The organism is Thermoprotei archaeon (assembly GCA_038881895.1).
GTDB lineage: Archaea > Thermoproteota > Thermoprotei > Gearchaeales > WAQG01 > JAVZOV01.
Window position 1 is genome coordinate 230686 of the sequence record JAVZOV010000001.1, and the last position, 115343, is coordinate 346028.

119 protein-coding genes and 1 tRNA gene (2 of these 120 only partly in view) are annotated in these 115343 nt (G+C 35.5%); 53 read left to right on the top strand and 67 right to left on the bottom strand.

Annotated elements, in window-relative coordinates; genetic code table 11:
* On the bottom strand, window positions 1-766 hold the 5' portion of the coding sequence (locus QW128_01215) for a hypothetical protein (GenBank protein MEM3832205.1). The gene continues 632 nt to the left of window position 1, outside the view; 766 of the gene's 1398 nt are visible here — the first part of the coding sequence; it begins with the start codon at window positions 764-766; the stop codon falls past the left edge of the window.
* A gap of 121 nt (window positions 767-887) precedes the next feature.
* Here QW128_01215 and QW128_01220 point away from each other — a divergent pair, with 121 nt between their 5' ends.
* The 5 genes from QW128_01220 (at window position 888) to hutI (ending at window position 7110) form a co-directional block, all read left to right on the top strand.
* Window positions 888-1718 (top strand): ABC transporter ATP-binding protein, encoded by an 831-nt coding sequence (locus QW128_01220; GenBank protein MEM3832206.1) that lies wholly within the window; start codon window positions 888-890, stop codon window positions 1716-1718.
* On the top strand, window positions 1719-2453 hold the full coding sequence (locus QW128_01225) for an ABC transporter permease (protein MEM3832207.1): 735 nt from the start codon (window positions 1719-1721) through the stop codon (window positions 2451-2453). It abuts the gene before it with no gap.
* A gap of 119 nt (window positions 2454-2572) precedes the next feature.
* A complete protein-coding gene (locus QW128_01230; GenBank protein ID MEM3832208.1) occupies window positions 2573-4042 on the top strand; it encodes an aromatic amino acid ammonia-lyase in 1470 nt (489 codons plus the stop codon).
* A gap of 79 nt (window positions 4043-4121) precedes the next feature.
* Window positions 4122-5846: a urocanate hydratase gene (gene hutU, locus QW128_01235; GenBank protein ID MEM3832209.1), complete on the top strand. Its 1725-nt coding sequence runs from the start codon at window positions 4122-4124 to the stop codon at window positions 5844-5846.
* A 25-nt stretch (window positions 5847-5871) separates the two neighbouring features.
* On the top strand, window positions 5872-7110 hold the full coding sequence (gene hutI / locus QW128_01240) for an imidazolonepropionase (GenBank protein ID MEM3832210.1): 1239 nt from the start codon (window positions 5872-5874) through the stop codon (window positions 7108-7110).
* Here the strand turns inward: hutI and QW128_01245 are convergent, their stop codons facing one another.
* Together QW128_01245 and QW128_01250 are read right to left on the bottom strand one after the other, a co-directional pair.
* Window positions 7111-7992, bottom strand: a complete 882-nt coding sequence (locus QW128_01245; GenBank protein ID MEM3832211.1) for an arginase family protein — start codon at window positions 7990-7992, stop codon at window positions 7111-7113.
* 49 nt (window positions 7993-8041) lie between these two features.
* Window positions 8042-8710: a metal-dependent hydrolase gene (locus QW128_01250; protein MEM3832212.1), complete on the bottom strand. Its 669-nt coding sequence runs from the start codon at window positions 8708-8710 to the stop codon at window positions 8042-8044.
* A gap of 184 nt (window positions 8711-8894) precedes the next feature.
* On the opposite strand from QW128_01250, the gene QW128_01255 reads away from it, so the two are divergent.
* Genes QW128_01255 through QW128_01270 form a run of 4 tightly spaced genes read left to right on the top strand, consistent with a single transcriptional unit; the run spans window position 8895 to window position 11349 of the window.
* Window positions 8895-9317: a PadR family transcriptional regulator gene (locus QW128_01255; protein ID MEM3832213.1), complete on the top strand. Its 423-nt coding sequence runs from the start codon at window positions 8895-8897 to the stop codon at window positions 9315-9317.
* The gene (locus QW128_01260) at window positions 9310-10308 is read left to right on the top strand and encodes an ATP-binding cassette domain-containing protein (protein ID MEM3832214.1); all 999 of its coding nucleotides are present in this window, start codon (window positions 9310-9312) and stop codon (window positions 10306-10308) included. Before QW128_01255 ends, QW128_01260 begins: the two co-directional genes overlap by 8 nt.
* Complete coding sequence (locus QW128_01265) at window positions 10305-11183, top strand: ABC transporter permease (protein ID MEM3832215.1); 879 nt, start codon at window positions 10305-10307, stop codon at window positions 11181-11183. The genes QW128_01260 and QW128_01265 overlap by 4 nt, the downstream gene beginning before the upstream one ends.
* A 1-nt stretch (window position 11184) precedes the next feature.
* Window positions 11185-11349: a hypothetical protein gene (locus QW128_01270; protein MEM3832216.1), complete on the top strand. Its 165-nt coding sequence runs from the start codon at window positions 11185-11187 to the stop codon at window positions 11347-11349.
* 24 nt (window positions 11350-11373) lie between these two features.
* On the opposite strand, the gene QW128_01275 is transcribed toward QW128_01270, so the two are convergent.
* A complete protein-coding gene (locus QW128_01275) occupies window positions 11374-11877 on the bottom strand; it encodes a DUF996 domain-containing protein (GenBank protein ID MEM3832217.1) in 504 nt (167 codons plus the stop codon).
* A 155-nt stretch (window positions 11878-12032) separates the two neighbouring features.
* Window positions 12033-12197, bottom strand: coding sequence for a hypothetical protein (locus QW128_01280; GenBank protein MEM3832218.1), 165 nt, complete (start codon window positions 12195-12197; stop codon window positions 12033-12035).
* Between the two features lie 42 nt (window positions 12198-12239).
* Between QW128_01280 and QW128_01285 the strand changes: the two genes are divergently transcribed.
* A complete protein-coding gene (locus QW128_01285; GenBank protein ID MEM3832219.1) occupies window positions 12240-12422 on the top strand; it encodes a DUF6114 domain-containing protein in 183 nt (60 codons plus the stop codon).
* Between the two features lie 685 nt (window positions 12423-13107).
* Here the strand turns inward: QW128_01285 and QW128_01290 are convergent.
* The 11 genes from QW128_01290 to QW128_01340 all read right to left on the bottom strand — a co-directional run bounded on the left by QW128_01290 (window position 13108) and on the right by QW128_01340 (window position 22198).
* On the bottom strand, window positions 13108-13716 hold the full coding sequence (locus tag QW128_01290) for a hypothetical protein (protein ID MEM3832220.1): 609 nt from the start codon (window positions 13714-13716) through the stop codon (window positions 13108-13110).
* Between the two features lie 2 nt (window positions 13717-13718).
* Entirely contained in the window at window positions 13719-15044 is a 1326-nt protein-coding gene (locus QW128_01295; GenBank protein ID MEM3832221.1) for a hypothetical protein, read from the bottom strand.
* Between the two features lie 250 nt (window positions 15045-15294).
* A complete protein-coding gene (locus QW128_01300; protein MEM3832222.1) occupies window positions 15295-15669 on the bottom strand; it encodes a DUF1634 domain-containing protein in 375 nt (124 codons plus the stop codon).
* Window positions 15666-15944 (bottom strand): sulfite exporter TauE/SafE family protein, encoded by a 279-nt coding sequence (locus tag QW128_01305; GenBank protein ID MEM3832223.1) that lies wholly within the window; start codon window positions 15942-15944, stop codon window positions 15666-15668. The genes QW128_01300 and QW128_01305 overlap by 4 nt, the downstream gene beginning before the upstream one ends.
* On the bottom strand, window positions 15929-17083 hold the full coding sequence (locus QW128_01310; protein ID MEM3832224.1) for a transposase: 1155 nt from the start codon (window positions 17081-17083) through the stop codon (window positions 15929-15931). Before QW128_01310 ends, QW128_01305 begins: the two co-directional genes overlap by 16 nt.
* Window positions 17050-17235 carry a helix-turn-helix domain-containing protein gene (locus tag QW128_01315; GenBank protein ID MEM3832225.1) on the bottom strand — a complete coding sequence of 62 codons (186 nt, stop codon included), beginning with the start codon at window positions 17233-17235 and terminating at the stop codon, window positions 17050-17052. The genes QW128_01310 and QW128_01315 overlap by 34 nt, the downstream gene beginning before the upstream one ends.
* A 38-nt stretch (window positions 17236-17273) precedes the next feature.
* Window positions 17274-17873 (bottom strand): sulfite exporter TauE/SafE family protein, encoded by a 600-nt coding sequence (locus tag QW128_01320; protein MEM3832226.1) that lies wholly within the window; start codon window positions 17871-17873, stop codon window positions 17274-17276.
* A 167-nt stretch (window positions 17874-18040) separates the two neighbouring features.
* A complete protein-coding gene (locus QW128_01325; protein ID MEM3832227.1) occupies window positions 18041-19672 on the bottom strand; it encodes an ABC transporter substrate-binding protein in 1632 nt (543 codons plus the stop codon).
* Window positions 19673-20246: 574 nt separating this feature from the next.
* The gene (locus QW128_01330; GenBank protein ID MEM3832228.1) at window positions 20247-21128 is read right to left on the bottom strand and encodes a hypothetical protein; all 882 of its coding nucleotides are present in this window, start codon (window positions 21126-21128) and stop codon (window positions 20247-20249) included.
* On the bottom strand, window positions 21103-21630 hold the full coding sequence (locus QW128_01335; protein MEM3832229.1) for a hypothetical protein: 528 nt from the start codon (window positions 21628-21630) through the stop codon (window positions 21103-21105). Before QW128_01335 ends, QW128_01330 begins: the two co-directional genes overlap by 26 nt.
* A gap of 40 nt (window positions 21631-21670) precedes the next feature.
* The gene (locus QW128_01340; protein MEM3832230.1) at window positions 21671-22198 is read right to left on the bottom strand and encodes a hypothetical protein; all 528 of its coding nucleotides are present in this window, start codon (window positions 22196-22198) and stop codon (window positions 21671-21673) included.
* 315 nt (window positions 22199-22513) lie between these two features.
* Here QW128_01340 and QW128_01345 point away from each other — a divergent pair, with 315 nt between their 5' ends.
* Both QW128_01345 and QW128_01350 read left to right on the top strand, forming a co-directional pair.
* A complete protein-coding gene (locus QW128_01345; protein MEM3832231.1) occupies window positions 22514-22981 on the top strand; it encodes a rubrerythrin family protein in 468 nt (155 codons plus the stop codon).
* 12 nt (window positions 22982-22993) lie between these two features.
* The gene (locus QW128_01350; GenBank protein MEM3832232.1) at window positions 22994-23569 is read left to right on the top strand and encodes a DUF3501 family protein; all 576 of its coding nucleotides are present in this window, start codon (window positions 22994-22996) and stop codon (window positions 23567-23569) included.
* Window positions 23570-24000: 431 nt separating this feature from the next.
* On the opposite strand, the gene QW128_01355 is transcribed toward QW128_01350, so the two are convergent.
* The 7 genes from QW128_01355 to QW128_01385 form a co-directional block, all read right to left on the bottom strand.
* Complete coding sequence (locus QW128_01355) at window positions 24001-24999, bottom strand: ABC transporter ATP-binding protein (protein ID MEM3832233.1); 999 nt, start codon at window positions 24997-24999, stop codon at window positions 24001-24003.
* Entirely contained in the window at window positions 24992-25957 is a 966-nt protein-coding gene (locus QW128_01360) for an ABC transporter ATP-binding protein (protein ID MEM3832234.1), read from the bottom strand. Before QW128_01360 ends, QW128_01355 begins: the two co-directional genes overlap by 8 nt.
* A gap of 3 nt (window positions 25958-25960) precedes the next feature.
* Window positions 25961-26803 carry an ABC transporter permease gene (locus QW128_01365; protein MEM3832235.1) on the bottom strand — a complete coding sequence of 281 codons (843 nt, stop codon included), beginning with the start codon at window positions 26801-26803 and terminating at the stop codon, window positions 25961-25963.
* A 62-nt stretch (window positions 26804-26865) separates the two neighbouring features.
* A complete protein-coding gene (locus QW128_01370) occupies window positions 26866-27867 on the bottom strand; it encodes an ABC transporter permease (GenBank protein ID MEM3832236.1) in 1002 nt (333 codons plus the stop codon).
* A gap of 77 nt (window positions 27868-27944) precedes the next feature.
* The gene (gene deoC, locus QW128_01375; protein ID MEM3832237.1) at window positions 27945-28643 is read right to left on the bottom strand and encodes a deoxyribose-phosphate aldolase; all 699 of its coding nucleotides are present in this window, start codon (window positions 28641-28643) and stop codon (window positions 27945-27947) included.
* A gap of 41 nt (window positions 28644-28684) precedes the next feature.
* Entirely contained in the window at window positions 28685-29380 is a 696-nt protein-coding gene (locus QW128_01380; protein ID MEM3832238.1) for a nucleotidyltransferase family protein, read from the bottom strand.
* Between the two features lie 163 nt (window positions 29381-29543).
* Window positions 29544-30632, bottom strand: coding sequence for a glycosyltransferase (locus QW128_01385; protein ID MEM3832239.1), 1089 nt, complete (start codon window positions 30630-30632; stop codon window positions 29544-29546).
* 119 nt (window positions 30633-30751) lie between these two features.
* On the opposite strand from QW128_01385, the gene QW128_01390 reads away from it, so the two are divergent.
* The 5 genes from QW128_01390 to QW128_01410 all read left to right on the top strand — a co-directional run bounded on the left by QW128_01390 (window position 30752) and on the right by QW128_01410 (window position 34886).
* Complete coding sequence (locus QW128_01390) at window positions 30752-30916, top strand: 50S ribosomal protein L40e (GenBank protein MEM3832240.1); 165 nt, start codon at window positions 30752-30754, stop codon at window positions 30914-30916.
* Between the two features lie 97 nt (window positions 30917-31013).
* Window positions 31014-31583 carry an HD family hydrolase gene (locus tag QW128_01395; GenBank protein MEM3832241.1) on the top strand — a complete coding sequence of 190 codons (570 nt, stop codon included), beginning with the start codon at window positions 31014-31016 and terminating at the stop codon, window positions 31581-31583.
* A gap of 100 nt (window positions 31584-31683) precedes the next feature.
* Entirely contained in the window at window positions 31684-32247 is a 564-nt protein-coding gene (locus tag QW128_01400) for a KH domain-containing protein (GenBank protein ID MEM3832242.1), read from the top strand.
* Window positions 32248-33801, top strand: coding sequence for a DNA topoisomerase VI subunit B (locus QW128_01405; protein MEM3832243.1), 1554 nt, complete (start codon window positions 32248-32250; stop codon window positions 33799-33801).
* The gene (locus tag QW128_01410; protein MEM3832244.1) at window positions 33798-34886 is read left to right on the top strand and encodes a DNA topoisomerase IV subunit A; all 1089 of its coding nucleotides are present in this window, start codon (window positions 33798-33800) and stop codon (window positions 34884-34886) included. The genes QW128_01405 and QW128_01410 overlap by 4 nt, the downstream gene beginning before the upstream one ends.
* Window positions 34887-34896: 10 nt before the next feature.
* Here the strand turns inward: QW128_01410 and QW128_01415 are convergent, their stop codons facing one another.
* The 4 genes from QW128_01415 to QW128_01430 all read right to left on the bottom strand — a co-directional run bounded on the left by QW128_01415 (window position 34897) and on the right by QW128_01430 (window position 41529).
* Window positions 34897-36114: an FtsX-like permease family protein gene (locus QW128_01415; protein ID MEM3832245.1), complete on the bottom strand. Its 1218-nt coding sequence runs from the start codon at window positions 36112-36114 to the stop codon at window positions 34897-34899.
* A 10-nt stretch (window positions 36115-36124) separates the two neighbouring features.
* Window positions 36125-39703 (bottom strand): hypothetical protein, encoded by a 3579-nt coding sequence (locus QW128_01420; protein MEM3832246.1) that lies wholly within the window; start codon window positions 39701-39703, stop codon window positions 36125-36127.
* A gap of 71 nt (window positions 39704-39774) precedes the next feature.
* Window positions 39775-40494, bottom strand: coding sequence for an ABC transporter ATP-binding protein (locus QW128_01425; GenBank protein ID MEM3832247.1), 720 nt, complete (start codon window positions 40492-40494; stop codon window positions 39775-39777).
* Between the two features lie 105 nt (window positions 40495-40599).
* Complete coding sequence (locus tag QW128_01430) at window positions 40600-41529, bottom strand: hydroxyacid dehydrogenase (protein MEM3832248.1); 930 nt, start codon at window positions 41527-41529, stop codon at window positions 40600-40602.
* A gap of 409 nt (window positions 41530-41938) precedes the next feature.
* Here QW128_01430 and QW128_01435 point away from each other — a divergent pair, with 409 nt between their 5' ends.
* The gene (locus QW128_01435) at window positions 41939-42745 is read left to right on the top strand and encodes an aldo/keto reductase (GenBank protein ID MEM3832249.1); all 807 of its coding nucleotides are present in this window, start codon (window positions 41939-41941) and stop codon (window positions 42743-42745) included.
* A 102-nt stretch (window positions 42746-42847) separates the two neighbouring features.
* Here the strand turns inward: QW128_01435 and QW128_01440 are convergent, their stop codons facing one another.
* Complete coding sequence (locus QW128_01440) at window positions 42848-43801, bottom strand: hypothetical protein (GenBank protein ID MEM3832250.1); 954 nt, start codon at window positions 43799-43801, stop codon at window positions 42848-42850.
* Between the two features lie 176 nt (window positions 43802-43977).
* On the opposite strand from QW128_01440, the gene QW128_01445 reads away from it, so the two are divergent.
* Window positions 43978-44787 carry a hypothetical protein gene (locus tag QW128_01445; GenBank protein ID MEM3832251.1) on the top strand — a complete coding sequence of 270 codons (810 nt, stop codon included), beginning with the start codon at window positions 43978-43980 and terminating at the stop codon, window positions 44785-44787.
* Between the two features lie 43 nt (window positions 44788-44830).
* Here the strand turns inward: QW128_01445 and porB are convergent, their stop codons facing one another.
* The 5 genes from porB to QW128_01470 form a co-directional block, all read right to left on the bottom strand.
* On the bottom strand, window positions 44831-45727 hold the full coding sequence (gene porB / locus QW128_01450) for a pyruvate synthase subunit PorB (protein ID MEM3832252.1): 897 nt from the start codon (window positions 45725-45727) through the stop codon (window positions 44831-44833).
* Complete coding sequence (locus QW128_01455) at window positions 45728-46915, bottom strand: transketolase C-terminal domain-containing protein (protein MEM3832253.1); 1188 nt, start codon at window positions 46913-46915, stop codon at window positions 45728-45730. It lies immediately after the preceding gene.
* A 2-nt stretch (window positions 46916-46917) separates the two neighbouring features.
* Complete coding sequence (locus QW128_01460) at window positions 46918-47181, bottom strand: 4Fe-4S binding protein (GenBank protein MEM3832254.1); 264 nt, start codon at window positions 47179-47181, stop codon at window positions 46918-46920.
* Complete coding sequence (locus QW128_01465) at window positions 47178-47735, bottom strand: 2-oxoacid:acceptor oxidoreductase family protein (GenBank protein MEM3832255.1); 558 nt, start codon at window positions 47733-47735, stop codon at window positions 47178-47180. The genes QW128_01460 and QW128_01465 overlap by 4 nt, the downstream gene beginning before the upstream one ends.
* A gap of 156 nt (window positions 47736-47891) precedes the next feature.
* Window positions 47892-48194, bottom strand: coding sequence for a hypothetical protein (locus tag QW128_01470; protein MEM3832256.1), 303 nt, complete (start codon window positions 48192-48194; stop codon window positions 47892-47894).
* A 200-nt stretch (window positions 48195-48394) separates the two neighbouring features.
* Here QW128_01470 and QW128_01475 point away from each other — a divergent pair, with 200 nt between their 5' ends.
* Entirely contained in the window at window positions 48395-49420 is a 1026-nt protein-coding gene (locus tag QW128_01475) for an MBL fold metallo-hydrolase (GenBank protein MEM3832257.1), read from the top strand.
* On the opposite strand, the gene QW128_01480 is transcribed toward QW128_01475, so the two are convergent.
* The 3 genes from QW128_01480 to ileS all read right to left on the bottom strand — a co-directional run bounded on the left by QW128_01480 (window position 49385) and on the right by ileS (window position 54676).
* Window positions 49385-50326 (bottom strand): aldolase, encoded by a 942-nt coding sequence (locus QW128_01480; GenBank protein ID MEM3832258.1) that lies wholly within the window; start codon window positions 50324-50326, stop codon window positions 49385-49387. The two genes, QW128_01475 and QW128_01480, sit on opposite strands and share 36 nt — an antisense overlap.
* Before the next feature lie 200 nt (window positions 50327-50526).
* On the bottom strand, window positions 50527-51174 hold the full coding sequence (locus tag QW128_01485) for an NERD domain-containing protein (GenBank protein ID MEM3832259.1): 648 nt from the start codon (window positions 51172-51174) through the stop codon (window positions 50527-50529).
* Window positions 51175-51442: 268 nt separating this feature from the next.
* Window positions 51443-54676, bottom strand: a complete 3234-nt coding sequence (ileS, locus tag QW128_01490; protein MEM3832260.1) for an isoleucine--tRNA ligase — start codon at window positions 54674-54676, stop codon at window positions 51443-51445.
* 80 nt (window positions 54677-54756) lie between these two features.
* Between ileS and QW128_01495 the strand changes: the two genes are divergently transcribed.
* Window positions 54757-55173, top strand: a complete 417-nt coding sequence (locus tag QW128_01495) for a hypothetical protein (protein MEM3832261.1) — start codon at window positions 54757-54759, stop codon at window positions 55171-55173.
* 13 nt (window positions 55174-55186) lie between these two features.
* Window positions 55187-55507, top strand: coding sequence for a hypothetical protein (locus QW128_01500; protein ID MEM3832262.1), 321 nt, complete (start codon window positions 55187-55189; stop codon window positions 55505-55507).
* Window positions 55508-55549: 42 nt separating this feature from the next.
* On the opposite strand, the gene QW128_01505 is transcribed toward QW128_01500, so the two are convergent.
* On the bottom strand, window positions 55550-56878 hold the full coding sequence (locus QW128_01505) for a cyclic 2,3-diphosphoglycerate synthase (GenBank protein ID MEM3832263.1): 1329 nt from the start codon (window positions 56876-56878) through the stop codon (window positions 55550-55552).
* Between the two features lie 190 nt (window positions 56879-57068).
* Window positions 57069-59279, bottom strand: a complete 2211-nt coding sequence (locus QW128_01510) for a CDC48 family AAA ATPase (GenBank protein MEM3832264.1) — start codon at window positions 59277-59279, stop codon at window positions 57069-57071.
* Window positions 59280-59611: 332 nt separating this feature from the next.
* On the opposite strand from QW128_01510, the gene QW128_01515 reads away from it, so the two are divergent.
* Together QW128_01515 and QW128_01520 are read left to right on the top strand one after the other, a co-directional pair.
* Window positions 59612-60289 (top strand): hypothetical protein, encoded by a 678-nt coding sequence (locus QW128_01515; protein ID MEM3832265.1) that lies wholly within the window; start codon window positions 59612-59614, stop codon window positions 60287-60289.
* 50 nt (window positions 60290-60339) lie between these two features.
* Window positions 60340-61251 carry an inorganic phosphate transporter gene (locus tag QW128_01520; protein ID MEM3832266.1) on the top strand — a complete coding sequence of 304 codons (912 nt, stop codon included), beginning with the start codon at window positions 60340-60342 and terminating at the stop codon, window positions 61249-61251.
* Here the strand turns inward: QW128_01520 and QW128_01525 are convergent.
* Window positions 61228-61899: a DUF47 family protein gene (locus QW128_01525; protein MEM3832267.1), complete on the bottom strand. Its 672-nt coding sequence runs from the start codon at window positions 61897-61899 to the stop codon at window positions 61228-61230. The genes QW128_01520 and QW128_01525 overlap by 24 nt on opposite strands.
* A 173-nt stretch (window positions 61900-62072) precedes the next feature.
* On the opposite strand from QW128_01525, the gene QW128_01530 reads away from it, so the two are divergent.
* The 9 genes from QW128_01530 (at window position 62073) to QW128_01570 (ending at window position 70137) form a co-directional block, all read left to right on the top strand.
* Window positions 62073-62210 (top strand): hypothetical protein, encoded by a 138-nt coding sequence (locus tag QW128_01530; GenBank protein MEM3832268.1) that lies wholly within the window; start codon window positions 62073-62075, stop codon window positions 62208-62210.
* 253 nt (window positions 62211-62463) lie between these two features.
* A complete protein-coding gene (gene asnS, locus QW128_01535; protein MEM3832269.1) occupies window positions 62464-63750 on the top strand; it encodes an asparagine--tRNA ligase in 1287 nt (428 codons plus the stop codon).
* A 12-nt stretch (window positions 63751-63762) separates the two neighbouring features.
* Complete coding sequence (locus QW128_01540) at window positions 63763-64044, top strand: hypothetical protein (GenBank protein MEM3832270.1); 282 nt, start codon at window positions 63763-63765, stop codon at window positions 64042-64044.
* Window positions 64034-65416 (top strand): M48 family metalloprotease, encoded by a 1383-nt coding sequence (locus tag QW128_01545; GenBank protein MEM3832271.1) that lies wholly within the window; start codon window positions 64034-64036, stop codon window positions 65414-65416. The genes QW128_01540 and QW128_01545 overlap by 11 nt, the downstream gene beginning before the upstream one ends.
* Window positions 65417-65844: 428 nt before the next feature.
* Entirely contained in the window at window positions 65845-66483 is a 639-nt protein-coding gene (locus QW128_01550; protein MEM3832272.1) for a Snf7 family protein, read from the top strand.
* 174 nt (window positions 66484-66657) lie between these two features.
* A complete protein-coding gene (locus QW128_01555) occupies window positions 66658-67506 on the top strand; it encodes a hypothetical protein (GenBank protein ID MEM3832273.1) in 849 nt (282 codons plus the stop codon).
* 22 nt (window positions 67507-67528) lie between these two features.
* A complete protein-coding gene (locus QW128_01560) occupies window positions 67529-68671 on the top strand; it encodes an AAA family ATPase (GenBank protein ID MEM3832274.1) in 1143 nt (380 codons plus the stop codon).
* Between the two features lie 95 nt (window positions 68672-68766).
* Window positions 68767-69669, top strand: a complete 903-nt coding sequence (locus QW128_01565) for a hypothetical protein (GenBank protein MEM3832275.1) — start codon at window positions 68767-68769, stop codon at window positions 69667-69669.
* A gap of 183 nt (window positions 69670-69852) precedes the next feature.
* Entirely contained in the window at window positions 69853-70137 is a 285-nt protein-coding gene (locus tag QW128_01570) for a hypothetical protein (protein ID MEM3832276.1), read from the top strand.
* On the opposite strand, the gene QW128_01575 is transcribed toward QW128_01570, so the two are convergent.
* A complete protein-coding gene (locus tag QW128_01575; GenBank protein ID MEM3832277.1) occupies window positions 70115-71089 on the bottom strand; it encodes a ribose 1,5-bisphosphate isomerase in 975 nt (324 codons plus the stop codon). The genes QW128_01570 and QW128_01575 overlap by 23 nt on opposite strands.
* A gap of 322 nt (window positions 71090-71411) precedes the next feature.
* Between QW128_01575 and QW128_01580 the strand changes: the two genes are divergently transcribed.
* The 4 genes from QW128_01580 to QW128_01595 all read left to right on the top strand — a co-directional run bounded on the left by QW128_01580 (window position 71412) and on the right by QW128_01595 (window position 74865).
* Entirely contained in the window at window positions 71412-72020 is a 609-nt protein-coding gene (locus QW128_01580) for an IS607 family transposase (protein MEM3832278.1), read from the top strand.
* Entirely contained in the window at window positions 71995-72489 is a 495-nt protein-coding gene (locus QW128_01585) for a hypothetical protein (GenBank protein MEM3832279.1), read from the top strand. The genes QW128_01580 and QW128_01585 overlap by 26 nt, the downstream gene beginning before the upstream one ends.
* Window positions 72490-73004: 515 nt before the next feature.
* The gene (locus QW128_01590; protein ID MEM3832280.1) at window positions 73005-73976 is read left to right on the top strand and encodes a DUF4931 domain-containing protein; all 972 of its coding nucleotides are present in this window, start codon (window positions 73005-73007) and stop codon (window positions 73974-73976) included.
* A 25-nt stretch (window positions 73977-74001) separates the two neighbouring features.
* Complete coding sequence (locus QW128_01595) at window positions 74002-74865, top strand: ABC transporter substrate-binding protein (protein MEM3832281.1); 864 nt, start codon at window positions 74002-74004, stop codon at window positions 74863-74865.
* Here QW128_01595 and QW128_01600 read toward each other — a convergent pair.
* On the bottom strand, window positions 74862-75314 hold the full coding sequence (locus QW128_01600; GenBank protein MEM3832282.1) for a thioredoxin family protein: 453 nt from the start codon (window positions 75312-75314) through the stop codon (window positions 74862-74864). The two genes, QW128_01595 and QW128_01600, sit on opposite strands and share 4 nt — an antisense overlap.
* 205 nt (window positions 75315-75519) lie before the next feature.
* On the opposite strand from QW128_01600, the gene QW128_01605 reads away from it, so the two are divergent.
* Complete coding sequence (locus tag QW128_01605) at window positions 75520-76308, top strand: gamma-glutamyl-gamma-aminobutyrate hydrolase family protein (GenBank protein ID MEM3832283.1); 789 nt, start codon at window positions 75520-75522, stop codon at window positions 76306-76308.
* Between the two features lie 530 nt (window positions 76309-76838).
* Window positions 76839-76951, top strand: a tRNA-Glu gene (locus tag QW128_01610).
* Here QW128_01610 and QW128_01615 read toward each other — a convergent pair.
* Complete coding sequence (locus QW128_01615; protein ID MEM3832284.1) at window positions 76952-77524, bottom strand: thymidine kinase; 573 nt, start codon at window positions 77522-77524, stop codon at window positions 76952-76954.
* Between the two features lie 91 nt (window positions 77525-77615).
* On the opposite strand from QW128_01615, the gene ppdK reads away from it, so the two are divergent.
* The 3 genes from ppdK to amrS all read left to right on the top strand — a co-directional run bounded on the left by ppdK (window position 77616) and on the right by amrS (window position 82187).
* Complete coding sequence (gene ppdK / locus QW128_01620; GenBank protein ID MEM3832285.1) at window positions 77616-80291, top strand: pyruvate, phosphate dikinase; 2676 nt, start codon at window positions 77616-77618, stop codon at window positions 80289-80291.
* Between the two features lie 85 nt (window positions 80292-80376).
* A complete protein-coding gene (locus QW128_01625) occupies window positions 80377-80985 on the top strand; it encodes a type 1 glutamine amidotransferase domain-containing protein (GenBank protein ID MEM3832286.1) in 609 nt (202 codons plus the stop codon).
* A 95-nt stretch (window positions 80986-81080) separates the two neighbouring features.
* Window positions 81081-82187, top strand: a complete 1107-nt coding sequence (amrS, locus tag QW128_01630) for an AmmeMemoRadiSam system radical SAM enzyme (protein ID MEM3832287.1) — start codon at window positions 81081-81083, stop codon at window positions 82185-82187.
* Between the two features lie 8 nt (window positions 82188-82195).
* Here amrS and QW128_01635 read toward each other — a convergent pair whose 3' ends face one another.
* The 8 genes from QW128_01635 to QW128_01670 form a co-directional block, all read right to left on the bottom strand.
* Complete coding sequence (locus tag QW128_01635; protein MEM3832288.1) at window positions 82196-83110, bottom strand: dihydrodipicolinate synthase family protein; 915 nt, start codon at window positions 83108-83110, stop codon at window positions 82196-82198.
* A 102-nt stretch (window positions 83111-83212) separates the two neighbouring features.
* Window positions 83213-84385: a transposase gene (locus QW128_01640; protein ID MEM3832289.1), complete on the bottom strand. Its 1173-nt coding sequence runs from the start codon at window positions 84383-84385 to the stop codon at window positions 83213-83215.
* Complete coding sequence (locus QW128_01645; protein ID MEM3832290.1) at window positions 84352-84546, bottom strand: helix-turn-helix domain-containing protein; 195 nt, start codon at window positions 84544-84546, stop codon at window positions 84352-84354. The genes QW128_01640 and QW128_01645 overlap by 34 nt, the downstream gene beginning before the upstream one ends.
* Window positions 84547-84758: 212 nt before the next feature.
* Window positions 84759-85214, bottom strand: a complete 456-nt coding sequence (locus QW128_01650) for a helix-turn-helix transcriptional regulator (protein MEM3832291.1) — start codon at window positions 85212-85214, stop codon at window positions 84759-84761.
* A 305-nt stretch (window positions 85215-85519) separates the two neighbouring features.
* Window positions 85520-87643 (bottom strand): heavy metal translocating P-type ATPase, encoded by a 2124-nt coding sequence (locus QW128_01655; GenBank protein ID MEM3832292.1) that lies wholly within the window; start codon window positions 87641-87643, stop codon window positions 85520-85522.
* Window positions 87636-87803 carry a hypothetical protein gene (locus QW128_01660; protein ID MEM3832293.1) on the bottom strand — a complete coding sequence of 56 codons (168 nt, stop codon included), beginning with the start codon at window positions 87801-87803 and terminating at the stop codon, window positions 87636-87638. The genes QW128_01655 and QW128_01660 overlap by 8 nt, the downstream gene beginning before the upstream one ends.
* A gap of 320 nt (window positions 87804-88123) precedes the next feature.
* Window positions 88124-89164, bottom strand: coding sequence for an ATP-binding protein (locus QW128_01665; protein MEM3832294.1), 1041 nt, complete (start codon window positions 89162-89164; stop codon window positions 88124-88126).
* Between the two features lie 169 nt (window positions 89165-89333).
* Window positions 89334-89510 (bottom strand): YHS domain-containing protein, encoded by a 177-nt coding sequence (locus tag QW128_01670; GenBank protein MEM3832295.1) that lies wholly within the window; start codon window positions 89508-89510, stop codon window positions 89334-89336.
* A 269-nt stretch (window positions 89511-89779) separates the two neighbouring features.
* On the opposite strand from QW128_01670, the gene QW128_01675 reads away from it, so the two are divergent.
* On the top strand, window positions 89780-89965 hold the full coding sequence (locus tag QW128_01675; protein ID MEM3832296.1) for a helix-turn-helix domain-containing protein: 186 nt from the start codon (window positions 89780-89782) through the stop codon (window positions 89963-89965).
* Entirely contained in the window at window positions 89932-91086 is a 1155-nt protein-coding gene (locus QW128_01680; GenBank protein MEM3832297.1) for a transposase, read from the top strand. The genes QW128_01675 and QW128_01680 overlap by 34 nt, the downstream gene beginning before the upstream one ends.
* A 351-nt stretch (window positions 91087-91437) precedes the next feature.
* On the opposite strand, the gene QW128_01685 is transcribed toward QW128_01680, so the two are convergent.
* The 4 genes from QW128_01685 to QW128_01700 form a co-directional block, all read right to left on the bottom strand.
* Entirely contained in the window at window positions 91438-91932 is a 495-nt protein-coding gene (locus tag QW128_01685; GenBank protein ID MEM3832298.1) for a winged helix-turn-helix transcriptional regulator, read from the bottom strand.
* Window positions 91933-92743: 811 nt separating this feature from the next.
* Window positions 92744-92890, bottom strand: a complete 147-nt coding sequence (locus QW128_01690; GenBank protein ID MEM3832299.1) for a DUF5679 domain-containing protein — start codon at window positions 92888-92890, stop codon at window positions 92744-92746.
* Window positions 92891-93093: 203 nt separating this feature from the next.
* Window positions 93094-93447 carry a hypothetical protein gene (locus tag QW128_01695; GenBank protein ID MEM3832300.1) on the bottom strand — a complete coding sequence of 118 codons (354 nt, stop codon included), beginning with the start codon at window positions 93445-93447 and terminating at the stop codon, window positions 93094-93096.
* Between the two features lie 78 nt (window positions 93448-93525).
* Window positions 93526-93957, bottom strand: coding sequence for a CBS domain-containing protein (locus QW128_01700; GenBank protein ID MEM3832301.1), 432 nt, complete (start codon window positions 93955-93957; stop codon window positions 93526-93528).
* A 149-nt stretch (window positions 93958-94106) separates the two neighbouring features.
* On the opposite strand from QW128_01700, the gene QW128_01705 reads away from it, so the two are divergent.
* Both QW128_01705 and QW128_01710 read left to right on the top strand, forming a co-directional pair.
* Window positions 94107-94895 (top strand): ABC transporter ATP-binding protein, encoded by a 789-nt coding sequence (locus QW128_01705; protein MEM3832302.1) that lies wholly within the window; start codon window positions 94107-94109, stop codon window positions 94893-94895.
* Window positions 94892-96478 carry a hypothetical protein gene (locus tag QW128_01710; protein ID MEM3832303.1) on the top strand — a complete coding sequence of 529 codons (1587 nt, stop codon included), beginning with the start codon at window positions 94892-94894 and terminating at the stop codon, window positions 96476-96478. The genes QW128_01705 and QW128_01710 overlap by 4 nt, the downstream gene beginning before the upstream one ends.
* 560 nt (window positions 96479-97038) lie before the next feature.
* On the opposite strand, the gene QW128_01715 is transcribed toward QW128_01710, so the two are convergent.
* Window positions 97039-97314, bottom strand: a complete 276-nt coding sequence (locus tag QW128_01715; GenBank protein ID MEM3832304.1) for a helix-turn-helix domain-containing protein — start codon at window positions 97312-97314, stop codon at window positions 97039-97041.
* A gap of 99 nt (window positions 97315-97413) precedes the next feature.
* On the opposite strand from QW128_01715, the gene QW128_01720 reads away from it, so the two are divergent.
* Window positions 97414-97551, top strand: a complete 138-nt coding sequence (locus tag QW128_01720; GenBank protein MEM3832305.1) for a hypothetical protein — start codon at window positions 97414-97416, stop codon at window positions 97549-97551.
* A 49-nt stretch (window positions 97552-97600) separates the two neighbouring features.
* Here QW128_01720 and QW128_01725 read toward each other — a convergent pair whose 3' ends face one another.
* From QW128_01725 to QW128_01755, 7 genes are all read right to left on the bottom strand, one after another.
* Window positions 97601-98602 (bottom strand): alcohol dehydrogenase catalytic domain-containing protein, encoded by a 1002-nt coding sequence (locus QW128_01725; protein MEM3832306.1) that lies wholly within the window; start codon window positions 98600-98602, stop codon window positions 97601-97603.
* Between the two features lie 522 nt (window positions 98603-99124).
* Window positions 99125-100375 carry a glycosyltransferase family 4 protein gene (locus QW128_01730; protein ID MEM3832307.1) on the bottom strand — a complete coding sequence of 417 codons (1251 nt, stop codon included), beginning with the start codon at window positions 100373-100375 and terminating at the stop codon, window positions 99125-99127.
* A gap of 116 nt (window positions 100376-100491) precedes the next feature.
* Window positions 100492-102234 carry a glycogen/starch synthase gene (locus QW128_01735; protein ID MEM3832308.1) on the bottom strand — a complete coding sequence of 581 codons (1743 nt, stop codon included), beginning with the start codon at window positions 102232-102234 and terminating at the stop codon, window positions 100492-100494.
* 252 nt (window positions 102235-102486) lie between these two features.
* Window positions 102487-103293 carry a biotin/lipoate A/B protein ligase family protein gene (locus QW128_01740; protein MEM3832309.1) on the bottom strand — a complete coding sequence of 269 codons (807 nt, stop codon included), beginning with the start codon at window positions 103291-103293 and terminating at the stop codon, window positions 102487-102489.
* 6 nt (window positions 103294-103299) lie between these two features.
* On the bottom strand, window positions 103300-104178 hold the full coding sequence (gene lipA, locus QW128_01745) for a lipoyl synthase (GenBank protein MEM3832310.1): 879 nt from the start codon (window positions 104176-104178) through the stop codon (window positions 103300-103302).
* A 15-nt stretch (window positions 104179-104193) separates the two neighbouring features.
* The gene (locus QW128_01750; GenBank protein MEM3832311.1) at window positions 104194-104442 is read right to left on the bottom strand and encodes a biotin/lipoyl-containing protein; all 249 of its coding nucleotides are present in this window, start codon (window positions 104440-104442) and stop codon (window positions 104194-104196) included.
* An 80-nt stretch (window positions 104443-104522) separates the two neighbouring features.
* On the bottom strand, window positions 104523-105287 hold the full coding sequence (locus tag QW128_01755) for an aldolase/citrate lyase family protein (protein MEM3832312.1): 765 nt from the start codon (window positions 105285-105287) through the stop codon (window positions 104523-104525).
* Between the two features lie 364 nt (window positions 105288-105651).
* Here QW128_01755 and hemB point away from each other — a divergent pair, with 364 nt between their 5' ends.
* The 5 genes from hemB to QW128_01780 are packed head-to-tail and all read left to right on the top strand — an operon-like array spanning window position 105652 to window position 110305.
* Window positions 105652-106647: a porphobilinogen synthase gene (gene hemB, locus QW128_01760; protein ID MEM3832313.1), complete on the top strand. Its 996-nt coding sequence runs from the start codon at window positions 105652-105654 to the stop codon at window positions 106645-106647.
* Entirely contained in the window at window positions 106631-107908 is a 1278-nt protein-coding gene (gene hemL / locus QW128_01765; protein ID MEM3832314.1) for a glutamate-1-semialdehyde 2,1-aminomutase, read from the top strand. The genes hemB and hemL overlap by 17 nt, the downstream gene beginning before the upstream one ends.
* Entirely contained in the window at window positions 107905-108834 is a 930-nt protein-coding gene (gene hemC, locus QW128_01770) for a hydroxymethylbilane synthase (protein MEM3832315.1), read from the top strand. Before hemL ends, hemC begins: the two co-directional genes overlap by 4 nt.
* The gene (gene cobA / locus QW128_01775) at window positions 108816-109550 is read left to right on the top strand and encodes a uroporphyrinogen-III C-methyltransferase (GenBank protein ID MEM3832316.1); all 735 of its coding nucleotides are present in this window, start codon (window positions 108816-108818) and stop codon (window positions 109548-109550) included. The genes hemC and cobA overlap by 19 nt, the downstream gene beginning before the upstream one ends.
* Window positions 109547-110305 (top strand): uroporphyrinogen-III synthase, encoded by a 759-nt coding sequence (locus tag QW128_01780; protein MEM3832317.1) that lies wholly within the window; start codon window positions 109547-109549, stop codon window positions 110303-110305. The genes cobA and QW128_01780 overlap by 4 nt, the downstream gene beginning before the upstream one ends.
* 13 nt (window positions 110306-110318) lie before the next feature.
* Here the strand turns inward: QW128_01780 and QW128_01785 are convergent, their stop codons facing one another.
* From QW128_01785 to QW128_01795, 3 genes are read right to left on the bottom strand one after another with little or no spacing between them, the layout of a single operon-like run.
* The gene (locus tag QW128_01785; GenBank protein ID MEM3832318.1) at window positions 110319-111215 is read right to left on the bottom strand and encodes a molybdenum cofactor guanylyltransferase; all 897 of its coding nucleotides are present in this window, start codon (window positions 111213-111215) and stop codon (window positions 110319-110321) included.
* Window positions 111215-111733 carry a molybdopterin-guanine dinucleotide biosynthesis protein B gene (mobB, locus tag QW128_01790; GenBank protein ID MEM3832319.1) on the bottom strand — a complete coding sequence of 173 codons (519 nt, stop codon included), beginning with the start codon at window positions 111731-111733 and terminating at the stop codon, window positions 111215-111217. The genes QW128_01785 and mobB overlap by 1 nt, the downstream gene beginning before the upstream one ends.
* An 18-nt stretch (window positions 111734-111751) precedes the next feature.
* On the bottom strand, window positions 111752-113041 hold the full coding sequence (locus tag QW128_01795) for a molybdopterin molybdotransferase MoeA (protein MEM3832320.1): 1290 nt from the start codon (window positions 113039-113041) through the stop codon (window positions 111752-111754).
* Between the two features lie 106 nt (window positions 113042-113147).
* Between QW128_01795 and QW128_01800 the strand changes: the two genes are divergently transcribed.
* Window positions 113148-113699: a glycosyltransferase family 2 protein gene (locus QW128_01800; GenBank protein MEM3832321.1), complete on the top strand. Its 552-nt coding sequence runs from the start codon at window positions 113148-113150 to the stop codon at window positions 113697-113699.
* A gap of 1 nt (window position 113700) precedes the next feature.
* On the opposite strand, the gene QW128_01805 is transcribed toward QW128_01800, so the two are convergent.
* Both QW128_01805 and QW128_01810 read right to left on the bottom strand, forming a co-directional pair.
* Window positions 113701-114903 (bottom strand): zinc ribbon domain-containing protein, encoded by a 1203-nt coding sequence (locus tag QW128_01805; GenBank protein MEM3832322.1) that lies wholly within the window; start codon window positions 114901-114903, stop codon window positions 113701-113703.
* A protein-coding gene (locus QW128_01810; GenBank protein ID MEM3832323.1) for an IS607 family transposase crosses the window boundary here: on the bottom strand, window positions 114881-115343 show its 3' portion. 149 nt of this gene lie beyond the right edge of the window; only the last 463 of its 612 coding nucleotides appear in the window; its start codon lies beyond the right edge, outside the window; it ends in the stop codon at window positions 114881-114883. Before QW128_01810 ends, QW128_01805 begins: the two co-directional genes overlap by 23 nt.

A 115343-nucleotide genomic window follows, 5' to 3' on the forward strand; every position in this document is an offset into this window, starting at 1 on the left:
CATTAGTATCAAATATAATAAACGGTAGCAAAATTACGGTGAAAGTTATTGCTACGCTTATTAGAAAATTGATGATCTTATGAGTGTTCAATGTTGAGAGTAAATAAATGAAGAAAGGAACAAATAGTATCCACATAGTTTGCTTAGTTGCTAATGCAAAGCCCATGAATATTCCTGAAATTACTGTGCTCCTTTTCATAAAAACTAATGAGAAAAGAAGAAAAGCGAATGCAACTTGATCAAACATACCATAGATTGCAGAAATATAAATCACCATTGGATTTAAATAATAAAACATGGAAATCAAAAATCCTTTACGACCTTTTCCAGCAAGAAAATAAAGTAGTATTGCGATAATGACATCAAACAGCACGAAGATACTTTTGACAGATATGATCCACGCAGGATCGACATATACATTATAATTAGGATATCTTTCTATAATCACTAAACCTGTATTCACGAAAACAGTATTGTTAATATTTTCGATTATAACATCTGTAGACCCGCCAGAAATTAATCTTGCTATGGTGAACAAAAATATTGGTAAAGGAGGATAAACATAAGCCCACGGGTATGGCAAACCTTCATTGCTATAATTTAACTCATTCGCATAAGAATAAAAATTAAAACCATGTCTAAGAAACGTATTAGCAAAACCATAAAATTGAGGTATATCAGAGCCTGAGGAATAAGGCATAAAAATAATCCTTACTATTAAACCAGTGATGATCATTACTACTAATAATACTTTATTTACGTTCATGCTAATCATGATACATTAGACAAAATTTATAAACCTACACATTAGAACACCATTTATTTTTGTGAATAGTTAACTTTTAACAATAGTTAAAACTTATTTACTTAATAAAAGTTTAAAGTTTGTGATCGATGTAAAAAACCTTACAAAAATATATGGAAATAAAATAGTGGCGCTAGATAATGTTACTTTTTCCTCTTCTGCTAATACAGTATGTTTGCTTGGAAGAAATGGTGCGGGTAAAACAACTTTACTAAGAATACTTTCAACACAACTATTACCAACATCAGGAATAGCAGAAATAGAGGGCTATGATGTAGTCAAAGAGCCTGATAAGATAAGAAAGATAATAGCCAGCATACCTCAAGAATCTAGACCGATTGGTATTGCTAACCCTTTAGAGCATGTAGTTATGTATTTGACAGCAAGAGGGTATTCCCTTAAAGATGCTTTTAGCGTTGCAAGGAGAAGTTTAAAAGAGGTCGGATTATGGGATGTTGCTACAATACCTACTGATGAACTTTCTGGTGGCATGAAAAGGAAAGTTTTTGTTGCTATGGCTATAGCTTCCAATGCAGAAGTTGTTTTGTTAGATGAACCAACTTTAGGATTGGACCCTATCTCTCGATTAGAAGTCTGGTCCATACTAAAACATCTAAATTCTAAACTCATATTAACTACACATTATATGGAAGAAGCCAAAGAACTCGCTCAGGAAATTATTGTTATCCACAAAGGAAAAATTGTAGCAAAAGGAACAATTAACGAATTATTAAAGCCGTTTGATGGTAAAGTAAGAGTGGAAAGCAGCAGTGGAGATTATAAAATAGGGAGCAGCTATATAAGTTATGTTACTGTCGATAAAGCTAAAGAATTCATTGGAAAAGATAATGTAGTAATCAAAACAATTACTTTGGAAGACTTGCTCATAATAAACGGAATGGAGGCTGATTAGATGGCTTACAGCAGAATAAGATTCATAATTACGTTCGCATGGTTCTATGGCTACTCAAGCCTTAAACGAGGATACGTCTATGTAGCAACCTATATGATAACGCCTCTTTCAGTACTATTTCTAATCTATGTAATTTCTAGGGGTGAACTACTTCCATACGCCATACTTGGAGGATTACTCTCAGTTATAACGATGAACTCACTCTCACTGGTAGCTGATGTAACATTTCTAAGACTTGAATTAAAATTACAAGATTTGTTAGTGTCCACGTTCGTAAAACCATTGGATTATCTGATGGGACATATGCTAAGTAACTTAATCTTTTCTGTACCTGGTATACTAGTATACATTTTACTTGGGATATTTTACGGAATGTTCGATTCTATAAAAGTTTTATGGCTTATCTTTACACTAACACCACTTCTTATCTCATCTTCAGCTTTAGCATTTTTCATATCAACGTTTATACCTCACGTCAGACATTCATGGGGGGTTGCAAGTTTCCTTTCAATAATTTTCACAATAATTCCACCCCTTTATTATCCAGCAAATTTAATTCCTGTAACATTTCTTTACCCCTTAATGATCTCCCCGTCAACATCAGCAGCCTTAATCCTACAATCCGTATTTGAACTCTACAAAACAGATATCATAGCTAACTATACAATTCTGATAGTTGAGACTATATTATACTTATTACTAGCACTCAAATTTTCACGATGGCGTTCAGTTTAAGAATACAAGCTCTTGTTCTTGACAGTTTTTCTAACCTCAATATTACATGAAGGTGGAAATCACATTTTAAGCCCAATATTTAATAGGATACAAATATAAATTTAAGTTAGGTGTTATGAATGATTATGATAGGTAATGAATTAGGGATTCGTGATATTATTAATGTATCTCGAAAATTAGAGAAAGTTTCATTAAGCGAAGACGCTCGAAATAAGATTAGAAGATCTCGAAGGATTCTTGAGCAATTGATATCATCCAATGTGAAAATCTATGGTGTAAATACAGGACTTGGTGAATTATACAATGTCTCTGTAAAACCTGATGATATTGTTAATGAATCAATTAACTTATTAATCGAACACGCAATGGGTATTGGTGAATCAGCTCCAAAGGATTGGGTTAGAGCCACTATATTAATTCGTGCACATCAACTTTCCTTAGGATACAGTGGGGTTAGAGAAACCATAGTTGATCAGTTGCTAGAATTTCTTAATAAGAACGTGATACCTGTTGTGCCTAAATACGGCAGTGTAGGAGCCAGTGGAGACCTTGCACCACTATCTCATATAGCACTGGCATTAGTTGGCAAAGGTTATGTTCAAATTAGTAACTCAATAACAACTTCTGAAGAAGCACTAAAAAAATTAGGAATAGAACCGTTAAAACTTAGCTACAAAGAAGCAATATCTCTAATAAACGGAACAAGCTACAGCGCAGGAGTATCAATACTAGGCTTATATGACTCTCTAGAACTAGTCAAAGCATTCATAGCAATATTCACTTTAATACTAGACTCCATCAACACAAACATATCACCATGCACGACTATCGTAAACTCAATAAAAAAGCATAAAGGACAATTGGCAGTAGCCAAAACAATAGAGAAAATGTTAAAGGATAAAGAAATTAACATTATTAATCGTGTGCAAGATCCGTATTCGATAAGATGTATACCACAAATAGTTGGACCTATTTTAGATTCTTTACTATGGAGTATAAGCAACGTCATAAACGAGATTAACTCAGCCAGTGATAACCCAGTAATCATTAATAGTAGTTCTCATAGCTCATGTCACTTTCACGGAGAATACATAGCATTATCAACAGATCTAGCCAACGAATCGATGACAATACTAGGCAACTTAATCGAAAGACTCATAACACAATTGCTCAGAGCCGACATAAACAAGATCAGTAATTATCTTGCCAAAAGTCCATCAAGCGTTGGTTACATGATCACACAATATACTGCCGCATCTTTAACTAGTAAACTTAGAGAATTAGCAGTACCATCAACAATACATAACATACCAACAAGTGGGGTTCAAGAAGATGTAAATTCCATGAGCGCCAACTCTGCAGTAAAACTCCATGAAGTAAACCTAATAATCAGCCAACTAATCTCAATATTAGCACTGATTACCTATTTAATATCAAAAGACAAAAAACTAACAGCACAAACACAAAAAATATATGAAACAATAAAAGCCTCTGTGGAAAACGCACACACCTTTCAAGATACAATTAAAAAATTAGGTAATGTGACAAGTGAATTAGCAGAAATGATACAATTAGAAAATGTTCCATGAGGTATTACATCAACTCACAGGATGAAAATTAAAGAAAAAAATATTTGGATTGTTGAATGTAGTTATATGTGAGTTATTTATGTTAAAAACTAAATTATTGCGAAGATATGAGATTACTGATCTTATTAATGAAGGTTATTATAATCCTCAGACAAAAATCGTAAAAGTTATTAAAGGTTCTGAACTTCATACTAAGAATTGGCAAATTGAGGGCGCGCTGCGCATGCTTTTTAATGTTCTTGATCCTGATGTGGCAAAAGATCCTAAAAATTTGATAGTATATGGAGGCACTGGTAAAGCAGCCAGAAGCTGGGAAGATTTTGAGATAATAGTAGAAGTCCTCCTTAATTTAAGAGAGGATGAAACACTTTTGATACAAAGTGGACGAGCTGTCGGCGTTTTCAAGACACACAAGTATGCTCCTCGAGTTTTAATGGCTAACGCATTACTGGTTCCAAAATGGGCTACTTGGGAATACTTTAGAGAGTTAGAGGCGAAAGGTCTTACAATGTTCGGGCAGATGACTGCTGGCAGTTGGAATTATATAGGAACGCAAGGCATATTACAAGGAACATATGAAACGTTTGCCGCAGTGGCAAGAACACACTTTAATGGAAGCTTAGAAGGGCGCTTCGTTCTCACAGCTGGTTTAGGTGAGATGGGGGGTGCTCAACCACTAGCAGTAACAATGAATGGGGGAGTGTTACTTGCAGTTGAAGTTGATAAGAGAATGATAGAGAGAAGGATCGGACTTGGACAACTAGACACATGGACTGATAATTTAGACAGCGCAGTAGATATGGCATTAAAAGCTAAAGAGAAAAAAGAACCTAAAAGTATTGCAATATTAGGAAATGCTGCAGAAGTTTATCCCAAATTAGTAAAGATGAGCATAATCCCTGATGTTGTCACAGACCAGACGCCGGCACATGACCCATTGAGTTATATACCATTAGGAATGAGTATAGAAGAAGCAACGGAGCTTAGGTCTAAGAATCCTAGAGAATATGAAAGAAGAGCAATGGAAAGTATGAAGATACAAGTAGAGGCGATTGTTGAGATGATGAAAAGAGGAGCTATAGTATTTGAGTATGGTAATAATATCAGAAAAATGGCGTACGATGCTGGATTCAAAGATGCATTTGCATATCCCGGTTTTATACCAGCTTATATAAGGCCCATGTTTGAAGAGGGACGAGGCCCCTTTAGATGGACATCGTTAGTAGGTGATCCAAATGATATTTACAAAATAGATGAAATGATACTTAATGAGTTTAATTATAATAAGGAACTCGTAAGATGGATAGAGAAAGCAAGAAAAAACGTGAAATTCCAAGGATTACCTGCAAGAGTCTGCTGGCTAGGTTATGGGGAAAGATCAAAATTTGGACGAATAGTAAACGCGATGGTTAGAAAAGGAGAGTTGGCAGGCCCTATTTGGGTTGGCAGGGATCATTTAGATTCTGGTAGTGTAGCCTCTCCTTATAGGGAGACTGAAGGAATGAAGGATGGTAGTGATGCCATAGCAGATTGGCCAATACTTAATGCACTTTTAAACGCTGTAGCTGGTGCAACGTGGGTTGCCGTACATCATGGTGGTGGCGTCGGAATAGGTTATAGTATACATGCAGGATTAAGCATAGTCCTAGATGGTGATAGAGGAATGGACATCAGAGCTGAAAGAGTTTTTACTACAGACCCTGGATTAGGCATAGTCAGACATGCCATAGCAAATTATGAAAAAGCAAGGCAAATCGCTAAGGAAAAAAAGATAAAAATTCCTTATTTGGATTATAAGAAATAAACATAATAAAAGAGCGTGAAAGAGATTGTCAGATAAGATAGAGGTAGATTTAATAATACATGGAGCATCTCAAATAATTCAAGTTCCAAAACCTGTGAAAGGTTATGCTAATTATTCTAAGTTAGGTTGTATTGAAGATGGTGGAATAGCTATCAATAATGGTAAGATAATAGCTGTAGATCATGATGACATCATATTAAAAAATTATGAGGCAAAAAGATATATTGATGTATCTGGACACACAATCACACCTGGTCTTATTGATCCCCATAATCATCTAATATATGGTGGTTCGCGAGAGGATGAATATGAAGAGATCTTATTAGGCGTATCATATGAAGAAATTATGAAGAGAGGTGGCGGAATAAAGCGAACGATTTATGAAACTTCAAGAACAAGTTCAGAAGACCTTTTAAAGAAGACCATCATGAAGCTCAATCATCTTTTATTAAGTGGTGTGACAACTGTAGAGGCTAAAACAGGTTATGGAGCCACTGTAAAAGATGACGTTGAACACCTCTCAATATTACTTCGTGTCAACAAACAACCTATCGATATTATACCAACAGTCTTAGCACATGTAGTACCACCTGGCATTGAAAAGGACAAGTATATTGAAGAATTCATTACATATTTACTACCCCAAGCAAAACGTTTAGGGGCTAAGTTTGTCGATGTGTTTTGCGAACAAAGTGCGTTTAATGTTAATGAAACCAGAAAAATACTGGAGAGTGGAAAAAACATAGGTTTGGGATTAAGAATACATGCGGATGAATTTTCATGTATAGGTTGCAGTAAGCTCGGTGTCGAATTAGGAGCTTCATCGATAGACCACTTAAACTATACTCCAGAAGAAATAATAGAATTGATAACTAAGAAAGAAATCGTAACTACGTTATCACCTTTAACAGCGTTGTACATAGCTAAAAAAATGCCCAATATTAATGCTTTATTAAAACATGATGCAATAATAGCACTAGCAACCGACCACTCACCAGCAGTAATAAACTTGGATATGATTGAAGTTATCAACCTGGCATCAAGTTATCTATCACTTCCTTCAGGAAATTTGATAGCAGGCGTGACCATAAACGCTGCCAAAAGCCTAGGCATAGAAGATCACATGGGATCATTAAAACCGGGAACTAATGCAGATATAGTTATCTGGAAGATCCCAAATTATAGGTGGTTTGGATACTTACGAATACGAAATCCAATACATACAGTCATTAAAAATGGAAAAATATTAGTCACCAACGAGTAATCAACCATACACCATCTTGTATAATATATATGCTGCACTTCGCGTGCAGTAATCTCCAACATCAATAAGGGGGACAACTTCAACAACATCCCCTCCTACAAGCCTCTTTTTTTGAAAAACATGATCCATCACTTTGATTATATCCCATACATCCAAACCACCCGGTGATGGAGAATTAACACCTGTACATTGATCAAGACTATCCATATCCACACTTATGTATAAATTCTCAACACCAGAAAGGACCTTATCAACCTTATCAAAGATAACATCCAGCTCACTCATTTTAAACTCGTCAGACGTTATAAATTCCACTCCTAACTTCTTCGCCTCTTCAAACATGTATGAAGGATTAGAATGATATCTAACTCCAATAATTAAGGGTATAATCTTACCATTTAACTTTTCTAGCAAACTTCTTAAATATGTTCCAGAAGACCAACCCTCTGACAATTTTCTAAGATCAAAATGTGCATCGAAGACCAGAAGACCAATGCGGCCTAATCCAAAACCCTCCATTAACGATTCAACAGTCACAGCAGTTAAACTATGGTCACCACCTATTGTAAAAATTGAATTACAATTCTCACATAATTTTCGAATAGAACTCTTTAATCGTAAAGAAGAAGTTTCAAGATCACCAGGAACCACGTCAACATCGCCCGGATCACACACACGCTTATCACTTAAAGGACTCATAGAATAAAAATAATCCCTTATTTTAGAAGGTGCATAACGAGAACCGGGCCGTCCGGCAGTGGTCCAATCCCAAGGATAACCTATAATGCAAACACAGCCTTTCTCACAAAATGAACGTATAACATCGCCTATCCTAATATCCCTAGGATCCTTAATCATCCTGCTACCAGGTTTCTTGAACATACGAATCACAATATTATCACATGACCAAACAAAATAAACATTAACACTACTAAACATGATATTTATGTTCACGATTATTCTTCGAAACAAAAATAATTGGAACAATAATAAATATAACAAGTAGAACAATCGAGAAAAATACCAACAAATACATTTCAGACATTCTTAAAAAACATATCATGGAAATCAACTGTGCTACAATGTATAAAAGAACATAATAATCATCATTCTTACCAGTTACTATGAAACCACGCGATTTCCTATCATTAAACAATTGAACGCCAGTAACTGTTACTGCATCTCCTAATATGTGAAGGACATAAGATGTAATTATTGAAAAAGGAATGAGAGGATCCATAAAAATTCTAATCAAGCTAATAGTATATACGTTTACAATATTCATAGTTCCCGTGAAGAGATACAAAAAAGCATAAAAAACCCTCCATAAGAATAATACAAAGAACAAAAAAATAATTATGCCCTTTATAGAGTGAGTGATGTGTCTGTGAGCAATACTATCATGAGTAACCTTTGCCACAATGTAAAACGGAATAAGAAAAGTTGTTCTAATTAATTTTTTAAACAACGTACCCTTACTGTGCAAAATATCAAAATCTGGCGCATTTGAAAACAAAATAAAAAACAGTAATGACACAGACAGTACCATCATACTATAACCTACTTTATATAAATATAAGTAAAAAGAAAACGCGCTCATCAGATTAAATAGCAGATGATTTCTTCTAAGCACACTTCAATCACATTATCATGTTTAACTTTCAACTTATATAATCTTATCATGCGTATTAAATATCAAACTTAAGACAGTGCATCTCAATATATTCGTTTTAGTAACAATATCTTTAAATATTTGAATTTCGATATCGATATCGGTGTCGAACATGTGGCATTACATAGCATTTAGACGACGTATAGGAAGAGAAGGAGGATTAAAATTTCTAGTATTATGGATTCTCAGTAAAGATCCAAAGAATGGTGTTGAAATAATAAATGAGATAGAGCGAATGACATGGGGATGGTGGCGCCCATCTCCAGGCTCAATATACCCACTTCTATCAACATTATTAAAAGATGGTTTGATCACTAAATTAGAGAACGGGAAATATAAATTAACCGAGAAAGGTCTAGAAGAGATTACAGAAATATTACCGCTCAGAAAACCTCGTGACGTAGAAGAAATACTCACCGAGATGGAAAGTTATGTATCATACCTAGAAGATATTGGTAAATCGAATCTTACTCCTTATAAATTAAGAATAGAAGATTTAAAAAATAGACTTGGGAGGTTAGTTAGCAATGAGTGAGATAATAAAAGCTATCAACCTAACGAAAGTGTTTGGCTCGTTAGTTGCTGTTGATCATATAAATTTTGAAGTAAAAAAAGGGGAAATATTTGGATTCTTAGGTCCGAATGGTGCGGGCAAAACAACAACCATAAATATGTTAACAACAGTACTAAAACCAACAGAAGGTACTGCAATAATTAATGGATTTGATGTAGTAAAACAACCATCGAAAGTTCGTCAATCAATAGGAGTTGTCCATCAGGAATACACAGCTGACGAAGACCTCACAGGACTAGAAAACATGATATTAATGGCAGATCTTTATGGTATACCAAGAGATGTCGGACGAAAAAGGGCAGAAGAATTACTAAAAATGGTAGAATTAACATCAGCTGCGCACAAAAAAGTCGAAAATTATTCAGGAGGAATGAGAAGACGTTTGGAGGTGGCGATGGGTCTTATAAACAGACCACCAGTACTATTCCTTGATGAACCTACTTTAGGTTTAGATGTGCAAACAAGGGCAGCAATATGGTCGTATATAACTAAGCTAAAAGAACAATATGAAACGACAATGTTCGTAACAACACATTATCTAGAAGAAGCTGACACATACTGTGATAGAGTTGCAATAATTGACAAAGGAAAAATTATACAAATAGGCACACCAAGAGAACTTAAAGAAAGCATAGGCGGTGACGTAATAACAATACAAATAACTAGCGATACAACAACAGCGCTCAAAATAATGAACAACATAGAAGGAATAACAGAGGCAAAAAACATCGGAGAAACTATTAGAATAAAAACGAAAGATGGTAGCTCGGTAGCTCCCAAAATTATTGAAATGCTAAACAAAAATGGTATAAACGTTACAAAAATCTCGATCACAGAGCCAACCATGGATGAAGTCTATATGGAGTATACAGGTAAAAGTCTTAGAGAAGAGCAAGCTAATTGGGAAGAAGCTTTTGCAATGAGGAGAACGCTGAGGAGGGCTAGATCATGAGAGAAGAAAAACAAAACCTGAGTCCATTACATGGAATGTGGGCATTGATAAAAAGAGAACTAAAAAAGTGGTATACAGTTCCCGTCGTATTATTTATATCATTATTCCAACCAATAATATGGCTAGTATTATTTGGTAAATCCATGAACATGAGTTCCTTCTTCACAGGAACTAGCATTAACATACCAGGTCTCAATATACCAAAACAAATAATCGATCAAATTTCTACACAAATATTACAAGCACAATTCGGCACTACCGATTACTTTTCATTTCTAGCAGCTGGAATGCTATCATTTATAGTACTTTTCACAGCGATGGGTAGCGGAATGACAATAGTTTGGGACAGAAGGCTAGGATTTCTAAACAGACTACTCACCACGCCGATACCCAGATCAAGCATAGTAATAAGCAAGGTTGCTTCATCAGTGATAAGATCACTAGTACAAGCCACAATAGTACTATTAGTCGCAGCGCTCTTAGGAATGGAATTTAAAAGTGGAATTACAATACTTGATATAATAGGGGTTTATGCCGCATTATTTTTAATGGCATTTGGATTAGCATCACTATTCATAACACTAGCCATAAGATCCTCAAGTTGGGAATCACAAATGGCAATTATGAACCTACTAAACTTACCACTACTTTTCGCGAGCAACGCTTTTTATCCAACAAAATCAATGCCATCATGGTTACAACCAATAGCAGAAATAAACCCATTAACATACACAAATGATGCAGTTAGACAATTACTAATAGGCACAACAGGCTCACATGCATTATGGTTTGATTACTTATACCTAACAATCTTTACACTAATATTTGCTATAATAGGAACAATACTATCATGGAAATACCTATCAGGTAGCTAGCATGATATTTAACTATATAGCTAAAAATGCTATCTCAAATGCATGTAGAATGATAATGAGAGCAACACTTACAACATTAACTTATATATTACCAGTTCTCACACGGAAAGAAATGGGTTTCACACTGCTAGCAGTAGCATTAGACGAATATAATCATAGTTGTTAATCAGAAATCAGTGAAAAAAATTTATTATGTTGGAGGCGGAGGAGGTTGGGGTGATGGAGGTTGCTCAGGTATCGAGAAAAACGCTATTATCATGAATATTTCCGCTATAAAGATTATGATAAGACCGACAAGTATTATTGTTAATATTGCACCTATGAGATAAAGCGTAGCCGCAGTTTTGAAATGGCCTATATTTAAAAGCTCAGCTATTCGATTAAAACTTTTTCTTAAATATATCGCACTGAGTAGATAAAAAATAAATGCTGCAATTAATGCAATGATTGCTGGTAATAGCAATGTGAACGTAAAAAATAGTGGAAACATGAAGAGTGGTACAAATCCTGCTATACTTCCTATTATGCCAAATATAAGTGCATATAATGCATTATCAAATACCGGTCTCTCATTAGTTACATCAGAAATATTTTTTATGCCAATTAAAACAAGTATTTGCCCTACTACTGGAACAAATAGCATCAATATTGAACCTATTCCACCAAATATTTTCGCATCATGCAATGAAGCCATTACTATCAACAATATATCAACGTCACAAGTATATAAATATTATCATAACAAAAATTATAAATCTAATAATATATCATAAATTAATCAAATTAATTCCCAGAAATATAAGATAACTTATAAAAATTTATCCAATAAACAGTTAAATTTAAATAATATTAATCACAACTTAAATATGCAATGCCAGAAAAACCAACAAGCGCATTCGTTTTATCATTACTGGCAGGAGTGCTCAATTTATTAGGAGGCATAGGAATGCTCTTAGTAGGCTCGTTCATGCCCATATTTGTAACTATTGCTATCTTTATCTCTATCCTTGGCATTTTAAGAATAAATTCGGTATAATCATAATTTATGGATCCATAATGATAAATTCTAGTGAACCAGGTAAAGTCAAAAATGGTAACATAGTTGTTTTAATATTCTCAATATTATCATTAATAACAAGTATGGGCGGTTTTATGATAGGTTTCATATTAGGACTCATAGGAGGAATTCTGGCATTAGCATGGAAACCGCCAACACCACAGCCCCTACCCTCACTATAAAAACAAACACTTTTTTTCTCATAATTTGGCCGCTTCTCATGCTCATCTTGATGGAGAAGGGTGTATGTGCTTGTGAGAGAGACAACTCTGAGAAGCCCAAGAAATACACATGTTCATTCACAACCCAAAACCCAAAGAACATTTTAGCAATACTACACCAGCACTAGATGAAGATTTTGATTGTAAGAACAGAGTAGTTTATGTTGCAATTCTCCCTAGTATTTAAATAGCTTAAACTCATGTCTTAGTAGCGCTCATAAAAGGAATATCAGGACCTCAAAATTCATCCTTTGTATATAAGATATGATGTAGTTTTCATGACTAAGATTGGGTTATGTATGATTATTGACACTCTCCGCGACTGAAGTCGGGAGGTTTTTAGCTTCGTGCTTCATCGTACCGAGTTCTGGGCTAGTCAAACCAGCCCCTGGCATGAGCATATAGTCCATAACCCGCTTGTCCGAACTTCCTCTCAAACTTCAGCTCTTGAAGCCTCATTCGAGTGACTCGCTCAAATAGAAATATCACTCATTATACATTTGAACTTATCGACAATTCATCCCAGAAAAAGTTTTAGGCTTTCTTGTCGAACTATATGTAAAGAATAATGCTTCAAAATTTTATTCACGCAAGTATGAGAGTTGGTTAGTAGATGTGTAATATTTTGACAGGATCGAGTTGTGGTTTATTGTTTTTTGTGTGTTTCTATGTAGTCTCTAAAGAGTAGCCAGAATGTGAAGATACCAATGCTTAGTCCTAAGCCTATCGATATGCCTAGGCTGATTGCATATTTTATTTCTGGGCTGAATGCTGTTAGGTCAATCAATACTATGATTAATAGTAATAGGGTGATTAGTGCGAACACGTTTTCAAGTTTTCTTTCTATTTGTATGTGTTTCATGAATGCATCTAGTCCGATTGCAAATATCAGTATTATTATGATTATACTGATTATTCTGGAGGTGTATAGGATTATGCTCGTGTATAGTTCGGGTTGATTGATGATGAGTAACCTGCCTATTATTGCAATTCCGGCCAGCACTAATCCTAGGTCGGCTAATACTGTTATTAGTGTGGTTAGTGATATGCGTAGGTTCTTAGGGAATACGTCTTTGATGAGACTTTCGAGGTTGAAGACTTTGATTGTCCATTTAATTAGTGTGTTTATGAGTTTGATTAATAGGAGTATTATTATGAGTGTAATTATCGATAGTGTTATTCTGGGAAAGTATGTTACGAGTTCTGAAATTATTGTGTCGAGTATAGATTTTAGTTCTTCTAACGTTGTCGGCATTGTTAACCACCCAGTCCTATGATAATCGCTATGCGATATATAAAGTAGAGTATAATTATTAATATTGTTAACGCTAGTGATTGCACGAAGAGCTTGATTGCTCGTTTGGAGGTTTCCATAGTGAATGTATAACCCATGACTCCTATGGAGTATATAAGTCTGCTGTAACCATAGGCTGTTTCGGTTGGGATGATAGCTGATTCAGGTATCGCCAGTAAGGGTATTATGAGTGCTGATAGCTTGAATATTGAGGCAAGTAGGAATAGAAGAAATAGGTCATTTATGTAAAAGCCTGTAGCTGATGCTATTAAGAGTCCTACAGAGTTTGATGCTGTGAGTAGAACTGATGCCTCGATTATGCCTAACGAGTGAATATACTTGGAGTAGAGTGATAATGCAATGAAGTTGAATCCAACAAACGTCATTGATAAGATTGCTGAGTAGCCTAAGTGTGCCAAGGGCCACGGTGTAAAGAATAGCAATAGTGTGAAGAAAGTGTTAAGGATCATTGCATAGGTGTAACTTTTGAAACCTTTCCATAGGTAAGGACCTATGATACCACCTAGGCTACCAGCTAAGCTTAATGCGGTGACTAGATACAATGGAGCACCTCTGTCTTTTAGTAAAGGGGCCCATCCTAGGCCGATTAAGTTCGCGCCTGCTAGGGCTAAAGTGAGCATTATGAAGATATTGACTCTTCTGGCTTCAATTTCTTCTGTTTTCGCCTTAAATTGTTGTTGTGGATCGAAGTATAGCATGTTGGATGAGTAAAAGAATAAAGAGATTGATGCTATTAAACCTGTTAGTGAACCATATATGTATGCTATATAATAACTCTCTGGGGGTTTAACAGTAGCTGTTATGTAAATGATGAATAGACTGCCTAATATTGAGGATACTGATCCGACTGATGATCTCACTACGTTAACATCTATAAGTTCGTTATCTTTGAAGCTTAAAAACAAGGCTAAATTTAAGAGAATTCCAACTGGAATTGTGATAGCTTGCGCTAATGCATACATTATGGAGAGATTTTCAGGAGAATTTATCATAAATGGAAGGGACATCCAGAGGAACCGTTCAATAGCATGCATTACTATTAACTTGATCTTAACATTACCAGCAAATATGTTAGATTTAGCATGGATCAAATATGAGATAAGGATGCTAAGAAAAGCCGCAGCCAGGCTAACATATGATAAAAGATTTACGGAGTAATTCTGATATGCAAGCATTGGTATAAATAAACTTCTAGTAATAGCTACGTAAAAGCCACTAAAGAGCGCTTCCATATACATTAGTAATTTTGCACTAGTTTGTTTCTCCATGAATTTAAGATAAAAACAGCTTCTATTTAAAAATATAAATTGTTATTTACTTAGCACTCTTTATGTCTTTAACCATGAGATTCTTGCTTCTAAGATGTTCATTGATCTTACTGCTCATTGGAACACTTGTCTCATCTCACTCTATTTTTGTTGATTTAATTCTTTGAATATTGATTATTAAGACACGTAAAACTTCTTGGAGTGTTTTTGATTGAAGGTATGTTTGAATGTAGGAATTTGAGTTATAAAACTAATGAATGATTAGGCTTAGTGTTAATATGATAAGGACGATTAACGTTATTATGACATATTTGTAATTATGGGTAAATATAAAATAGAGTACTGACGCTACAACTCTGAGGTATGGTGTCAACATAAGTACTGCCAGCCCAAGTGCCATGATGTTGATATAATTAAATTTGCGAAATATTGATAGTACTATATTCGATAAATATATGAAAAAGTCTTGAAATTTTATGTGTGTCTCTTCATCATTTAAATCTATATGTGTTGTTCCTTTATCTATTATATACATCGTAAGGCCTAGTGATTCCATTATTAACGATGTTATTACTCCTATTGTTAATATATAACCTATGATAGTTTCTAGGTCAATCTTTTTCATAATGATGTAACCCCTTTATAGAGCATTTGAATGATTAGGTATACAAGGATTATTAAAAAGAGTACCCTGATTGTTTTGTCTTTCATTTTTGGGAGTATCCTTGATCCTATTAGTGATCCTACTGTTGTTCCTACTGCCATTGGTGCAGCTAAGGTTACTGCAATTAGCCCTGATGCTATGAATACTGTGGAACCGGCTAGCGCTGTCATGCCTATGATGAAGTTACTTGTAGAACTTGATACCTTAGATGGGTTCTGAGTTAAGTAGGAATGCATAGTGAATTGCTATTTTCATTCCTACTTAACCCTTCCCCCTCGATTAATTCGTTGAGGGCTCTCGGGGAGAACCCAATTCCCCGCATCTGAAGGTTTAACACCGCTACAACATCCCTATCCATTGTTAGTCCGCATTCTTCGCACCTCATTATCCTGCCCAGATAGGAAGCCATGCTTCCTGAGCAGACTGGGCAGGTTTTAGACGAGTTGGCTGGGTTAACGTATTTCACTGGTAAATCAAGCCACTTCAGCTTGTATTCGAGCATGAGTTGGAATGTTCTTGCGTTCCACTTTGAGAGCTTTCTGTTATTTTTCCTTGAGCCATTAAGAATTCGCCCCTTTATACCTTTCAGGTTTTCAAGTATTGCTCCGCAATCCTTCTCCTTGAGCTCCCCCGCAATGTGCGTGGTTAGTTTGTGCATGAAGTCTTTGGCTCTATTCTTCTCACGCTTAGAGTACTTCTCTAATAGTCTCTTTGATGTATTGGGCTTAATCTTAGATAACTTTTGTATCCTCTGCAGTTTAGTTTCATAGGTTCTGTGAATATGGTAGAGCTCTCTTAAGTCATAGCGCTTGATCTCGCCACCTATGAACGCCGTTATGTTCGTTAAGTTAACGTCAAATGATACCCACTTCTCAGCCTTGGGCTCAACCCTCTTCTTAACCGTAATTATCAGCTCCTTCTCAGTCATAAGTAGCCCACCGACTTTATCAAAGTCTCTTGGAATCCAGTCGTACTTTCTTAAGTCAACCTCAAGATACCGCTTATTAGGCTCAATGCTTACCCTCAGTATACCATCTCTGAAGCTGAAAAGTGTGCTCTTAATGTAAACGGTTTTTTTAGTTATCTCAGGCTTACCTTCAGCTTTCCCCCTATTGTAGAGCGTTATCCAGCCCTTAACCAATCCGATAACGGAGTTTATTGCTGAATCAACGTAATGCTTTGAAAACCTCCAGTCTTTCAGCAACTCATCTCTAAGTCTTTTCCTATCTTCAGCTTTCAAGTTAAGGTGAGCCTTCTTAGAAATCTTAACGTGCGAGAATATTGCGTCTAAAGCCTTCTGCTTAGCTTTGAAGTATTCCTCGATTAAATCTTTTGGAACATCTACTGGGATCCTGTAGCTCTTAACTGCTTCCATAATCTCTCAACTTCGCTCCTCGGGTAGCGGAGCTTACCAGTTGGAAGTTTAACAGTCCTAATAATGCCTTTCCTCTGCCACTTCCAGAGCGTTTTAACTGAGATACCGAACTTCTTTGCAACATCTTTTGGTCTAAGTAGTTCTTTTTCCATCAAAGAGTTAATAGAGTTAAACAAATATTTAAACCTATCTATTCCAAAACTGTTGACCACGGCATCCTAAGTATTAGTTCATGTATTGATACTTTGAAAGCACCCGCTCCTATTCCAAGCATACCTGCAGCTAATCCTGCAATCATCATAGCAGGCCCGCCTAGATATGCCTTAATAATTTTGTAATTGATTTCTTTCTTTAAGTTTTCATCATAGTACGACCCTTCAAGTTGGAGCCATTTAGAAAATTTATCTTGTATCATGTTCTCGTGGACATTGCTGTGAGTCTTTTTTCTGATGCCGTAAAATGATGTGAGAAGAAAAGCAGCGAAGAAGAAGTAAAGGTATTTACTTGGTATTAGAAGTGTTATGATTGCACCTGTGATTGCACCGCTTACGGTAAATATTTCTAAGTACATTGCAACTTTAATGTTAGTTAACTTCTCCCTTACATATGCTGCTGCGGAACCACTAGAAGTTGCTATGATTGTTATCATGCTGTTTGCTATGGCATATTTAAGAGGAACGCCTAAGAGAGTAAGGACAGGAATTACTATTGCACCACCACCTAATCCTGTTAAAGCACCTAAGAAACCTGCAAACAATGATATTAACATAACAGTTATTACATCTAGCATGAGACTAGAACTACGCGGTAACAAATAAATATTATCATTCTTAAATTTAACCTGTACAGGATTGGACATTGTATTGCTTCAACTATATATTCATTACTGGATTAGTCTTGCATCTTGATTTAATGTTTATGATATGATAAAAAAATAAAGATTTTTAGTTGGATTGTTTAACCCCATCTTATTAGCCAGTATCTGAACAGCATATCTGGTCCTAAGATAATTCCGGAAATGCCTTTTTTCGTTACTACGGTAAGTTGTCCTTGAACTAATGGTATAAATGGCACATCAGCGGCAAGCATCTTTTGAACTCTTTGATAAATCTGTGTTCGCTGTGAGATATCTGTTAAGCTTTGTGCCTGCGTGAGGAGTTGGTTTACTGTAGCATTGCTATAGTGAGACCCAGTCCATGTGTTGGCTTCACTGTGTAGGAATGGTGTTAAGTAATCATCTGGATCTAAATAATCTGGATACCAACCGAAGAGGCTCATCATCATTGTTCCGTTCGATGCTTGCCTTACATAAGTACTCCATTCTGCGCTCTTTATATTAACTGAGATCATTCCAGTGTTCTCCCATTGCTCTTTTAATACTTGAGCTAGACCTGCTTCAGTTGATCCGTAGTGTGATGGAGTATACCACAAATCAACGCTTAACTTATTGTAGGTCGAGTATCCAGCTTGTGTAAGTAGTTGTTCTGCGTATGTTATATTACCATCTCCATATTGTTTGAACACTGGAGTGTAGCTCCACATGCCTATTGGAACTAAGCTATAAAGTGGTGTTACAATACCTGTGTAAACTCTCTGCGCTAAGTCTGTTCTGTTAATTGCTGCAGCTAATGCTCGCCTAACCAATACATTATTGACGGGGGATGTTTGTGTGTTAAATATTATGTATCTGATGAAAGCGCCTGGGACTTGGATTACGTTAAAGTTAGTGTTAGATTTCAAGTTCATTATATCTATCGGGTTTAATGTTCTCCATGCAATGTCAATTTCACCGCTTTCCAGGGCAGCTCTTAAAGAGGTTGCATCTTTATAGAACCTGATTATCACTTTACTGATATAGGCTGTACCGTTATAGAAGTAAGGGTTAGCTTCGAGGTCGAGTTCTTGGTCCCTTACCCATTTTGTAATTCTGTAAGCTCCTGCTCCGCCAGCAGTTTGGTCAGGATCGACTGCGTTTGGGTTATATTTTGGACTTACTGCAAAATATGGAGGTGTGGCTAATAATGCTAAGAAATAGGAGACTGGCTGTTTAAGGTTAAAGACAACAGTCTTAGGATCTGGAGCAGTTACATTATTTACAAAACTAGTAATGAGCCACACAGGACCTTCAGGAGCGTTAATCTTTATAACTCTGTTTATTGATCTGACAAAATCTTGTGCTGTGAGGGGTGATCCATCGGAGAACTTTAAATTATCTCGAAGTGTGAATACATAAGTTAATCCATTATTCTGTATTGTATAACCTGAAGCTAACGCTAATTGAATGTCAGCTGTTCCAGGCCTATATGTTACAAGACCAGCCATTATATTATTCAATACTTCCCATGTATAAAAGTCATAAGCGCTTGCTGGATCAATATCTGTCACCTTATCAGTAACACCAATTACTAGAGGCTTGGGGGGTGTTGTTGTCGTGGTTGTCGTAGTTGTTGTGGTTGCAGGTGTGGTTGTTGTAGTTGTCGTAGGGGCGCCTCCATAAAATAACATGTATGTGGCTCCTATAATAATAATGATAATTACGACAATTATTCCTATTGTTGCGCTTCTAGAAATTGCTTTTTTCCATGACATGTTTCCTCAAAGCTTACAGTATAAGACAAAACTTATAAACTTTTTTAAAACAATGTTACATTTATTACTTTATAAGTTACAGATTTTGCAGTTCTATCAATCTTTAAGCTTTAAATGCTCTTATGGCTTTTTGTTTTGTTAGAGAGCGTTCTGCATTTTTCCATTTTGTCAAATAATCTTGAAAATCTCACATTTTCATTAATCGAATGTTTTCTAGTTAATTCGCAGTTCTTCCATCAAAAATTTATTCTTACAGTAATTTAAATCAATGACAAAATTATTGGTGATATACAATCACGCACGATGACTGTTTGAACAACTAAAAGTGTGTAATGTTAAGGATTATGAGATTCTAATTTTTTAATAATAATTATTGGACCAAAATTAAAGGATTTGACTGAATATTTAGAAAATAAAAATCATGTTTTACGGATGCGAAAGCAGGGATATGAACAGAGGTTTTGGGTTGTGAATGAACATGTGTATTTCTTGGGCTTCTCAGAGTTGTCTCTCTCACAAGCACATACACCCTTCTCAATCAAGATAAACTCGATCCATACCCTCTAGCTGTTTCTTAAGAGTCATTCATTTTATTCGGATTGGTATAAACGTCTGTGGTTTTTGTGGTAGTTATTGTTGGTGTGCCCCATGTTACTGGGTTGTATCTCCAGTAAATGGTGTTGTTGTCGCTACTTATTGATATATAATTAGGAACTTGTATGGAACCTATTACAAAGAGCGGATGTTTTGTCCAATCCCATCCATCATAAAAGTACCATCCACCTACAACTCTCTTATTGTTTAGGAATAAGGCGTAGAGTGTTATGTTTCCCATGCTCATGAAGATGTGCTCATTTTTGGTATATGATTCTAGTGCTATTACCTCCTGCTCACCATCCATAAAGGCTTGACTATTATCATTGATTAAGAGACCAATGTAACTTACGTTCGTAGTAATGTCGTGTATTTTATATGACCAGATATATTTGTTTTGGTGTAAAGATAAGTATATAGAAATAATGATCAGGTCATTATTATTCATGGATGGTGGACCACGTTCTGTTATCCACGTGTAGTTTGCTCCTGAAGAAATATTTGTAACTATCATTGCATATGTTAGCCATGTAGTACGGTTCGGTTCTATACCTATGGCCACTTGAAGGATTGTTTTTGATTGTGTCATTGCAGATAATACTATGTAAATTACTCCGTCGGTCTCAATTATTTGAGGTAATTTAATTATGGCTGTAATATTTTTTACTTCTGACCACCTAACAATTGTGCCATCTTCTAATTTAGCTCCATTTGGAATTACTACACCCAAAGCCCATGAACCTTTTAGATAAAATTCCCAATCAGAATTTGTATTGTTCAATACGTACATCGTGTATGCTAGGAGTATTATAGATAATATTACTATAAACAAAAATTTAAGTATGAATTCGTTTGTTTTCATGAATTCCAACCATTAAAAATCCGATCATTAATATAAGTGCACCAATAATTGCTATTAATGAGAATATTTGTATCGGAGTCACAAGTGGTTCGAGTATTGACGCAGTTACGGACGTAGGTTCATGTAAAATTGTAGATGAATAACCCCCCAGCGATCCAGCTATTCCTAAACCTAATGTAGAACCTAAGGTTCCAACATAGAGCATTACAATTCCGATGCTTAAAAGAAAGTTCATGATCCTTGTTGGTTGGTTTATATTTAACGTAATAACTGCAAGTCCTATGAAACCTAGACATCCAATAGCTATAAAAAGTATATACCCAATGATAAGCCAGACACCAGGTCCTCCACCTACTAAAATTCTTTGTAAAGTTTGAGATAAATTAATCGGTAATATGAAAAGTAAAGTCCAAAAAACAGCTATTATTGAGTTAATAATAGCTAACGTTGTAAACCTTTTGTATAACAAAGAATTCACATTTTTGTTAACTGAATTGCTCATTCAAATCACGTAAAAATAATAAAAAAAGTTAAATAAATTTTTATTTAGTTTTTCCTTTCCAATTGATTACGTATGCTAGTCCTCCCAGTAAGGCTCCGGCAGCTACCATTAATATGAAGGGTTCTATCATGTATGGGTATGGCGCTAGCACAAGTTCATGAACTTGTGCAATAGTTAAACCGCCACCGCCAACTGCTGTAGGTAAGAGCGCTGCGCCTCCTTGGTATCCAGCTATCATCATAAGCCATGTTGCTCCGATAACACCGATGTTCCCTAAAATCAAATGAAGCCATGCGAATATGCTAGTAATTCCTGAAAACGGTTTATTGAGAATAACTTCTATGTAATAGTAGAATAATGCAGTAATCGCTGTTGCTAAAACCCCTACAACTATGTAACTAATGTAACCAACAAATAACCATGTACCAGCGCTGCCGCCTGCAATAACCCTACTAGGTGATGGTGTTGGTTGTACTGGTCCAAAGAAGTATAAGGTCCAAATTGTTGCGAACAGTCCATTAATTATGGATGCCCATATCCATCTATTAGCCCATTTACTTTCTGTCATTTTATTATCACCACTAATATAGATAAAATTTGTTGAATATAAACTTTTCTAAGATTTTTAAGTTATATATTAATTTAAATTACATGATTTATATACAAATCTCTGTGATCTAAAATATAAAGCTATTTTACTATCGATTTTTGAGTTTTTGTACAAAGACCTGAGATCTAACTAAGTTTTGTGGAATATTTTTGAGACATGTCTAATTCTTAGTTAAGATAAAAATAAAATTTGTTTTGAGATAGTTATGATTTAGATTATCATAAAACACAAAGATTTATATTCATCGTTGTATAGCTGTTTATTGTGAGACTTATGGTTGAGAAGTCACTTAAGAATAGCAAAACTTATGAAAATCTTAAAGCAGGTTTTCAGGGAGAATCAATGGCTAATAGGAGATACCTTTACTATGCTAGGCTTGCAGAAAATTTGGGTCTAAAGGATATTGCTGAAGTTTTTAAGAAGACAGCTGATGCTGAAACTGGTCATGCTTTTGGTCACATGAATTTTCTTAAATCCGATCCAGTAGTTGGTACAGATATTAATACTATTGAGGACGCGTTGAGGGCTGCTATACAGGGTGAAACTTATGAGTGGACTCAGATGTATCCAGGTTTTGCGAAGGTTGCTAGGGATGAGGGGTTCGATGATATTTCTGAATGGTTCGAGACACTGGCTAAGGTTGAACGATATCATTCCCGACGATTCGATGAGGCTTTAGAAGAATTACAGAAATCGAAGGGTGTTAAGACTGAGATAGAAGATGAAGTGTTGGTTCATTAACTGGTGTAACTGATGAATATCTACAGTGTTGATGAGTTTCTTACTCCTGAAAAATATGAAAAAGTAAGAATCAAGAGAATAAAAGATATCGCTGAATTAAAAAAATCAAGACGAATTGATTATGGAGAACGTCTCAGTTTTTTGTTCGAGAATAGAGAAACAGTAAAGCATCAGATTCAAGAAACGATTTATTTAGATTATCTTCAACGTCCTGAGGATATTATGAAGGTAATTAATACTTATGAACCAATAGTTCCTAATTCTAATGAAATAAGCTTAACTGTTTTCATAAATATTTATAATGAAGAAGAAATGAGGACCTTACTACCCAAATTCAAGGGAATAGAGAATTCTATAGGTTTGAAGGTAGATGAGAAGAAGATAAACGGTGAACCTATATATCCTGAAAAAAGTAAAGAAACTACAAGAAGCATTCATTATTTAAAATTTAAGTTTAATCCAAGTGATCTAAATATTATAAAAAGTGCGAAGAGAATGAGTATTATCATAGAGCATCCAGAAATGCACAGTGAGATTGAAATCCCTCAAAAAGTTTTATTATCTGTGATTAGGGATCTTAATCTATAATTCTATTTTTATTATCATTCATTAATGGTAATAAATTTCAAAATAATTGTATATGCTAACAATTTGTACTTTGTATATATATTGTGTTATCTTTGTTCTTAGTTATTGGTTAGACCATATGTAATTGGTATTACTCCCTGTTGAAGTAGGAGATTCTTTGTTTCTCTGCTTAAGGTTTTCATTGTACCGAGTCCGAGCTGTATCAATCTAGTCCATGGCCTGCGTGAGAGTGACTTGCTTAAAATATGGACAGCATTTATTTAAGCTTCTCAACAATTCATCCCACGGTTTAAACCGTAGACTTTCTTACAAAGCTCATGTAATTATATTTAAGCTCATTGATAATTCATGGTTAAAACCGTATGCTTTTCTGCTGAATTTATGATGAAGTTATTAAGATTGATAGAATATTGAAAGAATTACTAAAATAATTATGGTGAATATTGTTGCATTATTTCTAATGAATAATGGCAAGCAGAGAAATGGTTTTCATTAACTTTTATGAGTGGTGGTTCTTCTTTTTTGCATTTGCCGGTTGCGAAGGGGCATCTAGGGTGAAATCTACAGCCGCTAGGTGGATTTTTTGGGTCTGCTATTTCACCTGTTATTGTTAACTTCTTTATACGTTTTCTCAGTGATGGTATTGATGATAATAATCCAATAGTGTATGGGTGTGCCGGCTTGCTTATTATTTCTTTAGTTGGTCCAATTTCCATAATTTTTCCTAGGTACATTACTGCTGTGCGTTCTGCTATTATTGAGGCAATTCCGAGGTCGTGTGTGATTAGTAATAGTGATGTCTTGTATTCTTTCTTAAAGCTGATTAATAATTCAAGGATTGATATTCTTAATGATACATCTATCATCGATACTGGTTCGTCTGCAACTACAAATTTTGGTTTTAGTATCATGGCTCGTGCAATCGCAACTCTTTGTCTCTGTCCTCCACTCAATTGATGCGGATATTTTACATAAAAAACTTCTGGAGGTATAAGACCAACCCGTTTTAGCATGCTCATTGTAGTTTGTTTTGCTTCGCTCCATTTGCTTAAACCATGTTCGATTAAAGGTTCTGCAATTATATCACCTATTTTCATTCTAGGATTAAGTGATGCATAAGGATCTTGAAATATGATTTGCAGGTCCTTTCTAAGTTCCCTTATTTTTCCTCCTTTAATGAAAGTTATGTCATTATTATTGAAGAAGATTTTACCTTTCGTTGGTTCGATTAATCTAATCACTAGTCTACCTGTAGTAGTTTTTCCGCAGCCAGATTCACCTACGAGGGCTAGTATTTCACTTGTGTTAACTGAAAAGTTTATTCCATCGACGGCTTTTACGAAGACGTTTTGTCTGCGCAATTTCTCTATGAGTGTTTGTTCGACTGGAAAGTATTTTGTTAAGTTTTCAACCTTTATTACTTCACTCATGTTGTTTTCCTCCTGAATAAAGCCAGCATGCTACTTCTCTTCCATCAACATTAATTTTAGGAGGACTTTTCTCTTTGCATAAAGGCATAACGTATGGGCACCTTGGATGGAATCTGCAACCACTGGGTGGTACTATAAGGTCTGGAGGGTTTCCTGGTATTGATTTTACTTCTTTTTCGCTCCATAAATCCGGTACCGAGGATAATAATCCGGAAGTGTATGGATGTAGTGGTTCGTTTGTTATCTTTTTAGTCTCTCCTAACTCAACAACTTCACCTGCATACATAATAGCTATTTTGTTACTTCTCTCTGCTGCTAATGCAATATCGTGTGTTATTAACATTATTGACATACCTTTGTTTATGAGGCTTTGCATGAGATCCATGATAAGGTCTTGTACGATAACATCTAATGCAGTAGTTGGTTCATCCGCAATTAACAATACTGGGTTTAATGCTATTGCAATAGCTATTGCGGCTCTTTGTCTCTGTCCTCCACTCAATTGATGCGGATAATATTTATATCTATCAGGAGGCATCCCTACTTCCTCAAGAAGTTTCATAGCTTTTTCTTTAGCATCATCTTTATTAGTTATACCATGTTCAACAAATACTTCAGTGATTTGATCACCAATACGGACAAGAGGATCCAATGATGTGAAAGGATCTTGAAAAACAAAACCTATTTTTCTTCCCCTTACTTTGCGTATTTTTTCCTCATTCATTTTTGTTAAATTCTCGTTTTCTAAAATGATGTCACCATCTACTATTTTACCTGGTGGTCGTAAGAGTCTAGGAATAGCGTGTGCAAGTGTACTTTTTCCACATCCAGATTCACCGACAATACTCATGAATTCATTTCTGTTTAACGCTAGTGAGATTCCATCTACGGCCTTGACTATGCCTCTTAGTGTATAATAATATGCTCTTAGGTTATTGATTTTAAGTAATTCTGGCATGTGTCATCTCCTCGGATTGTATATATCACTTAATGCTTCACCAATTAAGGCGAATCCAACTGAAAGTAATACTACCATCAAACCAGGAAAGAAACTAAGCCACCAGTAACCAGATAATACATATTCGCGCCCAACGTAAAGATCATACCCCCAGTCAGGAGTTGGAGGTACTACTGAATAACCTAAATAGCTGAGTCCTGCTTCTGTTAGAATAGCATCTGCTGCGCTTAAAGAAAAAATTACTACAAGTGTGGGTAGAAGGTTAGGAAGTATATGTTTTAGTAAGATTCTTCTTGTTCTAATTCCGGACGCTAATGCTGCTTCAATGTAAAGTTGTGCTTTTATTGATAGTGTTTGTCCTCTAATCATTCTATAATAAGTAGGAATGTAGACAAAAGCGATAGAAATTGCTGTATTTAAAGGACTAGGCCCAAGCATTAGTGCAACTACTATAGCTAGTAATAAACTAGGAAATGCATAAATACTATCCATGACTATTGAAAGCATACGATCCACAATACCACTAAGGAAACCTGAAATTAATCCTAATGGCATACCTATTGTCATTGAGATCATTGTCGATAATAGAAGTATTGATAAGATTGTGCGGGCTCCATAAACAATCCTAGAGAATATATCACGACCTAGGTTATCCGTACCTAATATGTGTGGATAATATGGTGATTGAAGAACATCAGATGATCCTTTAGTGGGATCATATGATGTTAATAGTGGAGCTGTAACAGCCATAATGGTAAACATTAGGATTATTATAAGGCCACTTATCATAAAACCTGTACGCCATCCTGTAAAACGTTTAACAATTCGTGAAAGAAGACCTCCCATAATTCCATGCCTAATAGTTACAGTCTGTGTATCATTCTTGCTGGAGTTCATACTTGATCACCTTAATAGCTTATTCTGGGATCTAAAAAGGCATAAATGATGTCTATTACTACATTAGTAACTGCTACAAATAATGCGAAAAATACTACGGCACCTTGGACAGCTGTATAATCAGTATATTGTATTCTTTCAACAATCATCGTGCCTAATCCAGGCCATGAAAATGTTGTCTCAGTAAGTATCGCACCCGTTAATAGTATAGCAAACTGTAACCCCATCATCGTCACAAGCGGAATAAATGCATTCTTTAAGCTATGAACCAAGACTTTTCTATCCCTAATTCCACGTGCAAAATATGCTAAAATAAAATCTTGACCCATTACATCTATCATATTATTTCGTAAAAGACGTGTGTATACACCAGAGAGTACAACACCCAAAGTAATCGCTGGTAAAATGAGATGTCTTAGTGTACTTATCAACATATCGAATCTTCCTGCCATAACACTATCAATAATATAGAGGCCAGTGTAATGCGGTGGTGCTAAACCAGGATCAGCCCTCTGACCAATCGGTAATATTCTGAAATATACTCCAAAAATAAGTTGTAACATAAGCCCAAACCATGGTATAAAAAGTGCATACGAAACAATGCTATAAAGTCGCATTGTAGTATCAAGGAGACCACGTTTCCATGCAGCAACAGTCCCTGTAATCAAACCTATAGTAACACTAACTAAAAAAGCAGCTACCGTTAACTCAAGGGTTGCAGGGAAGCGTTCCATTATGACACTTATTACTGGCCTATGATCAACAGACATCGTAGTCCCAAAATCACCTCTCAATATACCAAAGATGTAATCTACATATTGCTGGTATAACGGTTTGTTAAGGCCTGCTTGTTCTCTCATTGCAGCTACAACACTAGGTGGAGCGCGCATGCCTATCATAGCTATTATTGGATCTCCTATCATACGAAGAAGAACAAACACAATTGATAAAAGAATAAAAAGCGTAGGTATGATAAGCAAAACCCGCAATACTATATACTGCCACAGTTTCACGTTTTCTCCCTTTATCTAATAAGACCAGTAAATAAATATTTTTATTTAATAAATGAAATCTTCCAAATTAAAGTTCATCAAGTTCTCTGTTCTCTTAGACTGTTAATGATCTCTACACTTCTGCTAGCACCTATTCTTGTAGCTCCTGCTTTTATCATCGCTAATGCTTGTTCTGCTGTACGTATTCCTCCTGCAGCTTTTATTCCAATATGTTTGCTGATAGATTTTCTCATTAGCTCTACATCATGAATTGTTGCTCCGCCAGTTCCAAAGCCAGTGCTAGTTTTAACAAAATCTGCTCCGGCCTCTTCTGCAATTTTACAGGCAATTACTTTTTCTTCATCAGTTAGATAACATGTTTCGATTATGACTTTGACAAGTGCATTATATTTGCGGGCAACTTTTATTACTCCTTCAATATCTTTTTTAACTAATTCATAATTATGATCCTTCAAAGCGCCTATATTAATTACCATGTCTATTTCACTAGCTCCTAGTTTTAATACTTGTTCTGCTTCAAATGCTTTTACCTTTGGTAATGTTGAGCCAAAAGGAAATCCAACCACACTTACAACTCTAACTTCAGTATTCTTTAATAGTGATACAGCTAAGCTAACATAAGATGGATTTACGACTACTGAATAAAAACCATGTTCCACTGCATCCCTGCATAATTTTTCAATATCTGATCTGGTAGCGTCCGGTCTTAATAATGTGTGTTCAATCATTTTAGCTAGTTGTTCACGAGTTATTTTAATATTAGATTGTGTGTTCATGATAGCTCGATAACTATATTATGTTCATGTATATTTAAACACTAATGTTTTATTTTCAATATTTCTTTTTCTACTTCCTCAATATCCTTCTGAGTATCTATGGATCTCCAAAATACGTTTTTGAATGTTACTGCATTTAATTTGTTAATCTTTGCTAGTTCTGGAAACGTTATTCTTTCTATATCCCCCTTTTCGGGAAGATAGTTGAAGACATCTGGCTTGAAATAGTATACACCCGCATTAATCCAATAATCTAATTGCGGTTTTTCTATAAAGTTTTTAATAAAATTTCCATCTGTAATTTCAACTATACCATAGGGGCTTCTCAATGGAACTAACGCCATTGTTCCGGTATTTTCATTATTATTTCTTGCCAATTCTAGGGGATTAAGGTTTGTTATTATATCTCCGTTAATTGTAAGAAAACCATTCTCATTCTTTAATAAGGCTTCAGTATTTTTCAGAGCTCCACCTGTACCCAATGGTTCATCCTCTATAGAATAATATATTTTCACACCATATTTTGAACCACTTCCTATGGTTTCAAGAAATTTCTCTTTCATATAACCTGCACATACTATAAATTCTCTAATATCATAAGAAATAAGCCAATCAATTTGCCACTCAATAATAGATTTACCACTAATTTCTATTAGTGCTTTTGGACGACTATCAGTGAGGGGGCGCAATCTTTTACCATAACCACCAGCAAGTATAACAGCCTTCAAAACGTTCACCACTTAACAAAAGTTTTAAACATCTATAAATTTACCGCCCAACAATCATAAACATATATTATATCAGAAATACTTTATGATTGAAGACCTTTTGCTTTTAGATGAAAAACCTTGACAATTTAAGTATCTCTTATAGAAAAGATTTTCAATAAGTTATGACTCATTATTTGATCAGTCGCTTCCACACAAAATGTTCACTGAATAAGTAATTACTTATGAACCCTAGAAAAATACCTAGAATGTTTGAGAGTAAATAATGAAATCCTAAACTAGTAAGTAACACTAAGGATGCAAAATTTACAATGGCACCTAATAATACACTTACATGATACTTAGCAAGACTGTCCAAGTATGTATTAATTTTTTTAGTGCTACGTGTCTTAAATGTCCATATGTTATTTAATAAGTGATTACTTATTATTGATGTTTCTATTGCTAATGGACTTGCGTAAATAAGCTTCAAACTGTTCTCAACTAAATAGTAAAGTACTCCTTCGTTAACCAAGATGCCTATCACGCCTACCATCATGAATTTTATTATTCTGTATTCGTTTAGTTTAAGTATTAAATTTAGATAACGTAGCATCTCGCTAAGGCTAAGTTTACTTTTACCTCGTTTTCTTGTAATAAAGGTATATGGAATCTCGGCAATTTTAATGTTCTCAACTTTTGATTGGTACAAGAGTTCCAAGAGGATCTTATATCCGTGTGTGCTTGGTATAAAATTATTTATAGAAGTTCTTTTAAACGCAAAGAAACCTGATAATGGATCTTTAATAGCCTTTGTCTCAGGAAGTAACAGATGAGCTAACAATGTTGCTCCCTTACTTACTATTTTTCTATAAAAACTCCAACCTTTGATGATGCCACCTTCTACATATCTTGAAGCTATTACTATGTCGGAACCATTCTCAAGTGTTTTATAAATCTCCAAAAGCTTTTCAGGTGGATGTTGTAGATCAGCGTCCATTACTGCTATGTAATCTCCCGAGGCAATCTTCATGCCATCAGCTATAGCAGACCCAAGACCTAGTTTTCCGGGTCTTTTAAGAACCTTGATATTATTATACTTATCAGCGAGTTTCATAGCTTCTTCAGCAGTATTATCAGGACTATTATCGTCAACTATGATGATTTCTAGATTAAGCTCTAACGATTCTAGCTTCTTAATAAGCTCGCTAATATTCTCTCTTTCATTGTAAGTTGGTATTACTACACTAATTTTACGCAGCCTAACCACCAATTCTATCATAAAATAGTCCTTTAAAACAATAACTACTCTAGATCTTATGCTCCGATGATCCCGATTTTTTAGAATGATAACTTCGATAAAGTTTTATAGATGTTTTAGTAAGTGTTTTGTGAGTAACTATGCCCATATCAGATCCCGAAAAATTAATGCTTGCGCAAATGTATAAACTAAGTTACAAAATCTGTAGAAAATGCGGAGCACACAATCCAATGGATGCCACGCGTTGCAGAAAATGTAAAAGCAAAAATCTAAGACTGAAACATAGAGAAATCAAGAAAGTATAGTTATCCTATTTTGAATAAACTCTTTACTTAAACCTTAAATTTACTGTTAGAGCTTCTATGCATAAAATATTTATGTGAAGATTAATAGTGTATTCATATGCCAAAGTTTCACGACTTTATTGAATTTATAGGTGTTTTGAAGAACATTCCTAGAATTGGATGGATTCAGCGTGGTGTTCCATTACAGTTATGTGAGACTGTTGCTGAACATATTTTTGAAGTTTCAAGTCTTGCGCTCATGTTTTCTCAAAGAGTTATATATTCTGGTGTTCAGGTCGACTTATCAAAGGTGCTTTCGATGAGTATAATTCATGATTGGGCTGAGGCGATAACTGGAGATATTCCTAGATCACTAAGCAAATACTTTTCAATAAGCATGAAAGAAAACATAGAAATGATGATCCTCTCTGATATGTTTAAAGACGAGATGGATATTATAAAGAAATTTTTTGCAGAATATTTGGAAAGAAAGAGCACCGAGGCACAGTTAGTGAAGTTGGCTGATCATGTATCCACAGTGTTGCAGGGTAGAAGGTACTTGTCATCCGGCTATAATGTAAATGACATTGTAAACAACAGCACATCTGAAGCTTTAAAACTTGTTGAAAAAGGGGAACTAAGTGTATTAAAACATTTAATAGAAGAATTGTTGAGCAATTCAAGATAGAACATTCCATTTATATTTATTAAATGTACCTTTAAACAACTATATTAACAAGATAAAAATAAGATTAAGTATAATTTATCTTGGATTAGCAGTGAGCAGTATGTATCCCTCAAGGATCGTTATTAGCATTCCTGAAGCTCGCCTTAAATCTATACTAGATAAGGACTCATGGTTTATTTCTGAGGTAGAAAAAACTACTGGAACAAAAATTACTGTAAAAAAGGAAACTGGTGAAATTACAATCGATGTCAGTAAAAATTCTAAGCAAAGCGATATAATAAGGGCGAGAGAAATGATCCAAGCCTATGGACACGGATTCGATCCAAATGATGCATTAAGATTACGTAATTCTGATGTTTTTATGGAAATAATAAACCTTAAAGACTACTTATCATCATCTAATGATATCATCAGAGTGAAAGGAAGAATCATTGGAGCTGGTGGTAAAACTAAATCTACAATAATCGAGTTGACTGGTGCTAGTATCAGTATCAGTGATAATGAAATAGTCATAATAGGTGATTTCGAACAACTTCAAGTAGCTAAAAGAGCCATAGAAATGTTAATTAACGGTTCTCCGCATACCGTAGTTTATAGATTTTTAGAACGCTTTAAGTCAGCTCAAAAAATAAAATCACTAAAAAGTTTAGGAGGTGACACCTGATTGATAGAAGAGAAATACGAATCCATCTCTCCCGCTGATTTTTTCTATAGAAATAAGGAAATAGCAGGTTTTGATAATCCTGCCAGAGCTACATACACAATACTCAGGGAGCTCGTTGAGAATTCTTTAGATTCGTGCGAGAATAACGGAATAACACCAGATGTTGAGATACGTATGATAAGAATTAACGATACTAACGGAGTGCTTACCAGTAAAATATCAGAGAATGGAGACTTATTCAAAATACGTGTTATAGATAATGGTGGTGGTGTTCCTCAAGAACACATACCCTTAGCCTTCGGGCAGGTTTTCTATGGTTCTAAATATAGATTGAAACAAGCTAGAGGATTATTTGGTCTAGGTGGCAAGATGGCCATACTTTATGGGCAGATCACAGCCAATACTACAGTAGAAGTTGCATCTGCAACATTGGGATCACGGTTTGTTCATTATTATGAGTTAATGATAGATATAACAAAAAACAAACCTTTACAACTTAAAAGAAAAATTCTAGAAAATACTGACGGTTGGCATGGAACTATGATAAGTTTCTCCTTTATAGGCGACTATTATAAAGCCAAAAGTCGTATAATAGAATATTTGTGGCAAACATCCATAATACTACCCTACGCATCAATCAAGTTTATTGATCCAGATGGTGTAATGTATGCGTTTGAAAGAAAGACGGAAAGTATGCCAAAGAGACCACGTGAGATTTTACCGCACCCACATGGCGTAGATGTAGAATTATTAAAAAGACTAATAATTAAGTCTAAAGGTATGACATTAAAAGAGTTTTTGATAGAAAATTTTCAACGCGTGGGTCCCAAGAAAGCAGAAAAGTTCTTAGGGTATGCAGGTTTTCAACCAGACTTACGTGTTGAGAAATTAAATCAAGATATGATAGCAAAACTTTCCGCTGCAATGAAAAATTTTAGTGAATTTTTACCTCCTGATGCATCTGGTCTTTCACCCATAGGTAAGGAACTGTTAAAAATTGGCATTGAAGAATCTACAGACGCGGAATTCGTGCATGTTGTTCAAAGGCCTCCCTCATCCTATGAAGGTCATCCATTTATTGTTGAAACTGCAATTGCTTATGGAGGAAAAATACAACCCGCGGGTGAGGGTGAAGTGAATCTTTACAGGTTTGCTAATAAAATTCCACTTCTCTATGATGTATATAATGATGTATCAATGAAAGTTATTAAAAAGATTGATTGGAATAATTATAAGCTTAAAATCTACAACGAACCTATAGCATTCTTCGTCCACATTTGCTCTACAAAAATACCCTATAAGACTGTAGGAAAAGAGTATATTGCGGAGCAGCCTGAAGTAGCAAGAGAAATAGAGCTTGGATTAAGAGAGAATGCAAGATATTTATCTGCATATCTAAGTAGGAAACGTGTTGAAGAAATGAGCCGTACAAGACTCAATGTCTTGAGTAAATATTTAAAGCTCATCGCTAAGTATTCCTCTGAACTTACAGGATTACCTGAACTGGTAAACCTTCCTACTGAGACACAAATAGAGGAGGTGGTAAAACAATGAGTATGAACGAAGATAGAATTCATGTGTCAGAACGATTAAAACTTCTTGGTCTTGAAGTATATAAACAATTAGAATCTGGCATGTATCCTAAAATAAAATTGCCTGTAAGAAGTGTTTCGAACATCATATATGATCAAGAAAAAGGAGTCGTGAAATTAGGAGAAAAAATGTCAATAAGAAGTAGCTCAAACATAAAGCAATCGAAAGCATTCGCAAGATTAATGTGGGTTGCAGCATTTGCAAAAACTAACCTGGTGGATAAAGGCAAATCATGCAGCCTCAGAGATCTGTATTATCACTCGTTCAACGATGAAGTGATCAAATTTGATGAACAAGATGAATCAGATAATGTAGTCATTGAACTAGAAAGTATATTAGGCGTACCACGTGAAACATTTAACATTTTACCTGAAGAGAAAAGTTCAATCTTCGGTGATTTAATGATTGAGTACACAACGCCTGAGAGTCACGCAGGACTAAGAGTAAATCTAATGTCAGATCCAGATGGCAAAAACATAGGACTTTCTATAGCAACAGCAAAATTCATTGAAACAAGCGCAAAAATGGTTATAGCTGTAGAGAAAGGAGCCATGTTTAGAAGATTCATAGAAGAAGGACTCTACAATAGATTGAATGCGATTCTTATAGATACTGGAGGACAAGCACCAAGGTTTACTAGAATTGTCATAAGAAGATTACATGAGGAATTAGGACTACCAGTTTATATTCTTACAGATGCGGATCCGTGGGGAATGCACATTGCTAGAGTTATCACATCAGGTTCAGCACAAGCAGCTCATATACCATTTCTGGCAACACCTAATGCTAAGTGGATAGGAATTTGGGCAACAGATATTAAAAAGTATGAGCTACCCGCACTTAAACTGAATGCTATTGACACACAACGTTTGACAACATTAGAAAGAGATCCTAGATACAATGATGGTATATGGGCAGAGCAACTTAAGTCATTCAAGAAGATAGGACTAAAAGCTGAACTTGAAGCCTTCAGTAAATATGGCTTAACAGCAATAATAGATCGTTACATATTAAAGAAAATAAAGAATATAGAGAAGGATATTTAAATATTAACTACTACTCATATTTAAGTGCGATAGCTGGTTGTATTTTTGATGCTCTATAAGCTGGTATAAAACCTCCAACTACACCAACAACTATAGCCATACCTATGGATCTCAATATTAGATCAGTAGTTATTAAAGGTCCCGCTTTTATTGTTATTGATTCACTTACTCCTCTAATTACAAATGAGCCTGTTGAAGAAAGAACATTAGCTCCAATGGTTCCGATTATCACACCTACTATACCTCCCAGTAGACTCATTAAAAGTGCTTCAGTTGTGATTAACAGTAGCACAAGCGCATTGGAATAACCCATTGCCTTAAGTACACCTATTTCTTTGCTTCTTTCTATCACAGATGTAAACATAGTAGCCATCGTACCAGTAATCGCCACACTAAATGCTGATGAAGACAAAGCAAAAAGAAGAAAATTTAATGTATCCACAACCGAATTAATTATATTAGCAATCTGCTGAAATGCAAACGTGGTTACCAGATCTTTATATTTATTTTTTATTCCATCAACCACATTCACTACATGTGCACTATCAATTGCAACAACGAGTATACCGCTATAATTATTCATTGAGAATAAGGAACGACCAGCCTGAAGAGGTAAAAACAATGTAGAATCAGGGTTAAGGACTAACGCATTACCGTACTTACCCAGTATGCCAGAAATTCTTACATTAATATTCTTTATTTCTAAATTACTACCTTTTGAAATAGCAATTTTTATTCCCACAGAATCACCCACATTAATCAGCCTATTGTTATCCTTATATGCTATATCGTGACCTAGTATACCCGACGTATATGATGTGGGACTGGGAATAACACCACTTTCAAATTCTAAACTAGGAACAACTTTAAATAATTCACTTAGATTTGTTGCATAAATTGAAATAGTGAGTTGAGATCCATCGGATCTTTTTATCACACCCTGAGAAGTATAAAACGGTATTGCTGTTTTCACGTAACTTAATGATTTAAGAGCATTAACTGTATTATCAGTAAAACTATAACCTTTCTCAGGAAAAACTACTATAACATTCTGACCCAATGACGTGAGACTGCTTACTATAGTTAACGAATACCCTTGAGTTGTACCTATTATTGTAACCATAGCAGCAGGACCTATAGCTATTCCTATTATGGTTAGAATGGCTCTTAGTTTCTTCTCAGTCAGTGTAGAGAAAGCAAATCTAAAAATATCAGTAATCCTTATCATAAACACTCACTCAATGTTTTGTTTTCTTGTACAAGATATAGATCATGTACCCGCTTACTGATAGAAATATAACGGTAGCTACAATTATTAAAAGCTCATACATATTTGGTAAAATAAGACTTGGCGTCTGCGTCTGTATCTGTGAAGGTTTATGCGTAATATTTAGGGTTATTGGATAACGTTCAGTAGTTATTTCATTAAAGACATTCCTAAATCTAATTACAATATACACAGTTATTTTATTTACAGTTATATTATTTATATTGGCTGATAAACTTATTGGTACTTGTGAACCAACGTCTACATCGCCCACAAATGTATATGAACTAGGAAGCGTGACTATATCACTACCTTCCAACCATGCTTCAACATTTCCAGCCTTATAAGTTCCTAAGTTAATTAATGTTGTCGATACTGTTACCATGGCACCTGAATAAACAGGTTCTGGTTCGACTGTGACATCGATGAGTTTTATTTTAGCAAGACCCTCTATAAAAAGAATAGCTGTCTGAGTAAAATTATGCCTGAAACCTGCAGGATCAACAAAAGTAATCGAAAGCACTATTGGTACTGATCCTAGATAATTGATTGATGGATTTACGGACACAATCCATGACACAGGTACTTCTGAGTTAGGCCCAATTACAGGTATGTATTTTACAGTTGATGATATTGAGATTGGTGCCTCTGTGTTGGTTATCGCAACATATACATTATAAACTGACGATGAACCATTATTCTTAAAGTATATATTAATTTCTGCAGTTCTATTACCAACTAATAGTTTAGATTTTCCTTCAACAACTTGAATAATATTTGATGAACCCGGTAACCAAAAGATTCCATTAACTATGACATTCCTAACAACATTCCACTGATCCAAAAAATTAAGCTTTATGATTATCGGATAATAACCTGGAACCACATTTTTGCTAATAGATACTGAAACAGGTATTGCAAGAAAATCTCCAATACTTGCCTGTGTTACCTGCTGAGGAACCGCAAGCTGTAAACTAGGAACGGGTGTACGCTGTAATAAATTCTGAACCTGATTTATAGAAGTAAATATATAAGGTGTCGCATTTAAAATTCTCATTCCAGTTGTTGTGGAGTTAAAACCTTCTGGTAGCTGAACCTCTGCAATAATTCCCTTCAAAGTTGGCACCTCTGTATTTCTGACAAGAACAATTAATGTAGCTCCTACATCACCTGGATTAGGGGCATATCCAACCCAGTTATATGTGATATATTCAAAACCTTCCAATGAATTCACACGTAATGTTACCTCTTTTTCTTCACTAACTTTTAAATTATTTCCTCCACTCAATAAAACATAATCAATCCTTAAAGATGCAGCATATAATCCGGGCATCATGTTTGGATCAACATTTATATTAAAACTTGCAGATGCAGTCTGCCATTGTTGTATTGGGCCTGCTATGTATGATTCTATCCCATTAACTCCTGGTGTAAATCCCTTAGGCAGAACGAGCTTTAAGTGAACACCTGCGATCGAAAACGGTGCTTCATTGTTTATAACTAAATTAAATGTAGCGTTCTGAGTTCCAGGATATACAGGATAATTATTAAGCCAACCTGAGCTAACTATACTAACATATGGAGGCCCTGAAGGTGGTTGAGATACGTATAACATAGAAGCAGACTTAACATTTCTGTATATTGTAGCACCATAAATACTTATAAAATATTTTATACTTACCGAGAACATATAAGATCCTGGAATTGTTTGTGGTGATATATCAAAATATAGAACAGCAGAAGCAAACGAACCTGAAGGTAATGTAGATGCAACGCCAGTTGAATTAATTATTGGTATGAAAATTTCAGGAGCGGAAACACCTATTTGAACAGCCTGCGCTGTATAAAGTCCAACATTAGCAATTTCAATTGTTAGAGGCACATTTTTAGACCCTGGATAAACTGGATTAGGAACACCTGTCCCCCAATAGGCATTTACCATGTGGATTCTAGTATCAAAACCTTTAGGATCCATTATGTAGAGTGGTATTGAGAAATTCATTGACCCAACAGTATTTGTGCCTGAGGGGTTTACGCTAAAACTTAAGGTCAAATTCGCAACATAATTCCTTGGCAATATGGCATCACTAATGTTCATATAAAACCTAATTGTAAACATTGAGCCTGGTGTAACAGGTCCGGAGTCTACACTAATTCCAAAGACTGTAAATCCTTGAGGTAGGAGTAACTTAGGTTGAAAACCTGAATATGTGTCTTCTCCCCTATTTACAAAAGTAATTAAAAGCACTATATATTGTGATCCTGGTAGAGCAGGTGCCGGGTTTCCATTATAAGACCATTCTACGCTCACTAGATCTATAGGGGTTATTAAGTCATTAACATAAATCGGTATAATAAAATTATCCATTGCTATCAAATCTGTGTTATCTATTGAAACTACTGATATGATAATAAGTCTAGCATAATAGATGCCAGGCTTTGTAGAATTGCTCACATATATCGGGCTAAAGTTTAAAGTAATACTATTTCCATAATTTAAGATAGCAGTAGATGTCTCATTAATTACGTTTAGAGCATAGGCATTAGTGAAACCATTCGGGAGAATTATTTGTGCCAACATATTACTTATTGTGTAACTTCCCATGTTTTGTACCGTTACATCTAGTGAAACTCTCCTGGATCCAGAATAAACTTTTATGCCACCATCCCATTGAACGTTAACAATCTGTATTCCTGCGCTTGAATAGTTTCCTATCACTAATGATAAATTGATCACGTTTGTGTATACGTTGGTGGCTCCTCCATACCCGACAAAAGTAGAATTAATCATTAGTTGTTCTACATAATTACCAGGCATACTAGCAAAATCAATTGAAATACCGGTAAACGTTAATGTAAACATGCTACCTTTATTTACTTGCTGTGCACTGCTCATGACTTTATTGGGACTAAATGGCTTTTTTAGAGTGAGCTGAGCCGATATACTATTTATATTGTCAGTACCAATATTTCTAAGAACAACATTAAGCCCAATGTTTCTTGCACCAGGTGTTGCGTTAACTACAGTACCTCCAGTTGTTGACCAGTAAACACTAATAATTTGAAAGCTAAATGTTGGAAAACTACTAACAGTCATCGGGGCTTTCATAGTAAAATTACCACTCGAAAATGTAGAGTTAGTGAAATTTAATGTTAAGTTACCATAATAAGTACCAGGAATCAAAGAGCTAGCTATATTTAAGAAATAGTCAAGTTCGAAGACCTCTCCCTTGTTTATATTATACCTTATAGTATTGTTTGTTGATATGTAACCAACAGCACTTAAAATCTTTTCACCGTTTATGCCAGAAAATCCATAAGGTAAACTAAGATATCCAACAACATTAACTAAGTTTGAATAATTATTTCTAATGAGAACAATAAACTTCACGTTACTACTTCCAGGGTAAACTTTTTGGGGATTAGATTGAGAACCCCATAATGCAGACACTAATGTAAAGTTACTCGAAGCAAATACAGCTTGAAAGTATAGCGGAACCTCTAACAGAATAAAAATCATTAAAAATGTAATAATAAATTGACTTTTCACTTTTACTCAGATTAATAACTTCCGGATAAATTTAAATTTTTATGTTTGTTTTCATAAAATATAATAGAAGATTAACGTTTACTGTAAAGAATGCTTTTAGTGGGGTCTGGTTTCTCTTCACCAACGATTATACCATCTCTGATCAATACTATCCTTTCACTACACATGGCAATTTCAGGATTATGTGTAACCATGATTATTGTTTTACCAGTTTTATTAAGTTTTATAAATGTCTCCATTATTATCCTAGAATATCCCGAATCAAGATTACCAGTTGGCTCATCTGCCAATATTATTTCTGGATTACCCACGATAGCTCTTGCTATTGCCACTCTTTGTTGCTGACCACCTGATAATTGTGTAGGCTTTTTGGTAAGCCATGTGAGATCCCCACCAACCATAATTAATGCTTCTTTTACCATCTCAATCCTCTTACTTCTAGGAATCCCTCTTATTATTAATGGTATTTCTACATTTTCTAGAACAGTCATTCTGTTAATCAGATTATATTGTTGAAAAACGAACCCTAATACTCTGTTTCTAAATCTAGCAAGCTCATTAGCATTAAGACTATCCACTTCAACACCATTTATAATAACAGTTCCAGATGTTGGCTTATCAAGCAATCCTATAATCTGAAGTAGCGTGGTTTTCCCATGACCTGAGGGCCCCATTATAGATAGAAATTCCCCCCTTCTTACCTTAAGGTTTATATTTCTTAATGCCCAAACCTCTGGTGCTTTGGGTAATCTATAAACCTTTGCTACATTCCTTAACTCCACAATGTTCATTTCAGCATATCTTGAAATAAATATCGGTTAATATATTTTTTAACCGCAGAGAAAAATGATCCTAAACAAGTTTTAATCCCGTAATAAGATAAGTATTAAAAGTTTTCACTTCTTAAAGAAATTTATAATGATTCTAGCAGCTTCTACTGATTCTGCTTCCTGTGTTTCTATCGTTTGAGCTCCTATGTGCGGAGTAGCTATTATATTTGGGAGAGAAAGTAATTCAAGCTCCACAGGTTCTTTAGGAGGTTCAACTGAAAACACATCTAAGGCGGCACCAGATAGTTGACCATTCTTTAATGCCTCGAGTAAAGCTTTCTCATCAACAACTTCACCGCGTGCTGCATTAATTAAATATGCTCCACGTTTCATAATTTTTATCGTATTAGCATTAATTAAGTGTCTAGTCTCAGGCAATAAAGGTACATGAAGTGTGACTATATCACCAACCGAAAGAGCTTCTTCTAAACTGTTAGCAAAATCAACGCCAAGACTTTTCGCAAAAGTTTCTCTACTTCTATCTACATCATAAACCACAACCTTTGCATCAAACGCCTTAAGACGTTTAGCAACTTCATAACCTATCCTTCCAAACCCTATAATACTTACCACCTTACCACGAACCTCATGACCCATAAGTTCACTCTTACTCCATTTACCATTCCTAAGATCATAATAACCCTTACCAATACCCCTCAAGATGCATATAATCAAACCAATAGTTAACTCAGCAGCAGCAACAGAAGGAGCTGCAGGAGTATTAAATACAGAAATGCCTCTTTCCTTCGCAGTATTCAAATCTATATTATCAAGTCCTACACCCGCACGCACTATAATCCTAAGTTTACCAGAATTTTCTAAAACTTTTTTAGTAACCTTAGTCCTTCCTCTTACGATTAATCCATCATAATTACCAATAATTTTAGCAAGACTGCTTTCATCAATTCCCAATAAAACATCAACGTCAAAACCATTCTCTCTAAGCAATTTCAGACCACTTTCATAAACCTGGTCAGTAACCAGAATTTTAACCATTTTCAACACCACGTAATACAAAAACACAAATAAATATAAAATAAACGCGCTACATTCATCAGAATAAGGTTTTCATTCCACGGCCTCAAAGATAAACCACAGGAGTATCTTAAAATTGACTTCAGTATCTTACGATCACGACGATAAGAAAATAAACTTTAGTTCTGTAATGCACAAGTATTACAATGTTTCTCTACATGGAAATTAGTTCTTTAAAAGATGAAATTTCTAAAGCGCGTAATGACATAATCAGTACTTAGCTCGGACTGAACCTGGATTAACAGGAGTCATTTTAATCAAAACACTGAGAGCATGTTCATAAAATAAAGGATTTATTCGATTTTTCATTATTATTTAATTATTTGCGTTAATTTTAAAATATAAGTTTTATAAAGTATTGTGATAAAAAATGTGGTATTTGGATGTCTCAGATCGTAAACCTTTAGGTAGAACAAGAGAAACAGTACCTGCAGTTGGTATTGGGACATGGGGTATAAGAGATTTTAATAAAGCAGAAGAGGCTTTAACTAAAGCTATAGAGTTCGGGCTTAATATGATAGACACTGCAGAGATGTACCATACAGAAGAACTTGTAGGCAAGGTTATCAAAAGAGTTGGTAAAGAAAATGTCTTCATAACTACTAAACTTTTACCTGAACATTTTTCAGATGTTAATGATGCATTAAATGCTGCACGCTCGAGTCTTTCAAGGTTAGGAATTAACACTGTCGATCTAATCTTAATACACTGGCCTAGAGCCTTTACACCAATCGGAAAACAAATCAGAATACTAGAGGCTATAGCTAACGCAGGATATACTAGGTACATAGGTGTGAGCAATTTTAACGTCAGTCAGCTTGCAAAAGCAATACAATCAACCAAAAAACATGAAATAGTAGTAAACCAAGTTAAATATAGCGTGTTAGATCGAACGATAGAAGATAACCTATTACCATACGCTATAGAGCATAGTATAACAATACAAGCATACACACCATTAGAGAGAGGTAAAGTTTCTAACAATAAAATCTTATCCGAAATAGGTAAAAAATACAATAAAACGCCAGTACAAATAGCGTTGAATTATCTTATCTCTAACCCCATGGTGACTGCAATACCAAAAACAGAAAAAATTGAGAGAGTATTAGAATTTGAAGGATCATTAAGATGGAGACTTACGAAAGAGGACATAGAATCCATCAGAAGCAAAATATAGTAACGCTCAATCAGCTAAATACAGGAAAAAAGCTTTCTTGTTGAGCTTTTTGTAATGTTTTCTTTTTTAGAAAAATTTTTGTAGCATTTTTATTTTTAATGTTTATTCAATGACTTTTAGAGCTTCACTTATTTTATTAAGAACATAGTTTTGCCAAATGTTTCTTTCATATTTATTTCGTAAATCTTTTGGTAATATTCCTCCGGCTATGAACAGATGCCCCCCGCCTTCAAAGAATTCGGCAATTTTGTTACATTTTATAATAGTGTTTTCTTTTCTTCTTAATATCAGTGATCCATCAGGGAAAACCACAACCCCTAGATCACTGTTATCTCTTTCCATTATAATATCCAGTGCTTCTGAATAAGAGATCAGCTTACTTGAAAATCCAACTGAAACAATGTAATTGTTAATTTTCTTACTAACGATTGTTGGTTTTAGTTCATTAATTGCTTTCTTTTTCATAATCATATAATCTTTCCAATCTCTGTTCATTTCATAATCCCACAGAATTCCTTGAGCAAATTTATAAACTAACTTTTTAAGTTTCTCTTCATTTTGTGAATAGTTATAGAATGTTATTATATCAGTTAGTAACAATGAGATCGGATAAAGGTTTAAGTGAAAATCTGTATCTTTGCCAATCTCTGCGAGAATATCGTAAATTTTATCATCATTACCAAACTTTTTTCTCATCAGCTCAGATGCACAGTACGATGTATTTATATAAATCTCAGCGACATCTGATATAGATTTTTTCACATTCTCACGCCATTGATGATGGTCTATCCACACAATTCTCCAACCTTTATCTTTAAGCCTACTAAATGCACTGATTATTAATTGACTGACACTTTCCATTGGCATGAAATCTGTTATCACGATAGTACCTCTGTCCTCCTTTAACATAATCTCATTAAAAATATTCAGCATGTTGGCTATTTCATGTTCATAGTAATCAATTAAAAGGATTTGCGCACTAGGGTTTGCTCTTAAATATATTGCTGCACTCATTAACCCATCGCAATCTCTTTTATGTGAAAAGATATAATCCATTTAGATCTAAGTAAAAATCATACGACTTATTTAAAACTTTACTGCTAACACTTTAATTGAGAGATTGAAGGTTTGTTATCCAGTGTGAACGACGAGATATTGTTAAAAATTTAAACCGATTTAATTATTTAATCATTAACTTTAAATCTATATGAAACTTTAAGGCTTTGAGAAATATGACCAGCGAAAGAACTGAATCTAAAGCCTTAATGGTAGCGCTGACCTCTATGAACGCTGTTTTATATTTTGCTGGATCTTATGTAACGTCATATATTGAAAGTCCTTATGGAATAGGGCAATTTAGACCTGCAGTAGTGATACCATTCTATTTTGCAGTTGTGTTTGGACCTTATGTGGGTGGCGTAGGAGCTGCCATAGGTACTTTACTTGCCAGCATCTTAAGGTATGGCCAACCATGGTTAAGTCTTGTATCGGGTACGCCTGCCAATTTTATTAGCTTTTATTTAGTTGGTCTACTCCTCCATAAAAAATTCTCATGGACTAGGTTCATATTAGTGGCAATCGTGACATCTTTAATAGGGAATTCCATAGCTGCTCTAGGAGTTTTATTAGCAGCATATATTGGATTATATCCACCAATTCAGTTTGTTACCATGCTTCCTTTTTATTCACAACTTGGCTTTGTAATAGGTTTAACATTGTTTTGGTTCATTACAATGTCACCTTTTACTCTATTTCTTATACCGATTTTATTAAAATCAACAACTGTATTCTTGCCAGAGAACCTTGCAAAACAATTATCGTCTATTAACATCGAAAAAGAGTATAAAACATTAAGCATAACACTATTAATTATAGGCTTTCTCTCTTTAACGACCAGTTATGCAGCAACTTCATACCCAAGCATTTTAGGAGCTGCCAGCAGAACCACTATGGAGGCTATAAAAACACTTTTCCTAATTATAGGAGTGGCATTCGTTATTACGAGTATAATACTTCTAATAGTTGCAAAAATTAGAAGGTAGATCATAATCCTGAAGCATTTTTGCACTTTTTTAGTTTTTGTTCTTATTTAGTTTTAGCTAGTTGCGCATAAGTCTCCCACTGTTCATCAACCCATTTTTGTAATATTTTTATATCATCGTCGGTCATGCTTGAAAATCTACCCTGTACTTTTATGTACTGCTCTACTGGTTTTCTTCTCTTTTTATCCAGGAGCATCTTGCTTATTCCTGTTAATCTAAATTCTCCATTTTCTATCTCATATAATGGCCATAATCCTGTTTCTACTGCTAATTTTGCTATTTCGACTGTTTTGTCTGTAGGAATTTTCCATCCTGGTGGACAGGGTGCATGTAGATGTAAGTACTTTAATCCTCTATACGTTTTTGCCTTTTTCAATTTATCATAAAAGTCTATAGGATATGCTATTGATGCTGTTGCAACATAAGGTATTCTGTGTGCTGCCATTATCATTGGAACGTCTTTTTTGAACTCTCTTTTTCCAGTCCATGTGGTTGTCGTCCATGCTCCGAAGGGTGTTGCTCCACTCCTCTGAATACCTGTATTCATGTATGCTTCATTATCATAACATACGTAGATGAAATCATCACCTCTTTCTGCTGCTCCACTAAGTGCTTGTATTCCTATGTCTGCTGTTCCCCCATCTCCTGCCCATACAAGGACTGTAGTTTCTTTATCTCCTTTATATTCTAATGCCGCTGCTATTCCCGATGCTGTTGAAGCGGCTGCAGCAAATGCAATGTTTAATAATGGTACTCCTATTGAAACATACGGGTATGGACTTTGTATTATTGATGTACATCCTGCTGGTACAACCATTATTACTTTTGGTCCCAATGCTTTTAGTGCCATTCTTAATCCTATTGTAAAACCACATCCTGGACATGCTGCGGTGCCCGGTAGTAGGTATTCTTCTCTAGGAATTTCTCTTATTGATGTCATTCAGAGCACCTCCCTTCTAAGGTTGATCCATTCTATACCTGGCTCTTCATCTTTTTCTAATATTTCATAACCTCTCTTGAACATTGATATGAAATTTTGGAGTGTTATGTCACGTCCTCCTAGTCCTGCTATAAACCCGTGCACTAGGGGTTGTTTTTTCATTGTTTGAAATACCCCCTTTACTTCGTTCAATAATATTCCACCTATTCCTGGTGATAAGTTTCTATCTACTACTATGAGAACTTTTGAATTGTGTGCTGCTTGTCTGAGTTCTTCTGATGGGAACGGTCTTATTACACGTAATCTTATCACACCGGTTTTGTATCCTTCTGCTCTAAGTATATCAGCTGCCTCTTTTGCATCACCAGACGGTGATCCTATTGTTATCATGTTTACATCCGCATCTGTGCACTTATAACAGTCTATCAGATCTCCGTGGTATTTTCCTGTGAGTTTTGCCCATTGATTCGCTGCATCTTTTATTACTGATTTTGCGTCTGTCATTGCTTTATAAAGAAGATACCTGAACTCCATATACCATTCTGGATATGTAAGGCTTCCATGCGTTATTGGGTTGTTTGGATCTAGGATAAATGATCTTTTGCTTTCTTGCGCAAGAAAATTGTCCACAAGCTCTTGGTCCGGTATCTCAACTGGTGTTGTTGTGTGTGAGAGTATGAATGCGTCCATTCCTATCATAACCGGTAATAGAACGTTTTCGTTTTCTGCGATTCTGTATGCCTGTATTATTGTATCAAGGACTTCTTGATTATTTTCAGCCATGAATACTATCCATCCAGTATCTCTCTCTAATAGTATATCCGTATGTTCATCCCAAATACTCCATGGTGGTGCAAAGGCTCGAGTCACTACTGGCATTACTATTGGCAATCGTGCTCCTGAAGCCCAAATAACCATTTCATGCATGTATGCTAATCCGTGTGATGATGTTGCTGTGAATGCTCGAAGTCCTGTGGATGCCGCACCTATGCATGCTGCGAGTGCGCTATGTTCTGATTCAACCCTAATAAATTTTGCGTTTAATTCACCGATTTCTACCATTTGTGCTAATCGTTCTACTATAACAGTTTGTGGTGTTATAGGGTATGCTGATATGAACTGAACTTTTGAAAGTTTTGCACCATAGGCTGCTGCATGATTACCATTTATAACTAATGTTTGCGCCATTCTTATTCCTCCTCAACCATATCAATAGCTTTAAAGGGACAAACGTTAGCACATATTCCACAACCTTTACAATACTCATATTCTATTAGTACTTTATCTTTTTCAGTTCTTGCTATAGAACTTTCTGGGCAGTACATCCAACATATGAGACAATCTTTACATTTGTCATAATTAATTATGGGTTTCGCTGTCCTCCATGAACCAGTTTTACCTGATGCACCTATGGCAGGGCGTGAGATTGGTGTTAACGGTATTTTAATGCTCATAGTTTTATCACATCCTCATATGCCATTAATGCTGCTTTAGCGTTTGATTCGCCTATGTTTCCTTTCCATGTATCTTTAATTGCTCTTACTAATGATTCGATTTTTATTATATTCGTTGCTTTTACTACAGCGCCCAGGATCCCTGTATTTACTGTTGGCCATCCAGCAGCTACTAGATTTAGTTTTATTGCTATCTTTGTTGCATTCACTGTATATACTGTTCCATGTTCTAGTTTTAGTGGTTCGATTTCTTTTCCTCCGGTGTTTATTATGATAGCGCCGTTTTTTCTAAGTCCGCTTGTTACATTTATCAGCTTAAGTATTGAAGGATCTAAGACGACTACCACATCGGATTCATAAATTTGATAGTGAACCTTTAATGGTCTATCTGAAATTCTTGCATACGCAGCTACAGGTGCGCCCCTACGTTCAGCGCCGAAGAATGGGTATGATTGACCCCATTTGTCTTCCAAATAAGCAGCCTTTACGAGAAGATCTGCAGCAGTCACGACGCCTTGACCGCCTCTTCCATGAAACCTAAACTCAACTAGCATTACCTTACCCTCAAGGTATATAAAAAAATGGTGAAATAAATATTTAACGTGATGATGTATTAAAATTAATATTAAAATGTCATACAATATTAATAAAATTAATTCTAAATATCTGATATTGCAAAACAAAAAGTTTTACAAAAATTTTGTAGACTGTTAGAATGTTGGTTGATGTACTGATCGTTCCACTGCAAAACTTACTACCATTGAGACTGCGAATAACAATATTGAAATGAACCATGAAGGTATTATTAAAGCTTCAGCTGCTGGAAATGGGAAATAGTCGAGTATTGTTGGGCCTGCGTTTACTGCATCTTGTACCGCTGATAGGAGTGTATACATTACACCACCTAAGCCTAATGTTATTCCAAACGCTTTGGTTTTCATCTGTAGGATTGCTCCTATTACAGCGAATGCTGTTATCCAAAACACCATGTTTATCAGATACGTATCGATCATTTTTTACACCAAAGTTTATTTGCCCGATGAAGTTATATATTCTAGTGTATCTAATAATTAGCAAAAATGTGCAACGATGCGATCTTTAAATGTTTATTGTTTTCTCATGTTTCATTTCTAGAATTCATAATGAAAGTTAATTTTCCGATAAGTTTTTTAGACTATTGCACTAAATATTTGTTAAGGAGAGGATACAGCGCGTGTATAGGCTTAAATATGGTGGAGGATTGCTATTAGAATTAAATAATAAGAGGATTATTTTTGATCCAGTACAAGGTTTTAGTGGTGATTTGATTTTAATTTCACATGCACACTCTGATCATATTAGAGGTATTAATGACAATGATAATTCTGTGTTAGTGTTGTCTCCCCCAACTATGGATATAATATTCCAAAGGAATAGGAAATTGCATAGAAGTGTTGATATTATTCAACCAAACGATTTTAAAAGTTATAATGATGTTATCATAGAAGCTTATAATGCTGGTCATGTTCTAGGTTCGTTGGAATTTTTATTAGAGTTTTATGATCTAAGAATTGGTTATACTGGTGATTTTAATATTTATGGTTCTATTGTTGATGATCCTGCTTATATAATGAGAGATCTAGATGTACTGGTAATTGAGAGTACTTATGGTCGTCCGGATTATAACTTTCCTCCACGTTCTTTTATTTATGAGAAAATATTATCATGGATTGCCACTAACATTAAAGATGGACGCACAGTAGTTATTGGCGTATATCCACTAGGTAAAGCTCAGGAACTTACATACCTCCTTAATAAGGAATTTGGCAAAGTATTTGTTAGTGAAAAAATCCACAATATTAATAAAGTGTTTGATAGACATAAGTTTAAGCTCAATTATAAGCTAATTGAACAGGGAATGAATTCAATTTTTGATGGCAGTGAACTTGTCATCGCAACAACATCAGAAGTATCTAAAATCGTTAATATGATAAATTTACAGAGTGCTAATAAAGCTGTGGGGTCAATATGTACTGGTTGGTCTTTAAACTATCATAATTCTAACAATGGTGTTCAGTATTTTCCACTGAGTTCTCACTCTGATTTTAAGGGATTGTTGAAGTATGTTGAAATGTCTAGACCAAAGATGGTTTACACATTATATGGTTTTTCCTATGAGTTAGCAGAATATATAAATAGGAAACTTAATATAAAAGCGAAATCCTTAGACAGTAAAATTGAGGATTTTAGCTATTTCTGATTGTGTTTCTTCTGGTGTCTTTCTTGTATTGACTATGTACACATCAGTCATATTAAGTAATTTTTTAAAGAACGCTTCCCTTATGCGCTGTTTTCTTTCATCGTTAACTAAGAAATGAGGATTGCCATATCCTTGAGCTTTTAATAATTGTAATGCATCATCTAGTAAAGGTCTTATGATTATCCTTGGTTCATTTTGATCTCTGATTAAGATAATTGTTTTCTTAAGCGTTGTGAAGGGTAATATTCGGTACTTACCAACAACCCATCGAAGATCTACTATTGCTCTTCCTTTATTGTCTAATTGAGCTTTTTCAACCAACATCTTATATTCGGGCCATATTGAAGCAACATCAGCCCTTATATAGAAGTTCTTTTCACTACTGAATGCTAAAAGGTTCTCTTCACCCCTCACAAAGAACCAGTCATCAGCTATTACTCTAACTTTTTCTCTTCTCATTAGACCATAGGTATGTGTCGTCTTACCTGCACCAGGAGCACCGAGTATTACTGTCCCTAACCCATCTATATCTACGCATGCACCATGTATTGAATATATTCCATGCTCATCCTCTAATACATCACCCGCTAAGCTTAACGCTATTGATTTAATCCAACCATAATAATCGAAGTTAAAAAGGAAAGCTGTCTTTGTGAAAGGATCATAGTATACACTATTTTCTGGATACTTGCTGTTGAATGTGACATAAAGTCTTGCATGACTACGTATTCTATCTGACATTGCATAGAAATTACGTCTCCAATTTTCATCAACCCAATCTAAATCTGTGAGAAGCTTTACTGCCACACCATATATATCAGCTTTTTCTTCATAAAGGATTTTAGACGAATAATTTTGAATCATCTCATCTTTTTCATTAACACTAATTATTTTCACCTGATACATTAGCCAATCACAATAATATTATCACGCACTATAATAAATTAATATTGATGAATCAATTGACACTCTCCTCGACTGAAGTCGAGAGATTCTCGGTTCTTTAGGACTAATCCCTTCATCATACCGAGTTCTGGAATTTGCAAAACCAGCCCCTGCCATGGACATGTAGCCCATAGCCCGCTTGAGAACGACTCGCTCAAAAATTAGGCGTTCATCCCATGATTAAAATCATGGGCTTTCTGCAATGTCTTAGGTAATTTTATTGGTATGTGTTCGATTTCATCCATGTAATCCTCAAATTTATCTATAAAGTCTTGTAGTTGATATAATGTTACAATCGGAATTCCTGCAACATATTCTGGTACACTCTTTGGTGGTATAACTATTACTGGTATTAATATTATTATTGATTTGTTTGATATTAGTGGTGCTAAGATCTTTCCTGCGATATTTTTGAAGAGTAACATTTTTGATAAATGATTATTCACGATACGTGATATATTGCCTGATATTCTAGTTTTTATCCAATGTTTGCATTCTATTACGTGTACATATTTATCCCTAATTGCAATAATATCAATCTCATTTCTTTTATTTTGTAATGTAAAGTGAAGGTTTCTTATGGTAAAGAAATTGTTTAATTCATAAACTCCAGCTACTATGAGTTCAAAATTCTGCCATGTTAGTATTTCTAATATTTCGTTAAGCTGAAATCCATTCCGTAATGCAGTACTTACTATCAATGCTGGATTGCTTTCATCAGTTATTCCTAATATTTCTAGGTCATTTTTATTTAAAGTTCTTTTTAATGCTAAATCCCAGAGTACTTTTCTAATTAAATCATTTAGCATTGTTTTGAATATGTTTTTATAAAATAAAAAATTATTTCTCGTTCCTCTTTTTGCAATAGATAGCGGTTTTGGGGTAGTTAGGTTAAATGGAGACTTGTTCATGTTTGGACTGACTTCTTCTCTGCTCTAAATAAAGGCTTTCAGTTGTAAACTCTGTTGGTCGTGTGGCGACCTATAAATATAAATTGATAGAGATTTCTCTCACACAAACTGATCCTAGTTAAAGAAAGGGTATGCAAAAGAATTTGTCAAGAAGACTGATGAATCCCTAAGAGCTGCTTAATTCATGATCGCTTAAACTTTTGAGTACAGGATTTTCTCTTACAAGCGAAACACCGACGATATATGTATCGTTCTCTATTTCCCATTCTTGTATTAGGTTCATTTTTTTGCTTGGTTTTCTCAGTGAGATTCTGAGACTTTGTGCTCGGGCTTCACTTGTTATGTATTTTCTTGTTTTGCGGAGTAATTCGGCTTCATCTTGGCTTGGAACTGCTATATGAACTTTAATGAAAGCGTCTACTGGCAGATTAAGTTGTTTTCGCATTGTTTGTATTCTTCTCACTATTTCTCTTGCTAAGGCTTCAGCTTCAAGTTCTTTTGGTATTATTAAATCAATATATACCCATCCTCCATAGAATTGCCCTACTGCAAAGTTGCCAGAAACTTTCTCCTCAAATATAAGCATTTCTTTATCAAGTTTAACGATTCCTTTTTTGGTATTAATTTCTATGAACCCATTTTTGTTTATAGTGTCCAATATTTCCCATCCGTTCATGCTCTTTAGTGCTTCGATTACTTGGTTTACATCTTCTCTAAGTATAGGTCCGGCCTTTGAAAGGTTAAGCTTAGCCTCTATTATTTTTAATTCTTTCTCAACCTCTTCACTCTGTGCTAGGAGGATGTTTTTAGTATTCACCTGTGTTTTTAGCATGTTCTCATAGGTTTTTATAGTATCCAATACTTCGCTCTGTTTAGAGACTATTATAATTCTTTGGACTGGTTTTCTTAATTTCATGCCCTTCATTTGTCTTGCCATACTTGATGCTGTTACAATTTGTTTTGCTATATCCATTAATTTTTCAAGTTTCTCATCTATCAAATCTTCACGAGCGGAAGGCCAATCTAACATATGGACACTGAGTGGTAATTGTGCATTTTTGAACATTGATTGATAGATCTTCTCTGTTATAAATGGCACATAAGGTGCAAGTAATCTCAATGATCCTTCTAATGCTGTATATAGTGTTGCATATGCGGCAAGTTTGTCAGGATCGTTAGGTTCTATCCAAACTCTTCTTCGTATTAATTTCACGTACCATCGGCTGACATCTTCTACTAGGAAGTTTATTATTGTTCTAACAGCATCATGTATTCTACCCTCCTCCATACTCTCTGTCATGTATTTTATGACTCTCTGATACTTTGATAATAACCATTTATCCTCATTACGTAGATATTCCCTTAAGCGATCTATATTGTTGGTTGTTGGGTCAAATTTATCAAGATTCATGTATAATGATGCGAAATAGAATGTGTTCCATATTATGCTCAATGTTCTGAATGCTTCTTTTACACCATTTATCGAAAACCTTAGGTCTTCCCATATGACATTTGATAGTTCGAATAATCGTAATGCATCACGACCATATTTTGGAATCACATCATCAGGATTGATTACATTACCCAAGCTTTTGTGCATTGCTCTGCCAGTCTCATCGAGTCCAAATCCGTGCATTACTACTTGACGATAGATCGGCACATCCCATGTGATGTATCCAGATGTGAAAAGGGAATAAAACCATCCCCTGATTTGATCTTGACCCTCTATTATTAAATCAACTGGTTTCAGATATTCCCAGTCTTCCTTTTTTGATGGATACTTTAAACTAGCCCATGGAGCCACGCCTGAATCTATCCATACATCGATAACATCAGGTACTCTCTTTGCTGGATTGCCGCATCTTGGGCATTTCAATACTACCTTATCAACCCATGGTCTATGTAAGTCTATTGGTTCATCTGGTATTGATATGGCCAGACTCTTTAGTTCATCAAGTGAACCTATTACTGTACTATATCCGCACGTTTCACACTTCCATATTGGTAATGGGATTCCCCAATATCTTTGTCTTGAGATAGCCCAATCGTGTGCATTTCTTAACCATGGTTTGAATCTAGTTTCAAGAGCCCATTGTGGAATCCATGCTGGTTGATCTGACAACTTAACTAATTCATCCTTAATTTTGCTCACGGTAATAAACCACTGTTTAGATAATCTTTGTATCAATGGTGTTTTGCATCGCCAACAGTGTGGATATCTGTGAACTATTTTACCGGTATACAGTAATGCTCCTCTCTCTTTCAAATCCTCAATTATTATCTTATCAGCATCTTTAACGTACATTCCAGAATAACGTCCAGCCTCAGGTGTGAATAACCCGGCATCATCAACAGGGCTCAATGCAGGAAGCTTATATTTCATACCGACTTCAAAGTCTTCTCTACCGTGACCAGGTGCAGAGTGAACAAGTCCTGTTCCTTCCTCCATACTTACATATTCTTCGCTTAATACAACTTTATGAATAAGATCTGATTGTATTGGAATAAGATCTCTAAGTGGATGTTCATATGAAACACCTTCAAGTTTTGAACCTGGGAACTCCTCAATTATTTCCAGAGTTATTCCAGTTTCTTTTTCAACAGGTTCAAGTCTCTTCTTTGCAAGGATTAGTGTTTCTCCTGTTTTTTTATCTTTGACTTTTACGTATGTTTCTTTTGGATGAACCATTACTGCTACATTACCTGGTAATGTCCATGGTGTAGTTGTCCATATAAGGAGATCTGCATTCATTTCTTTTGCTTTAAATTTTACGTATATTGATGGGTCTTCTACTTCTCTGTACTCTTCTGTTACTTCATATCCAGAAAGCACTGTTTGGCATCTCGGGCACCAGAAGACAACTTTTTCACCATGCTCTAGTAATCCTTTTTCTGAGCTTCTTTTTATAAAAAGCCATGCAGCTTCTATGTATTCATTTTCTATTGTTCTATAAGGATGTTCCCAATCCATCCAAACCCCTAATTCCTTGAACTGTTTTTCCTGTATCTTTAGATTTTTTAAAGCCCATTCTCTACATTCATTAACAAACTTTTCTACACCAAGTTTTAAAATATCACGCTTAGTTTTTAGTCCCAGGTTCTTTTCAACTTGCACTTCTATGGGTAACCCGTGCATATCATAGCCAGGCCTATCCCAAACCATGTAGCCTCTCATTCTATAAAACCTGAGAAATGCATCCTTGATGATCTTGTTCCATGCTGTCCCTACGTGTATAGGGTTTGTAACATATGGTGGACCATCAAGAAAGTAGAATTTTGGTTTATTCTTTCTTAATTCTACTACTTTATGATAGACGTTGTTTTTATCCCAAAAGTCAAAGATTTCTAGCTCATAATTGACTGGCATATATTTTTGGGGTAGTTGATTTATCTTACTCATAGAGCATCTAACCTAATCTAGTTTATTTTTGAAAAACAAAGAATATATAAGCTTAAGCATTATTTAATCATAGTACTAACATGAAAGAGAAGAATCAAAAGAAAGTGAGTGGAAGATATAAAGGTAAGCGTGGAGAACGTGACCTGTTTCGATATCTTTCAAAATTTGGTTGGAAAGGGCGTAGAATACCAGCTTCTATTGTTGATGGTTTTGCTACAAAAAATAACAGAATAGTATTTTTTGAAGTTAAGACCACCAAAAATAATAATGTCAAGATACCTAAAGAACAAGTTAAAAGACTTTATGATTGGTTAGAATATTTTTCCTATTATCCAATAAGAGAAGCTGTGAGTGCCGTAAGATTTACTAAAGCACGTAAATGGGTCTTTATTAAAATGGACGAGATACGAGATTATACAATAAATCTAAGTACAAAAAGTACATGGGCGCCTCTTTCCGACCAAGAAATAAACTTATTTACATGGTCGTCTAAATAATTAAGGGAGTGCTATGGGAGGAAAAGGAAAGAAAAGCATAAAACAACTCGAGAAAGAGCAATTAAAACAACAAATGAAGGAGAAAAAAAGTAAAGAAGTTAAGGAAACAAAGAGGGAAAGTAAGACTACTACAGCAATAGTTGACACATCGTTAATGGGCAGGGTAAAAGCAGAACTAAAGAATTTTAAATACTTATCTCCATGGGTGATTTCCAGTCAATTTAGTGTAAAAATGGGGGAGGCAAAAAGGTTACTTAAGAGACTTGAAAGCGAAGGTATAGTAGAGCTTGTAGCGCACGATGATAGGAATCCTATTTATAAACCAAAAACTTAAAAAACAATCAATTTTAATTGTAACGATTAGAAATATTATTCCTTAGAGAGAGGATACCAATTTTGCTTTTTTGACTTTTTTAGCTATCCATTGTTTTATTATAGAGCTAAAGTTTGGTTCTCCTACATCAACCATCTCATATTTTACATGGACGACAGGCTTATTTAACTTGAGGTATCGGCTTATATCTGATGGTGTTCCTAGTACCACTGTGTCTCCAGGTATTTTATTAATAAATTCCTGCAGTTGTTTCATTTGTTCTGTACCATAACCTATTGTTGGCACTACATCGGCTGTATGCTTATACATTTCATAGATTTCTTTAAATATGCCTTGTGCATATGGTTTGGGATTAATAATTTCTGATGCACCATACCGTTTTGCAGCAATATAACCGGCTCCGAACGGCATGTGTCCATGTGTTACAGAGGGGCCGTCCTCAACAACTATGACTTTTTTACCTTCTATCATTTGAGGATTATCAATCGAAATTTCGAATTCTGCTTTAACTATCGTAGCCTTAGGATTAAGTTTATGCGCATTCTTTTCCACAGTATCTATGTCATCAGGTTTTGCTGTGTTAACTTTACTGATCACTATTAAATCAGCCATCATGACATTTATTTCTCCAGGATAGGAACCCACTTCATGACCTGGTCTAGTAGGGTCAACCACTGTTATATAAAGATCTGGTTTATAAAATGGTGTATCATTGTTTCCTCCATCCCAAATAATTATGTCAGCCTCATGCTCAGCATTCTTAAGTATTTTTTCGTAATCAACACCTTCATACGCCACGATGCCCATTTTCATGTAGGATTCGAACTCTTCCTTTTCTTCTATCGTTAGATTTAATCTATCTAGATCCTCAAGCTTTTCAAGCCTTATAACAATGCTATTTAAAAGGTCTCCATAAGGCATGGGATGCCTAACAACCACAACATGTACTCCCTCTTCTCTAAGCAACGATACAAGCTTACGGGAAACCGTACTTTTCCCAGCACCAGTACGTGAGGCAGTAACTGCTATGACAGGTTTATTCGATTTTATCATGGTTTTTTCTGGAGCTATTAGCTTAAAGTCTGCTCCAGAACTCAGTACTATTGAAGATTTGTGCATTATATCGTTATAAAGCACATCACTATACGAAAACACAACTTCGTCAACATTATACTTTTTTATTATTTGAGGCAGTTCATATTCACTCGTAATAGGTATTCCCTGTGGATAAAGCGGCCCAGCTAATTCAGGCGGATACTTGCGATCGGCAATACCAGGTATCTGTGCTGCAGTGAACGCAACAATCTCATACTCTGTATTATTACGATAAAGAATATTATAATTATGAAAATCTCGACCGGCAGCACCCATTATTACTATTCGTTTTTTATCATGAGTATCCAAGATTCTCACCAATGATAACTAAATATGATGTACTACTTAAATATTTTTCAAAACATGAATAAAATAAAACAGGATAAATATATTAAATTTTTACTAATTAATAATAACTTTTATAAGTTAATTTTTATAAAATTTTTCATAATTTTAATAGAATATTTTACATGTATATTCCGACAGGCTTCTTTTCAGGTTGTCTTGATGATTTTCTGAATTGATTATAAACTTCCATGTAGTATTTCAGATCATCCTGAGTTACGCTTGATGGGACATTCTTCAGAGCTTTTTCAAAATGTCTTGCAGCTACTTTTACAGGACGTACGCCCTCTCTTATCGCTTCCATAGCTGCTTCTCTGCACACTGCTTCTATATCAGCTCCAGTATATCCCTCTGTCCTGAGCGCTAATTCTTCTACGTTAACATCTTCTGCTAGTTTCATCTTTTTAGTGTGAACTTTAAAGATTTCGATACGTGCTTTCAAATCTGGTGGTGGAACGAATATTATTCTATCGAATCTCCCAGGTCGGAGTAATGCGGGATCTATTATATCTAACCTGTTTGTAGCACCAATAACTACAACATTTTTTAATGTCTGCAATCCATCCATTTCAGTTAAAAGCTGGTTCACCATTCTTTCTGTGACACCGGAATCACCACTTCTTAAGCCTCTTGCAGGCGCGATCGCATCGATTTCATCGAAGAACACTATGCATGGGGCTGCTTGCCTTGCTTTCTTAAATACTTCTCTGATACCTTTTTCGGATTCACCAACCCATTTACTTAGTAATTCTGGGCCTCTAACTGCTATAAAGTTTGCTTCACTTTCTGTTGCTACGGCTTTCGCCAGTAATGTTTTACCGGTTCCAGGAGGACCATAAAGCAATATACCTCTTGGTGGTCTTATACCTGCTTCTTCGAATATTTCCGGTTTCTTGATCGGTAATTCGACGGCCTCCCTAAGAAGTTGTTTCACATCATCTATTCCGCCTATATCCTCCCAGTGAACTTCAGGGACTTCTATAAGAACTTCTCTTAACACTGATGGTGGAACATCTCTCATTGCAGCCTCGAAATCTGCCATCGTGACTTTTAATTCTTGAAGTATTTCTGGAGGTATTGTTTCTGCATCAAGGTTTATTTTAGGTAAAAACCTCCTCAATGCGTTCATTGCTGCTTCTCTACATAATGCTGCAATATCAGCACCAGTAAAACCATGTGTTATTTGAGCTAACTCATCTAAATTCACGTCATTGTCTAAAGGCATATTCCTAGTGTGAACCAAGAATATTTCTTTACGTGCTCTTTTGTCTGGCATTCCTATAGCTATTTCTCTATCGAATCTCCCAGGTCTTCTGAGAGCTGGGTCTATTGCATCAGGTCTGTTCGTAGCACCTATGACTATGACTTGCCCTCTTCCTTTCATACCATCCATTAATGCTAATAACTGTGCTACAACTCTTTTTTCTACCTCGCCAGTCACTTCACTTCTTCTGGGAGCTATGGCGTCTAATTCATCGATGAAAATAATTGATGGGGCGTTTTCCTCAGCTTCTCTGAATACTTCCCTTAATCTAGCCTCTGATTCGCCGTAAAACTTGCTCATGATTTCAGGGCCATTTATAGTTATAAAGTGTGCTCCAGATTCGCTGGCTACGGCTTTCGCCAGTAATGTTTTACCGGTTCCAGGAGGACCATAAAGCAATACTCCTCTTGGAGGATCAATTCCTAATCTTTTGAAAAGCTCAGGGTGTTTTAATGGTAACTCTACTATTTCTCTAATACGCATTTTTGCTTCCTCTAAATCTCCTATGTCCTCAAATGTAACTCTCGCTACCATTACTTCTTCTTCTTTTACAGGTTCAGACCTGATGGTAATTTCTGTGGAATCAGTAATTATTCCTGATGGTCCGGGAGCTATTGATACAACCATCAGATTTATTCTACCGCCTAATCCTACTGGTATTTGTATTACATCACCCCTATTTACAGGTATTGATTGTGAGAGAGCTCGTTCATAAATTCTTGAACGCGCATGATGAAGCAAGTCCTCAGGTATTCGTGAGTCTAATGGTGCGAGTGTAACTTTTGTAGCAGGTTTAAGTGTTGCAGGATGTACTTTAACAGTATCACCTATTGATACGCCTGCATTTCTTCTTATTATCCCATCCATTCTGATTATTGTTCTGTTATCGTCAAAACGAAGTGGCCATGATATTGCATAGGTATTGCGCTTTCCTACTATTTCGATAATATCACCAGGCACTATGTTTAACTGTCCCATAATTTTTCTGCTCATTGAGGCATATCCTGTGCCAACTTTATCAGGTTCTGCTTCCATTACTACAAGCTCGACTTCCCTGATTGAAGACATTTATTCTCACTAACCACTTATTTTTATTCTACTCTGTAAAATAAAGTTTACTTTAGAATAAGAAAGAGAATGATACATTTACTCCTTAATATTTGATTAAACAATCTTCACTGAAGCTGAAAGATCTTCAGTTCCTTAAAACCAACCTCTTATTATATTGAGTTCTGATATGAGTGATTCACTCAAAAAGCTTATGGCTAACTTAAGCTTATCAGCAATCATAGGACTGAAGTTCTAGATTCCCTTGTCTAATTTTTCTGTAAGGAAGGGTTATTTTTATTAAATAAATTTATTTACATCTCAATAATTACAATTAAAGAGAATGGGTGCTATTGATCACTATTAAACGAACAACAAGACGATTGATTAGGATTATTCACAGTCCACACGCATTAATAGAGGAAGTACTGGTAGCCCCAGATCTATTGAGTCCAATGATGGCTTTCATAATGTTTCTGCTCTTTTCCATGTTTAAATCGTATGCTTTTGCATCGAAGATTATAGAGGTTAATGGGGTTTTTGGAAATACTTTTCAATATTATTCTTCTGAGCTTACCATATATTTTATAGAAGGATCCGGTTTAATATTGTTCTCGACTATGCTTCTTGTTCTCGTTTCTGTAAGGCATGAATATTATAAAGTATTTGTGTTGTTCTCGTTTTATTTGTTACTACTGCTTGGTCTTGGACGATTAATTTCTGGGATTACAATGCTTTTTCTTCCAAGAATGCAATATAGCTACGAGCTTGGCATTCCGTTATCTGTTCAATTTCAAGAGGCATTAATCAAATGGTCACAATCTAATAGCATTTATTATATTCTGAATGTTTTCATTGCCGATGTAGTACCTATAACCTGGTGTATTATTCTTCAATCTTATGCTGCAAGTGAGCTTTTGCGCGCTAATAGATTAGCTGCTACGTTTATGCTAATTTCAGCATGGATTGGTGTAAGGATTATAATAGTCAGAGCGTTAATGACAATATTATATGGTGTTCCTTTTGTTTGAGGTGAGCAGAAATTATTAGAGAGCTTATAATTTTATCTGTTGGTATCATTTTGAGTTTGACGAGTGGTGGAAATAATTCTGCTATTGGTCCAGCCATTCTCATGGGTTCAGGTATTTTTAAGAGAAAAAGTGCAATATTTTCTTGTGCTATAGGAATACTTGCTGGTGTTATAATAAATGCAACGTTGATGATTAATTATGGTAGTACATTGATTGTTAATAGCAAATCTAGCGAGCTCTTACCTGTAATGATTTCATCGATAATCACTCTTGTATTATTGAGTGCATTCGGTGTTCCTACATCAGTATCTCAGTTGGTGATAGTTTCTATAGCAGGATTCGCTGCTGCAGGAATATTTATAATCAATTGGGACTATTTTTTATTCACTGTTGTATCATGGATAGTTAGTGTTGTATTATCAGTATTTTTGTCAGCATTTTTTTATAATATTTTTTATCAATATTCGTTTTCAAAGCCTTATGTAGGTTTGAGTTTTAAGGTAAAACTTCTAATTATGTTTATGAGTTTGTATAATTCGTACCTGGTTGGAGCAAATGTGATCGGTTTTGTTATATCTATTATTAGGGTTTCTTTGACACAGATTGGTCATACTGAACTTTTGTTAATTAATGGTATTGCTGGTGCATTAGGATTACTCGTAATAAGCAAAAAAATATTTATTGAAGTTGGTTTTCGTCTTAGCAGACTGGGTCGTATAGCAACTTTGTCAGCCCTTCTTTCATCTAATATTATAATACAATTTTTCACAGTAATGGGTATGCCAATATCAGTAACTCAAACAGTAACAGGGAGCTTAATTGGTATAAGTCTTGCTAAAGGAAGTTTACGTATTGGTAGTTCTATGAAAATGTTTAAGAATTGGATAATAACACCAGTTATTGGGGTTGTCATTTCCCTGTTTGTATATTTTGTGCTTTTAACTTTTTACGGCAAAATATAAGAGTTGTAAAACATCACCAACATCCTCAGCATTATCGACAATATTATCCATAAAGAGAATGATATCCTTAATTTGAAGTAGTGTTAATACGCTAATTACTTTTTCATCCATGTTATATATACGTTTCATCAATAACATTTTCATTTCATCAACCTGGACTTCCAGCGACTTAATTTCATCTATAAGTTTTATTGATTCGTCGATGTTAGCAATAAGCTTGCTTACTGAAAAATACATCGTTTCAATAGCCTTCACACATAATTTCACATAAGCACTAAGCTCTGGTTCTAAAATACTCAGTATTTTTTCATCAAACTTTCTCTGAGTCATAATTCTAGACGTATCCTTTATTGAATCCATTACCTCATCTATTTTCTCAGTTAACATCAATATTGTTTCTCTGAAATCCGGCATGTATGCTTCTTTAAAGATTTTTGTAGCGATCTCTTCCCGCTTAACATCAGTTTTATGTTCTTCTCTAGCAATTTCTAAACTCTTTTCTATTGCATATCCCCAATCTCCACTCTTTAATTTCTGAAATAAATCATCAAGTAAAAAGATAGAATCACGTACAATAATGGCTTGTTCCACTATCATTCGTAAAATATCATACTCCTTACTCTGTAATAGGCTTCTAATACTTTTCATTACAACGCAATCTTTTTTATAGAACAACGTATATAAATACTTTTTATTCATCCTTCAATGGAGTTAGGTTGCAGTTTCTGAATAGCTAGCTTTTTTGCATTATCTTTTCACTTATGCGCGACGTTCAGTGGGTAAGTTAATAAACCGAATGAGCATCCATGAAACTCTAGAATGTGGAGCGCTTCACTGTTGTTCCCGAAAGCCTGCTCATGAAACTTTTAAGACTGAGACAGATAATAATAAAACGTTACGTTAACTATCCAACAACAGAACTCGCATGTACTGTTCTTAAATTTTTATGCAAGAATTAAACATTCTTAAGAGTGAAAGCTAACATTTTTTACTGAAAGTCTTGTTCTTTCAGTAAAAAGTTATGAAAACTTCATGAATTGTTCGTCTGATCTTTCAACTTGATTAATCTTTGCTTAAATTATTCAACATCTTTATTTTGTATGTAGATATGTAAAGATGTTTTTAAAGCGATAAATATTTTTGTTTGTGTCAGATAAAATGAGCTGAGTAGTGGAGTGGTCAGGTGTGACAAATAATGTAAGAAAGATTGTACTGGGTAAGAAGATGTTTATATCAGATATAATTCTTAAGGATGAGGGTTCAGAGGTTGAGTTATTAGGTTGGGCTGAAAATTTAAGAGTTCACGGTGGTTTAACTTTTATTAATTTAAGGGATAGCACCGGGTCAATACAAGTTGCTATTAGAAAGAATATTGTTGGTGAAGATGTTTATAACATGATAACACAATTGGATAGGGAGGCATCTTTAAGGATTATTGGTACATTAAGGAAGGACCCTAGGGCTCCTGGTGGTGTTGAGATTAGTGCCAAGTTTGTTGAGATTATAGGTGTTTCCCGTGATTTCCCTATAAGGAGGGGTGTGGGTAAAAAGTTTTTGCTTGATCATAGACATTTACAACTTCGAAGGCCTAAAACTATTGCTGTTCTAAGGATAAGGGAATCAGCCATAAAAGGTTTTAGAGAGTGGCTTGATGCGAATGGGTTTGTAGAAGTGCAGGCTCCTATATTTATCACTGCAGCAGTTGAGGGTGGAGCAACATTATTTCCTGTGAGGTATTTTGGTAAAACAGCTTATTTAACACAGAGCTCGCAATTTTATTTAGAAGCTGCTATTTTCGCATTTGAGAAAGTTTACTCATTAGAACCTTCATTTAGAGCTGAAAAATCAAGAACGCCTAAGCATCTTACTGAGTTTTGGCATCTAGAGGCTGAAGTGGCTTTTGCTAATCATGATGATATAATGCGTGTAGAAGAAGAGTTGGTATACCATGCTGCAAAGAAGGTTATTGAAGAGAGAAAACGTGAGCTAGCAATTTTAGGAAGAGATAAGATAAAGATTCCTGAACCATCATATCCAAGAATTACTTATGATGAAGCTTTGGATCTGCTTTCTTCTAAGGGGATTTCCATGAAATGGGGTGAAGACTTTGGTGCCGAAGCCGAAAAAGTTCTAGCGAATAGTTTTGATACCCCGTTTTTTGTAACGAAATTCCCAGTCTCTACTAGGTCATTTTATCATATGCCCGATCCCCAAAGGCCAGAAGTTACTCTTTCATCAGATTTCTATGCTCCTGAGTTAGGAGAAATAACCAGCGGTGGTCAAAGGATACATGACCTAGATCTACTGCTTAGGAGGATTAAAGATTTTGGTCTTAAACCAGAAGATTATGAATGGTATCTTGATCTTCGCAGGTATGGGTCTGTTCCGCATGCTGGATTCGGTCTTGGAATAGAAAGATTTATAAAATGGATAGCAGGACTTCCACATATTAGAGATTCCGTTATGTTTCCAAGAACACCAACACGAATATATCCTTAAAGCGTGAGAAGAATGACATTTTGGTACTACTTCATCAAAGATATCGAGAAGCTTATAAAGCACGAGGCTCGCATGATGGGATTAAAGATAAATAGTGAATCAGCACGGTATTTAGGTTTAAAAGCATACTACCACACAGTTCAAAATGAGAGTTCAGCCGATGATGTAGAGAGACAACTCATAGAAAACTTTAATGAACTAATCTCATACATACAATCACAATTACTAACAATTTATGGTCAAGTCAGTATTTCAAGAAGATTAAACTACTTAGGTGACTTTGATGTTGGCTAATCCGGGGTATAACAACATACCATTCATATACCGACTACCAGAATCTTTAAATAAAAATGATGTAAAGAAAAGAATTGAGGAAAAAAATATACCATTCACAGAAACAACATTCCAGAATCACAGCGCAATAGAAATATTTTTACAACAAATAAATGCGCGAGTAATAATAGTTCCTGACGAAGAGCCAATGGTAGTAATTTGGTCGAATGGAGATATTAAAACCGCTAATAAAGCATATGAGATAATAAAGGGCTTACTTTATCCAGTTATAACGTTACAACAACCGGCAAAATCTATTGCTTTCCTTTTTACAGATAAATATTACTTAACAGAAAAATCGAGGATGGAAAATATTTTACTAAAACTTTTTTTAGGAAATCCAATCGCCATGGTTGGTATATTGATTATAATTGCCACAATTGGTTTTTACTTTTTAGGATATTATTTACCGATAGTATTAGTTCTGGGTCAATATATAATCTTGCTATTTTCAGATAAAATAATGTTAAAGATTAGTGATTATAAAATCACAGAAGATGATCGTCACGCGCACATAGTTGAATGTTGGATAACGGATAATGAATACGCAAAAAGTATTAATATAATATCTAAAAATAAAGCCCAGATTAAAAAAGAAATTTATGAACAAACCATAAAAATGAACAATTCTGTGGATGCTCTGACAGTAACAAGCATATTAAATAAATATGGTATAAATGTTTTGAACGTTAAGATAACCAGTATAGATATATATAAACTAGTTGATGAAGTAAGAAAAAACTTTCGCATTAGTATACCTAGGATCACTCTAATAAACACAACAATATCAAACGCTGCAGCAACAGGCATCTCAAAAAAATATGCCACAATAGCAATAACAATCGGCTTACTGATGACATTAAAAGAAAATGAAATTAAAGCCGTCATTGCTCACGAGTTTAGCCACATAGTTAATCATGATCCTATAGTAGTATCAACATTATTCTCCATCGAATACACTGTAAGAATATTCATAACGTTAAATCTACCAATCATATTAGCTTATTTATACCTAATGTTCTCCTTCACCACAGTATTCTTCATAGCAAAATTTTTTGAAGAAAGAGCAGATTTAATGGGAGCATTTTATACAAATAGTGCTGATTCTCTCACAGAAGCATTAAAGAGAATTGGATATAGAAGACTTAAGTATGAACAAGACTATTCTACTAGGGCTTATTCATGGTTAAAATGGTTCGATGCTCATCCACCAATATCATATAGAATAGAGCGATTATCTAAGAAAATCAGCGAAAAAGACCTATCAATAACAAACATTGCTCGCGAATGTTTTTCAGATTTACTCAGAAGCATCAAACTAATGTTAGGATAAAATATTTTACTTCTCCTTTAAAGTACATGTTTAAACTACATTTAAAATTCTCATGCAATAAATCTTTCTTTCATTTCTTAGTTAATAATGTAGGATTTTTGGTTAAAATTCCTTTTAAGGGTTTTCTCACATTTCTCCTCTGCATCATTAATTATTTTTTTAATATGACCTTCAGTTTCGCTTTAGACTTTTTAGCTTCTAAATATTTTTAAAGAAACTTCATTATTGGTTCTCTCTTTTTGAGACCTGTCTATTTCTTCTATTATTTTTGTCATAGTGCTTTAATTTCTATTTTATAATTCTTACATGAAATGTTTTGCTATCATCTAATAAACATTTTATAATGTTTTTTCATTTGTGCTTTGATACACGCAAAATACTTCTCTTTTATTTTAGTATTTTGTTATCACAGATTTGGTGATAAATAAATGGCAAACTTCGCAAGAAGATGGGAAAGAGAGCCAAAAGAGCCTCTTTCAGGAAGAATAAGGGATGCGGTATACCCATCACCACCGCTAAAGAATAAGATCGACCAGGTGACAAGAAAACTTGAAACTCAGACCATGAAGCTTGATCAGCTTTATCACCGTTTACAAGAACGAGACCGCAGACTTTTTGAACAATTGGTTAATGCATATATAAAGAATGATACTGATCGTGCATACATGTACGCCAATGAGGTAGCTGGAGTAAGAAAAGTTGCCAAAGTTGTACTTCAAAGTAAAATAGCACTAGAATCTGTAATATTAAGACTTGGCACAATTAAGGAGATAGGTGATGTTGTAGCTGCAATCGAACCTGCAATAGGTGTTGTGAATGCTGTTAAGAGACAATTAATAGGTATATTACCTGAAGCTGAGAGAGAATTAGGTGACATAGGTGAAGCACTAACATCTGTACTCACTGAAGCTGGAGAGATCTCAGGTGTTCACTTTGGAGCTTTCGGACCACAGAGTGAAGAAGCCGAAAAGATACTCAAGGAAGCACAGGTTGTTGCTGAAAGCAGGAGTAAAGAGTTTTCAGAGCTTCCAAGTCCAGAAAAAGAGAAGGGCCCCGCAACCACATAAAACTAGGTGTATAATATGGACGCCGCAGGCTACGCACATGCCTTAGCGGCGGATGATGCAAATAGTCTAAATAATTTTTTATTTTCATATTATTTTTTCTTTTTTATTGGTAATCGGTTTTTCTCACACTTCTTTCATTCATCTCCCTTAATTATGGGAGGAGGTTGATCTATCATGGTTAGAATAAATCTTTTAAAGAGAAGACGTGCCCTTAAAGACATAATCAATGATACTATGATAAAACTTAGAAATTATGTTTCACGTTTAGAGTTAGCCAAGTACAGGTTGAAGAAAAAAGAGAAAGAGATGTTCGACAAGATTGTAACAGCCCAGGTATCAGGGAAATCTCAATATGCTACTATGTATGCTAACGAGGTAGCTGAACTAAGAAAGTTAGTTAGATCTGTTGAAAGTGCAAGTATCTCATTAGAACAATTGTTATTAAGGCTAGAGACAATTGTTGAGCTTGGTGATGCAGCAAGCCTACTCTCATCATTACAAGGTCTTATAAGTGATATTCGTACTGTAATACCTCAGGTTGCACCAGAACTTGAAAATGACATTGAAGTTTTATCAAATGCAGTGCTTGAGCAGTTAGGTGCAAAATATCCAAGCACATTTGAATCATTACCTTTAGATACGAGTGACGTAGATATAAATAAAATCTTAAAAGAAGCTGCTGATGCTGCAGGTGCTATGATAAAAGAAAAGTCCTTATTACCAGAACCTCCTACAGCATCCAAAGAGAAGATTACTGATAAAGTTCAGAAAATTGTTGAGTCTATTAGCATAGGAGAAAGCCAATTATCAAGGTCTGATAAAAGTTCAAGTACTCAAAATAAAGTCATAAACGTGAGAACTGAAAAACTTCTCTCTCTAGAAGACAAAGTCTATTTATGGGTTATAGAACACAATGGCGAACTTAATGTGATGGATTGCGCTAGATATTTGGGTGTCTCTCCTGATGATATAAGGAAAGCTGTAGACAATTTAAGTCGTGCTGGTAAATTAAAACCTGAGTAAATCATCCGGGAGTAGGTAGCAGATGTATGCAAGTAAAGAATTATTAGACAATGCAAGAGAAAACGCCATCAAAGCTATCCAATATGAAAATAACAAACAATATAGTGAAGCAATTAGATATTATAGGAGAGCCATAGATGCATTATCGAAATTAATCGAATTGTATCCATATAGTATAATGAACAGGAATTATGCACGTTACATAATGATGTATAGAAACAAGGTCGAAGAACTCGAAAAATTATTAGAAGATCAAGCCGAAGAAATTGGTAACTATTATGGTACTAATGAAAAAGAAAAATCTAACATTGATACAGAGTATGTTTTAGAAGGAAGACCAAATGTTAGATGGGAAGATATTATCGATCTTGAGGATGCAAAAAGAGCAATAGTCCATTCAGTGGTATATCCAATAAAAAGACGCGATCTTTTCCCATTGGGTTGGCCAAGAGGTATTCTTCTTTTTGGGCCGCCTGGTTGTGGTAAGACCATGTTAATGGCGGCTGTTGCAAATGAAATCAATGCCACAGTAATGCTTATTGATAGTTCTAATGTTATGTCAAAATGGCTTGGTGAATCGGAAAAAAATATTGCTAAAGTATTTAGAGAGGCAAGAAGATTAGAATCTCAGAACAGGCCAGTAATAATTCTTATGGATGAGATTGACGCATTAGCATCAATACATTTTCAGGAAGTCGGTGGTGAGACTAGAATGCGCACTCAACTACTTAAAGAAATGGATGGATTGATGGAAAAAGAGAGAGATCGTCTTATATTTGTCATCGGAACTACTAATAAACCTTGGATGTTAGATGAAGCTTTTATAAGGCGTTTCCAAAAAAGAATACTCGTGCCACCCCCAGATTTTAAGTCAAGAGTTGGGTTGTTTAAATTCTATACATCAAAGCTTAAACTAGATCCCTCTGTAGATCTCGAAGAATTAGCTAAAATAACTGACGGTTATTCAGCCAGTGATATTCTAGATGTGTGTAGAGATGCGTACATAAGAGTTATTGAGGAGTTCTTTGAATATAACGATAAAAGTGAACCTAGAAGAATTACGATGGAAGATTTTAGGATTGTGATCAAAAATAGAAAACCAAGTATAACCAAAGATATGATAGAACGTTATCAAAAATGGTTTGAACAACATAAAGCACTTTGATCACAATCATACTATGATTTCAAAATCTGAAGTTAAGATCACAATTTTTAGGAAGGTTTATATTTAGATTTGATGTATTTCTTACAGATAAAGAAATGATTAACGTTAAAAGTGTATCTATCGATTATCTTAGAGAAAGATTGTACGAGTTAAACGAAAGGAATAATGATAGAATAGAGAAACGAATGAGTAAAATAGGTATTAACAAAATTTCTTTATCAAAAGAATCTTTAATCTTTGGGATAATGCTTGTAGGCATTCTAGACCAGCAAAACAACATTACTAAAGCCAGAACACTTCACCTCGCATGGAAACTAATAAACAAAATAGGTGATATCGCAACATCAATCAAATCATATACAGATGAAGAACATGTATTCTTAGCATTCTCAACAATCAAGCAAGCAAAAAGCATGAGTGAAGCACAAATCAGAAAAATATCCAAAACAGTAAGTATAATTGCTAAGTGGATAATAAACAGTAACACCGAGGATTTAACAGATCTTTCATGGAGTCTTGTAAATATAATAAAAGACGAAACCGATCAATACACAAGTCCAGAGTATGATGAAAAAAGGCAAACAATAAACGATATTATTTCAAATGGTAAACCAAAAAATCAAAAAGATGCATTCAATATTCTTCGCCAAGCACTAAGTGCACTACCTGGTTGTAATCTAGAATTTGCAGATATAGTAATCTGGCAGATAACAATGGTCTATGGATTATGGGAGAGTGTTCATAATGAAATCAGAATACCAATCACTAATTCTCTATTAAGACCATTAACAGAATTAGGATTCATAACACAAGAAGATGCAAAAATACCGGATAAAGAAAGGATATCAATGATAGTTAAAAAAATAAGCGTTGAACTTTTTCCCGAAAATCCAAAAATACTCTCTGCATTAGAACTTGTTGGAAAGTACTGGTGCGGTAATAAAGTTAAATATTGCTCATCATGTCCACTATATATTGTGTGCCCTAGACTAGTATAATTGCTATAAAAAAATTTAGTAAATAGCTAAACATTATTTGAATAAAAACAATTCAATCTGTATCAAAATTTTATTAGAGTAAACCGAATATGCAAAACTTTCATCATAAAAAGTCATACTATTTCATGCAATAAGCTATAAATACTTTATTCTGAAATTTTATAATGCTCAAAGGTGTGTTAAATGCCGATGACTGTGGTGTGTGGAGCCTGTGGTTATATTCTGTATTATGATAACGAGGAGTCTATCGGGCCTGTCGATGTGATCAGGAGATACAGCACTAACGGTCGCTGTCCCAGGTGCAGAACAAGACTTTCACCAGAAATACCAAGGAAATTAATCGTAGAACCAGCAAAAACAATGAAGAGCAGAAAAGCAATAGCTCTGAGATACTGGTACCTTACAAAACACAGAACACTCACAGCACAGAAAACAAAAGCAAAACTCAAACGTCCTCCACCACCCTAGACGGAAACTCTTCCCCTAATGTCCAGCCATATTCTTCTACGAGAATTAGTGCTACACCTATTGGAGGAATTATACCTTTTTCCGTTATTATAGCGCTTATATATTGTGGTGGTGTAATGTCAAATGCGGGGTTTCTCACGTTAATTTTGTACTTTTCAATAAAACTTTTATCAACAACCTCAGTATGATCTCTTTCCTCAATTTCGATCATTTCTCCTATCATAGTATTTGGACTGAATTTGTAAGTCTCTGCTGCACTATAGAATGGGACATTCATAGTTTTCGCTAATAGTGCTAGCTGTGAAGTACCGATTTTATTAACCAAAGCACCATGTGATGATATAGCATCTGCTCCTACTAATACTAAATCAGCATTTCTAAGAAAATAGCCTGCGGCTGAGTCTATAACAAGTGTAACGTCTATGCCTTCACGACTTAACTCAAACGCAGTAATATATCCTTGATATTTTGGTCGTGTTTCATTGACGTACACTTTAATGTTTTTTCCCATTTTATGAGCAGTTACTAATATTGATGTGACCACGGAACTATTACAATGAGTATATACAGTATAATCACCATCTATTAATCTAGACCCAAACTCACTTATCAATTTCACAGCCTCGTATGATCGTGAAATAAATGAATTACCAGCCATTATAACGACATTTCGTAAGTATTCAGCATCATGAGATTTTTTCATAGCATCATATAATTTTTTGAGTATAAATCTGACACTATTGGGTAACGTTACCGCTGTAGGTCTTGTGCTTAACAGTATTTTAGATACCTCGTTTATATACTTTACAAAATCACCATGTTCCTGTGGATCGTATAATTGTGCAGCATTGATCAGCGCTTCTGCAGCATAACGTCCTATTTTCACTGCACCTCTAACTTTCATTGTTCTAATATTATCAGCCATTAGTATTACTTTCTCAGGAATTTGCATAACATATTAATTATCAAAGAAGCTAATAAAGATATATAGCAACTTAAAAAACACTTCTTTCTGACCTCACAACTGAAAGTCTCTTATAACTGTTGTTATTTCTTAATTCGAACAAGCTGCTGGAGATGGTTCTAGAGTTTTCTAGACTGAGGATAGTGAAGTGGGTTGTTATGCTTGCTTCCCTAGCAGGAGCTGGTTTGACATACCACAAACTCAATACAATGAAACCTCAAACAAAGAAGCAGAAAATCTCCCACTTTAGCCGTAAAAAACAGTTTCAAAATAGATAGACTTAAATAGACGTAAGTCGTAATATCTCTTGATGGAGAAGCTTTACACTCTCAAAGAGGCTAAGAGGCTTCTGGGCGTTACAACTAGGACTATTCAGAGGTGGGATAAGGGGGGCAAGATTAGGTGTGTTAGGACTGTTGGTGGCAGGAGGAGGGTTCCTGAAAGCGAGATTAAGCGCATTCTAGGCTTAAGGGAAGAGAGGATTGTTATTGGGTATGCAAGGGTTTCATCTTCAACACAAAAGGATGATTTGGAAAGACAGAAACAACTTATTTCAAGTTACGCTAAAGAGAAAGGTTACGGTGAAGTTCAGGTTCTTTCAGATGTAGGCTCTGGGCTTAATGAGAATAGAAGGAATTTTCTAAAGCTCTTAGACATGGTTTTTGAGAGAAAGATCTCAAAGGTTATAGTTGCTTACGAGGATAGGCTTACAAGGTTTGGGATTGAAACTCTAAGGAGAGTGTTCTCAGTTTTTGGGACGGAGATAGAGGTGATAAACCATGAAGAGAGGACACCCCATGAAGAGCTTGTTGAAGACTTAATCACTATAGTCTCGAGCTTTGCTGGAAGGATCTACGGCTTGAGATCCCATGAGTATGAGAAGGTTGTTGAAGGTGTCAAACAGCTCATATCAGGTTAGAGCATATAACATTAAGCATGGCTACGAAGTTTCAGGCTTCTTAGAAATGTATAGGCTGATGCTTCAGAGGGCGATAGACGAAATATGGGCTAGGATTAGGTGGGTTGAGAAACTCGATAGATTTGGGAGGCGCAGGATCATCCCAATCATACCTAAAGATGGAGCGTTCAAGAACCATTACCTAAGGGATTTGTTGATGAAGGATTGGCCCTACTCAAAGCACTACGTCGACTCAGCTATTAAGCAGGCATACAGCATCGTGAAATCTTGGAGGAGAAATTATATTAGAGGCGAGAGGAGTGGGGAGGAGCCTACCGTCAAGAAAAGGTTTGTCAGAATCAAGGAGACATTATATAGCTTTAGGGATGGAAAGATAAGGGTGAGCGTTAAACCTTACAGGGAGTATCTGGAGTTCGACATCTCAAAGGCATGGTTTTTAAAGAGGGTAAGGGGAGAGTTAGGGTTCTGAGTTAAGTAGAGATTCATAGTGTTTTATCACCTCTACTCAACCCTTCCCTCTCGATTAGCTCATCGAGGGCTTTCGGGGTAAACCCGACATCCCCACATCCGAAGGTCAACCCCCCAGCTCACCCATCCCCATAGGAAGTCATGCTTCCAGAGTAGAGGGGACACTAAAACGTATGAGCAAACCATATTTAAACCTATCTGCTCTGAAAATACTGACAAAGACAGCTAAACGCTGCCATAAACTTATACCTTCAGATGGAGGGGCTTTCTCCAAGCAAATGGCTCTTTAATGAGCTGATGAAGGCTTGGAGCGTGTTCACCCTGACAGGGGGAGAGGCCGATGAGGGCTCCTATGAACTCGTGAGGAGTCCTAGGCTGGTGAAACCCAAGAGTTACGCAAGTCTATCTAAGACTACGTAGCTCAGAACCCATGGAAAGTGTTAAAACTGAAAAATTTATCAGGAGAAGAAAGAGGTGAATGTTAACTTAATATGTTAGTGAGCAAATATTTGATTTGTGACTGAAGTCAGATTTGATAAACTGCTTAATAGGGTAGTAATAGTTTCACCAAAAAGAGCTTTGAGACCTCATGATACGTCAAAAGAACGTGAGCAATATTCGACAGTATTATGTCCGTTCTGTCCAGGTAATGAAAAAATGACACCGCAAGCAATTTTCTATTATCATAAAGTTAATAATGAAATTGTGCTTGACTCTGATAAAAATGGTGAACGTTCATCAAATTGGCTTACTAGGGTCTTTCCAAATCTATATCCCATATTTTCTATTGAAGATAGTCCTATAAATTATCATTATGTTATCGTCGATACACCTAATCATGATGACACATTAGCCTCCATGAGTGAAGAGCAAATAAGTTTATTACTATTAAGCATAATTGAGCTGATAGAAAGACTTTATAAAGAGCAATTAATAAAGTATGTTCACATATTTAAAAATTATGGAAAAGATGCTGGTGCTTCATTACTGCATTCTCATAGTCAAGTCATTGCACTTACATTCGTCCCACCATTGATATCAGACGAGCTAAAACGATTCCATGAGGAATGTTTTTTATGCAAGACAATAGAACGTGAACGAAAGGAGGGAAGGGTAATTTATGAAAATAATTCATTCACAGTGTTTGCTCCTTGGTCCACTATACAACCATACGAATTCTGGATAGCACCATTAAAACATGAACCAATTATTACCAAAAACAGTGTTAATACATTATCCCACATAATTTCATTGATGTTTAAAGCGTTAAATGAAGTTATTGGTGATGTAAGCTATAATATGTGGTTTCACATTTCACCAAAGATAAACTCTGACTTTATTAGAGACTTTCATTGGCATATTGAAGTCCAACCAAAAATTTCAACATGGGCCTCATTAGAATTAGGTGCAAACGTATATGTAAATACGTTATCACCAGAAGATGCTACAAAAAATTTAAAAAACATTATAAACAAATCAACTTTATAGGTTAGAGGTTTCATACGCATTTTAGGTGGTTCACATTAAGATCTACAATCCTGAAGTGGGATACGTTGATGTTCCTGAAAAACCTGAAAGAATAATAAGCTTCTCTGAATCAATTACTGAAACTATTTTCATGCTAGGAGCAGGTGATAGAATCGTAGGTGTAGATTCATGGTCACAAAGACCGAGAGAAGCCATGAGAAAACGTAAAGTTGGTGATTATGTGCATCTCAAGTTAGATGTTGTTGAAGAATTAAAACCTGACCTCATATTAACAGCAACAGGTGTACAAAGAACCATTATAGAACAATTAAAAAGCAAGGGCTATCCAGTATATCCCATACCAATACCTATAAGCGTCTATGAAATCATTAACAATGTACTCATCATCGGAGGATTAATAGGAGAACAGGAACAGGCACTTAAACTAGCTGATGACCTCATGAACAATATCGAAAAATTTAAAAAGAGAGCTCTAAAAAATTCTTTGAAAGCTTATATAGAAATTGATCTAGGAGGACCAACAATCCCAGCCTATTTCTCGCACATCACGAGCGCATTAAGATTACTCAACATAATCAACGTATATGGTCATGAGAAACAATCATACTTATACGGTATGCAAATACCAGGATTCCCAGTGTTCGATCTATCAGATGTAATAAGAAAAGACCCAGATTTAATTATATATGAATCAAAAAATAAATTCCCAACTAAAGATGAACTCGCAGAAATTATAAAAAAGAGAAATTGGGAAAGCATAAAAGCAGTAAGAGAGAACAAAATGATAACAATACCAAACGATACATTAGCCCATTATGGACCCAGCTTCTTCAACGAACTAGAAAAAGTTATTCAAGAGCTTAAACTCCAAGCAAACATAACGATTTAATCCTTAAACCTTAAAGATACTATTTTCTCAAGATCCATCTCAATGCTGCCAGTCGAAGGATTCTCTATAATTCTCCCTAACTCTGTCCAATTCTCATCATAAATTATCATCGTAGGTATTTTCACTAAACCAAACTTAGTACTTAACTCATCACCCTTATTAACTTCATGTATAGAAAGACGAATTAAACCTAGATGATCAGCTATTCTCACCAACGCAGGTACATTCCTCCTACTGTCCGGGCACCATTCCGCAGCCAGCACAAGGATATTAACCATCCTACCATTAAGGAGCTTTTCTATATGTCTTACAACCTTTTTATTGATCTTATATTCATCATAAGCAGCTTTAAAAAGTAACTTATAAATCTCAGACATGTCCTCTACATATTTCTTAAAATTCTTACCTCTCATGAATACATCCTTAATAATTTCTGTAGTAAGAGACATACCAATCTTTATAATAATTTTTGATCTAATATTTTTTATTAAACATGTATATTCTTGATTAGATTTGTTTCATGATCTTTTTAATGCAAATTCTCCTTTTTAGTTTCTATAATAATTTAGAAAATTTAATTCATTTTTCACTGACCATTAAATTCTTACTGAATAATTTCTTAGAGTTAGTTAAAAATATTATGCGGATTGTTTTATGAAAGCGTTGAGGAGTATGAGACCTTTCATAGGTATTACAAGTTATACTGTAAATGGGGCTTCAATAGACAGACCAAAGAGACCAAACGCATACGAATATACTTTTCAAATCTTATCGATGGACTATGTGCTAGCTGTTATTAGAGCAGGAGGCGTTCCAGTAGTTATACCTCCAACAACTGATGAAGCATTGCTGGAATCTTATGTTGAAAAACTTGACGGTTTCATATTTACTGGTGGTGATGACATTTCGCCTTACTTTTACGGTGAGAGTCCTGTTAGAGGATTAGGTACTGTGGATGTTGAAAGAGATATTTATGAGTTAAATCTTATCAAAATGATACTGAAAAGAAATAAGCCATTACTAGCAATCTGCAGAGGTATTCAAGTACTGAACGTTGCTTTAGGAGGTACGCTTTACCAAGACTTGCCCACTGAACATCCGAGCAAAATTAACCATAGCTATACGATTTCATCAAAAAGTTATCCTTCACATTATGTAAGAATTGATGAAAAATCAAAGCTTGCAAAAATTACAGGTATGCTTAGACTTGCTGTTAATAGTTTTCACCACCAAGCTATTAAAATGCTCGGTAAAGGATTGCGAGCCACGGCATGGTCTGATGACGACATAATAGAAGCTGTAGAACTTGAAGGAGAAAATTTAATATTAGGCGTACAATGGCATCCTGAAACAATGGCAGAAAAAGATATATATTCACAAAAAATATTCAACGCACTGATCAATGAGATCATAATAAAAAGAACAACAAATACTGTCTCTTAAGACATTAGCACTCCTCACGACTATTGAGAGCATCTCATAAACGTAGTACTCCCTCTCATATACAGTTGATTCACATTTTCCATGACACTAGTAGTCCACAAGCTTTGGGAACAACCTTTTGTTTATCATTCTTCTACATTCTCACGTACTTCATCAAGAATGCCTCATGCGGAGTTAGTGTCTGCTGTGCTATAGGGTCTAAAACTATGATCTTGGAATGTAAATCATATATTTCAGTAATACTCTTCTCATTAACACATCCAAGCTCACTCAATGCTTTTCGTTCTCTCTCATTTTTTACGTTAGTGAAAAGCAAATCATTTTTCCTGCTATTTCAGAAGCATGCTCGTATTCTATCCACAACCATCTACTCAAAACAGGTTCACAATGTTCAATAATGATCTTAAAGGATTTGCACGTCATAATTATGTGATACTGTTAAAGATTATAAAGTTTCTGAGAATTCTAAGAACAAACAATTAAACGTAAAGTTAATATTTAAATAGTCCTTTTTATCCATGAGTAAATGTGCCCCGGTCGTATAGAGGGCATGGGAACCCGTAAAATCCGGACAAGTATTCCGGCCTTTCGAGCACACTGCGTGGAGAGCCGGAGATCCCGGGTTCAAATCCCGGCCGGGGCACTATTCTGGCTTACCTGGAACAATGTGATGGAGTCTACATCTTGCTTCATATAGTTCTTTACCACCAACCATAATTCGTGGGCTATCATACGGTGCAGGATTTCCATCGATGAGACGTTGGGTCCTCGTTGCCTCCTTACCACAAATAGTACACACAGCTGTTAAATAGTATATTGAGTCTGCTCTGACAAGAAAGTCAGCCATGATTTCAAAAGGTTCTCCTCTAAAATCAAGGTTTAAACCTGATATTATCACTCTTTTACCCTCATTCACAAAATCTTCACATAATTTTACAATTGTTCGAGGAAAAAATTGTACTTCATCAATACCTATGACATCTAAATTATTAGAAATCTGACGCATAATTAACATACCTTCTTCATTAGTAGGAATGACGTATGCTTGATATCTTAAACCGTTATGTGTAACAACCTCACTTTCACTGTATCTTCTATCTAAAGCAGGTTTAAAGATTGCAACTCGTTTTTTGGCATATACTGCTCTTTCAATAAGACGTATTAATTCGGAGGTCTTGCCAGCAAACATAGGTCCAGTGATCACTTCAAGACTCATATCACTTAAAATTACACAATACAAAATAAAACTTTATCTTTCCAACTGAAACTTTAAATTTATGTAAATATTTCTCAGCTTGGTGTTTATAGTGCCAAAACGCGTATACACATTCGAAGAAGCTGATTACGAAAATGTGAAACTCTTTGGCGGTAAGGGAGCAGGCTTAGCTATGATGGCTCATTTAGGTTTACCAGTTCCACCAGGTATTATAATTACAACTGACGTATGTAAAGAGTATTATGCAAACGGAAGACAGTTACCAAACGACTTAATGAGAGAGATAAGAGAAGGCATTAAGTATATTGAGGCAAAATCAGGACGAAAATTCGGAGACCCAGAAAATCCGCTTTTAGTTTCTGTGCGATCAGGAGCGCCAGTTTCAATGCCAGGCATGATGGATACAGTACTTAACTTGGGCATTAATGATAAGACTATCAACGGTTTAACCAGACAACTTGGTAGTGAGAGGGCTGCCTACGATGCTTATAGGCGATTTCTTCAAATGTATGGCAAGATAGTTTTAGGTATTGATGAGAAATTATTTAACGATCATTTCGAAAGCATAAAAAGGAAATATAATGCAAAATACGATGCAGATTTAGATGTGGACGCATTAAAAGAAATTGTAGATGGGTTTAAGAGGATTATAATGAGAGAACGAGGTAATAAATGGGCTGATGATCCATGGAAACAATTAGAACTAGCAATAGCAGCAGTTTTTGATTCTTGGGAAAGTCCTAGAGCAGTATTTTACAGAAAGGTTAACAACATAACACCTGATGTGGCGGATGGAAGTGCTGTTAACGTTGTGATGATGGTATTCGGTAATGCAGGATATGATTCAGCAACCGGTGTAGTATTCAGTAGAAATCCAGCAACGGGTGAAAATGAGCTTTACGGTGAATATTTGCCATTAGCGCAAGGAGAGGACGTTGTAGCAGGCATAAGAACACCTCGTTCTATTAAAGAGCTCAAAGAAACAATGCCTGAAGTATACAATCAACTTTATGAAGGTTCAAAGAAACTTGAACAATTCAAAAAAGAAATACAGGACATCGAATTCACCATTGAGCACGGAAAACTTTACTTCTTACAGACGCGCAACGGAAAAATTGGTCCAATAGCAATGGTTAAAACATCAGTAGACATGTATAAGGAAGGTTTCCTCACAAAAGAGGAAGCTGTATTAAGAGTTAAACCAGAACACATACAACAACTGCTATATCCAAGAATTGATCCCAAGGAAAAAACAGTGTCAATAGCACAGGGTTTAGCTTCATCACCAGGTGCAGTATCAGGTATGGCAGTATTTGATGCGGACTCCGCTGTTGCATGGGCTGCAAAAGGTAAAAGTGTAATACTGGTCAGAGAGGAGACAAAACCAGACGATGTTCATGGAATGTACGCATCAATAGGTATACTTACATCTAGAGGAGGGATGACAAGTCACGCAGCAGTTGTAGCTAGAGCTATTGGAAAACCATGCATTGTTGGATGTGAGGCCTTAGAAGTAGATCATGAAAAAAGGTTATTCAAAGTCAAGAATACTGATATAATTGTAAAGGAGGGTGATTGGTTAACGATCGATGGTTTTACAGGAAACGTATACCTTGGTCAAATAAAAACTGTACAGCCTGAACCAATACCCGAATTTTATGAATTACTAGGATGGGCAAACGAACTCAAACGTTTAGGTGTGTGGGCAAATGCTGACCAACCAGATGATGCAAAAATTGCTAGAAAATTTGGTGCAGAAGGAATTGGTTTATTAAGGACTGAAAGAATGTTCAGAAAACCTGAAAGATTAGCAATATTTAGGAAAGTGATACTTAGTGATAATCCTGAAGAAAGAAGAGAGGGAATCAAAGAACTCATACCTTTGATGAAAAAAGATTTCTTAGAAATCTTTGAAATAATGGAAGGATTACCAGTCATAGTTAGACTCTTTGATCCCCCAATACACGAGTTCCTCCCAAGTGAAGACGAACTGGTAAACCAGATCGCAGAACTAAAAGCGAAAGGTGCTGATAAGACAAAAATCGCTGAGTTAGAAAGAGAACTCAGAAAAATTAGATTATTCAAAGAAGCAAATCCGATGATGGGACACAGAGGGGTAAGATTAGGTGTCACAAATCCAGAGATTTATGAAGCACAAGTGACAGCAATACTAAGTGCAGCAGCTGAATTAATTAAAAGTGGTAAAAACATATTAGTCGAGATCATGGTACCACAGGTGGCAATAGCAACTGAACTCGCATACATAAAAGAGAAAGTCGTAGAACCAGTAGCGAAACAAATAGAAACACAATACGGTATTAAAGTTCCATTCAAATACGGAACCATGATAGAAGTTGTTCGTGCATGCTTAACAGCAGATGAAATAGCAAAAGTTGCTGATTTCTTTAGCTTTGGAACAAACGATCTTACACAAGGAGTATTCAGTTTTAGCAGGGATGATGTAGAGAACAAATTTATGCCGAAATACCTTGAGGCAAAAATACTAGAAAGTGACCCATTCGAAAACATAGATGTAAGCGGTGTTGGAAAGTTAGTTGAAATTGCAGTAAAACTTGGTAGAAGTTCAAGACCAGACCTGGAAATAGGTGTCTGTGGGGAACATGGTGGTGATCCAAAAAGCATTGAATTCTTCCATAAAGCTGGATTAACGTATGTGAGCGCATCACCATACAGAATACCTGTAGCAAGATTAGTGGCAGCACACGCGGCTATAAAAGAGAAAGGCATTAAATTATCAAAATACTAAACATTGCTAATTTATATCCAAAATTTTGCTTTTAAAAAATATAAAGATATATTCTTGTTAAACAATCTAATCATAGGTGAATTTTATGGTAGAAGCTGGGATAGCAAATAGAGCACTTATTCTTATCGATGAAGGATTTGAAGAAGTTGAATTCTTTTATCCCTATTATAGGCTTATCGAGGCAGATTTTCAGGTAGATGTAGCATCAACCGAGGCAGGAAAAATTAAAGGTAAGCATGGTTTAGAATTTGAGGCAAAATGTCCTGCAAAAAATCTTAAAGGAATAGCGTACGATATAATAGTGATACCAGGTGGTTGGGGACCGGATCGGTTAAGACGAGACGCTGAAGTACTTAGGATAATTAAGGAGGCGTTCGAAGAATATAGAGTAATAGCAGCAATCTGCCATGGACCCCAAGTACTAATCTCTGTAGGAATCTTAAAAAATAAAAAAGTTACCGGAGCTAGGGCAATATGGGATGATTTAAAGAATGCTGGAGCCGAAGTCGTGAATGAAGCAGTAGTCGTTGATGGGAATATAGTTACATCACGTACACCATCAGATCTTCCTTATTTCATGAAAAAAATATTGGAATTAGTAGGTAAGTATCCTAAAGTCATCGAAACCATAGAGACAGGCAAAAGAACAGCAATAGTAAGAAAACGAAAAATAACGGAACAGGTTAGCAAGTAATTGTTGGCTCTTATCTGAAAAATCTTTTTAAATGCCAATGGTCAATGTAAACTTTTATAACTACCAAATTACATATATTATTGTGAGTGAGGTACTTGAAGGAAGCTGTTCTTTATAAGCCAATTGACAATGGGATAGTTGTGTGTACTGCATGTGCTAGATACTGTAGGGTACCAAAAAACAGTGTGGGATTTTGTGGTGTTCGTTGGAATATCGATGGAAAGCTCTACTTAATGGTTTACGGAAAAATAATAACCGCTCATATAGATCCCATAGAAAAAAAGCCTTTAGTTCATTACATGCCAGGTAGTATGGTATTCTCTATAGCTACAACAGGTTGCAATTGGGCATGTATGTACTGCCAAAACTATGATATAAGCCAGAGAAGAATCGTCGAAGGTTTTGACATCTCACCAGAAATGATAGTTAAATTAGCAAAAGCATACGGAGCTCATGGGCTCTCATACACTTACAATGAACCAACAATATTTGCGGAATTCGCGCACGATGTAGGCATACTTGCGCGCAAAGAAGGATTATTCAGCACGTTCGTGACAAACGGGTATCATACGCCAGAAGTAGATGCTATGTTATCAAAATTCCTTGATGCTGCAACAGTAGATTTTAAAGGTAATGCTGATGTAAAATTCCTTAGACACTATGTGACAATCCTTGATCCTGAACCAATCTTTCAATCTATATTAGAGATGAAAAGATATAATATTCACATAGAAATTACGGATCTTGTTGTTCCAGAAATAGGTGATGACCTTAATCAAGCTCGTAAATTAGTAAAATGGATCTATGATAATCTTGGTCCAGATGTTCCAATTCATTTTCTTAGATTTCATCCTGATTATAAACTAATGAATATACCATGGACGCCTATAGAAACACTTGAAAAGCATTATAAAATAGCTAGAGAAGAGGGATTAAAGTTTGCTTATATAGGGAATGTGCCAGGTCATCCCTTAGAGAATACTTACTGTCCTGAGTGTGGAACCCTTTTAATTAGGAGATATGGATTTGATATTTTAGAGTGGAATCTTGACGATCAGAATCGGTGCAAAAAATGTGGCGCGAAAATACCAATAGTTGGACAATTGAATCCTTCTTACGACAAAGATCGATTTATATACGTTCCCATGCATAGATATGCTAAATATTCACGCATTGAGACCGCTAAAGCAATAAAAAGTTAAAAGATAGTCTATATTTTTTCAAATTGAAATATTGCTTTAAACTTTTGAAATATCTCGTTCAACATCTTGTTTTGATCATTCGTAGCGGCTGTTAATGGAGGCCTTACGAATGGTTTTATTTGTGGATTAAGCATATTTAAGATTAATTTTGTGATTGTTGGTATTGATAATCCGAGCTTATCAATTGCTGAAATAAATTCAATCAAGTATTTATATAATTTCATGACTAGCATAAAATCTTTATCCATATATGCTTTAAAGATGTTCGAAAGAAGACCTGGTAAATAGTTTGCAGATGCCAAAATAGCTCCATCACCACCCAACATTAAAGTAGGTACAAATAAAAGGTCAGTTCCAGAAAAGACAGAGAAATCATTTCTTATGCTTTTTATTTCAATGATAATATCTTTAATGTAATTCATATCATCCACCGTTGCTTTTATGCCTATGACATTATTTTTCTCTAAAACGAGACGCTTAATCATATTTATTGGTATATTCACACCTGTTAATGATGGTATATTGTAAAGTACTAACGATGTATCAATTTTAGATGATATTGTCATATAATGATTTAGAAGTTCATCATTTTTTATCTTGTAATAGAATGGTGGTGCTACTACTACAGTCTTTACCCCTAGATCTTTGTATACCTTCATCAATTCAATAACACCATGTGTTGTGAGATCTGTTGCACCAGCTAGAATTTGAAAATTTTCTTTAGCTGATTCTATTGCAGTTTTCACAATTTTTATCTTTTCTTCTTTAGTAAGATGTGCAAATTCGCCTGTCGTTGATACAACGAAAGCTCCATTAACATTATTTCTCTCCAAATATTCTATCAACCATTTTATAGATTCTTCATCAACATTAAGATCATCTTTAAATGGCGTAACCATAGCGGCAAAAATTCCATTCAACATATAAACCACAATTATCTAGTATTTTTTCATTTATAAAAAGTTGTAATGCCACTAACTTAATGTATATGGTATAATTAAAAAATGGATAGTTGATTTTGGTACTCAATATTGGGTTCTGAGTTGAGTAGAAATGCATAGTGAATTGTTACTTTTATTCCTACTTAACCCTTCCCTCTCGATTAATTCGTTGAGGGCTCTCGGGGAGAACCCAATTCCCCGCATCTGAAGGTTCAACACCGCTATGATATTTCTATCCATTGTTAGTCCGCATTCTTCGCATCTCATTATCCTGCCCAGATAGGAAGCCATGCTTCCTGAGCAGACCGGGCAGGTTTTAGACGAGTTGGCTGGGTTAACGTATTTTACTGGTAGGTTAAGCCACTTCAGCTTGTATTCGAGCATAAACTGGAATGTTCTTGCGTTCCACTTTGAGAGCTTTCTATTCATGTCTTTAGACTTGTTGAGGATTCGCCCCTTTACACCTTTCAGGTTTTCAAGTATTGCTCCGCAGTTCTTCTCCTTGAGCTCCCCCGCAATCTGCGTGGTTAGTTTGTGCATGAAGTCCTCGGCTCTATTCTTCTCACGTCCAGAGTACTTCTCTAATAGTCTCTTTGAGGTTAGAGGCTTAATCTTAGATAACTTTTGTATCCTCTGTCTTTTAACCTCATAAACTCTATGAATATGGTAGAGCTCTCTTAAGTCATAGCGCTTAACCTCGCCATCTATGAACGCCATCACGTTCGTTAAGTTAACGTCAAATGATGCCCACTTCTCAGCCTTCGGCTCAACCCTCTTCTTAACTGTAATTATCAGCTCCTTCTCAGTCATAAGTAGTCCACCGACTTTATCAAAGTCTCTCGGAATCCACGAACACTTACTCAAGTCAACCTCAAGATAACGCTTATTAGGTTCAATGCTTACCTTCAGTATGCCGTTTCTGAAGCTGAAAAGCGTGCTCTTGATGTAGACTGTCCTCTTAGTTATCTCAGGCTTACCTTCAGCTTTCCCCTTGTTATAAAGGGTTATCCAGCCCTTAACAAGTCCTACGACAGAGTTCATTGCTGAATCAACGTAGTGTTTGGAGTATTTCCACTCCCGTAGCAGTTCATCTCTAAGCTCTCTCCTATCCTTTCTATCGAATTCGAGGTGAGCCTTCTCGGAAATTTTAACGTGCGAGAAGATTGCGTCTAAAGCCTTCCGCTTAACTTTGAAGTATTCTTCGATTAAATCCTTCGGAGCCTCTATTGGGATCCCGTAGCTCTTAACTGCCTCCATAGCCTCTCAACTTCGCTCTTGGGATATCTCAGCTTGCCAGTTGGGAGCCTAACTGCTCTAATAATGCCTTTCCTTTGCCACTCCCAGAGAGTCTTAACTGAGATGTTGAATATCTTTGCAACATCCTTTGGTCTAAGCAGTTCTTCGTAATCTCCAGACATCGTTAAGGATAAAGCAATCAACCTCTATTTAAACCTATCCGTCTCGAAACTGCTGACAACGGCTTTTAGCTGTAATCCGGTGTTAGGAATCCTCTAATATTCCGCGTTCTCATATCTATCGAAGAGATCATTACGTTAGTCTTTGAATTCAAGATGTTCATAACAATACTATTAATTAACTTTCAAATTAATTTAATCGGAATCAATTTTATTTAATCAGCAACAAACGTAGGGTGTGTTTCAAAATAGCTATGTGCACAATGTTCACAGCAAAATGTGAGAGTCTTACCTTTAATATTTATTGTGTAACCTCCCTCATAGATTTTACAACCACAATTAATACATACCTTTAATCTTGTACCTAATGCGGCATCTAAAATTGAGAAAACTCTAGAAAGTATATGTTGGGTGAGTTCATGACCACGCTGTGTAAGCTCATAAACCTTTTTCCTTCTTTTTCCCTCTTCGCGTATTATTAAGTAACCATTTTTCTCAAGCTCTATTAAAAATGGGTAAACTTGAGCAGCGCTAGGCTTTTTTCCAAGTCTCTTCTCTAACTCTTTCATTAACTTATAGCCATGAATGGGCGATGATTCTAATGTGATAAGAATATACAACCTTACTATACCAGATATTTTAATCTCAATCTCAGAACTTTCAGCTGCCACTTTACACACCTCTATACATTACTGGTCTACAACATTTTTTGAGAACTAAAATTATTAGTGGTAAATACATTAGAAATACACCATTTCTAATAAACCAAGTGAACGTTATATATAAGCATCTCATAGCATTCACTACTTATGTATGTTATGTACAAATATCCACATAAAGTTTTCTTCTTAACTCTAAGAGACATTTCAGAGCATTAAATGATGATAAAGCTTTTTTAAAAGTATTTAAAATATTAGGATGCTTATATGTTAGTGTATAATTCTTCCTTGTTGTTAAAACATTTCATCATTTTAGTTCACTTGGTTCTCCTTAATATTGAAGGTTTGTATGTATTGAGTAATAATGAGTTTGATACTACAGTTATAGAGCTTAATGCCATGGCTATTGCTGCAAATATTGGGTTCAAAAGTAATCTAAGCACAGGATAAAGTGCTCCTGCAGCAACTGGTATGAGTGCTATATTATAGAAGAAAGCCCAGAACAGGTTCTCCTTGATTTTCCTGATAGTTATTTTACTAAGTTCTATTGCCATTACAACATCTCTTATATCATCTTTAATTAGTATGATTCCACCAGTTTCTTTTGCTATATCTGTACCACTCCCAATGGCTATTCCTACATCAGCTGCAGCTAATGCTGGAGCATCATTTATTCCATCCCCAACCATAGCTACAATTTTCCCTTCATCCTTAAGTTTCTTAATCACCTTAGCTTTTTCACCAGGTAAAACCTCTGCAAGAACTCTCTGAATACCAAGTTTTTTCGCTATTGCATGGGCAGTTCTTTCATTATCTCCAGTTAGCATAATTACTTCGATTCCCATCTTTTTAAGTTCATTTATTGCCTCAATTGTATGTTCTTTTAAAGTATCAGAGACGGCTATCATGCCTGAAATCTTTCTATCTATGGCTAATATCATCGTTGTTTTGCCTTCATTCTCAAGATTCTTTAGCATTTCTTCTATAATCTCAACATTTACTCCAAAATCCATCATTAATTTTCTATTTCCAAGGAGTATTTCATTCCCTCTGTAAAATGCTTTTATTCCGCACCCAGGTATTGCCTCAAATGTTTCTGGGTATTCTGGATTAATGCCTCTTTCATCTGCATATTTTGCTATAGCCTCTCCTAACGGATGTTCAGAACCTTTCTCAGCAATAGCAGCAAATTCTAGGACTTCCCTCTCTTTAAATCCATTAAATGCTATTACATCAGTAACTGAAGGTTGACCCTTTGTGAGCGTCCCTGTCTTATCAAAAACTATTGTATTTATTTTGCATGCTTTCTCAAGATATTCTCCACTTTTAATTAATATCCCATGTTGCGCGCCTTTACTTGCTCCAATCATTATAGCAGCGGGTGTAGCTATGCCTAAGGCGCATGGACATGCGATAATTAATACAGCAATCATTATAGTTAGAGCTAAACCAAGAGGTAATCCAAATATAAAATACCAAAGTGCAAATGCTACTATTGCTATAGCAATAACTGCAGGTACAAAATATGAAGAAACTATATCAGCTAATCTTTGTATCGGAGTCTTTGATACAATTGCTTCTTCAACCATTTTTACAATTTGAGCTAATGTAGTCTCTGACCCGACCTTTGTTGCTTTAATTTTAAGCACACCAGTCTTATTTATAGAAGCCCCTATTACTTCATCTCCAACACTTTTTTCAACTGGTATGCTCTCACCAGTGACGATAGACTGATCAACAGAAGAATAACCATCAATTATTATACCATCAACTGGAATCTTTTCTCCAGGTTTCACAACAAGAATATCCCCGACAGTGACATTTTCAACTGGGACTTCAACTTCCATACCATTCTTTAGAATTCTCGCCATCTTTGGCTGAAGATCAAGCAATTTCCTAATTGCTTCAGAAGCTCTTCCTTTTACGATGTGCTCCATAGTTTTACCAAGCAGAATAAACCCTATGATCAAACCGCCCTCTGTAAAGTAAACCTCCGGGCCACCTCCAGTTACTTTTGGAAGAATTCCGGGAATCCATTTTAGGCTCTGAAATGTATAGATAGTACTATAAAGCCATGCTGCTGTGGTCCCAATTGCTATTAAGCTATCCATATTTGCTTGTTTTGCTTTTATAGCATCCCTAGTACCCAGATAGAATTTCCAACCAGCAATAAACTGAACTGGTGTTGCTAAAATAAATAACCAAAGATAGTTAGGCAGAATCCAATTAATCGGATATACGTATTCAAGAAATGCCACTAAACCACCTATTACAAGTGCAAAAATAGTCATCATTTTAAGATATTTTAGTTCTTTCTCTGGCCTAAGAAAAACATCTAGACAGTTTTGACTGCAGAAGTAATAGGTAACACCTCTCCTCTCTACTTTAAACGGTGTCTTATTTTCATCAACATACATACCGCATACAGGATCCTTAGCCACTTTCTACACCTCCTCTTCCTAAAAACTTAAAACCAGAATCTTCTATTACCTTTTGCACCTCATTAATATCAACACTCTTCTCAGAATACAATATTAAAATTCCAGCAACAATGTTTAATTTCACATCGATGATACCATTTATGACTCTCAATTTTTTCATTAAAGATTGCACACAAGTATAACAAAATGGACCATCAATCAGTAACGTTATCCTATATAACATATCAGCTTCCCTCTTCATACCTTATAGCATGAATATATCTTCACAGCAAAAATAATGAAAATCGTCATTAATCTTTTTAGAAATGATAACTCCATAGACCAAATTAATGCTCACATTTATCACCATATATCAAAATAGAATATGTCATATTTAAATCTATTTTACTATATTTTAAATTAACAGAAAAATAGAGCATTAATATGCATCATTGTAAGCGGACTACCGTGTAATACAGCATAAATTTTGGATATTTCATGCTAGTTGAGCTTAAGCGCGGCTATTCTATATATTGGATCTAAAAATCTATAGTTTTTAATTATGCTTAGTTCTTCTAAACTGTTAAGAACGTTTGAGAGTATGCTTGTGGATACTGTTATTCCTTCTTTTTCTTCAACATACCTCTTTATTTTACTCCAACTATCTTCTCCTTTAGCAATAGCTTTTAATACTGTGGCATAACGTTTACTACCTCTTTTTTTAACTAGATTATTAAGCTCTTCTAAAGCTATATTTACTGCTGCGTCTTTAATTAATTCTAAATTTTTATTACCTCTAACATATTCATTTCCAAAGAATGTTAACCAGCCCGGTATTCCATCAAAGAAATTTACTACTTCTTCTATAATATCTTTATTTACTTTAATATCATATTCTTTAAATCCTTGCTCTAAAAAGTCTCTTGAAGTATCGTGAGAGAATCTTTCTATTGTTAAATTAAAATAATATCTACCATAAAGTGGAGAAGCAGGTTTTTCTATCTTTAAAAAGTCATAGAGTAAGCCAATTTCTGAACCAGTGAAAATGAAAGTTATGTTCTTATTGTAATCATAAGCATGTGCTATTGCATTCAGAAATTCACTTGATCTTGGTCCTCTTAATCTTTGCGCTTCATCAAAAGCTATTATAACTCTTCGTCTATTTAAATTATCAAACAGAGAGGAAAGTGTTAATGCACCTCTCCCTCTCCATTTTATTTCTATCTCATTACCCAATATTTTTATTGATGAGATACTTTTAAGAATATCAATAAACTTATCCATTTTTGAAGTTAAAGCCTTTGATAATAAATAATAAATGTCCTTATTTCCATAGTTATCTGGTAAGCTTCTTAAATCAAGTATTAAACCTGGGATTTTAACTTCTTCTAAGAATATGTTTAATAACGAAGATTTACCTATTCTTCTAATGCCTGTAATTATAATCATCGGCAGATCAACATTATTATTTAGCATCTCGAATTCTTTTTCCCTATCAAATAAGTCCTCCTTCTTAGTTTTTGGTCTTGGATCAAATAACATTCTGCCCCAGAAGTATAGTTCTCCCCCAGAACTAATAAACCTTTCCCTACATAATCTCTTTCATAACTTTAATTAGATAGTAACACAAGTGCTTTCTCACACAATCATTCATACTCGATACTCTTACGATTAAAATCTAGAGCTTTCTTGACATGTTCTTGTAAACTTCTTAATGATGCTTATGAATCTTACTTTCCCGTTTCATAGTAGAAACATATTTTCCAGGATCTTTCTGAAACTCTCTAAAACAATGTTCGCTACAAAAATAATACACAATACCATTATATTCAGACTTCCATTTGCTTCCTTCAGAAACCTCCATTCCACAGACAGGATCTATTGACATTATATCACCATATATCTAAGTATGATATGTTATATTTAAACTTATCTCATAAGCAAGAAAATACTTAACCCTACAAAATGAACACCACCCAATTGCTTGTGGTATAGTACCACTCTACTGATACAACAATATATTATAATGGCCCAAGCTTTTCGTCCTTTCAGAATAAGGATTCGACAACAGTTCAGAAATAGAACAAGGAGGAAGCCGTGGTCAGCAGTTTTGGAATAGATAGGTTTAAATATTTGTTTAACTCTATTAACTCTTTGATGAAAGAAGAACTACTTAGACCAAAAGATGTTGCTAAGAAGTTCGGTATCTCAGTTAAAACGCTCTGGAAGTGGCAGAAGAAAGGCATTATTAGAGCAGTTAGGCTTCCAACTGGTAAGCTACGCTACCCGAGGAGCGAAGTTGAAAGGCTATGGAAGCAGTTAAAAGCTACAGGATCCCAGTAGAGGTTCCAAAAGATTTAATCGAAGAATACTTCAAAGTTAAGCAGAAGGCTTTAGACACAATCTTCTCACACGTTAAAATTTCTAAGAAGGCTCACCTTAACTTGAAAGCTGAGGATAGGAGAGAGCTTAGGGATGAACTGCTACGAGAGTGGAAATACTCAAAGCATTACGTTGACTCAGTAATAAACTCCGTTATCGGATTGGTTAAGGGCTGGATAACACTATATAATAGGGGGAAAGCGAATGAGCCTCCTGAGATAACTAAAAAAACCGTTTACATTAAGAGCACGCTCTTCAGCTTCAGAAATGGTATACTGAAGATAAGCATTGAACCGAACAAACGTTATCTTGGGGTTGACTTGAGTGAGTGTTCGTGGATTCCAAAAGACTTTGATAAAGTCGGTGGACTACTTATGACTGAGAAGGAGTTGATAATTACGGTTAAGAAGAGGGTTGAGCCCAAAGCTGAGAAGTGGGCTTCCTTCGATGTTAACTTAACGAACATAACAGCTTTCATAGATGGCGAGATCAAGCGCTATGACTTGAGGGGGCTCTACCATATTCACAGAGTTTATGAGGTTAAAAGACAGAGGATGCAAAAGTTATCTAAGATTAAGCCTCTAACATCAAAGAGACTATTAGAGAAGTACTCTAAGCGTGAGAAGAATAGAGCCAAGGACTTCATGCACAAACTAACCACGCACATTGCGAGGGAGCTCAGGGAGAAGGACTGCGGAGCAATACTTGAAAACCTGAAAGGTATAAAGGGGCGAATTCTTAACGGCTCAAGGAAAAATAACAGAAAGCTCTCAAAGTGGAACGCAAGAACATTCCAACTCATGCTCGAATACAAGCTGAAGTGGCTTAACTTACCAGTGAAATACGTTAACCCAGCTAACTCATCTAAAACCTGCCCAGCCTGCTCAGGAAGCATGGCTTCCTATCTGGGCAGGATAATGAGGTGCGAAGAATGCGGTTTAACGATGGATAGGGATGTTGTAGCGGTGTTGAACCTTCAGATGCGGGGAATTGGGTTCTCCCCGAGAGCCCTCAACAAATTAATCGAGAGGGAAGGGTTAAGTAGGAATAAAAGCAACAATTCACTATGCATTCCTACTTAATCCAGAACCCCGAGAGGTTGAGATCAAGCCTTCATGAAGGGTCGGCATCCACAAAAATACAAATGAAGATAATACAGTTTTCATAACACTCAATAAATTCTAAATAAAGATCATAACTCTTCTAAACGAACGATTAACATAAATTCAGAATAAAACTTTCCTCTCTTTATTTCAGACTTAATTCATGAGATTTAACGCTTGCATAATACAACATCATAATTTGACATTCTCCACGACTATACTAGGAATTCTTACTTTTAAGATAATATTGATCCATCATTCACTGTCGAAATTTCCCTAATGTTCTGAGAAGCATCCTTGCTTATCTGAGCTTTCTTGGCTTCTGCTCTATCATTTTATGTTCGGTTGTACGTGTTCTCCTACTGTTTCAAGCACTAACATTGTTTCAGAGTGCTCTATTTCTTCGAATTCCGCTAGATGCACTATTAGAAATCTAGAAATATCCTCCCATTTTTTTGCTCTAATTTTTAGTAATATGTCATATTGTCCTGTTATTATTTGCGCTTCTTCTACATAAGGTAATTTGTCTGAAGATTTTGTGCTTTCGAGTATTTTTTCTGCTAATACCACCTGGCTCGATCTACCTGAAATACTTCTCTCCCTTTTAACACGCAAAAGTACGTAAGCTATGAAATTGTATCCTAATTTTTTATAATCCGGTATTGCAGTATATTTTTTTATATAACCTTCTTCTTCAAGTTTTCCTAGTCTGTACATAATCGTTGTACGCGGAACATTTATCTTTTTAGACATATCACTTATCGTTATTCTTGCATCTTGCATTAGCATGTTTATGATACGTTTATCAAATTCATCAAGCTCCATCACAACCACAGTTTATATTACGTGAACTTATTTATAATACTAATTTCATAAATTTAAAATATGCTTTTTACTATTAACAAAAACAGTTCTTCAGTTAACCGTACCAACCGCAAATATAAATAAAGATAACAATATTAAATAATCTTCTGATTTCCCTATTCCCCACACCTAAAGGTCCAACATAGTAGTCGGATAGTTTAAAGTTAATTATCTATCTGTTCTGTTTTAGTTGTAAATGCGTCATGGATGGTTTTCGTGGTAACGGAGGCTCATCTCATCCTGAGTCTATCTATCCTCACCACACATCCGGTTAACAGCCCATTCGAGCTCTCTCACACTATTCTCATCGCGAAAGGTATAGAGTTAACTATGAAAACTGCTAATGAAACCTGAAAACTCCTCCAAAACCTGCCCTCTCCGCTCAGGAAGCATAACTTCCTATGAGAACAGGCTAATGAAATGTGAGAAGTGGGTTTTATAATGAATAGGGATAGTAACGGTCTCCAAAAGAACCCTCAATGAAACACTACATATCCTTACTTGATTCAGAATCCTACAATCAAAACACAAATAATAATTCAAACTTAAATTGGTACTCTTCTTAACTAAATAGAAAATTTATGTTTAAAGTTCTTATAATCTCAGTATTTTTCTAGGTTTTGTTTTTAATAAGTGCAACTTGTTAATATTTTAAATTTATAATTGTCTCATTTCATGGTTAAGATTGTGGATTTTTCATCAAACATAGTATAAATAATGATTATGAAAATATAAAAAAAATTATTTTCATTAACCACATTACACGAAAATTTTATAGCTTTTTGCCTATGACTACCATTGTTGTTCCGCAAACTGAACACGTGCCCTTGATCGCAGGTTTTCCGTTCTTTAGTGTTACGTTAACTGGGTTCTTTATTTCTCGTATTGCTTTACATTTTACACAAAATCCTTGAACCATTGCGTATCCCTCGCACTTGTTATGTGTGAGTAGATATATATAAATTATTCTATCACAACGTTGAAATAATATATTGCTACATACATGAATATTATTTCTTAAAGTCTCAAAGAGCGGCTGAGTATAAATATTCAGCGAAAAATAATTTAAGCATGCTAACAACACATTCCAGAACTAAAGCTTTTAGACTTTCTTGCTGAGTTTCATGTGAATAATGTATCTTCAGGTAGCTCTATTAATGCATTAGTTAGTAATTCTGGTAATTTAGGAAGTATATCGTTAAATTTTTCATTTTCCTTTACTAGTATGAAACGCATGTTTCCTTTTGCTTTACCGTAAGATACTTTACAAAAACCTTGTGATGGTACTAGGACGATTTCGACTTTAAGTTCAATCATTTTTAGAGTTGTTTGGAGTCTTCTTTTTTCTCGAGCATAATATCCTGGGTTATTATGTTTTTCTATTTCTTTTTTATCAGTATCGTATATGATAATCCATTTCCCATCGGGTAATTTTTTAATTTCTCCTACATCGTTTATAACAGCTGCAATCTTCATGGTTTTTCACGTCTTTGGACTAGTCAATGTCAACTAATATATTTTTTTATTAAATAATTTTTTAATATTAATTTTGTATTATAATACTCCGGGTATTGTGTAATGAATAATTTCCAGTATTGCTTTTTTAACGTATTGATTAAAGTGTTTTACAATGTCCGTTGCCGTGATTATTCCATAAATCGTGTTATCCTTTATCACTGGTAATCTTCGTATGTTGTGTTTTTCCATTAAGTCAGCTGCGAGGCTTAAATCAGAATCTGGGTCTACGGATATAATAGGGTATGATGCTATTGCAGAAACTTTTACTTGTTGAGGATCTAGGTTTTCTGCAACAATTTTCCACGTGATGTCACGTTCAGTAATAATTCCGATTGGTTTATTGTCCTTTAGTGCTATTGCATATCCTACACTTTTCTGTTTCATAGTTTTTGCAACGTTTACTATTGTATCATCGGCGTTGACTGTAATTACATCCTTTCGCATCAGATCTTTAACTTTTATTGTCATTGCGCATCAATGTTAGGAAGGATTTGTTAGAAAATAAAGCTATTTATTGTATTTATGTTTGTTACGTATTTTTGCGGTGTTGTTCATCGATTGTGGCTTTCGGGCATAATTATTTATAGGATTAGATGTTCAGTTTTTTGGGCGTGTTTATGAGTTATGATGTGGTTATAGATGTTCGGAATCTTGTGAAGCATTATGGTAATGTTGTTGCTCTTGATGGTATTAGTTTTCAGGTTAAGAAAGGTGAGATTTATGGTTTGCTTGGGCCTAACGGTGCTGGAAAGACTACTACTCTTAGAATAGTTTCTGGATTGCTTGAGCCTACTAGTGGTAGTGTTCGTGTATTGGGCCTTGATCCTGTTTCCGATCCTGTAGGTGTGAAACGTTTAATAGGTTATGTGCCTGAGAATCCTATGCTTTATGATTCGCTCACACCTAGGGAGTTTTTTGAATTTGTGTTATCTGTGAGAGGTCTTCGTGATAATGTTGTAGTTGAGCGACTTAACAAGCTTATTGAAGCGTTTAATCTGGTTGATTATATGAACCAGCTTATCGCTTCTCTTTCTTTAGGCACTAGACAGAAGGTTGCTGTTATTGCTGGTCTTGTTCATAATCCATCATTGCTTATTCTTGATGAGCCTTTAAATGGGTTAGATGCACGTTCATCACGTATTGTTAAAGATTTGCTTAATATTCATGTAAGCAATGGCGGCTCTGTGCTATTTTCAACCCATATTATGGAGGTTGCCGAGCACATATGCCATAGAGTTGGTATAATTCATAAAGGTAGGATCATTGCTGAGGGGACTGTTAATGAGCTTAGAGAGAAAATCCACGAGGCTGGAGCATCTTTGGAAGAAATATTTCTTAAAGTTACTGAGCAAGATGAAGCCATTACTGAAATTGTGAAGGCTCTTAAAGAGGCGTTTAATAAATGAATCTTCAAGAAGCATGGATAATCAGCAGAATAACGTATCAAGAGATTGCTTTTAACGCTATGTTACAGACTAGAAAACACATGTTGGATCTTGGACGTTACAAGAACGCAGGTAGTTTTATGCGAAGACTTAAGCAAAATGCTGCAATAAATAAGATAATAGTATCAGTATTCCTTTTTATAGGTTCGTTACTTCCTTATTTATCATTATCTATTTCAAAGCATAATCTGATGGTTACATTTAGTATTGCCATTTCTGTTTCTTTACTTATATCGTTTGCTCTTATTCTTTTTTATGAGATGCAACTGCTTCCTTACTTAATTAATGCATCTGGCGTTCAAGCTTTACGATTATTTCCATTAAGTGATAAGGATGTTTCAATTATATCATTGCTAACGTTATTGCGAACAGCTGATTATCTAATATTAGCCATAATTAGTAGTCAAATAATGGGAGAGTTAATCATTAATGTTCCTATATTATTTATGATACTAAATCTTTTTATTTCATTACTTAACATTGGGTTTGCAGTCTCGGTAGCTTTGTTTCTCTCAAAACTGTTTTATAAATTTATTTACGGAGGTTCTGGAGGGTTTATCAGGTTTATTTATACATTAACATGGGGATTCGGTGTCAGTATTATGTACTTTCTCCCGGGCATTCTTAATAATTTTATACCGTACATTGAAAACGCTATGTTTACTATCCACAGCAACATTTCACCAATACTTCTTTTATATCCATTTCCTTTAGTACTATCCATTGTTAATTTTTCTAATATACCATTACCAATTTTCCTAACAGGGATTTCTTATTTTTTTATAGTTGTTTGGAGTATTAAGAGTTCAGCTTCGTTTGTTCAAAACGTAGTATTTGGTTATAAGGTGAACCTTCAACGTTTTAAAGGTAATATTAACATAAAGATTAGGAAAGTTATCTCAGCCATAATAATTAAGGACATTAGATTAGCCTCTAGAATGCCTAATTTGGCTTTTGCTTTAGCACTTCCTGTACTCGAAGTTATATTCATCATTACAGGTTTTTCATTTCAGGTTCCTAACTTCACATCAATAATGGATTATCGTGTTTTTACTGGAATGTTTGTTGGCGGATTTTTATCTATCCTTGTTTCAGTATTATTTTTAAGTTCTGATCTTTCATCCATAATCTTCATTTCTACTCTACCCTTAAGAACAAGAACTGTTATAATCGCCAAATCATTCATTTCCATAATAACATACCTTCCAGTATTCACTGTATTTTTAATTTTTTCAAAATCTTTCACACTCTATCTTTTCATACTCATTTCAATAATTCCAGTATTAGCAGGATCACTTCTTAGTCCTACAATATACCTACTCCTAGTAAGTAAAGGAAGGTTAACTGCTCCAAACATATTTTCATCCCCACTCCACGCACTAATACCCTTAGCTGTAGGCGTTATTACAATCACCTTACCCACATCTGTTTACATGTTCTTTAGTTCCATAAGCCTATCACACGCTCTCATTGGTATGAGTATTATATCTCTTGCCGAAATCATAATATCAATCAAGCTTCTCTATTTTCTTAAAGACTTATAAAAGTATTACAAAAATGCGACAAGAAAGCTTAGAGCTTCGGTTCTGGGATGAATCGTCGATAGGCTTAAATAAGTGCTTAAACAATGTTTCCTTGAGCGGGTCGCTCGCATGTGGTTCGGACGTCCGAAAGCTGGAATAAGGCTCTCATCCAAGACTGTGTGGGGAAGGTTCCAGCAAGCGGGCCATGGGCTATATGCTCATGGCAGGGGCTGCCTTGGCACAGCCCGAACTCGGTAGAATGAGTGGAGGCCCCACGACAAACCGAGAATCTCCTGGCTTCAGCCACGGAGAATGTCAAAACAATCATACATCCATGCATCAACTTTAATTTGATTAATAAGGACAGCAAAGAGTGTATATTATATTTTTTTATAGTTAAACCATGCTAAATGAGTATTATCGAGGATTTGAGGATGCTATAGAATTATGTTTACATAAAGTAGAGAAGTCAAAAACAATGGAAGAGGCTAAGAAATTATTGGAAGATATCCTCTCACTCCTTAAAGAACAAAAAATCGTGCAACTAGAAAAAGATTTAAGAGAATTGAGTATTGGAAAATCTAAAGGTCAAGAATGTCTCTAATTTTAATTAAAAATTCAGCAACTTTACGACCTCGTTCGGTTAATTTTATGATTCTTCTTCTAGGAAAAAACTCTTCCCTATCCTCTACGACCAAACCGCTCTTAAGGAGGACAGGGAGTGTAGAGTAAAATGTTGTACGGTTAATGTTACCCTCCTCCATAATGCTAGTAACTGTGAGAGGCCCCTGTTCAAATAATAATATGAGTATTGTTGTAGCATGTGTATGTTCAATTACTGATATACCTCTTCTCATCCTAAACAACGACTGAAAATGTAACCTATCAAATTATCGTCCGTATTCTGTAGTACAGAAACCAAAACACTTATTAATAAGCGCAAATTTATAAAAAACATGAAAAGAAGTTACATAATTCTCATATACTATGAAATTGAAACAGAGTTGACAAAGGAAGAATTAAAAGAGCTAGTAGAGAATAACAAGATACAACTAAATACAAAACCAAGGATTACAATACTAGAAAAAGTATGATCAAATTTTTCCAACAATGAGCATTATATAAAACAATTGTTCCAAAATATTAGATGGTGATCATGATTTTTCCGTCTCTATCTTTTGAGAACAAACTTACAAGTGCTTCAATTCCTTGATCTAGATTATACTTTTTCCATATCTTCACTTTAAATTTTCCATCATTAGCTAATTTAATAATATCTAAAAGTTCTCTCCTAGTTCCGCCAGTAGATCCTATAAGTTTGAGTTGTCTAGAGTATAAAGTTCTAATTGGAACTTTCAGTTCATCACCAGTCAATGCACCAAATGTTATAAGCTTACCATTTAAACCTAAAAGTTTCATGCTAAATTCCATAGTACTCGATCCTAGCGGATCAATAACAACATCAGCCATTTTCCCATCACTTATTCTTTCTACGATCTCACTAGCATTTTGTAGCTCAGTAACTTCATCAGCGCCAAAATCCTTAATCCATTGCTTCCTCGATACAGCAACAACCTTTGCCCCCATCATTTTTGCAAATTGTACAGCAAAAATACCAGTATTGCCTGAAGCTCCTATTACTACAACTAAATCTCCAGGAGAAATCGAAACTTGCTTAAAGGCATGATATGAGGTTAACGCTCCTACCGGTAAACTAGCAGCAATGTCCCAATCAACATTATCTTCGATTTTAAACACATTATTTTCAGAAACCAGAGCATACTCTGCAAACCCACCGTTAGAAATTACACCTATTATACCACCATTCCTGCAAAGCATCTCGTAACCTGAAACACACATGTCACATGTTCCGTCAAAAATCCTATTATAAACAATAACTCTATCCCCAGGTTTAACGTTTACAACATGATCACCAACTTTCTCTATGAATCCAGCAAACTCTGCCCCAGGTATATGTGGTAATGGTCTCACATTTCTTATCGCAGTGACCGTACTATAATCTATAGGATTTACGCTAGCCCTAACAACTTTCACTAAAACTTCATGACTCCCTAGAGAAGGTTTTTCCGCATCTAAGACTTTTAAATTTTCTAAACCATTCTTTTCAAACATCAAAGCTTTCATTTTAACATCAATAAATGCTAAGGGTTTAGGTGAATATATCAATTACTCAACAATTATTTTACAATCATCAGTCATTTACATGAATTTAACTTTGACGGCGGGAAGTCTCCATCCGTAGGGGTGGGGATGAAGGCCGATAAGCTTATATTTTTTTCTCGTTGTATTTATCATTGTTTGCTTGGTTGGCAGACCTAGTAGGCATGGGACAGGACGAAAGAGACGCCTGCTGAGGGCAAGACCTCCGTAACCCACCTTCCACACAGGATTCCCGAAACGGTCTCACTTGCCGAGACCTCCGCTGTGGGTGAGTGGAGATCGAGTCTGTCCGTGGAAGCAGGAAGCCACCTGCGAAAGCTGGTGGTAGTTCACTTACAGAATCTTGATTCTTTTTGCATTATTCCATAGAACATCATTCAACGTGCTTTTCTAATAATGGAGAATTTTACTTTAGTAATCTTTTCAGACATGCATGAAGCAGCAAACTTAGTATCTTCATGTTAAATCTATGAAAGAATGCTATGTTTAGTTTTGTATTGTTTCTTGGTACACTGCGAGTGTTGATTTTGCTACATGGTCCCATGTAAAGAATTGTAGTACTCTTTTTCTTCCGTTTTTGCCCCATTGTTTCGCTCTGTTTTCGTCTTTTAATATTTCTTTTATTCCCCATGATATGTCTGTTGGATCTGCCCCGTTTATGTGTACTCCACATTGTTCTGGTCCTGATGGTATAACTTGTTCTCTAAATCCGCTTATTCCTCTTGCTCCTACTACGACTGGTTTTTCCATTGCCATCGCTTCTAGGCTTACAATTCCGAATGGTTCTGAGAGTGATGGGAATACGCAGAGGTCTGCAAGAGCATAGTGTAGTATTCTTTCTTCTTCTGTGAGCCATTTTGATATGAAGATGACGTTATCTTTAATGTTTAGCCTTTGTGTGAGGTTTACGAGATCTTGGTACTGTTCTCCCTTCCCTATTATTATGAGTTTTGTTTTCGGGTATTCGCTTAGCACGAGTGGTAGTGCTTGTATGAGATTTTGTACTCCTTTGACCCATGTGAGTCTTCCTACAAATAGTACAGTTTTTTCATCACTTGCTATTCCATATGTTGCTCTGAGGTTATTAACATCTTCTTGTTTAATTTTTGTTGGATCGTATTTTGTTGGGTCCACACCATTCCATACGACTCTTATTTTTTCTACCGGATATCCTATTGTTGCTAGGTGGTCTCTCATTGCGTATGATACTGTTACTATTTTATCTGAATTTTGCGCCATTGTGCGTTCTAGGTATTTTATGACTGATGATCCATCACTACTTCTCTGTTCTTCTGTTGAGTGAACGTGAAAGATTGCTTTCTGGTTTGGGCTTTCTGTTTTTATTATGAGCCCTGCAATGGAGGAGAGCCAATCATGAATTGCTATTATATCATATTCCTCTTTTTCTTGCTTCATGAGTAGGTTAAACATTTTTGATGCCGTGAGCACGTTGTAAATGAAAACATCGTTAAAGAATTTCAAGTGAGTGCCCCATCTTGCTAGATCTTCTGTTACTATGAAAGGAAAAACTTTTGATGCATCCACTATTAGCGGTCTGTGTATTTCTATTCCTTTCCATACTTCTCTTGTTTTGAGCGTACCATCGTTTAATGTGAAAACCGTGACATCGTGCCCTAGTTCTACATATTTTCTAGTGACCTCTATTGCGTATGTCCCCAGTCCACCTACAAGTCTTGGATAGAATTCCCATACAAAGAACGCTATCCTCATTTTCATCAAAAAAATATGATCTTATACAATACTTAAACTTATTTATTTTAATGTTTTATGTAGGTTGTTTCTTGCAAAGGGATTAAAGCATTGTTCTTCAATAATGCTCACTAATGTTTTTGTTAGATATTTGTATATCTTTGTGAAGAGTTTCTGTATGCTGTTGTATAGATTTCTAGTGCTTTTTTCGCTGAATGTTCCCATCGGAAGTTTTCGTTGACTCTTTTTATCCCGTTTTCTCTTATTTTATTATAAAATGTTGGATCTGACATCACAAGTTCTCTTAGTTCTCTTATTGTTATCATGTCTATTAGGTCTGTTTTCAGTAATGCTGGGTTTTCTGAGATCTGTGATGCTATTAGGATTGATGTGATGGCTTCTGCTAGTTCTTTGGGGTTTTCTGGTTTTACTAGGATTCCGTTTGATTCCTCTTCATATTCTCTTATGTCCAAGATTATCTCACTTAAACCTCCAACTCTTGATGCTACTACAGGTGTTCCTAAAGCTAACGATTCTATTGCCATTATACCAAATGGCTCCCATCTGGATGGTGCAGCATAAGTATCTGACGCTAAATATGCCAGTTGGTATATGCTCTGTGCTATACCATAGATGATCCTTAAATTATCCTTAAATTGTATGGTGTACTTTGCGTACTCTTTTATTAGTTCTTCGGATCCCCACACTGGTAGAAGAAGTATTAGGATTTTCGTATCCGGTAATATTTCGATAACACTTGGTATCGCATCCATAAGTATGTCAACACCCTTTTGTATACTTACTCTACCTGTCATTAAAACTAGCGGGCCATCACTTGCGAATGGTACGATTTTTCCATTACCCAAGAACGGGTAATCTGATATTGAGTATACTATTCTCTGCAGCTTTTCATCATTTATTATTGGTTCGTTTTCATCTAAATTCCCTATTGCATACATTAGTAGGTATTTCCTTAAGTGCTCTCTCTTTAACCTATCCAAGTTCTCTAATTTCAAATATGATATTATTTGTTTACCATGATAACTTATAACGTTTTTGATTACATCGTCATAATTCCAATCTGTTCCATTATAAACATACAAAGATTTGGCTTTTAGTTCAGCACCTAAAGTTTTTAATACACTGTTCCTATCTTTCATGAGAAAACTTTTACTTACAGTGACTAGAATATCAGATTCGTACGCGCCAATTTTTTCTAATCTTCCTTTGCATCTGAGCCAGACATCTTTAAGCGTTACTTTCTGCGCTTTTGAGTTTATTATTATAGTATGCGCATTATCTTCTAATCCACAATGATCATGAAAATATTTCCATGTAGATTTCTCACCAGTAAGCAAATGTATGTGAAATACTGATATGATACTGAAATTATTATTTTCCAGCACTTGTCTTGCAGCTATCATGGCTGGTACTGAGTGCCAATCATGAGCATGTATTATGTGAGGTATTAGTAAGTTGTCAGCTTTTATAATATGTTCTGTTAATTTCCTCACAGACCTACTAAAGAGCCAAACTTTATCTCTAAGCTCAGGACCATAAACCGCAGTATTATTGAGAGCTTCAGAACCCGGAGAATTACCCTCAATTAGATATATGCTAACATTGTTTAGTTTACCACGTTCAACAATTATCGGTAACTCATCAATAGCTCCTGGCCATAATTTGAATGTCGTAAATCCTTCTAACTGTAGAAGTTTACGAATTTTTTCTGACTTATGAGAACCGTGACTTGGCATTATGATAGAAACATTAAGATAACTGGAAAGCGCTTTACTCAAGTTGTAAACAGCTTCACCTAATCCTCCGACTTTTACAATATTAGATGCTTCAAAACCAAGCATCCAAACATTTTCAAACTCTAGCATTAGATAATCACACCTACAATTCTCACTATCCAAATTTATACCTCATCGTTAAATAACATTTTGCAGAAGAGTTCAACAAGAAAACCTAGAAACCTCAATGGAAATTATTCAGGCATTTAGATGTGGATACTTCCGGGTATGTTGCTATGAAGAAGCAGAAGTACACACTTGATAACACCTAGAACTTGGTGAAGCCTTAACAGGAAATCGAGGACTTCCTGACTTTAATGCAGTGCCAGCAATAGACAAGAGTTAAGTTGTTCCTTTCATGTTCCATGTTTCTGTTGAATATTTGTTGTAATATAATATGTTTGCGGTTTCTAGTTCTTCTTCTGTTAGTGTTGAGCTGAATACATTTATTGGATTGAGTGTTTGTGTAAATCCCTGTATCATTGATTTTATGATTTGTTTTGTGCTTATGTTGTTTAGTATGTTTTTAAGGCTTGTTATTCTTTGTTGTAGTTGTTGTGGTGTTGTATTTGGTGTTTTTATGACTTTTAGCCATGTTTCTGGATGGAAATCTAGGAGTAATGTTCCATGTTGGAGTAGTGCATACGGTTCTCTTCGTTGTGCGTTTCCTGAGATTTTTTTGTTATGTACTATGATGTCACTTTGCGCATTTCTTAGGTAGCATAAGTTTTGTTCTTCTATTGTGTTTTGTGTTGTTCCTGTTTGGGCTTCTATTCCTAGGATTTCTAATGTGTTTGCTATTCCTCTTGCTATTCTTGTTGCTGAGTTTACTACATCTATTTGGTAAATTTCGTGATCCTTAGATAATACCACGCTATATGTTAGTTCAGAATTTTCTTGGTGAAGTATTGCTCCTCCACCTGTGATTCTTCTTACTAATTTGAATCCATGTCTTTTTATTTCTTCCATATCTACTGTTTGATGCGCTATTTGCCTTCTTCCTATACTGACACCTGATGGTAGCCACATGTATATTCTCAGTGTGTCAAAGTCGTAGTGCGGCCTGTGTATCATGATAGCCTCGTCTATTGCCATGTTAAGCCACGGATCTCTGGGACCGTCTATGATGATTCTTAGTGGGTTTTTCATAGCTGATCAACGAATAAGTGTTTGTTGATTTTTTATTGCGCTGAGGTATGCATCTTTTGCTTTGTATGATGTTCTTGCTAATGGTGATGCGACTACATACGTAAAGCCTAGTTTGAGAGCTTCGTTTTGTAATGTTTTGAACTCATTCTGTGTATAATATTTATGTACTGGTAATTGTTTAGTGCTTGGTCTCATGTACTGTGAGAGTACTAATATATCGACCTTAACTTTTCTTAGATCTTTCATTGTCTCAATTAGTTCCTCATATGTTTCTCCTAGCCCAAGTAGTATGGATGATTTCGTGATAAGCGTTGGGTTAAGTTCTTTTGCTATCTTTAACACTTTCAGGCTTTGTTGGTAGCTAGCTCTTCTATCTCTTACCAATGGAGTTAGTCTTTCTACAGTTTCGATGTTGTGCGCCAACACATCTACACGCGCATCTATAACTTTTTTAATACTTTGATGCTCTCCTCGAAAGTCTGGTATTAATGCCTCGACTATGATCGTTGAATTGAGTTCTTTGATTGCTTTTATTGTTTTTGCAAAGTGTTCTGCTCCACCATCTAATAAATCATCCCTATCTACAGAAGTTAGTGTAACATAATCGAGATTCATTTTTTTGACTGCTAATGCTACTTTCATTGGTTCGTCATTGTCGAGTAGCATTGGGCGCCCTTTCATTACATAACAAAATCTACATCCTCGTGTACATATACTACCCATTATCATGAATGTTGCTGTACCCATGCCCCAACATTCCATTATGTTTGGACAGAGCGCTTCTTCGCACACCGTTCTTAGACCAACATCATTTATTGTTTTTAGAACTTTTAAATAATCTTCATTGATCGTTACTCTGACCGTTGCCTTATTGTTCGTAAGCAAGAAGCTCTCACCTATTTAGGATCTTTCTATTAATGCGATCAATGAACCTGGTTTAACAAGATCACCTTCAGCAATCATAACCTTAACAACATTCCCATCATACGGTGATTCTATGCCTAAAACAACCTTCTCAGTTTCAACTTCCGCAATCACTTCCCCTTTGACTACTCTATCCCCTGGTTTCTTACTTATTGAAATAACACGTCCATTCCAATCAGACCTCCTTGGCCAAATCTCTTCAGGAATTTTTATCTCAACAATCATTTTAAAACACCTAATATTTTGTACTCTAGCAACAAAATAAACATTACTAATGAACTATATCTATTATTAAGAATGTTCAATTAGGTGAGTCGCCCGAGCGTTTTGAATGCATCAGTGTATCCTTTTATTAGATAACTGAGGTCATGTGACAGTGATATGAAATTGAAACCCTTTTTAGTCTTGCTTAACGCATCATCTGTGCTTTGGGCCATTATACCTGCGATTTTATTCATGGATTTTGCTGCATTAAGTACTTTGTTAAGTGCATTAATGTATCTTGGGTTATCGAATTCTCTAAAAATTCCTAATGATGCTGAGAGATCATTTGGTCCTATAAAAACCCCATTTATACCATCGACTGGGAGTATCTCATCGACGTTCTCCACAGCTTCCACAGTTTCTATCTGAACAATCACTATGATTTCTTTGTTCGCTTGCTTAAAATATTCCTTCACATTTGTGAAACCATAGTTTGCGCATCTTCTAGGTCCTACACCTCTGATACCCTCTGGTGGATACCTTGTAGCTTTTATAACTCTTACCGCTTCATCCTTATTATTAACGTAGGGGACGATTAACCCTTGTGCTCCTATGTCTAATGCTTGTTTTATCACTACAAAATCGTTCCATGGAACTCTAACAATGGGTGCGATTGTATTATTTTTAATAGCCATCATGAGGAATTCAATATCTCTAATAGTTAACGGTGCATGCTCCATATCGAACACAAACCAATCAAAAGGTAAGTAAGAAAGAGCCTCAACAATCTCAGGATAAGCCATGGTTATCCATGTACCATAAGTTGGCTCATTACGCGTAATCTTATCCATAAACTTAGGCATCATAGAAACTCAAACCATAGAATGCACACCTCTAATTAAACTTTTGCAGAAGAATTCAACAAAAAAGTCCTCTAGGACAAATTGTCGACATACCTAAGTAGACACAAAACTTCAAACATGTTATATAATTATCAAGCTGGTTATGAGCCACACACTCAGTTCAATAACATCCTTGACAATGTCCAGGACTTGGCATGATGAAACTTTAAGATTGAGAAATAAAAAGCTCTTCTTTAGTTTAAGGAGAGTATAACTTGTTGTTATGTTTTGGTGATTTATTTGCATATTTTTAAACGCAAATGTTTATACCATTAGTGAGCATTTCCTTATTTAGGTGTTTCAGTTGGATGTGTTTCCTACAACTCGGATGCGAAGATTACGTTTATCAAAGGTTTTACGGAACCTTATAGCTGAGACTTATGTTAATCCGTCACAGCTTATAATGCCTTTCTTTGTGAAAGAGGGGTTGGAGGGAAAAGAATCGATCACAACAATGCCAGGTCAGTATAGATTTTCAATAAATGCGTTAGTTAATGAGGTAAGAGAATTGTTAGAGCTAGGGATAAGATCAGTATTGCTCTTTGGAATACCGTTACATAAGGATGAACATGCTACCTCTGATTATGATCCTCAAGGTGTTGTTCAGAGAACTATAAGATTGCTAAGGAAAGAATACGGGGATCAAATAGTGATAGTGGCTGATGTCTGTACATGCGAGTACACAACGCACGGACATTGTGGAATAATAAAAAAGGCGGAGCGAGGGCCTCATACAGGAGAACTTTATGTGGATAATGATGAAACGTTAAAAGTTTTAGCAAAGGTGTCATTGAGTTATGCTGAAGCTGGTGTTGATATGGTAGCACCATCAGCAATGATGGATGGTCAAGTTAAAGCGATCAGAGAAGCACTTGATGAGGCTGGTTATAAGGATGTTGCAATAATGGGATACTCTGCAAAACATGCTTCAACACTCTATGGACCATTTAGAGAGGCCGCTAGTTCAGCACCACAGTTTGGGGATAGGAGAAGTTATCAAATGGACCCAAGAAATGCAAAAGAAGCACTGAGAGAAATTGAATTAGATATTAAAGAAGGTGCTGATATAGTAATGGTAAAACCAGCACTCTGGTATTTAGATATAATAAAATCAGCGAAAGAGCGATTTAACGTCCCGATCGCAGCGTATAATGTAAGCGGAGAATATACAATGATTAAACTTGCTGCACAAAATAATTTCATAAATGAAAAAGTAGCAGTGTGGGAGATGCTTACGGCAATAAAACGGGCAGGAGCAGATATCATAATCACTTATTTTGCAAAGGACTACGCGGGATGGTTGAAAAATGGAGAGATCCCATAAATTATATGAAAAAGCAAAGACACTCATACCTGGTGGTGTAAACAGTCCAGTGAGAGCATTTCAACCATACCCGTTTTTTGTTTCAAGAGCACAGGGTTCAAAACTAATAGACGTTGATAATAATGAATACATAGATTACGTGATGGGTTATGGTGCACTGCTCTATGGTCATAAACCAGATTTCATAATAGAAAAGGTAAAGAATGTGTTAGAAAATGGAGTACTGTACGGAGCACCAACAGAAAATGAAATAATCTTAGCAGAGAAAATAAGGGAGTTATATCCCTCAATAGAAATGGTGCGATTAGCGAATTCAGGAACGGAGGCAACAATGCATGCTATAAGGTTAGCAAGGGGTTATACTAATAAAAGAAAAATAATTAAATTTGCAGGTTGTTTCCATGGGTCACATGATGCAGTACTAGTGAAAGCTGGTTCGGGAGCATTAACATTCGGAATACCGTCAAGTCTAGGAGTCTTAGAGGATACTGCAAAGCATACATTAGTATCACGGTTTAACGATATAGAACTTACAGAAAAGCTTGCAAGGGAATACAGGGATGACTTAGCTGCAATAATCCTAGAACCAGTAATGGCAAACGTTGGACTCATACTACCGAACATCGAATTCCTCAAATCAGTAAGAGAAATAGCTGATAATACAGGTGCCATGCTCATATTCGATGAGATAGTGACGGGTTTTAGATTGGCGCCAGGAGGAGCACAGGAATATTATGGTATAAAACCAGATTTAACAACGCTAGGAAAAATATTAGGGGGAGGATTCCCAATCTCGGCATTTGGAGGAAGGAGCGAGATCATGAGAAATTTAGCTCCACAAGGCAAAGTATACCAGGCTGGAACGTATAGCGGAAATACGGTGTCAACAACAGCGGCATTAGCGTCAATAGAATACATAGTAAATAATAAGCACATATACCAAATACTGAGACAAAACACACAAAAACTTATAAAACCAATAAGAGAATTCGTACACGATAAAAAATTACCGGTAACAATAAACACATTGGAATCAATGTTTCAAATCTTCTTTACAGACAAGCTAGTGAGCACGTACGATGACGCGCTTACATCAAACACTGAACTCTTCATGAAATATCACGCGAAACTTCTCAAGCAAGGAATCTTTATACCACCATCCCAATTCGAAACCTGCTTCCTTTCTACAGCACATACATTACAAGACATAGAAAAAACCACGAACACAATAGCACAAACAATAGGTGAGATCTTTAAATGAAGCTAATAGTAGGAACGAGAGGAAGTAAACTATCCTTAATACAAACCAATGAGGTAGTAGAGGCTCTCAAGAAAATAGACCCTGAGATTCAACTTCAAATAAAGGTAATCAAAACAAAAGGTGATATTGATACTCAAACACCACTGTACAGTATGTCAACAAAGGGAATATTTGAAAAAGAAATAGACCATCAATTAATTAATGGTGAAATTGACCTTGCAGTACACAGCATGAAGGACTATCCAACAGACGTACCAGAACAGCTCATAATAGCAGCGGTGCCACCAAGGAAAAGTCCATTCGACATACTCATAACAAGAGATAACACAACAATAGAAAAATTGAAACCGAACACAACAATAGGAACAAGTAGCTTAAGAAGAGTTACACATATAAAATACCTAAGGCCGGACATAAACACGCAACCAATTAGAGGAAACATTGACACGAGAATAAGGAAACTAGAGGAGGGAAAAGTGGACGCTTTACTAATAGCTGAGGCAGGATTAAACAGACTTAACATAAATTATCACTACCAGAGACTAGGACCAGAACTCATTACACCAGCAGCAGGACAAGGAGCATTAGCAGTAGTGACAAGAAAGGATAACACACGATTAATAAACATATTAAACAAAATTACAGATCACAAAACACTCACAGAAACAACAATAGAGAGAAAAATACTAGAGAAACTCCAAGCTGGATGCAAAACACCATTAGGAGTATATGCAAACATAATAGATAACAGGATAACACTCATCACATCACTCATCTCGCCAGATTATAAAAAGAGAATACTAATAAAGGTGCAAGACAACAATCCAAACAAAATAATAGAAAACACTACAAAAGAATTTGCTGATAGAGGCGGGGAAGAAATCATAAAGCAATGGAGGCAAATATCATGGGAAAAGTATATATAATAGGCGCAGGACCAGGAGATTCAGAACTCATTACACTTAAAGCAATAAAAATACTCAGAAGAGCAGATGTAGTAATATATGACAGACTTGTGAATTCCAAAATCCTAAAACATGCAAGACAAGCAAAAGAGTTCATATACGTAGGAAAAACACACGGAGACGCTTACAAACAAGAAGAGATAAACAAACTCATGATACAGAAAGCAAAAGAACACAATATAGTGGTCAGGTTGAAAAATGGAGATCCATTCATTTTCGGAAGAGGAGGAGAGGAATGCGAAGCACTTAAAGAGGCAGGGATAGAGTATGAAATCATACCAGGAATTACATCAGCGATCGCAGCACCAGAGTATGCAGGAATACCACTCACACACAGAAATTACGCATCATCAGTAGCAATAGTCACAGGACATAGAAAAGAAAACAAACCACTAAATTTACAACAAATACTTAAAGCAGTAGACACAACAGTCATACTCATGGGAATATCAACAATACAAGAGATCATAAAACAAGCCCTTGACACGGGACTAGCACCACAAACACCACTGGCAATCATACAAAGTGCAACAACAAAAAGACAAAAAACAATAATCACAACGCTCCAAGAAGTAGAAGAAACGCTCAAAAAACATAAAATAAAACCACCAGCCGTCATAGTAATAGGAAAAGTAGCACAACTTCACAAAACACTTGCATGGTGCAAAGAGAAATGATCAGAATATTCCTACTTGGAACACCAGAAACATCACAAAACATAGAAAAAGAACTCAAAAAAATCGAGAACCCGAACATACAACTTATCAAACTACCAATAATAAAAACAACAAAACTCAAACAAGAAATACAGAGAACAAAACAGATACTGCAAACATTCACGCCACAATACAACATATACACGAGTAAAACAGCAGTAAAAACAGCACTTAAAGAACTAGAACAATATAAACATAAAATAATAAAAAACTCAATAGGAATAGGAACGGCAACAGCAAACATGCTCAAAAAATACCACGTAAAAAACGTTAAAACACCAGAACAACATAACACACAAGGAATCATAAAACTTCTACAACAACTAAAACCAACGCAACCAACTGCAACTTACTCATCAGATCAAATAAACCCAAAACTAGAAGAATGGATAAGAACAAACATAGCAAACAGTCAAATATTTAAACTCTACACAATCAAACCATACAAACAAAACATAAAAAAGCTCAAAAAATTCCTAGAACAAAGAGGTCACACAAACATACTCGTGTTCACGTCGATATCGATCATAAACTCAATAAAAAATATCATAGAAAACTCAGAAAACATAACTACAATATCAATAAGTCAAAGAATTGCCCAATACGCACAACAACAAGGAATAAAAATAAACTACACAATAACACAAACCAACACACAACAAATAAAGAAACAAATCAAGAAGATAATAAATGAAATAGTCAGTTCTCTCTCATAACTTTAAAAATTTTCTACCCTACCTCTTTTATTATTCTTGTAAGATCACAAACCCTTTGATTGATTTCCGGTAATTCTTTTCCTATTTCTCGGTAAGCGTTTAATGCATCGTAGAGTGCGTGTAATTCTAAGTGTGTTACTCCATATTTTCTAAACATTCTTGATTCTTCAACGAATAATAATGCAGCTTTTTGGTATGAACGTTCCAGGTATGCATTTAATGCCTTCCAGTATGGATGTGGATCTTTGTATATAATTCTACGAATTTTAATCGTGTTAGGCACTTGTTTTATCGTTTGTTTTTTTATTTCTTCTGGTCTGTTTATACTTATTAAGGATTTCAGTTCAGGATCTACACTTCTCATTTCATCTTCTAGTATGAATCCTATGGTATAAGCACCTCTTATTAAATCTGTCACCCTTTTTTGTTTCTTTCTTAATATTGTTTTTATGATTTTATAAACATAATTATATCTGTAGATGGCTAGAAGTGGTTGTGTGATTCCGTTACAGAATATAGGTACTGTCACATCATTCTGAGACACATTATTGATTAAGATTTTTATTAATTCTGGTTTTATAAAGGGCATATCCCCTGCTACAAGAAGTATGTATTCGTTTTGAAGGTGTTGGATTCCAGCATTGATGCCAACTAGTGGTAAAGAAACCTTTAACGGAGGATCGTCCGGTATAATTTTAATTTCTTTTGCGTTGATTATTCTCTTATATTTTTCAATACGATCCGGTTTTGTTGTTATGACAATATCTTGTGAAATCTGAGATAGTGCATCGATCACGTTTACGAGCATTGGTTTTCCATTAATCAGTTCAAGTAATTTATCAGCCCACTGACCACTCGTCTGAAACCTTTTACCATAACCACCTGCCAATACTATAACACCGACATCCATCATTCTACATCCTTTATAAGCTCCTCAATCTTCAGAAGAATATCATTTATATTATTATACACTGGTATCCCGTTTATTTCTTTATTATCACAATTCAAACAGAATATTGCAAGGGGTTTGTTTTCATCGTTCAACAATTCTCTTATCTCTTCAATACTTCTTATCACAATGATTCTTTTAACATTTATTTGTCCTTTTATTTTACTGTAAAAGCCCTCAAGCAGTATAAGTTTGATTTCTTGGTCCATCGTTTTTATGATGTTCAATGCAAGCTCTAAGTTTTGTTTACTCATCTTGGCATTGACAAAAAGCGTATCAGGTGCTAATCCTATGACTATAGATGCTCCTGCACGCTTTGCTCGCCATGTATCTGTACCCTTCACATCGAATTCTGTGCCTTCATGGTGTATGTGCTTAATTACAGCGATTTTAGTAGTATGCGAAAATCTCTTTACGATCTCCTCTATTAATGTTGTTTTACCACTATTTTTCCTTCCAGTAATTGCTAAAATATGCATGCTGTATCATTCACCTCATCAATATATTCTTAATGCTTCAATAGGAGAAAACATCCTTACTTCAACAGTATCCCCAACAAAGAGTTTATCTTTTGGTCTCACAATAATGAAGCCATTCGCTTCTACCAACAATGTGAGAAAAGGTGATCCCCCAAGCTGTTTATATATTGGTTTTGCCTCGTACTCACCATTAACATATTTAAGTGAGACTGTTCTGAATGCGTACGATCCTGGTTTTGTTTCAACATCACCTATTAGCCTTGCTTTTACTTTTACGTATGGATCACGAACACCAGTTAATTTATAGAACAGCGTTGGCACGACTATGAGAAAAAGTGCTGCAACCGTTGAACCTACATGTCCAGGTATCATGAACACAGGTTTTTTATTAACTATCGCAAGTCCGCTTACCTTTCCAGGACTTATACGATGACCGTGAAATACTATCGTACCTATTTCGTTAACTACATCAGGCACCAGATCATTACTTGAAATTGACACCCCACCAACTACTAAAACTGCATCGTTCTCTCCCACAGCTTTTAAAATCCTTTCTCTAATTTCACCCCTATCATCACTCACTATACCATAATGCTGTACATCAAAGCCAAATAGCTTTAGATAGTGTTTAACAATCTGCGAATAATTATCTGGATAAGGTACACCATTATTAGCGCGCTCTAAAAGATCCGATCCTACAGACATTATTCCTGTTCTAATTTTTCTATAAACCTTTAATCTTGTAATACCTAATTCCATCACCAAACCTATATCCTGCGGCCTCAACAACGTCCCTTTACTCAGAATCACATCATCACGTTTAAAATCATGTCCCTTCATAACAACAGTCTCACCTGCGTTGACCCTTCTCTTTATTATTACGTAATCATTATCTACTTCAGCCTCCTCAAGCCTTACTACCGCATCAGCCCCGAGCGGTAGTGGCGCACCACTCACAGTAAAGACAGCCTCTCCAGATTTCAGAATAATCTTTTCCGGTTTATCATTAGTATCCATACGCCCCACAATCTTTAATCTCACTGGAAGACCGCTCTCAACATGATCTGTATCAACACTCCGAATAGCATAACCATCATAAAACGCTTGATCAAACTCCGGATAATCCTTATTCGAAACAATACTATCAGCCAAAATCCTACCAACAGCATGCTCAACATTAACATCTTCAACGGTCAGATCAAGACCAAAACTGTTTATTGCAAGATCCAAAGCCGTATCAACATCTGTTAACCTCAATATTCTTTTCATCTCAGGCCTAGAGAACATATCGGTCCACCACCTCTTCACACGTCCTAATAATTCCAGAAATATATATATCATTAACTAAATCAAAAGCGCTCCAGAACAGAAAAAAGACTGTAACTATATTTTATACCCCAAACTTCTGGATGATGTGTACTGGTGGGAAGTATTAGGTGGAATTTATGGTTTGTTATTATTTCTTACTTTAGGTTTTTATTTAAACAAAATAAGACATCTACCAAGCTTAAAACAGATTAATAAAATTATTGACAATGGACCTTTAGTATCTATTATTGTTCCTGTTAAGAATGAAGCTGATACAATTGAAGAATGTTTATCCTCTCTCATTAACCTTAAGTATAAGTCGAAAGAGATCATCGTTGTCCTAGGAGAGTCTACTGATGGAAGTGAGGAGATCGTAAGAAAGTTTAGCGACGAGATTAAAATTATTCGTGAACCTCCGTTACCTGATGGTTGGATTGGAAAAAATTGGGCCTGTTATATTGGTTATCAAAATTCAAGTGGAGGTCTACTTCTGTTTACTGATGGTGATACTTCTCATGATGAATATTCACTCTCTAAAACCGTATCCATTATCATTAATGAAAATGTCGACATGATTACACTTTTTCCTAAATTCATCTTCAGATCTTTATGGGAAAAACTTATCACGCCCTTAATAGCTGTTTTCATAGGGTTCTGAACTAAGTATGGATTCCATACATATCCATACTTAGTTCTTGAGCCTCATCCCTCTTGTCCTCCTCTGGGTTCATTGGAGGGCTCATCGGGGTTAGCTCCCTTCGGGGAAAACCCATGAATCCCCACATCCTAAGGAACGTTTTCCAAATGTTTATTGACGCGTTTTTCTGCCTATCGATTATAAAACCGCATTTTGGGCACTTGAAGACTGCTCCCCTTAGGTCTTTGTTGTAGTACCCGCATTTGGAGCAGGTCTTCGAGGTGCCCTTCGCATTCACATATATGGTAGCATAACCATTCCACGCAGATTTGTATTCCACATACCTTTGTAGTTTGATGTAGTTGTGCTTGCTGTTCTGCCTATTCATACTTCTACTCTTCGTCCTAGCCACCCTCTCCTTGAAGTTCGTCAAGTCCTCGAAGATATTTGTCCTGTTGGATAGCTGCTTAGCCAGCTTGTGTAGTACATAGTTAACTCTATTTCTCTCCCTTGAACTGTACTTCTCCAGGAGCCTCTTCCTGGTTTTCTCTGGGAGCTTTTGGATGACCCTCCTCTTCAGCTCGTACGTCCTGTGGATAGTATAAATTTCCTTCAAGCTTATCGAATAGTGTGTTTCACCGTCATAACCATCTAAGGTTAAGAGGTTCACGTCCCATGCTATTGGGTCTTTAATCTTTAGCTCCACCTCTTTTCTAACAGTAACTATGAGCCTGTCCTGTTTAAGTATGAGTTCGCCGAGGTCTAAACCCCTTATCCTATCCCAGCACCACGTCTTCCTCAAATCTACGGTCACGCTCTCTTCATAGGGTTTAATCGAAACCTTAAGCACGCCGTCCCTGTAACTGTAGAGGGTTTCCTTAACTCTAACGAACTTCCTCCTCAGTTCAGGCCTACCTCTTCCTGCCCGCCCACGTAGATATCTTTTCCTCCACGATTCGAGCACGGAATAAGCCTGTTTTATCGCGGAGTCCACGTAATGCTTGGAGTAAACCCACCCCTCAAGATACTTATCCCTAAGCCACTTCCTAAAAGCCTTATCCTTCCTCAAAAACGGTATAAGCCTCTTGCCCCTTCTTTCCCATGCAATGTTCCTCCATAAGTCATCCAAGATAGAGTTTAAGATGCGCATGTAGTCCTCTATAAGCTCGTTCACCTCAAGGTTATATGGTATTGAGTACGCTTTAACTAACAAGCTTCTTGACACCTTCAACAACCTCCCTATACTTATGGCTTCTCATGCCGTAGAGCTTTCCAGCGAAATGAGCAACTATGGTGATTAAGTCTTCCACAAGCTCTTCATGAGGAGTTTTCTCTTCATGGTTTATCACTTCTATTTCTGTTCCGAAAACTGTGAACATTTTCTTTAAAGTTTCAATACCAAATCTTGTGAGCCTGTCTTCGTAAGCGATTATCAGCTTGGATATTTTCCTTTCTGAAACCATATTTAAGAGTTTCAGGAAGTTTTTTCTGCCTTCGTTAAGTCCAGAACCAATATCCGTTAAAACTTGAATTTCACCGTAACCTTTCTCTTTAGCGTAGCTTGAAATAAGTTGTTTCTGTCTTTCCAAATCATCCTTTTGTGTTGAAGATGAAACCCTTGCATACCCTACAATAATTCTTTCCTCTCCTAAATCAAGGATGCGT

Excerpts from the sequence above, each read along its gene's own strand:
- QW128_01225 (MEM3832207.1), top strand. The coding sequence starts at position 1,719 with ATGGCTTACAGCAGAATAAGATTCATAATTACGTTCGCATGGTTCTAT.
- QW128_01230 (MEM3832208.1), top strand. The coding sequence starts at position 2,573 with ATGATTATGATAGGTAATGAATTAGGGATTCGTGATATTATTAATGTA.
- hutU (MEM3832209.1), top strand. The coding sequence starts at position 4,122 with ATGTTAAAAACTAAATTATTGCGAAGATATGAGATTACTGATCTTATT.
- QW128_01245 (MEM3832211.1), bottom strand. The coding sequence starts at position 7,992 with ATGTTCAAGAAACCTGGTAGCAGGATGATTAAGGATCCTAGGGATATT.
- QW128_01250 (MEM3832212.1), bottom strand. The coding sequence starts at position 8,710 with ATGAGCGCGTTTTCTTTTTACTTATATTTATATAAAGTAGGTTATAGT.
- QW128_01255 (MEM3832213.1), top strand. The coding sequence starts at position 8,895 with ATGTGGCATTACATAGCATTTAGACGACGTATAGGAAGAGAAGGAGGA.
- QW128_01260 (MEM3832214.1), top strand. The coding sequence starts at position 9,310 with ATGAGTGAGATAATAAAAGCTATCAACCTAACGAAAGTGTTTGGCTCG.
- QW128_01265 (MEM3832215.1), top strand. The coding sequence starts at position 10,305 with ATGAGAGAAGAAAAACAAAACCTGAGTCCATTACATGGAATGTGGGCA.
- QW128_01270 (MEM3832216.1), top strand. The coding sequence starts at position 11,185 with ATGATATTTAACTATATAGCTAAAAATGCTATCTCAAATGCATGTAGA.
- QW128_01275 (MEM3832217.1), bottom strand. The coding sequence starts at position 11,877 with ATGGCTTCATTGCATGATGCGAAAATATTTGGTGGAATAGGTTCAATA.
- QW128_01280 (MEM3832218.1), bottom strand. The coding sequence starts at position 12,197 with ATGCCAAGGATAGAGATAAAGATAGCAATAGTTACAAATATGGGCATG.
- QW128_01285 (MEM3832219.1), top strand. The coding sequence starts at position 12,240 with ATGATAAATTCTAGTGAACCAGGTAAAGTCAAAAATGGTAACATAGTT.
- QW128_01290 (MEM3832220.1), bottom strand. The coding sequence starts at position 13,716 with ATGCCGACAACGTTAGAAGAACTAAAATCTATACTCGACACAATAATT.
- QW128_01295 (MEM3832221.1), bottom strand. The coding sequence starts at position 15,044 with ATGGAGAAACAAACTAGTGCAAAATTACTAATGTATATGGAAGCGCTC.
- QW128_01300 (MEM3832222.1), bottom strand. The coding sequence starts at position 15,669 with ATGAAAAAGATTGACCTAGAAACTATCATAGGTTATATATTAACAATA.
- QW128_01305 (MEM3832223.1), bottom strand. The coding sequence starts at position 15,944 with ATGCATTCCTACTTAACTCAGAACCCATCTAAGGTATCAAGTTCTACA.
- QW128_01310 (MEM3832224.1), bottom strand. The coding sequence starts at position 17,083 with ATGGAAGCAGTTAAGAGCTACAGGATCCCAGTAGATGTTCCAAAAGAT.
- QW128_01315 (MEM3832225.1), bottom strand. The coding sequence starts at position 17,235 with ATGGAAAAAGAACTACTTAGACCAAAAGATGTTGCAAAGAAGTTCGGT.
- QW128_01320 (MEM3832226.1), bottom strand. The coding sequence starts at position 17,873 with ATGCTAGATGTAATAACTGTTATGTTAATATCATTGTTTGCAGGTTTC.
- QW128_01325 (MEM3832227.1), bottom strand. The coding sequence starts at position 19,672 with ATGTCATGGAAAAAAGCAATTTCTAGAAGCGCAACAATAGGAATAATT.
- QW128_01330 (MEM3832228.1), bottom strand. The coding sequence starts at position 21,128 with ATGAAAACAAACGAATTCATACTTAAATTTTTGTTTATAGTAATATTA.
- QW128_01335 (MEM3832229.1), bottom strand. The coding sequence starts at position 21,630 with ATGAGCAATTCAGTTAACAAAAATGTGAATTCTTTGTTATACAAAAGG.
- QW128_01340 (MEM3832230.1), bottom strand. The coding sequence starts at position 22,198 with ATGACAGAAAGTAAATGGGCTAATAGATGGATATGGGCATCCATAATT.
- QW128_01345 (MEM3832231.1), top strand. The coding sequence starts at position 22,514 with ATGGTTGAGAAGTCACTTAAGAATAGCAAAACTTATGAAAATCTTAAA.
- QW128_01350 (MEM3832232.1), top strand. The coding sequence starts at position 22,994 with ATGAATATCTACAGTGTTGATGAGTTTCTTACTCCTGAAAAATATGAA.
- QW128_01355 (MEM3832233.1), bottom strand. The coding sequence starts at position 24,999 with ATGAGTGAAGTAATAAAGGTTGAAAACTTAACAAAATACTTTCCAGTC.
- QW128_01360 (MEM3832234.1), bottom strand. The coding sequence starts at position 25,957 with ATGCCAGAATTACTTAAAATCAATAACCTAAGAGCATATTATTATACA.
- QW128_01365 (MEM3832235.1), bottom strand. The coding sequence starts at position 26,803 with ATGGGAGGTCTTCTTTCACGAATTGTTAAACGTTTTACAGGATGGCGT.
- deoC (MEM3832237.1), bottom strand. The coding sequence starts at position 28,643 with ATGAACACACAATCTAATATTAAAATAACTCGTGAACAACTAGCTAAA.
- QW128_01385 (MEM3832239.1), bottom strand. The coding sequence starts at position 30,632 with ATGATAGAATTGGTGGTTAGGCTGCGTAAAATTAGTGTAGTAATACCA.
- QW128_01390 (MEM3832240.1), top strand. The coding sequence starts at position 30,752 with ATGCCCATATCAGATCCCGAAAAATTAATGCTTGCGCAAATGTATAAA.
- QW128_01395 (MEM3832241.1), top strand. The coding sequence starts at position 31,014 with ATGCCAAAGTTTCACGACTTTATTGAATTTATAGGTGTTTTGAAGAAC.
- QW128_01400 (MEM3832242.1), top strand. The coding sequence starts at position 31,684 with ATGTATCCCTCAAGGATCGTTATTAGCATTCCTGAAGCTCGCCTTAAA.
- QW128_01410 (MEM3832244.1), top strand. The coding sequence starts at position 33,798 with ATGAGTATGAACGAAGATAGAATTCATGTGTCAGAACGATTAAAACTT.
- QW128_01415 (MEM3832245.1), bottom strand. The coding sequence starts at position 36,114 with ATGATAAGGATTACTGATATTTTTAGATTTGCTTTCTCTACACTGACT.
- QW128_01425 (MEM3832247.1), bottom strand. The coding sequence starts at position 40,494 with ATGAACATTGTGGAGTTAAGGAATGTAGCAAAGGTTTATAGATTACCC.
- QW128_01430 (MEM3832248.1), bottom strand. The coding sequence starts at position 41,529 with ATGGTTAAAATTCTGGTTACTGACCAGGTTTATGAAAGTGGTCTGAAA.
- QW128_01435 (MEM3832249.1), top strand. The coding sequence starts at position 41,939 with ATGTGGTATTTGGATGTCTCAGATCGTAAACCTTTAGGTAGAACAAGA.
- QW128_01440 (MEM3832250.1), bottom strand. The coding sequence starts at position 43,801 with ATGGATTATATCTTTTCACATAAAAGAGATTGCGATGGGTTAATGAGT.
- QW128_01445 (MEM3832251.1), top strand. The coding sequence starts at position 43,978 with ATGACCAGCGAAAGAACTGAATCTAAAGCCTTAATGGTAGCGCTGACC.
- porB (MEM3832252.1), bottom strand. The coding sequence starts at position 45,727 with ATGACATCAATAAGAGAAATTCCTAGAGAAGAATACCTACTACCGGGC.
- QW128_01455 (MEM3832253.1), bottom strand. The coding sequence starts at position 46,915 with ATGGCGCAAACATTAGTTATAAATGGTAATCATGCAGCAGCCTATGGT.
- QW128_01460 (MEM3832254.1), bottom strand. The coding sequence starts at position 47,181 with ATGAGCATTAAAATACCGTTAACACCAATCTCACGCCCTGCCATAGGT.
- QW128_01465 (MEM3832255.1), bottom strand. The coding sequence starts at position 47,735 with ATGCTAGTTGAGTTTAGGTTTCATGGAAGAGGCGGTCAAGGCGTCGTG.
- QW128_01470 (MEM3832256.1), bottom strand. The coding sequence starts at position 48,194 with ATGATCGATACGTATCTGATAAACATGGTGTTTTGGATAACAGCATTC.
- QW128_01480 (MEM3832258.1), bottom strand. The coding sequence starts at position 50,326 with ATGTATCAGGTGAAAATAATTAGTGTTAATGAAAAAGATGAGATGATT.
- QW128_01485 (MEM3832259.1), bottom strand. The coding sequence starts at position 51,174 with ATGCTAAATGATTTAATTAGAAAAGTACTCTGGGATTTAGCATTAAAA.
- ileS (MEM3832260.1), bottom strand. The coding sequence starts at position 54,676 with ATGAGTAAGATAAATCAACTACCCCAAAAATATATGCCAGTCAATTAT.
- QW128_01495 (MEM3832261.1), top strand. The coding sequence starts at position 54,757 with ATGAAAGAGAAGAATCAAAAGAAAGTGAGTGGAAGATATAAAGGTAAG.
- QW128_01500 (MEM3832262.1), top strand. The coding sequence starts at position 55,187 with ATGGGAGGAAAAGGAAAGAAAAGCATAAAACAACTCGAGAAAGAGCAA.
- QW128_01505 (MEM3832263.1), bottom strand. The coding sequence starts at position 56,878 with ATGGGTGCTGCCGGTCGAGATTTTCATAATTATAATATTCTTTATCGT.
- QW128_01510 (MEM3832264.1), bottom strand. The coding sequence starts at position 59,279 with ATGTCTTCAATCAGGGAAGTCGAGCTTGTAGTAATGGAAGCAGAACCT.
- QW128_01525 (MEM3832267.1), bottom strand. The coding sequence starts at position 61,899 with ATGAAAAGTATTAGAAGCCTATTACAGAGTAAGGAGTATGATATTTTA.
- QW128_01540 (MEM3832270.1), top strand. The coding sequence starts at position 63,763 with ATGACATTTTGGTACTACTTCATCAAAGATATCGAGAAGCTTATAAAG.
- QW128_01545 (MEM3832271.1), top strand. The coding sequence starts at position 64,034 with ATGTTGGCTAATCCGGGGTATAACAACATACCATTCATATACCGACTA.
- QW128_01550 (MEM3832272.1), top strand. The coding sequence starts at position 65,845 with ATGGCAAACTTCGCAAGAAGATGGGAAAGAGAGCCAAAAGAGCCTCTT.
- QW128_01555 (MEM3832273.1), top strand. The coding sequence starts at position 66,658 with ATGGTTAGAATAAATCTTTTAAAGAGAAGACGTGCCCTTAAAGACATA.
- QW128_01560 (MEM3832274.1), top strand. The coding sequence starts at position 67,529 with ATGTATGCAAGTAAAGAATTATTAGACAATGCAAGAGAAAACGCCATC.
- QW128_01565 (MEM3832275.1), top strand. The coding sequence starts at position 68,767 with ATGATTAACGTTAAAAGTGTATCTATCGATTATCTTAGAGAAAGATTG.
- QW128_01570 (MEM3832276.1), top strand. The coding sequence starts at position 69,853 with ATGCCGATGACTGTGGTGTGTGGAGCCTGTGGTTATATTCTGTATTAT.
- QW128_01575 (MEM3832277.1), bottom strand. The coding sequence starts at position 71,089 with ATGCAAATTCCTGAGAAAGTAATACTAATGGCTGATAATATTAGAACA.
- QW128_01580 (MEM3832278.1), top strand. The coding sequence starts at position 71,412 with ATGGAGAAGCTTTACACTCTCAAAGAGGCTAAGAGGCTTCTGGGCGTT.
- QW128_01600 (MEM3832282.1), bottom strand. The coding sequence starts at position 75,314 with ATGTCTCTTACTACAGAAATTATTAAGGATGTATTCATGAGAGGTAAG.
- QW128_01605 (MEM3832283.1), top strand. The coding sequence starts at position 75,520 with ATGAAAGCGTTGAGGAGTATGAGACCTTTCATAGGTATTACAAGTTAT.
- QW128_01615 (MEM3832284.1), bottom strand. The coding sequence starts at position 77,524 with ATGAGTCTTGAAGTGATCACTGGACCTATGTTTGCTGGCAAGACCTCC.
- QW128_01625 (MEM3832286.1), top strand. The coding sequence starts at position 80,377 with ATGGTAGAAGCTGGGATAGCAAATAGAGCACTTATTCTTATCGATGAA.
- QW128_01635 (MEM3832288.1), bottom strand. The coding sequence starts at position 83,110 with ATGTTGAATGGAATTTTTGCCGCTATGGTTACGCCATTTAAAGATGAT.
- QW128_01640 (MEM3832289.1), bottom strand. The coding sequence starts at position 84,385 with ATGGAGGCAGTTAAGAGCTACGGGATCCCAATAGAGGCTCCGAAGGAT.
- QW128_01645 (MEM3832290.1), bottom strand. The coding sequence starts at position 84,546 with ATGTCTGGAGATTACGAAGAACTGCTTAGACCAAAGGATGTTGCAAAG.
- QW128_01660 (MEM3832293.1), bottom strand. The coding sequence starts at position 87,803 with ATGAAAAAATTGAGAGTCATAAATGGTATCATCGATGTGAAATTAAAC.
- QW128_01665 (MEM3832294.1), bottom strand. The coding sequence starts at position 89,164 with ATGTTATTTGATCCAAGACCAAAAACTAAGAAGGAGGACTTATTTGAT.
- QW128_01670 (MEM3832295.1), bottom strand. The coding sequence starts at position 89,510 with ATGTCAATAGATCCTGTCTGTGGAATGGAGGTTTCTGAAGGAAGCAAA.
- QW128_01675 (MEM3832296.1), top strand. The coding sequence starts at position 89,780 with ATGAAAGAAGAACTACTTAGACCAAAAGATGTTGCTAAGAAGTTCGGT.
- QW128_01680 (MEM3832297.1), top strand. The coding sequence starts at position 89,932 with ATGGAAGCAGTTAAAAGCTACAGGATCCCAGTAGAGGTTCCAAAAGAT.
- QW128_01685 (MEM3832298.1), bottom strand. The coding sequence starts at position 91,932 with ATGGAGCTTGATGAATTTGATAAACGTATCATAAACATGCTAATGCAA.
- QW128_01690 (MEM3832299.1), bottom strand. The coding sequence starts at position 92,890 with ATGGTTCAAGGATTTTGTGTAAAATGTAAAGCAATACGAGAAATAAAG.
- QW128_01695 (MEM3832300.1), bottom strand. The coding sequence starts at position 93,447 with ATGAAGATTGCAGCTGTTATAAACGATGTAGGAGAAATTAAAAAATTA.
- QW128_01700 (MEM3832301.1), bottom strand. The coding sequence starts at position 93,957 with ATGACAATAAAAGTTAAAGATCTGATGCGAAAGGATGTAATTACAGTC.
- QW128_01705 (MEM3832302.1), top strand. The coding sequence starts at position 94,107 with ATGAGTTATGATGTGGTTATAGATGTTCGGAATCTTGTGAAGCATTAT.
- QW128_01710 (MEM3832303.1), top strand. The coding sequence starts at position 94,892 with ATGAATCTTCAAGAAGCATGGATAATCAGCAGAATAACGTATCAAGAG.
- QW128_01715 (MEM3832304.1), bottom strand. The coding sequence starts at position 97,314 with ATGAGAAGAGGTATATCAGTAATTGAACATACACATGCTACAACAATA.
- QW128_01720 (MEM3832305.1), top strand. The coding sequence starts at position 97,414 with ATGAAAAGAAGTTACATAATTCTCATATACTATGAAATTGAAACAGAG.
- QW128_01725 (MEM3832306.1), bottom strand. The coding sequence starts at position 98,602 with ATGAAAGCTTTGATGTTTGAAAAGAATGGTTTAGAAAATTTAAAAGTC.
- QW128_01730 (MEM3832307.1), bottom strand. The coding sequence starts at position 100,375 with ATGAAAATGAGGATAGCGTTCTTTGTATGGGAATTCTATCCAAGACTT.
- QW128_01735 (MEM3832308.1), bottom strand. The coding sequence starts at position 102,234 with ATGCTAGAGTTTGAAAATGTTTGGATGCTTGGTTTTGAAGCATCTAAT.
- QW128_01740 (MEM3832309.1), bottom strand. The coding sequence starts at position 103,293 with ATGAAAAACCCACTAAGAATCATCATAGACGGTCCCAGAGATCCGTGG.
- QW128_01750 (MEM3832311.1), bottom strand. The coding sequence starts at position 104,442 with ATGATTGTTGAGATAAAAATTCCTGAAGAGATTTGGCCAAGGAGGTCT.
- QW128_01755 (MEM3832312.1), bottom strand. The coding sequence starts at position 105,287 with ATGATGCCTAAGTTTATGGATAAGATTACGCGTAATGAGCCAACTTAT.
- hemB (MEM3832313.1), top strand. The coding sequence starts at position 105,652 with ATGCGAAGATTACGTTTATCAAAGGTTTTACGGAACCTTATAGCTGAG.
- hemL (MEM3832314.1), top strand. The coding sequence starts at position 106,631 with ATGGAGAGATCCCATAAATTATATGAAAAAGCAAAGACACTCATACCT.
- hemC (MEM3832315.1), top strand. The coding sequence starts at position 107,905 with ATGAAGCTAATAGTAGGAACGAGAGGAAGTAAACTATCCTTAATACAA.
- cobA (MEM3832316.1), top strand. The coding sequence starts at position 108,816 with ATGGGAAAAGTATATATAATAGGCGCAGGACCAGGAGATTCAGAACTC.
- QW128_01780 (MEM3832317.1), top strand. The coding sequence starts at position 109,547 with ATGATCAGAATATTCCTACTTGGAACACCAGAAACATCACAAAACATA.
- QW128_01785 (MEM3832318.1), bottom strand. The coding sequence starts at position 111,215 with ATGGATGTCGGTGTTATAGTATTGGCAGGTGGTTATGGTAAAAGGTTT.
- mobB (MEM3832319.1), bottom strand. The coding sequence starts at position 111,733 with ATGCATATTTTAGCAATTACTGGAAGGAAAAATAGTGGTAAAACAACA.